Origin of the sequence: Mycobacterium triplex (genome assembly GCF_000689255.1) — a bacterium.
GTDB classification, from domain to species: Bacteria; Actinomycetota; Actinomycetes; order Mycobacteriales; family Mycobacteriaceae; genus Mycobacterium; species Mycobacterium triplex.
Genome location: NZ_HG964446.1, coordinates 982484 through 1097826, shown reverse-complemented (window position 1 = coordinate 1097826; position 115343 = coordinate 982484). Strand labels below are relative to the sequence as shown.

At 67.6% G+C, this 115343-nt stretch carries 106 protein-coding genes, 1 tRNA gene and 2 pseudogenes (1 of these 109 cut by a window edge); 42 read left to right on the top strand and 67 right to left on the bottom strand.

All coding sequences use genetic code 11. The features are described from left to right. On the top strand, window positions 1-197 hold the end of the coding sequence (locus tag BN973_RS05010; RefSeq protein ID WP_036472051.1) for an Rv0361 family membrane protein. Its footprint begins 625 nt before the window's first position; 197 of the gene's 822 nt are visible here — the last part of the coding sequence; its start codon lies off the left edge, out of view; it ends in the stop codon at window positions 195-197. 108 nt (window positions 198-305) lie between these two features. Here BN973_RS05010 and fbaA read toward each other — a convergent pair whose 3' ends face one another. Further along, window positions 306-1340 (bottom strand): class II fructose-bisphosphate aldolase, encoded by a 1035-nt coding sequence (gene fbaA / locus BN973_RS05005; RefSeq protein WP_036466360.1) that lies wholly within the window; start codon window positions 1338-1340, stop codon window positions 306-308. Window positions 1341-1462: 122 nt separating this feature from the next. Between fbaA and BN973_RS05000 the strand changes: the two genes are divergently transcribed. Then, window positions 1463-2080 (top strand): DedA family protein, encoded by a 618-nt coding sequence (locus BN973_RS05000; RefSeq protein WP_036472050.1) that lies wholly within the window; start codon window positions 1463-1465, stop codon window positions 2078-2080. On the opposite strand, the gene BN973_RS31980 is transcribed toward BN973_RS05000, so the two are convergent. From BN973_RS31980 to BN973_RS04950, 10 genes and pseudogenes are all read right to left on the bottom strand, one after another. Further along, complete coding sequence (locus tag BN973_RS31980; RefSeq protein ID WP_036466359.1) at window positions 2077-3441, bottom strand: 3-oxoacid CoA-transferase; 1365 nt, start codon at window positions 3439-3441, stop codon at window positions 2077-2079. The genes BN973_RS05000 and BN973_RS31980 overlap by 4 nt on opposite strands. 12 nt (window positions 3442-3453) lie before the next feature. Beyond that, window positions 3454-4575, bottom strand: a complete 1122-nt coding sequence (locus BN973_RS04990) for a glycoside hydrolase family 76 protein (RefSeq protein WP_036466357.1) — start codon at window positions 4573-4575, stop codon at window positions 3454-3456. A gap of 149 nt (window positions 4576-4724) precedes the next feature. Next, a complete protein-coding gene (locus tag BN973_RS04985; protein ID WP_036466356.1) occupies window positions 4725-5909 on the bottom strand; it encodes a vWA domain-containing protein in 1185 nt (394 codons plus the stop codon). Between the two features lie 7 nt (window positions 5910-5916). Beyond that, complete coding sequence (locus BN973_RS04980; RefSeq protein WP_036466354.1) at window positions 5917-6630, bottom strand: SRPBCC family protein; 714 nt, start codon at window positions 6628-6630, stop codon at window positions 5917-5919. A 13-nt stretch (window positions 6631-6643) separates the two neighbouring features. After that, window positions 6644-7522: an AAA family ATPase gene (locus BN973_RS04975; protein ID WP_036466353.1), complete on the bottom strand. Its 879-nt coding sequence runs from the start codon at window positions 7520-7522 to the stop codon at window positions 6644-6646. Window positions 7523-7698: 176 nt separating this feature from the next. After that, window positions 7699-8403 (bottom strand): annotated as a pseudogene (locus tag BN973_RS04970) (XdhC family protein); the annotation flags it as partial. Then, window positions 8400-10800: pseudogene (locus tag BN973_RS04965) on the bottom strand (aerobic carbon-monoxide dehydrogenase large subunit). The pseudogenes BN973_RS04965 and BN973_RS04970, both read right to left, overlap by 4 nt. Continuing rightward, window positions 10797-11276, bottom strand: a complete 480-nt coding sequence (locus BN973_RS04960) for a (2Fe-2S)-binding protein (RefSeq protein WP_036466350.1) — start codon at window positions 11274-11276, stop codon at window positions 10797-10799. The pseudogene BN973_RS04965 and the gene BN973_RS04960 overlap by 4 nt, the downstream one beginning before the upstream one ends. A gap of 2 nt (window positions 11277-11278) precedes the next feature. Continuing rightward, window positions 11279-12160 carry an FAD binding domain-containing protein gene (locus BN973_RS04955; protein WP_036466348.1) on the bottom strand — a complete coding sequence of 294 codons (882 nt, stop codon included), beginning with the start codon at window positions 12158-12160 and terminating at the stop codon, window positions 11279-11281. Window positions 12161-12226: 66 nt separating this feature from the next. Then, window positions 12227-13396: an XdhC family protein gene (locus BN973_RS04950; protein WP_084163302.1), complete on the bottom strand. Its 1170-nt coding sequence runs from the start codon at window positions 13394-13396 to the stop codon at window positions 12227-12229. A gap of 24 nt (window positions 13397-13420) precedes the next feature. Here BN973_RS04950 and BN973_RS04945 point away from each other — a divergent pair, with 24 nt between their 5' ends. After that, window positions 13421-14386: a LysR family transcriptional regulator gene (locus tag BN973_RS04945; RefSeq protein WP_036466344.1), complete on the top strand. Its 966-nt coding sequence runs from the start codon at window positions 13421-13423 to the stop codon at window positions 14384-14386. A 126-nt stretch (window positions 14387-14512) separates the two neighbouring features. On the opposite strand, the gene BN973_RS04940 is transcribed toward BN973_RS04945, so the two are convergent. Genes BN973_RS04940 through ttfA form a run of 4 tightly spaced genes read right to left on the bottom strand, consistent with a single transcriptional unit; the run spans window position 14513 to window position 17484 of the window. Further along, complete coding sequence (locus tag BN973_RS04940) at window positions 14513-15166, bottom strand: TrmH family RNA methyltransferase (RefSeq protein ID WP_036472049.1); 654 nt, start codon at window positions 15164-15166, stop codon at window positions 14513-14515. Then, window positions 15163-16071, bottom strand: coding sequence for a hypothetical protein (locus tag BN973_RS04935; RefSeq protein WP_036466342.1), 909 nt, complete (start codon window positions 16069-16071; stop codon window positions 15163-15165). The genes BN973_RS04940 and BN973_RS04935 overlap by 4 nt, the downstream gene beginning before the upstream one ends. Window positions 16072-16083: 12 nt before the next feature. After that, on the bottom strand, window positions 16084-16617 hold the full coding sequence (pyrE, locus tag BN973_RS04930) for an orotate phosphoribosyltransferase (protein WP_036466341.1): 534 nt from the start codon (window positions 16615-16617) through the stop codon (window positions 16084-16086). Window positions 16618-16635: 18 nt separating this feature from the next. Further along, on the bottom strand, window positions 16636-17484 hold the full coding sequence (gene ttfA / locus BN973_RS04925; RefSeq protein ID WP_036466339.1) for a trehalose monomycolate transport factor TtfA: 849 nt from the start codon (window positions 17482-17484) through the stop codon (window positions 16636-16638). 117 nt (window positions 17485-17601) lie between these two features. Between ttfA and BN973_RS04920 the strand changes: the two genes are divergently transcribed. Continuing rightward, window positions 17602-18042, top strand: coding sequence for a DsrE family protein (locus tag BN973_RS04920; RefSeq protein WP_036466337.1), 441 nt, complete (start codon window positions 17602-17604; stop codon window positions 18040-18042). A gap of 18 nt (window positions 18043-18060) precedes the next feature. Then, window positions 18061-18882, top strand: a complete 822-nt coding sequence (locus BN973_RS04915) for an enoyl-CoA hydratase/isomerase family protein (protein WP_036466335.1) — start codon at window positions 18061-18063, stop codon at window positions 18880-18882. Window positions 18883-18958: 76 nt separating this feature from the next. On the opposite strand, the gene clpB is transcribed toward BN973_RS04915, so the two are convergent. Further along, window positions 18959-21523 (bottom strand): ATP-dependent chaperone ClpB, encoded by a 2565-nt coding sequence (gene clpB, locus BN973_RS04910; RefSeq protein WP_036466333.1) that lies wholly within the window; start codon window positions 21521-21523, stop codon window positions 18959-18961. A 109-nt stretch (window positions 21524-21632) separates the two neighbouring features. On the opposite strand from clpB, the gene BN973_RS31585 reads away from it, so the two are divergent. From BN973_RS31585 to BN973_RS04895, 3 genes are read left to right on the top strand one after another with little or no spacing between them, the layout of a single operon-like run. Further along, the gene (locus tag BN973_RS31585; protein ID WP_232232022.1) at window positions 21633-22565 is read left to right on the top strand and encodes a DUF3060 domain-containing protein; all 933 of its coding nucleotides are present in this window, start codon (window positions 21633-21635) and stop codon (window positions 22563-22565) included. Window positions 22566-22595: 30 nt separating this feature from the next. Continuing rightward, a complete protein-coding gene (locus tag BN973_RS04900; protein ID WP_036466332.1) occupies window positions 22596-23768 on the top strand; it encodes an FAD-binding oxidoreductase in 1173 nt (390 codons plus the stop codon). A gap of 9 nt (window positions 23769-23777) precedes the next feature. Next, a complete protein-coding gene (locus tag BN973_RS04895; RefSeq protein ID WP_036466330.1) occupies window positions 23778-24668 on the top strand; it encodes an aldose 1-epimerase in 891 nt (296 codons plus the stop codon). On the opposite strand, the gene BN973_RS04890 is transcribed toward BN973_RS04895, so the two are convergent. Genes BN973_RS04890 through dnaK form a run of 4 tightly spaced genes read right to left on the bottom strand, consistent with a single transcriptional unit; the run spans window position 24665 to window position 28825 of the window. Then, entirely contained in the window at window positions 24665-25051 is a 387-nt protein-coding gene (locus tag BN973_RS04890) for a heat shock protein transcriptional repressor HspR (RefSeq protein WP_036466329.1), read from the bottom strand. The genes BN973_RS04895 and BN973_RS04890 overlap by 4 nt on opposite strands. Further along, the gene (gene dnaJ / locus BN973_RS04885) at window positions 25051-26229 is read right to left on the bottom strand and encodes a molecular chaperone DnaJ (protein WP_036466328.1); all 1179 of its coding nucleotides are present in this window, start codon (window positions 26227-26229) and stop codon (window positions 25051-25053) included. The genes BN973_RS04890 and dnaJ overlap by 1 nt, the downstream gene beginning before the upstream one ends. 53 nt (window positions 26230-26282) lie before the next feature. Beyond that, window positions 26283-26960 (bottom strand): nucleotide exchange factor GrpE, encoded by a 678-nt coding sequence (grpE, locus tag BN973_RS04880; RefSeq protein ID WP_036466327.1) that lies wholly within the window; start codon window positions 26958-26960, stop codon window positions 26283-26285. Then, window positions 26957-28825: a molecular chaperone DnaK gene (dnaK, locus tag BN973_RS04875; protein WP_036466326.1), complete on the bottom strand. Its 1869-nt coding sequence runs from the start codon at window positions 28823-28825 to the stop codon at window positions 26957-26959. Before dnaK ends, grpE begins: the two co-directional genes overlap by 4 nt. 422 nt (window positions 28826-29247) lie before the next feature. Between dnaK and BN973_RS04870 the strand changes: the two genes are divergently transcribed. Beyond that, window positions 29248-30417 carry a sulfotransferase family protein gene (locus BN973_RS04870; RefSeq protein WP_051641123.1) on the top strand — a complete coding sequence of 390 codons (1170 nt, stop codon included), beginning with the start codon at window positions 29248-29250 and terminating at the stop codon, window positions 30415-30417. A 1-nt stretch (window position 30418) separates the two neighbouring features. Here BN973_RS04870 and BN973_RS04865 read toward each other — a convergent pair whose 3' ends face one another. Next, a complete protein-coding gene (locus BN973_RS04865; RefSeq protein WP_036466324.1) occupies window positions 30419-31312 on the bottom strand; it encodes a LysR family transcriptional regulator in 894 nt (297 codons plus the stop codon). Window positions 31313-31453: 141 nt separating this feature from the next. On the opposite strand from BN973_RS04865, the gene BN973_RS04860 reads away from it, so the two are divergent. Both BN973_RS04860 and BN973_RS04855 read left to right on the top strand, forming a co-directional pair. Then, window positions 31454-32944, top strand: coding sequence for an aldehyde dehydrogenase family protein (locus BN973_RS04860; protein WP_036466322.1), 1491 nt, complete (start codon window positions 31454-31456; stop codon window positions 32942-32944). A 9-nt stretch (window positions 32945-32953) separates the two neighbouring features. Beyond that, on the top strand, window positions 32954-33904 hold the full coding sequence (locus BN973_RS04855) for an amidohydrolase family protein (RefSeq protein WP_036466321.1): 951 nt from the start codon (window positions 32954-32956) through the stop codon (window positions 33902-33904). 1 nt (window position 33905) lies between these two features. Here BN973_RS04855 and BN973_RS04850 read toward each other — a convergent pair whose 3' ends face one another. Then, window positions 33906-34448, bottom strand: coding sequence for a nucleotidyltransferase family protein (locus BN973_RS04850; protein WP_232232020.1), 543 nt, complete (start codon window positions 34446-34448; stop codon window positions 33906-33908). A gap of 196 nt (window positions 34449-34644) precedes the next feature. Here BN973_RS04850 and BN973_RS04845 point away from each other — a divergent pair, with 196 nt between their 5' ends. The 5 genes from BN973_RS04845 to BN973_RS04825 all read left to right on the top strand — a co-directional run bounded on the left by BN973_RS04845 (window position 34645) and on the right by BN973_RS04825 (window position 39389). Then, entirely contained in the window at window positions 34645-35205 is a 561-nt protein-coding gene (locus BN973_RS04845) for a hypothetical protein (protein ID WP_139830173.1), read from the top strand. Between the two features lie 121 nt (window positions 35206-35326). Further along, a complete protein-coding gene (locus BN973_RS04840; RefSeq protein ID WP_051641122.1) occupies window positions 35327-36532 on the top strand; it encodes a glycoside hydrolase family 76 protein in 1206 nt (401 codons plus the stop codon). A 52-nt stretch (window positions 36533-36584) separates the two neighbouring features. Then, a complete protein-coding gene (locus tag BN973_RS04835; RefSeq protein ID WP_036466316.1) occupies window positions 36585-37076 on the top strand; it encodes a hypothetical protein in 492 nt (163 codons plus the stop codon). Between the two features lie 97 nt (window positions 37077-37173). Next, window positions 37174-37674 carry a hypothetical protein gene (locus tag BN973_RS31580; RefSeq protein ID WP_036466314.1) on the top strand — a complete coding sequence of 167 codons (501 nt, stop codon included), beginning with the start codon at window positions 37174-37176 and terminating at the stop codon, window positions 37672-37674. 68 nt (window positions 37675-37742) lie between these two features. Beyond that, window positions 37743-39389 carry an Hsp70 family protein gene (locus BN973_RS04825; RefSeq protein WP_036466312.1) on the top strand — a complete coding sequence of 549 codons (1647 nt, stop codon included), beginning with the start codon at window positions 37743-37745 and terminating at the stop codon, window positions 39387-39389. On the opposite strand, the gene BN973_RS04820 is transcribed toward BN973_RS04825, so the two are convergent. The 4 genes from BN973_RS04820 to BN973_RS04805 all read right to left on the bottom strand — a co-directional run bounded on the left by BN973_RS04820 (window position 39383) and on the right by BN973_RS04805 (window position 46107). Continuing rightward, complete coding sequence (locus BN973_RS04820) at window positions 39383-40888, bottom strand: dynamin-like GTPase family protein (RefSeq protein ID WP_036466310.1); 1506 nt, start codon at window positions 40886-40888, stop codon at window positions 39383-39385. The genes BN973_RS04825 and BN973_RS04820 overlap by 7 nt on opposite strands. Further along, entirely contained in the window at window positions 40885-42726 is a 1842-nt protein-coding gene (locus tag BN973_RS04815) for a dynamin-like GTPase family protein (protein ID WP_036466308.1), read from the bottom strand. The genes BN973_RS04820 and BN973_RS04815 overlap by 4 nt, the downstream gene beginning before the upstream one ends. Before the next feature lie 92 nt (window positions 42727-42818). Then, the gene (locus BN973_RS32155) at window positions 42819-45341 is read right to left on the bottom strand and encodes an IniB N-terminal domain-containing protein (protein WP_198048894.1); all 2523 of its coding nucleotides are present in this window, start codon (window positions 45339-45341) and stop codon (window positions 42819-42821) included. Window positions 45342-45567: 226 nt separating this feature from the next. Continuing rightward, entirely contained in the window at window positions 45568-46107 is a 540-nt protein-coding gene (locus tag BN973_RS04805; protein ID WP_036466299.1) for an Rv0340 family IniB-related protein, read from the bottom strand. Window positions 46108-46381: 274 nt separating this feature from the next. On the opposite strand from BN973_RS04805, the gene iniR reads away from it, so the two are divergent. The 4 genes from iniR (at window position 46382) to BN973_RS04785 (ending at window position 54494) form a co-directional block, all read left to right on the top strand. Beyond that, entirely contained in the window at window positions 46382-48769 is a 2388-nt protein-coding gene (gene iniR, locus BN973_RS04800) for an isoniazid response ATPase/transcriptional regulator IniR (RefSeq protein ID WP_036466298.1), read from the top strand. A 136-nt stretch (window positions 48770-48905) separates the two neighbouring features. Next, a complete protein-coding gene (locus BN973_RS04795) occupies window positions 48906-51881 on the top strand; it encodes a (Fe-S)-binding protein (RefSeq protein WP_036466296.1) in 2976 nt (991 codons plus the stop codon). 30 nt (window positions 51882-51911) lie between these two features. Further along, window positions 51912-53201 carry a pyridoxal phosphate-dependent aminotransferase gene (locus BN973_RS04790; RefSeq protein ID WP_036466295.1) on the top strand — a complete coding sequence of 430 codons (1290 nt, stop codon included), beginning with the start codon at window positions 51912-51914 and terminating at the stop codon, window positions 53199-53201. Between the two features lie 21 nt (window positions 53202-53222). Then, a complete protein-coding gene (locus tag BN973_RS04785; RefSeq protein WP_036472045.1) occupies window positions 53223-54494 on the top strand; it encodes a YibE/F family protein in 1272 nt (423 codons plus the stop codon). On the opposite strand, the gene rfbA is transcribed toward BN973_RS04785, so the two are convergent. The 6 genes from rfbA to BN973_RS04755 all read right to left on the bottom strand — a co-directional run bounded on the left by rfbA (window position 54445) and on the right by BN973_RS04755 (window position 61070). Further along, the gene (rfbA, locus tag BN973_RS04780) at window positions 54445-55311 is read right to left on the bottom strand and encodes a glucose-1-phosphate thymidylyltransferase RfbA (RefSeq protein WP_036466293.1); all 867 of its coding nucleotides are present in this window, start codon (window positions 55309-55311) and stop codon (window positions 54445-54447) included. The genes BN973_RS04785 and rfbA overlap by 50 nt on opposite strands. Window positions 55312-55328: 17 nt before the next feature. Then, a complete protein-coding gene (locus BN973_RS04775) occupies window positions 55329-55679 on the bottom strand; it encodes a nuclear transport factor 2 family protein (protein ID WP_036466291.1) in 351 nt (116 codons plus the stop codon). Window positions 55680-55731: 52 nt separating this feature from the next. After that, entirely contained in the window at window positions 55732-56487 is a 756-nt protein-coding gene (locus tag BN973_RS04770) for a maleylpyruvate isomerase family mycothiol-dependent enzyme (protein WP_036466290.1), read from the bottom strand. A gap of 29 nt (window positions 56488-56516) precedes the next feature. Beyond that, window positions 56517-57842: a UDP-glucose dehydrogenase family protein gene (locus BN973_RS04765; RefSeq protein ID WP_036466289.1), complete on the bottom strand. Its 1326-nt coding sequence runs from the start codon at window positions 57840-57842 to the stop codon at window positions 56517-56519. Between the two features lie 89 nt (window positions 57843-57931). Then, on the bottom strand, window positions 57932-59425 hold the full coding sequence (locus tag BN973_RS04760; RefSeq protein ID WP_455429682.1) for a DUF7159 family protein: 1494 nt from the start codon (window positions 59423-59425) through the stop codon (window positions 57932-57934). A gap of 151 nt (window positions 59426-59576) precedes the next feature. Next, a complete protein-coding gene (locus BN973_RS04755) occupies window positions 59577-61070 on the bottom strand; it encodes a DUF7159 family protein (protein WP_036466288.1) in 1494 nt (497 codons plus the stop codon). A gap of 274 nt (window positions 61071-61344) precedes the next feature. On the opposite strand from BN973_RS04755, the gene BN973_RS32080 reads away from it, so the two are divergent. Beyond that, window positions 61345-61656, top strand: coding sequence for a hypothetical protein (locus BN973_RS32080; protein ID WP_198049003.1), 312 nt, complete (start codon window positions 61345-61347; stop codon window positions 61654-61656). Here BN973_RS32080 and BN973_RS32075 read toward each other — a convergent pair. From BN973_RS32075 to BN973_RS04740, 4 genes are all read right to left on the bottom strand, one after another. Beyond that, complete coding sequence (locus BN973_RS32075) at window positions 61653-61877, bottom strand: hypothetical protein (RefSeq protein WP_156959162.1); 225 nt, start codon at window positions 61875-61877, stop codon at window positions 61653-61655. The two genes, BN973_RS32080 and BN973_RS32075, sit on opposite strands and share 4 nt — an antisense overlap. Continuing rightward, window positions 61832-63403: a DUF7159 family protein gene (locus BN973_RS31975; protein WP_156959161.1), complete on the bottom strand. Its 1572-nt coding sequence runs from the start codon at window positions 63401-63403 to the stop codon at window positions 61832-61834. Before BN973_RS31975 ends, BN973_RS32075 begins: the two co-directional genes overlap by 46 nt. Before the next feature lie 154 nt (window positions 63404-63557). Beyond that, window positions 63558-64130, bottom strand: coding sequence for a dCTP deaminase (dcd, locus tag BN973_RS04745; RefSeq protein ID WP_036466286.1), 573 nt, complete (start codon window positions 64128-64130; stop codon window positions 63558-63560). Between the two features lie 32 nt (window positions 64131-64162). Then, window positions 64163-64810 carry a hypothetical protein gene (locus BN973_RS04740; protein WP_084163298.1) on the bottom strand — a complete coding sequence of 216 codons (648 nt, stop codon included), beginning with the start codon at window positions 64808-64810 and terminating at the stop codon, window positions 64163-64165. 137 nt (window positions 64811-64947) lie between these two features. Here BN973_RS04740 and BN973_RS04735 point away from each other — a divergent pair. Continuing rightward, window positions 64948-65021, top strand: a tRNA-Gly gene (locus BN973_RS04735). Window positions 65022-65041: 20 nt separating this feature from the next. Here BN973_RS04735 and BN973_RS04730 read toward each other — a convergent pair. After that, window positions 65042-65416 carry a hypothetical protein gene (locus BN973_RS04730; RefSeq protein ID WP_036466284.1) on the bottom strand — a complete coding sequence of 125 codons (375 nt, stop codon included), beginning with the start codon at window positions 65414-65416 and terminating at the stop codon, window positions 65042-65044. Between the two features lie 209 nt (window positions 65417-65625). Further along, on the bottom strand, window positions 65626-66411 hold the full coding sequence (locus tag BN973_RS04725; protein ID WP_036466283.1) for a Stf0 family sulfotransferase: 786 nt from the start codon (window positions 66409-66411) through the stop codon (window positions 65626-65628). Between the two features lie 193 nt (window positions 66412-66604). Between BN973_RS04725 and BN973_RS04720 the strand changes: the two genes are divergently transcribed. The 4 genes from BN973_RS04720 (at window position 66605) to BN973_RS04700 (ending at window position 71825) form a co-directional block, all read left to right on the top strand. Next, window positions 66605-67363 (top strand): class I SAM-dependent methyltransferase, encoded by a 759-nt coding sequence (locus tag BN973_RS04720; RefSeq protein ID WP_036466281.1) that lies wholly within the window; start codon window positions 66605-66607, stop codon window positions 67361-67363. A 215-nt stretch (window positions 67364-67578) separates the two neighbouring features. Further along, complete coding sequence (locus BN973_RS04715; RefSeq protein WP_198048893.1) at window positions 67579-69690, top strand: DUF7159 family protein; 2112 nt, start codon at window positions 67579-67581, stop codon at window positions 69688-69690. Between the two features lie 93 nt (window positions 69691-69783). Next, a complete protein-coding gene (locus BN973_RS04705; protein WP_036466279.1) occupies window positions 69784-70587 on the top strand; it encodes a mycofactocin-coupled SDR family oxidoreductase in 804 nt (267 codons plus the stop codon). Window positions 70588-70724: 137 nt separating this feature from the next. After that, window positions 70725-71825 carry a ferritin-like domain-containing protein gene (locus BN973_RS04700; RefSeq protein WP_036472040.1) on the top strand — a complete coding sequence of 367 codons (1101 nt, stop codon included), beginning with the start codon at window positions 70725-70727 and terminating at the stop codon, window positions 71823-71825. 188 nt (window positions 71826-72013) lie between these two features. On the opposite strand, the gene BN973_RS04695 is transcribed toward BN973_RS04700, so the two are convergent. Continuing rightward, entirely contained in the window at window positions 72014-72655 is a 642-nt protein-coding gene (locus tag BN973_RS04695) for a S1 family peptidase (protein ID WP_036472039.1), read from the bottom strand. 193 nt (window positions 72656-72848) lie between these two features. On the opposite strand from BN973_RS04695, the gene BN973_RS04690 reads away from it, so the two are divergent. Continuing rightward, on the top strand, window positions 72849-73703 hold the full coding sequence (locus tag BN973_RS04690) for a L,D-transpeptidase (RefSeq protein WP_036466278.1): 855 nt from the start codon (window positions 72849-72851) through the stop codon (window positions 73701-73703). Window positions 73704-73923: 220 nt separating this feature from the next. Here the strand turns inward: BN973_RS04690 and BN973_RS04685 are convergent, their stop codons facing one another. The 3 genes from BN973_RS04685 to BN973_RS04675 form a co-directional block, all read right to left on the bottom strand. Beyond that, a complete protein-coding gene (locus tag BN973_RS04685) occupies window positions 73924-74466 on the bottom strand; it encodes a hypothetical protein (protein WP_036466277.1) in 543 nt (180 codons plus the stop codon). A 193-nt stretch (window positions 74467-74659) separates the two neighbouring features. Further along, window positions 74660-75499 carry a carotenoid biosynthesis protein gene (locus BN973_RS04680; protein ID WP_084163297.1) on the bottom strand — a complete coding sequence of 280 codons (840 nt, stop codon included), beginning with the start codon at window positions 75497-75499 and terminating at the stop codon, window positions 74660-74662. A 48-nt stretch (window positions 75500-75547) separates the two neighbouring features. Beyond that, on the bottom strand, window positions 75548-77578 hold the full coding sequence (locus tag BN973_RS04675) for a cyclic nucleotide-binding domain-containing protein (protein WP_036466276.1): 2031 nt from the start codon (window positions 77576-77578) through the stop codon (window positions 75548-75550). A gap of 55 nt (window positions 77579-77633) precedes the next feature. Here BN973_RS04675 and BN973_RS04670 point away from each other — a divergent pair, with 55 nt between their 5' ends. Further along, entirely contained in the window at window positions 77634-78404 is a 771-nt protein-coding gene (locus tag BN973_RS04670) for an alpha/beta hydrolase family protein (RefSeq protein ID WP_036466275.1), read from the top strand. A 22-nt stretch (window positions 78405-78426) separates the two neighbouring features. Here BN973_RS04670 and BN973_RS04665 read toward each other — a convergent pair whose 3' ends face one another. Further along, window positions 78427-79953, bottom strand: coding sequence for a GMC family oxidoreductase (locus BN973_RS04665; protein ID WP_036466274.1), 1527 nt, complete (start codon window positions 79951-79953; stop codon window positions 78427-78429). 102 nt (window positions 79954-80055) lie between these two features. Between BN973_RS04665 and BN973_RS04660 the strand changes: the two genes are divergently transcribed. Further along, entirely contained in the window at window positions 80056-80781 is a 726-nt protein-coding gene (locus BN973_RS04660) for a TetR/AcrR family transcriptional regulator (protein ID WP_051641119.1), read from the top strand. Between the two features lies 1 nt (window position 80782). Here BN973_RS04660 and BN973_RS04655 read toward each other — a convergent pair whose 3' ends face one another. Then, on the bottom strand, window positions 80783-82273 hold the full coding sequence (locus BN973_RS04655) for a bifunctional phosphatase PAP2/diacylglycerol kinase family protein (RefSeq protein ID WP_036466273.1): 1491 nt from the start codon (window positions 82271-82273) through the stop codon (window positions 80783-80785). A gap of 42 nt (window positions 82274-82315) precedes the next feature. Between BN973_RS04655 and BN973_RS04650 the strand changes: the two genes are divergently transcribed. Next, window positions 82316-83104, top strand: a complete 789-nt coding sequence (locus BN973_RS04650; RefSeq protein ID WP_084163296.1) for a hypothetical protein — start codon at window positions 82316-82318, stop codon at window positions 83102-83104. A 1-nt stretch (window position 83105) separates the two neighbouring features. On the opposite strand, the gene BN973_RS04645 is transcribed toward BN973_RS04650, so the two are convergent. Beyond that, complete coding sequence (locus BN973_RS04645; protein ID WP_051641533.1) at window positions 83106-83798, bottom strand: GAP family protein; 693 nt, start codon at window positions 83796-83798, stop codon at window positions 83106-83108. Between the two features lie 119 nt (window positions 83799-83917). Between BN973_RS04645 and BN973_RS04640 the strand changes: the two genes are divergently transcribed. After that, a complete protein-coding gene (locus BN973_RS04640) occupies window positions 83918-85312 on the top strand; it encodes an amidohydrolase family protein (protein WP_036466269.1) in 1395 nt (464 codons plus the stop codon). A 12-nt stretch (window positions 85313-85324) separates the two neighbouring features. Here the strand turns inward: BN973_RS04640 and BN973_RS04635 are convergent, their stop codons facing one another. Beyond that, window positions 85325-85630, bottom strand: coding sequence for a hypothetical protein (locus BN973_RS04635; protein ID WP_036472035.1), 306 nt, complete (start codon window positions 85628-85630; stop codon window positions 85325-85327). A 120-nt stretch (window positions 85631-85750) separates the two neighbouring features. On the opposite strand from BN973_RS04635, the gene BN973_RS04630 reads away from it, so the two are divergent. Then, window positions 85751-85978 carry a hypothetical protein gene (locus BN973_RS04630; RefSeq protein ID WP_036466267.1) on the top strand — a complete coding sequence of 76 codons (228 nt, stop codon included), beginning with the start codon at window positions 85751-85753 and terminating at the stop codon, window positions 85976-85978. A gap of 48 nt (window positions 85979-86026) precedes the next feature. Continuing rightward, the gene (locus BN973_RS04625) at window positions 86027-87529 is read left to right on the top strand and encodes a glycosyltransferase family 39 protein (RefSeq protein ID WP_036466265.1); all 1503 of its coding nucleotides are present in this window, start codon (window positions 86027-86029) and stop codon (window positions 87527-87529) included. On the opposite strand, the gene BN973_RS04620 is transcribed toward BN973_RS04625, so the two are convergent. The 3 genes from BN973_RS04620 to BN973_RS04610 form a co-directional block, all read right to left on the bottom strand. Then, a complete protein-coding gene (locus BN973_RS04620; protein ID WP_036466263.1) occupies window positions 87530-88360 on the bottom strand; it encodes a glycoside hydrolase family 16 protein in 831 nt (276 codons plus the stop codon). A 122-nt stretch (window positions 88361-88482) separates the two neighbouring features. Next, on the bottom strand, window positions 88483-89301 hold the full coding sequence (locus tag BN973_RS04615; RefSeq protein ID WP_036466261.1) for a glycoside hydrolase family 16 protein: 819 nt from the start codon (window positions 89299-89301) through the stop codon (window positions 88483-88485). Window positions 89302-89317: 16 nt separating this feature from the next. After that, window positions 89318-89737, bottom strand: a complete 420-nt coding sequence (locus BN973_RS04610; RefSeq protein WP_036466259.1) for a MarR family winged helix-turn-helix transcriptional regulator — start codon at window positions 89735-89737, stop codon at window positions 89318-89320. A 117-nt stretch (window positions 89738-89854) separates the two neighbouring features. On the opposite strand from BN973_RS04610, the gene BN973_RS04605 reads away from it, so the two are divergent. Then, window positions 89855-90484: a hypothetical protein gene (locus BN973_RS04605; protein WP_036466256.1), complete on the top strand. Its 630-nt coding sequence runs from the start codon at window positions 89855-89857 to the stop codon at window positions 90482-90484. Window positions 90485-90737: 253 nt separating this feature from the next. Here BN973_RS04605 and BN973_RS04600 read toward each other — a convergent pair whose 3' ends face one another. Further along, window positions 90738-91754, bottom strand: coding sequence for an NADP-dependent oxidoreductase (locus tag BN973_RS04600; RefSeq protein ID WP_036472034.1), 1017 nt, complete (start codon window positions 91752-91754; stop codon window positions 90738-90740). Between the two features lie 47 nt (window positions 91755-91801). Between BN973_RS04600 and BN973_RS04595 the strand changes: the two genes are divergently transcribed. After that, entirely contained in the window at window positions 91802-92518 is a 717-nt protein-coding gene (locus BN973_RS04595; RefSeq protein WP_036466254.1) for a DUF3060 domain-containing protein, read from the top strand. Between the two features lie 4 nt (window positions 92519-92522). Here the strand turns inward: BN973_RS04595 and BN973_RS04590 are convergent, their stop codons facing one another. The 4 genes from BN973_RS04590 to BN973_RS04575 all read right to left on the bottom strand — a co-directional run bounded on the left by BN973_RS04590 (window position 92523) and on the right by BN973_RS04575 (window position 99568). Beyond that, window positions 92523-95699 (bottom strand): adenylate/guanylate cyclase domain-containing protein, encoded by a 3177-nt coding sequence (locus BN973_RS04590; RefSeq protein ID WP_198048892.1) that lies wholly within the window; start codon window positions 95697-95699, stop codon window positions 92523-92525. A 54-nt stretch (window positions 95700-95753) separates the two neighbouring features. Further along, complete coding sequence (locus BN973_RS04585; protein WP_036466252.1) at window positions 95754-96140, bottom strand: hypothetical protein; 387 nt, start codon at window positions 96138-96140, stop codon at window positions 95754-95756. 91 nt (window positions 96141-96231) lie between these two features. Continuing rightward, window positions 96232-98184, bottom strand: coding sequence for an Hsp70 family protein (locus BN973_RS04580; protein WP_036466249.1), 1953 nt, complete (start codon window positions 98182-98184; stop codon window positions 96232-96234). 154 nt (window positions 98185-98338) lie between these two features. Further along, window positions 98339-99568 carry a hypothetical protein gene (locus BN973_RS04575; RefSeq protein WP_036466248.1) on the bottom strand — a complete coding sequence of 410 codons (1230 nt, stop codon included), beginning with the start codon at window positions 99566-99568 and terminating at the stop codon, window positions 98339-98341. A 38-nt stretch (window positions 99569-99606) separates the two neighbouring features. Between BN973_RS04575 and BN973_RS04570 the strand changes: the two genes are divergently transcribed. Continuing rightward, window positions 99607-100227 carry a TetR/AcrR family transcriptional regulator gene (locus BN973_RS04570; protein ID WP_036466246.1) on the top strand — a complete coding sequence of 207 codons (621 nt, stop codon included), beginning with the start codon at window positions 99607-99609 and terminating at the stop codon, window positions 100225-100227. A 4-nt stretch (window positions 100228-100231) separates the two neighbouring features. Then, window positions 100232-100705, top strand: coding sequence for a nuclear transport factor 2 family protein (locus BN973_RS04565; RefSeq protein WP_198048891.1), 474 nt, complete (start codon window positions 100232-100234; stop codon window positions 100703-100705). Window positions 100706-100707: 2 nt separating this feature from the next. Here the strand turns inward: BN973_RS04565 and BN973_RS04560 are convergent, their stop codons facing one another. Further along, window positions 100708-101388 (bottom strand): L,D-transpeptidase family protein, encoded by a 681-nt coding sequence (locus tag BN973_RS04560; RefSeq protein WP_036466243.1) that lies wholly within the window; start codon window positions 101386-101388, stop codon window positions 100708-100710. A 74-nt stretch (window positions 101389-101462) separates the two neighbouring features. Continuing rightward, entirely contained in the window at window positions 101463-102110 is a 648-nt protein-coding gene (locus tag BN973_RS04555; protein ID WP_036466241.1) for a phosphatase PAP2 family protein, read from the bottom strand. A gap of 104 nt (window positions 102111-102214) precedes the next feature. Between BN973_RS04555 and BN973_RS04550 the strand changes: the two genes are divergently transcribed. Further along, window positions 102215-102697 (top strand): hypothetical protein, encoded by a 483-nt coding sequence (locus BN973_RS04550; protein ID WP_036466240.1) that lies wholly within the window; start codon window positions 102215-102217, stop codon window positions 102695-102697. A gap of 242 nt (window positions 102698-102939) precedes the next feature. Here BN973_RS04550 and BN973_RS04545 read toward each other — a convergent pair whose 3' ends face one another. Next, complete coding sequence (locus BN973_RS04545; protein WP_036466239.1) at window positions 102940-103173, bottom strand: hypothetical protein; 234 nt, start codon at window positions 103171-103173, stop codon at window positions 102940-102942. Window positions 103174-103281: 108 nt separating this feature from the next. Here BN973_RS04545 and BN973_RS04540 point away from each other — a divergent pair, with 108 nt between their 5' ends. Then, the gene (locus tag BN973_RS04540) at window positions 103282-103761 is read left to right on the top strand and encodes a winged helix-turn-helix transcriptional regulator (RefSeq protein ID WP_036466238.1); all 480 of its coding nucleotides are present in this window, start codon (window positions 103282-103284) and stop codon (window positions 103759-103761) included. A 10-nt stretch (window positions 103762-103771) separates the two neighbouring features. Here BN973_RS04540 and BN973_RS04535 read toward each other — a convergent pair whose 3' ends face one another. Beyond that, window positions 103772-104668: an alpha/beta fold hydrolase gene (locus tag BN973_RS04535; protein ID WP_036466236.1), complete on the bottom strand. Its 897-nt coding sequence runs from the start codon at window positions 104666-104668 to the stop codon at window positions 103772-103774. Window positions 104669-104849: 181 nt separating this feature from the next. Continuing rightward, window positions 104850-105134 carry a hypothetical protein gene (locus tag BN973_RS04530; RefSeq protein ID WP_036466235.1) on the bottom strand — a complete coding sequence of 95 codons (285 nt, stop codon included), beginning with the start codon at window positions 105132-105134 and terminating at the stop codon, window positions 104850-104852. 49 nt (window positions 105135-105183) lie between these two features. On the opposite strand from BN973_RS04530, the gene bluB reads away from it, so the two are divergent. Together bluB and BN973_RS04520 are read left to right on the top strand one after the other, a co-directional pair. Further along, entirely contained in the window at window positions 105184-105900 is a 717-nt protein-coding gene (gene bluB, locus BN973_RS04525) for a 5,6-dimethylbenzimidazole synthase (RefSeq protein ID WP_051641116.1), read from the top strand. A 183-nt stretch (window positions 105901-106083) separates the two neighbouring features. Next, window positions 106084-107445, top strand: a complete 1362-nt coding sequence (locus tag BN973_RS04520) for a sulfatase family protein (protein ID WP_036466232.1) — start codon at window positions 106084-106086, stop codon at window positions 107443-107445. A 2-nt stretch (window positions 107446-107447) separates the two neighbouring features. Here BN973_RS04520 and BN973_RS04515 read toward each other — a convergent pair whose 3' ends face one another. Continuing rightward, window positions 107448-108227: a trans-aconitate 2-methyltransferase gene (locus BN973_RS04515; protein WP_036466231.1), complete on the bottom strand. Its 780-nt coding sequence runs from the start codon at window positions 108225-108227 to the stop codon at window positions 107448-107450. Between the two features lie 134 nt (window positions 108228-108361). On the opposite strand from BN973_RS04515, the gene BN973_RS04510 reads away from it, so the two are divergent. After that, complete coding sequence (locus tag BN973_RS04510) at window positions 108362-109564, top strand: alpha/beta hydrolase family protein (protein ID WP_036472032.1); 1203 nt, start codon at window positions 108362-108364, stop codon at window positions 109562-109564. Here BN973_RS04510 and eccE read toward each other — a convergent pair. The 7 genes from eccE to BN973_RS04475 all read right to left on the bottom strand — a co-directional run. Further along, window positions 109551-110555, bottom strand: coding sequence for a type VII secretion protein EccE (eccE, locus tag BN973_RS04505; RefSeq protein WP_036466230.1), 1005 nt, complete (start codon window positions 110553-110555; stop codon window positions 109551-109553). The genes BN973_RS04510 and eccE overlap by 14 nt on opposite strands. Then, entirely contained in the window at window positions 110552-111964 is a 1413-nt protein-coding gene (gene mycP / locus BN973_RS04500; RefSeq protein WP_036466229.1) for a type VII secretion-associated serine protease mycosin, read from the bottom strand. The genes eccE and mycP overlap by 4 nt, the downstream gene beginning before the upstream one ends. Next, window positions 111961-113376: a type VII secretion integral membrane protein EccD gene (eccD, locus tag BN973_RS04495; RefSeq protein WP_139830058.1), complete on the bottom strand. Its 1416-nt coding sequence runs from the start codon at window positions 113374-113376 to the stop codon at window positions 111961-111963. Before eccD ends, mycP begins: the two co-directional genes overlap by 4 nt. Before the next feature lie 71 nt (window positions 113377-113447). Beyond that, window positions 113448-114332, bottom strand: a complete 885-nt coding sequence (locus BN973_RS04490) for an ESX secretion-associated protein EspG (RefSeq protein WP_036466227.1) — start codon at window positions 114330-114332, stop codon at window positions 113448-113450. Between the two features lie 10 nt (window positions 114333-114342). Continuing rightward, window positions 114343-114633 (bottom strand): WXG100 family type VII secretion target, encoded by a 291-nt coding sequence (locus BN973_RS04485; protein ID WP_025736523.1) that lies wholly within the window; start codon window positions 114631-114633, stop codon window positions 114343-114345. Window positions 114634-114665: 32 nt separating this feature from the next. Then, on the bottom strand, window positions 114666-114959 hold the full coding sequence (locus tag BN973_RS04480; RefSeq protein WP_025736522.1) for a WXG100 family type VII secretion target: 294 nt from the start codon (window positions 114957-114959) through the stop codon (window positions 114666-114668). Window positions 114960-115011: 52 nt separating this feature from the next. Beyond that, the coding region (locus BN973_RS04475; RefSeq protein ID WP_462138146.1) for a PPW family C-terminal domain-containing PPE protein at window positions 115012-115343 on the bottom strand (332 nt) is incomplete at its 5' end.

The window sequence follows — 115343 nt, the reverse complement described above, 5'->3', positions numbered from 1 at the left end:
AGACCTACCAACGGGTTTCGGCGGCCAAACAGTATCCGGTGATCGCCAGCATCGACCAGATCGTCGTCAACGGCCAACATGCCGAGGCCAACGTCACCACGTTCATGGCCTACGACCCGCAGGTCCGCTCGACACGCAGCCTCGACCTGCAGTACCGCGACGATCAGTGGAAGATCTGCCAATCCGCCAGCGGCTAGCTCGAGCCCGGCTTGGGCGCCTCATTGGGTGCCCAGCGCCCGGCCAGCCGGGCGTTCGTCGCCCAGTGCCCTTCCCGCCGGGCACTCGCGGCAAAACCGGCGGAGACGCTAGGCGCTGACGGACTTTCCGGCGCAGTGCAGGTCGTTGCAGGCCTCGATCACGCGCTCGGTCATCGACGCTTCGGCCTTCTTGAGGTAGCTGCGCGGGTCGTAGACCTTCTTGCTGCCCACCTCGCCGTCGACCTTGAGCACGCCGTCGTAGTTGGCGAACATGTGGCCGGCGATCGGGCGGGTGAACGCGTACTGGGTGTCGGTGTCGACGTTCATCTTCACCACGCCATAGCGCAGCGCCTCTTCGATCTCGGACTTCAGCGAGCCCGATCCGCCGTGGAAGACGAAGTCGAACGGCTTCGACCCGTCGGGCAGACCCAGCTTGGCCGACGCCACCTTCTGGCCCTGGTCCAAGATGTCGGGGCGCAGCTTGACGTTGCCGGGCTTGTAGACGCCGTGCACGTTGCCGAAGGTCGCGGCCAGCAGGTACTTGCCGTGCTCGCCGGTGCCCAGCGCCTCGACCGTCTTCTCGAAGTCCTCCGGGGTGGTGTACAGCTTGTCGTTGATCTCGTGGGCGACGCCGTCCTCCTCGCCGCCGACCACACCGATCTCGATCTCCAGGATGATCTTGGCGGCGGCCGACGCCTTGAGCAGCTCTTGGGCGATGACGAGGTTCTCGTCCATCGGCACGGCCGAGCCGTCCCACATGTGCGACTGGAATAGCGGGTCCTGGCCGGCCGCGACGCGCTTGGCCGAGATGTCCAGCAACGGGCGCACGTAGGTGTCCAGCTTGTCCTTGGGGCAGTGGTCGGTGTGCAGCGCGACGTTGATCGGGTATCTGGCCGCGATGTGGTGGGTGAACTCGGCCAGCGCGACCGCGCCGGTGACCATGTCCTTGACGCCGAGGCCGGAGGCGAACTCCGCACCGCCGGTGGAGAACTGGATGATGCCGTCGCTGCCGGCGTCGGCGAAGCCCTTGATGGCGGCGTTGACGGTCTCCGACGAGGTGCAGTTGATGGCCGGGAAGGCGTAGGCGTTCTCCTTGGCGCGTCCCAGCATCTCGGCGTAGACCTCGGGGGTGGCGATGGGCATTGAAGTTCCTCCTGAAGACTGAGTTGCCCCAGTATCGCAACCCGACGTTGGCGGCGGGCAGCCGCCTCGGGGCCGGTATGTTGAGGCACCATGAGCAACGCCGTGACGGCTGAGTGGGTTTGATGCCCGACATCATCGATCCGATGTTCTGGATCGGACCCCAGGGCCTGTTCGCCTCCGCGGTGTTGCCGACCATCCTGGTCATCGTCTTCGTCGAGACCGGACTGCTGTTTCCGCTGTTGCCCGGCGAGTCGCTGCTGTTCACCGGAGGTTTGCTGGCCGCGCACGGAACGCTGAACATCTGGGTGCTCGCGCCGGCCGTCGCGGTGGTCGCGGTGCTGGGCGACCAGACCGGCTATTTCATCGGCCGCCGGATCGGGCCGGCGCTGTTCAAGAAGGAAGATTCCCGGTTCTTCAAGCAGCATTACGTGACCGACTCGCACGCCTTCTTCGAGAAGTACGGACCCGCGGCCATCATCCTGGCCCGCTTCATGCCGTTCATCCGGACGTTCACGCCAGTCGTCGCCGGGGTGTCCTACATGCGCTATCCGGTGTATCTGGCGTTCGACATCGTTGGCGGGGTGTTGTGGGGCGGCGGCGTGACGGTGGCCGGCTACTTCCTGGGCAACGTGCCGTTCGTGCACCAAAACCTGGAAAAGATCATCCTGGTCATCCTGTTCGTCTCGCTGTTGCCGGCACTGATCGCGGCCACCCGGGGTTACCTGGCCCGACGGCGTTAAGCGCTGTCCAGCGGGGCCGCCACGACGAAATCGCAGCCGGTCTTGTCGCGAACCTCGGCGACCGTCACTCCGGGATGCAGTTCGGTGAGCGTGAGCCCGCGTTCCGGGTCGACGTCGAACACGCACAGGTCGGTGATGATCATGTCCACCACGCCTTTTCCGGTGAGCGGCAGCGTGCATTGCTTGAGAATCTTCGGGCTGCCGTCCTTGGCGGTGTGATCCATCACGACGATCACCCGCTTGACCCCCGACACCAGGTCCATCGCACCACCCGGGCCCTTGACCATCTTGCCCGGAACCATCCAGTTGGACAGATCACCGTTCTCGGCCACCTCCAGCCCGCCCAGGATGGCCAGGTCGACGTGCCCGCCGCGGATCATCGCGAACGAGTCGGCGCTGCTGAAGAAACTCGAGCCGCTGATCGTGGTGATGGTTTGCTTCCCGGCATTGATCAGGTCCGGATCCACCTGATCCTCGGGCGGATATGCCCCGATGCCGAGTAGGCCGTTCTCCGATTGCAACGTCACATTGATGTCGTCGGGGATGTAATTGGCCACCAGCGTCGGGATGCCGATGCCCAGGTTCACGTAGTAGCCGTCGCGCAGTTCTTTGGCCGCGCGCTTGGCCATGGTCTCGCGAATCGGGGTGTCGTTCTTGGTTACCGCGGCGCCTCTGGTGGTGCGGAATTCGATCCGCTTCTGGTAGCCGGGTCCCTCGATGATGCGATCGACGTAGATTCCCGGGGTGTGGATCTGGTCGGGATCCAGCTCGCCCACCTCGACGAGTTCCTCGACCTCGGCGACGGTCACCTTGCCGCAGGTGGCAATCATCGGGTTGAAGTTGCGCGCGGTCTTCCGGTATACGAGGTTGCCCGCCTTGTCACCCTTCCATGCCTTGACGATCGCGACGTCGGCGTGGATGCCTTCCTCCAGCACGTATTCGGTGCCGTCGAAGACCCGCATGTCCTTGCCTTCGGCGAGCTGAGTGCCGAACGCGGTGCGCGTGTAGAAGCCCGGAATCCCGGCGCCACCGGCGCGTAACTTCTCGGCCAGGGTGCCTTGCGGCGTGAGCACCAGATCCAGCTCACCGGCGAGCACCTGGCGCTCGAATTCCTTGTTCTCTCCGACGTAAGAGGCGATGACTTTCTTGACCTGCCGGCCCTTGAGCAACAAACCCATGCCGAAATCGTCGACGCCGGCGTTGTTTCCGACGATCGTGAGCTCCTTGACGCCGCTGTCCACCAGGGCCTGAATCAGATTCTCCGGAATGCCGCACAGGCCGAAACCGCCTGCGGCAATGGTGATTCCGTCCTTCAGCAGGTCTCGCAGCGCCGACTCGGCATCGGGGTGGACTTTGCTCACTGAGTGCTCCTTCTAATGCGACGATTCGGCCGTGACGTTACCTGCGGCCTCCATCAGCATCCACCCCGACAGCTGCACCGACAGGTCGCGCTCCGGAGTCTGCGACGCGTTCACCGCACCCTCGACGAATTGCGCCTGCGCGCCCTCCGTCGTCGGCAGTTCGGCGTCGCGGTCCCAGGACGCCCCGAACAGCGGCAGCCCGTCGACCGTTTGCCGGTAATCCCAGGCCGATTTCGCGCTCGACAGCACGATCGTGCGGGCGGTGTCCCGGGCCACCGCGTCGTCGGCGGAGTCACCCGGCAGCGTGGTGGCGACCAGCGCGAGATAGCGGGCGGTGATGCCGGCGAACAGTCCGCCGTCGCCGCCGCCGGAACCCTTCAGCACGCCCGAGGGCGCCATGTGCTCGTGGACGGCGGCGACCAGGCGGTGCACCCGCGCCGCGTGCCGGCCCCGGGCCTGTGCGCCGGTGCGGACCGCGAGCTCGGTCTCCAGCCCGAGCACCACACCCTGGCAGTAGGTGTACTGCGCGCGCACCAGCGAGCCGGCTTTGATGCCGTCGAACACCAGTTGGGTTTCCGGGTCGATCAGGGTCTGGTCGATCCAGTCGCCCATCTGGGCGGCGCGCTTGAGATGCTCCCCGTAGCGGGCCAGGAAAATTCCCGCCGGACCGTTGGCCGGGGCGTTGAAGAACTGGTCCTGCTTGCGCCACGGGATGCCGCCGCCGTCCTCGGGCACCCACGCCTTCATGAACTGGTCGGCGAGCTTCGGCAGCGCGCGCCCTCGCTCTACGCCGGCGATCCGGGCGGCACGTTCCAGCGCGATCGCCAGCCACGCCATGTCGTCGTAATAGCTGTTGGTCCAGCGAAAGTTGTTGCGCAGCCGGTGCGAGCGGACCTGCCGGTTGATCTCGGCGCGCCGGCGCGGCTGGGGGTCGCGCAGCTGCGCGTCGACCAGGCAATCCAGCAGATGCGCCTGCCACCAGTAGTGCCAGGTGCCGAACAGCCGGGCCCGCCGCGTCGCCGGCCAGGCCACCACTCCCAGCTGCGTTCCGGGCAATCCCCACAGCCGTTTCAGGTGGCGTTGCACAACAGCGGCTTCGGAGCTGGCAGCCCGGTTGGCCCATACCTGGTCCATACCTACCGATCCTGCCTCATGCGTGCGCCCGGGGTGGTGTTGAGCGTGCAGTCAGGGACTTCAGCGTGCACCCGCGGCGGCCCGGATCGGCGTGTCTTCTCCGTGGCCGCACACGCAACGCCGCGGCCGCACACGCAACGCCGTGGCTCTCAGCGGCACAACTCGAGCAGCAATTGGCGCAGCCCGGTCAGCGAGTGCGCCGGCAGAAACAGATCGCAGTAGGGCAGGGCCGCTGCCATCGAGCCGGCCAGCGGCTCGAATTCGCGGTGTGCCGCACGAGGATTGAGCCAGACCAGCAGCTCGGCGCGCCGGCGCAGCCTGGCCATCGCGTGTTCCAGCACGTCGGGGGGATCACTATCCCAGCCGTCGGAGGCGATGATCATCACGGCGCCGCGCAGCGCGTTGCCGTGCGGCGGGGCGAGCAGCGCCGCCACGCTGCGGCCGATGAACGTTCCGCCGTAGCGGTCGGTGACCTTGGCGTTGGCCCGCTGCAACGCCACCTCGGCCGATCGGTGCGACAGCACCGAGGTGAGCCTGGTCAGCGACGTCGAGAACGCGAACACCTCGGGCCGAGTTCCCGCCTGGCGCAACACCGCTCGCATCAAATGCAGATAGACCGCAGCGTAGGGCTGCATCGACCGGCTGACGTCGCAGAGCAGCACGACCCGCCGGGGCCGGCGGCGCGGCCGGGTCCGCTCCAGCACCATCGATTCCCAGCCGGTTGACCGCGAGGCGTTCATGGTGGCCCGCAGGTCGATCCGCTTTCCGGCCGGGCTGGGCTCGAATCGCAGGCTGCGCCGTCGCGGCCAGCGCGCGACCGTGGCTTCCAACCAAATACCAAGCAGGCGAAGGTCTTCGGGGTCGAAACGGTCGAACGGCTCGTCGGCCAGCGCCGCGATCCGGCTGGGCAGCACGTCGGGGAGCAGGATGCTCGCGCTTGCCGTGTCGGCACCGGTGGCGACGGACCGCGTCACCCAGGGCAGCTTTTCCGTCGACCCCGACCCGCCGCCACCCGGACGCACCATGCCCGCGGCCGGTGTTTTGGGCCCCGGCTGCGGCAGCGGTGAGTCGGGCGTTCCGTCGGGATCGGCCGTGCCGAACACCGCGGCGAAGACCTCGTCGAAGGCGCCCAGATCCTCCATCCGGTTGACCAGCGTCAGCCTGGCCGCCCAGTACAACGCGGATGTGTTGTCCGGGGCCAGTTTTCGCAGCGCCTGCACAAAACTCGCCGGACCGCTGGCGGATACCGACACCCCGACGCCGCGCAGGCGGGCGACCAGCGCTGTCGCGAGCGCCGCGCGATCGACGCCGCGCAACAACAGGGGGGTGTCCACCAGCCCGCTAACGCCGCCGCAGCAGCACCCAGATCAGCACCAGCGCGGCCAGCGCTGCCACCGCCGGGGCGGCGTACTTCTTGAGCTGGTCGCCACCGGCCAGCTGCAGCAGATCGATTGGCTCGGGCTCGGCGGCGGGAGGTTGGCGGGTTCCGGGGACCGGATTCGCCGGCCAGGCCGGGGTGGGCTCCTCGGCGGCCGCGTGCGAGTTGCCGGCCGCGGCGGCCGGGTTCGCCCCCTTCGGCGCGCCGGCCGGAGCCTCGGGCGCTCCGGTCTTCTCGGCGGCCAGCTTCGCTTCCAGCGATTCCACGAACTGGCCCAGCAGTTTCTCCGACACCTGCTGCAGCATGCCGCTGCCGAACTGGGCCAGCTTGCCGACGATCTTCAGGTCGGTGTCGACGGTCACGCTGGTGCGCTCCCCGTCGGCCTGCAGCTGCGCGGTGACGGTGGCGGCCGCGTTGCCGGTGCCGCGCGCTTCCTTACCCTTGCCGTCGATGACCGCGCGGTACTGCTCGCGATCCTGCTCAACGAAGCGCACCTTGCCGCTGAATTCGCTGGTCACCGGCCCCACCTTGACCTTGACCTTGCCGAGGTACTCCTCGCCCTCATGGCCGGTCAGCTGGGCGCCCGGCATCAGCGGGATCACCTGTTCCAGGTCGCACAGCACATCCCAGGCCCGGTCGATGGGCGCGCTGACGGTGAACTGGTTGGCGATCTTCATGCTGCGGGTCCTCTCAGGTGCGGCTGTACTCGGTGAAAGCGTCGCGAATCAACGTACGGTCGTCGGGCGTCTTGGCCAGTGCCCCCAGGCTCATCACGGCGGAATCGTCGACGAGGTTCGCGACGCCCAGCGACACCAGGGCGGCTACCCAGTCGATGGTCTCCGCCACCCCGGGCGGCTTGTCCAGGTCGAGATCGCGTGCACTGCCGACGAATTGGGTGGCCTGTTCGATCAGCGGAGCGGACGCGCCCGGCACGGTGCGCCGCACGATCGCGGCGGCCCGGGCCGGTTCGGGGTAGTCGATCCAGTGGTAGAGGCATCGCCGGCGTAGCGCGTCGTGCAGGTCGCGGCTGCGGTTGGAGGTGAGCACCGCGATCGGCGGCTGCTCGGCGACGAAGGTGCCGAGTTCGGGGACGGTGACCGCGGACTCGCCGAGAAACTCCAGCAGCAGGGCCTCGAATTCGTCGTCGGCCCGGTCGATTTCGTCGATCAACAGCACCGGGGGTGCCGGCCCGCGGTGTCGCACGCAGTGCAGGATCGGCCGGTCCACCAGATAGGTCTCGGTGTACAGATCGGCTTCCTCGATGCCGGTTCCACGCGCCTCGGCCAGCCGGATGGACAGCAGCTGGCGTTGGTAGTTCCAGTCGTACAGCGCCTCGTTCGCGGTCAGGCCCTCGTAGCATTGCAGCCGCACCATTGGGGTGTTCAGCACCGCCGCAAGGGTTTTCGCGGCCGTGGTCTTGCCGACTCCGGGTTCACCCTCGAGTAGCAGCGGCCTGCCGAGGGTGACGGCCAGATAGATCGCCGACGCCGTACCGGTGTCGAGCAGATAATCCCTCCCGTCGAACAGGCGCACCACGTCGTCGGGGCTGCTGAACACCGCCGGCGTCATGTGCCGGCTTTTTCGGCGGCGAATGCCGATCGGCATCCCGGGCAGCAGAACCAGTAGTCGGTGCCGGCCAGCTCCAAGTGTTCGGTGCCGGGCCCGATCGGCACGGTCATGCCGCACACCGGATCGACCGCCTGGTCCGGGACGCCGGTCGCCGGGACCCCCAGCCGGGTCAGGTTGCCGTCGCGCACGGCGGCGATCAGTTCGGCTGCGATCGACACCGCGATCTCCGCGGGAGTCTTGGCGCCGATCCGCAATCCGACCGGGGTGTGGATGCGGGACCGCTCGGCTTCGCAGAGTTCGAGGTCATTCAGGATCGACGCACCGCGGACCCTGCTGGCCACCAGGCCTATATAGCCGACGCCGTTATCCAGTGCGGTGCGGATGGTTTCGGCTTCCGGTCCGCCGTGGCTGGCGATCACCACCGCGGTGGTGTCGGACAGGTCAGCGGGGGCATCTCTGCGGGCGTCGTAGCCGAGCACCCGGCACACGTCGATCAGCGCGTCGGCGATCGGGGTGGCGCCGTAGATCCGGATCAGCGGGGCGGGCAGCTGCGGGGTCAGGAAGATCTCCAGCGACCCGCCGGACAGACACGGGTTGACCACGACGCAGGCGCCGGCGGCCTCGGGGAAATGCACATCGCCGTCGGGCAGCACGCGCAGCAGCACACTTTCACCGGCCTGCAGCACACCGAGCGCCGCCTTACGCACCGAGTTCTGCGCGCACTGCCCGCCGACGAACCCCTCAATCGTTCCGTCTGCCAACAGGATTGCTTCGTCACCGGGATACGCCGACGTGGGCGGCTGGGCGCGCACCACCGTGGCGTGCACAAACGGCGTCCGCGCCGCCAACAGTTGCTGAGCCCGCTCGGCGATCGTCGTCAAATTGGGGGCCTCGCTCTGCCCTGCATGGCCTCCCAGACCCGCGACGGTGTGAGCGGCATATCGGCGTGCCGAACCCCGAACGGCGCCAACGCATCCACCACCGCGTTGACCACCGCGGGCGGCGAGCCGACCGTCGCCGATTCGCCGATGCCCTTCGCGCCGATCGGGTGATGCGGCGACGGCGTCACGGTGTGCCCGGTCTCCAGATGCGGCACCTCGACCGCGGTCGGGATCAGGTAATCCATCAGCGACCCGCCCAGACAGTTGCCTTCCTCGTCGAAGGCGATCATCTCCATCAGGGCCATCCCGATGCCGTCGACGATGCCGCCGTGGACCTGGCCCTCGATGATCATCGGGTTGATCTGGGTACCGCAGTCGTCGACGGCGAGGAAGCGCCGCACCTTGACCACCGCGGTGCCCGGATCGATATCCACCACGCAGAAATACGCGCCGTAGGGGTAGGTCAGGTTCTCCGGGTTGTAGCAGATCTGGGCGTCCAGCCCACCCTCGATACCCTCCGGCAGATCACCGGCGCCGTGCGCACGCATCGCGATGTCGGCAATTGTGACCGCCGCGGACGGGTCGCCCTTGACGTGGAATTTGCCTTTCTCCCAATCCAAGTCCGCCACCGATACCTCGAGCATGCCCGCGGCGATGATCTTCGCCTTGTCCCGGACCTTGCGGGCCACCAGTGCCGCGGCCGCCCCGGACACCGGCGTGGACCGGCTGCCGTAGGTGCCCAGCCCGAACGGGGTCTGGTCGGTGTCGCCGTGCACCACGTCGATGTCGTCGGGCGGAATGCCCAGCTCCTCGGCGACGATCTGGGCGAACGTCGTCTCATGGCCCTGGCCCTGCGTCTGCACCGAAAGCCGCACCACCGCTTTGCCGGTGGGGTGCACCCGTAACTCGCAGCCGTCGGCCATGCCGAGGCCAAGGATGTCCATGTCCTTGCGCGGGCCGGCGCCGACGGCCTCGGTGAAGAACGACATGCCGATGCCCATCAGCTCGCCACGCTCGCGCCGCTCCCGCTGCTCGGCCCGCAGCGCGTCGTAGCCGATCATGTCCATGGCCTTGCGCATGGTGGTCTCGTAGTCGCCGGAGTCATACACCCAGCCCGTCTTACTGCGGTACGGGAACTGCTCGGGCCGCAACAGGTTTCGCAACCGCAGCTCGGCGGGGTCCATCTTCAGGTCGAACGCCAGGCAATCCACCAGCCGCTCAACGAAATACACCGCCTCGGTGATCCGGAACGAACACGCATACGCCACGCCGCCGGGCGCCTTGTTGGTGTATACCGCGGTCATGTGGCAGTAGGCGGCTTCGAGGTCGTAGCTCCCGGTGAACACCCCGAAAAAGCCGGCCGGATACTTCACCGGCGCCGCGGTGCCGTTGAAGGCGCCGTGGTCGGCCAGCACATTGCTACGAATGGCCAGAATCTTGCCGTCGCCCCGGGCCGCGATCTCGCCGACCATGATGTAGTCGCGGGCAAAGCCGGTGGACGTCAGGTTTCTCGCTGCGGTCCTCCATCCACTTCACCGGCTTGCCGAGCAGCAGCGAGCCGACGATCGCGCACACGTAGCCCGGATAGATCGGCACCTTGTTGCCGAATCCGCCGCCGATGTCGGGCGAGATCACCTGGATCTTGTGCTCGGGCAGACCGGCGACCAACGCGTACAGGGTGCGGTGGGCGTGCGGTGCCTGGCTGGTGGACCACAACGTCAACTTGCCGGTGACCGGGTCCAGATCTGCTACCGCACCGCAGGTTTCCATCGGCGCCGGGTGTACCCGGGGGTAGACGATCTCCTGCTTGACAACGACGTCGGCCTTGGCGAACACGGCCTCGGTGGCCGCCGCGTCGCCGGTCTCCCAGTCGAAGCAGTGGTTGTCGGTCTTACCGTCCAGGTCGGTCCGGATCACCGGGGCCGACGGATCCAGCGCCGTGCGCACATCGACGACCGGCTCCAGCGGGTCGTATTCGACGTCGATCAGCTCCAGCGCGTCGCGGGCCGAATACCGGTCCTCGGCAACGACGAACGCGACCTCCTGGCCCTGGAAGCGCACCTTGTCGGTGGCCAGCACGGCCTGCACGTCGTTGGACAGCGTCGGCATCCAGGCCAGCCCCTTCTCGGCCAGGTCGGCGCCGGTCACCACCGCCTTGACCTTCGGATGTGCTTGCGCGGCAGTCACATCGATGCCGACGATGGTGGCGTGCGCGTACGGCGAACGCAGGATCGCCAGGTGCAGCATGCCGGGCAGCGCGATGTCGTCCACGTAGCGACCCCGGCCGCGGATGAACCGCGGATCTTCCTTGCGCATCATCCGGCCGTAGCCGCACGGCTTTTGGTCGTTGTCGGCCAGGTCTTCCGGTGACGGCGGTCGGGACTCGATGGTGGTCATGAGCCGGCCTCCACGGGAGCCGCGTGCGAAGCGGCCCACTGAATGGACCGCACGATGGTGGTGTATCCGGTGCAGCGGCAGATCTGGCCGGAAATCGCTTCCCGGATGGTCTCTTCGTCGGGGTCGGGATCGCGGTCCAGCAGGGCGCGGGCGGTGATCATCATGCCCGGTGTGCAGAAGCCGCACTGCAGGCCGTGGCAGCGCATGAAGCCCTCCTGCACGGGGTCCAGCTGCCCATTGATGGCAAGGCCCTCGACGGTGCGCACACTGTGACCCGAGGCCATCACGGCGAGCATCGTGCACGATTTCACCGGCACGCCGTCGACGTCGACCACGCAGGTCCCGCAGTTGCTCGTGTCGCAGCCCCAATGAGTCCCGGTGAGCCGCAAGTGATCACGCAGGAAATGCACGAGCAGCATCCGGGGTTCGACGTCGGCGCTCACCTGTTCGCCGTTGACGGTCATATTCACCTGCATGGCTAGTTGCTCCCTTCTGCGCGCACCCGTTCGGCGGCGGTGCGCAAGGTGCGAGTGGTCAGCTCGGCGGCCAGATGCCGCTTGTACTCGGCGGTGCCGCGGACGTCGGTCACCGGGTCGCAGGCTTGCGCGGCCCGCTGCCCCGCGTCGGCGAAGACCTCGTCGGTCGCCGGCCGTCCGGCCAGCCCGGCCGCAACGTCGGCCAGCGCCGCGCGGTCGACATTGACGGCGGTCAGACCCAGGCGGGCTGCCGCGATGCCGGCACCGTCAAGGGTGAGCGCCGCACCGGCCGCCGCCACAGCCCAATCACCCACGCGGCGTTCGACTTTCGCGTAAGCACTGGATGAGTTGTGCCGCAGCGGGATTCGTACCTCGACGAGCATCTCGTTGAAGGCCAGCGCGGTTTCGTAGGGCCCGAGAATGAAGTCGTCTATCGGTATTTCCCGTTCGCCCGACGGCCCGCGGGCCAGGCATACCGCGCCCAGCGCCTCGCACACGGTCGACAGATCCTCGGCCGGATCGGCCTGGCACAGCGAACCCCCGAGGGTGCCGCGATTGCGGACCACGGGGTCGGCGATGACGCGTTCGGCATCGCGGAAAATCGGGCAGACGGCGGCCAGCGGGTCGGAGTCCAGCAGCTCGCGGTGGCGGGTCATGGCGCCGATGCGGACCAGGGTCGGGTCGGTGATCACGTACCCGAGTTCGAGCGCCAGGTCGTTGATGTCGACGAGGTATTCGGGGTTGGCGATGCGCAGCTTCATCATCGGCAGCAGGCTGTGTCCGCCGGCGACGACGCGCGCCCCGTCCCCCAACCGATCCAGTAATCCGATGGCGTGGTCGACACTGGTTGCGCGTTCGTATTCGAAGGGGCCGGGGACCTGCATGTGACGCACCTCACTTGGAAGGGGTATCCCAGTGTCGGCCGCTCTGACAGGGGCGTCAATAGCGAGTTAAGGGATCGTTGAAGTCGCCTCGAATTCGCCCGTGACCTGCTGCTCCGGCGCTTCGTGATGAATGCGGCCGACCAGTTGGGCCAGCGGCAGACCACCGCCACCCCACCGGCGGGCGATGATGTCGGCCGCGATGGAGACCGCGGTCTCCTCCGGTGTGCGGGCGCCCAGATCAAGGCCGATCGGGCTCGCGAGCCGGCTCAGCTCGGTGTCGGTCAGCCCGGCCGCCCGCAGCCGCCGCATCCGGTCGTCGTGCGTGCGCCGCGAGCCCATCGCCCCCACATAACCGACCCGCGGCAGGCGCAGCGCCACCTCCAGCACCGGGACGTCGAACTTGGGATCGTGGGTCAGCACGCAGATCACGGTGCTCTCGTCGACGGCGCCGGCCGCTGCCTGCGCGGCGAGATAGCGGTGCGGCCAGTCGACGACCACATGTTCGGCCGACGGGAAGCGGGCCCGCGTCGCGAACACCGAACGCGCGTCGCAGACCGTGACGCGGTACCCGAGGAAGACGCCCTGCTGCGCGAGGGCCGCGGCGAAGTCGATGGCGCCGAACACCAGCATCCGCGGCTGCGGGGCGTAGCTGGAAACGAACACCTCCATGCCGTCGCCGAGCCGCTGCCCGTCGGGCCCGTATTTGAGCACCTCGCTGCGGCCCACGGCGAGTAGCCCGCGGGCATCGTCGGCGACGGCGGCGTCGGCACGCGCCGAACCCAGTGACCCCGCCTGCGCGTCCCGGCCGACGATGAGCCGGCGGCCGATCCACTGCGGGTCGGGATGGGCGATGACGGTCGCGACCGCGACCGGACGTTGTGCGTCGACGTCCTCGGAGATCGCCGCTAGTTCGGGAAAAGTGGTCTGCGAGATCGCTTCGACGAAGATGTCGATTACGCCGCCGCATGTCAGACCGACCGCGAAGGCGTCGCCGTCGCTGACGCCGTAGCGTTCCAACCGCGGTGCTCCGGTCCGCGCCACCTCGGTGGCGGCTTGGTAGACAGCACCTTCCACGCAACCCCCCGACACCGATCCGCTCACCGAGCCGTCCGGCGCGACCACCATCGAGGCTCCGGGCAGCCGCGGCGCGGACCGGAAGGTGCGCACCACGGTTCCCAAACCGGCGGTGCCACCAGCGCGCCAAATCTCCATTAATTCGGCAAGCACGTCTCGCACGCTTCCCAAAGTAGGCTCATAACCATGACTCCGGCTCAACTTCGGGCCTATTCGGCGGTGGTTCGGTTGGGCTCGGTGCGAGCCGCCGCCGCGGAACTGGGCGTATCCGACGCCGGAATCTCGATGCACGTCGCGGCGCTGCGCAAGGAACTCGACGACCCGTTGTTCACCAGAACCGGTGCGGGGCTGGCGTTCACACCCGGCGGGCTGCGACTGGCCAGCCGTGCGGTCGAGATCCTGGGTCTGCAGCAGCAAACCGCGATCGAGGTCACCGAGGCGGCGCACGGACGCCGGCTGCTGCGGATCGCGGCGTCGACAGCGTTCGCCGAGCACGCCGCGCCCGGCCTGATCGAGTTGTTCTCGTCGCGGGCCGACGATCTGTCGGTGGAGTTGAGCGTGCACCCGACGAGCCGCTTCCGCGAGCTCATCGCCTCGCGCGCCGTCGACATCGCGATCGGCCCGGCCAGTGAAAGTACCTCGGCTTCCGACGAGTCAATCTTTGTGCGGCCCTTCCTGAAATACCAGATCATCACCGTCGTCGCACCGAAAAATACACTGGCCGCGGGCATTCCGGCGCCGGGGCTGTTGCGCCAGCAGCAGTGGATGCTCGGGCCGTCGGCGGGCAGTGTGGACGGCGAAATCGCAAACATGCTGCGCGGCTTGGCAATTCCGGAGTCGCAGCAGCGAATCTTCCAGAGCGATGCGGCCGCGCTCGAGGAGGTGCAGCGGGTGGGCGGTGTCGCGTTGACGATCGGTTTCGCGGTCGCCAAGGACCTCGCCGCGGGCCGGCTGGTGCATGTGAACGGGCCGGGCCTGGACCGGTCCGGCGAGTGGTGTGCGACGACGTTGGCGCCCGCCGCGCGCCAGCCCGCGGTGTCGGAGCTGGTTCGCTTCATCACCACACCGCGGTGTATCCAGGCGATGATCCGCGGATCCGGCGTCGGGGTGACGAGGTTTCGCCCGAAGGTTCACGTCACGCTCTGGAGCTAAGGCGGGCTCGAGTGTGCGATCAGGCCGCGTCGAACGTGCTCTCATGGCGGAAAAACGCCGCCGAAAATCCGCCACCAGAGCACGTTCGGCGAAGGGGCCACTCGGCGGCCGGCGGGCAGGCGGCGCCTACCAGGCGCGTGATAGATCGCCGTGCTGGCGGATCCAGGCATGCATCGCGATCCCGGCCGCGACACCGGCGTTGATGCTGCGGGTCGAGCCGAACTGAGCGATCGACACCGTGACCGCCGCACCCGTCCGGGTGTCGTCGGTGATGCCCGGCCCCTCTTGACCGAACACCAACAGACATTCGCGAGGCAGTACGACTTCCTCCAGCCGCGCCGCGCCCGGCACGTTGTCCACCGCGACCACACTCAATCCCGCGGCCGCCGCGAAACCCAGCAGCTCCGCCGTGCTGTCGTGATGGCACAGCCGTTGATAGCGGTCGGTCACCATGGCGCCACGGCGATTCCAGCGCCGCCGCCCGACGATGTGCACGGTGTCCACCGCGAAGGCGTTGGCGGTGCGCACCACCGATCCGATATTGGCGTCGTGGCCGAAGTTCTCGATCGCGATGTGCAGCGGATGCCGGCGCTGGTCGATGTCGGCGATGATCGCTTCCCGCGTCCAGTACCGGTAGGCGTCGACGACATTGCGGGTGTCCCCGTCGCGCAACAGAATTGGGTCGTACCGTGGGTCGTCGGGCAACGCACCTTCCCAGGGCCCGACACCGGCCGCCGGTGGTACTGCCCATTCGGTGGGCCCGGGCCCGGAGTCGCTCATCGCGGCGTCCACACACCCGCGTGGGTGCCGACGATCGCCACCGTCGCGTAGAGCAACGCCTGATTGATTTCGCCCTGGGTGCATAGCGAAGCCGAGACACGCACCGCGTCCAGCGAGGCGTCGGGCAGGATCAGCACCGACGATCCGTACGCCGCGCAGGCCGGGTTCAGGCCGCGACCGGGAACGGTCGGCGACGCGAGCAACATCATCGGGCCGCCGCGGTGGGCGGAGTCGTCGCGGTACCGGGCCGCGAGGGCGTCGGCCTCCAGCCCGAGCAGCATGTAGCCGGCGCCGGTGAAGGCCCCCGGATCACCGAGTTGCGCCTTCGTCACCGGCTTACCGTCCCCGCGCCAGGCCGACAGGCTGGTGGTCTTGACGACCAGGCCGGTGTCGTTGACGTTGGTCGGCAGCAGCCCCACCGGGAACGCCGCGGGATAGGCCGCGGAAGTACCGGCGATCCGGTCCCGCTCGGAGTAGGCGTACACGCCACGCACCTGGCTGCGGTCCTTCAGCGGGCCCAGGCACACCGCGCCGGTGAGCCGGTCCGGCGGCGCCGACAACGGCGTCCGGATATCGCGGACGGTGGCCATCGCGGTGTCACAACTGCCCAGGCCGGCGGACTCCATCGGGTGTGCGAGCGCGCCGTAGAGCCCGAAGCGGATGTCCTCGGGTTTGGCGTGCGGCGCCTTGGGATCCGTCGGTGCGGCCAAACTAGCCGAGACGTCGACCAACACGTAGTCGCCGTCCCAGCGCAGGTTCGACACCGACATATTCCAGCCGAGCAGCGCCAGCGATTCACCCAGCCAGGCGCCCTGGGCACCGTACGGCGCGACGGCGTGTTTGGAACTCGAGCAGCCCGTCAGGCAGACGGCCAAACAGACTGCTATCGCAAGGAACTGGCGCACAGCGGGAAAGCCCTAGCCCAGCCCCAGATCGGCCAGGCCCAGCACGCTGCGGTAGCGCAGCCCCTCGGCCTGGATGGCCTCCGCGGCGCCGGTGGCGCGGTCCACCACGGTGGCCACGCCGACGACTTCGGCTCCCGCGTCCTGGACGGCGTGCACCGCCGTCAGCGCCGAGCCACCGGTTGTGCTGGTGTCCTCGACCACCAGCACCCGCTGCCCCGACACCTCGGATCCCTCGATAAGACGTTGCAGGCCATGGGTTTTCGCGGACTTGCGCACCACAAAGGCATCGATTGGGCGTCCGGGCGCGTGCATGATGGCGGTCGCGACCGGATCGGCGCCCAGCGTCAGGCCCCCGACGACCGCGTAATCCCAGTCCGCGGTGAGTTCGCGCATCAACACGCCGATCAGGGCGGAGGCGCGGTGGTGCAGCGTGGCCCGGCGCAGGTCGACGTAGTAGTCGGCCTCCTGGCCCGACGACAGCGTGACCCGGCCGTGCACGACGGACAGTTGACGCACCAGCTCGGCCAGTTCGTCGCGGTCAGACATGTTGCAGCGCAATAGCTTTCAGCGCTGGAAATTGCTGGCCTGTTGGCCGTTGCGTCCTGTCGACGGCGGGGGGCGCCGGATGGCTTCGGTGCGGCCCTCGTCGCGGTGGGCCGATTCCGCGGCCCGGCGGCCGGCGTCACCCAGCAGCCCGGAGACGTCCTGGGCCGAGCGCCGGGGCGGCAACTCCGCCCGGCCGGCGGGGGCGAGCGGACGGCTCGGGGCCGCGCTGCGAAGTCCAGCCGGCTCGTTGCTGTCGGCAGGCACCGGCGGCAACACCCGCAACAGGTCGTTGAACTGGCGCACCGTGCGCAGGCCCTCGTCCCACTGGGCACGCGTGCTGGAGACCGGCATCGCGACCAGCGTCCAGTTCTGCTCGTTCCACATGATCTCGGCGCAGTCCGGCGCGGTGTGCGCGAAGGTGACCATGCGCCGGTCGCAGGCCCGACGGGCCGCGTCCAGGTTGGTCGAGTACACCATCCGCGGGCCGATCGCGCCCAGCAGCCAAATGTCGCTCTCACGCGGCTCTTTGAGCCCCTTGAGCCGCAGGTCGACCACGACGTTGGTGCCCACCTTGCGGTGCAGCGCGATCACGGTGGCGACTTCCTCGAGATCGAAGATGTACACCGCTTCGCCGCGGATCTGCCCCAGCACCACGTTGTGGGCGGGAACATCGCCCACCGTCGACATCACACCGCGCTTCCAGCGCTTGAGGATGTCGGTCGATTCGCGCTCGTAGTCGAATCCGTGCGAGCGGGCCCACGATTTACGCCGCCTACTGCGGCCGCGTCGACGATCGACGTCGACGTACAGCAACACCACCGCGCCGACGAAGCACAGCGCGGAGAGCGTGAACCATAGGGGGACCATCCTAAGTAGCGTATCTGCTCCCCCACCGGAACCGAGAATGCGACCTGGTCACAACCCAATTAAGGTTTCCCACGACACCGCATGTCCGATCGGTTTTCCGGCCGAAGGGAAGTAAGAATGTCAGGTCAAGACGATTCGCTGCACATCGACATCCCCGTCCAGCTCGACGAGGTGAACGTCGTGTTCAGCGTGGCATCGCTGTCGTTCGAGGGCGACATGCCGGCCGTGCTCTTCCACGCGGGGCTCGTCGTCGACGATGCCGCCGAATGGAACGTGGAACCGCACGTGATCATCGTGTTCCACACGAATGCGGGGCACGCCGCGCTCGACGATCGGACGTACAACGTCAACCGGCATATCGCGACCGGCAATCCCTACAAGCCGATCATCGTCGACCTCGTTCAGAGGGGGGCGCAGGTCGAGATTTGCGGTGCGACGGCCAAAGCCATGGGCTGGGGCAAAGCCGACCTGATCCCCGGAATCAAGATCAACCGAAATGCGATGGCGAGGCTGACGCAGCTGGTACAGCAGGGATACGTGAAGATTTCGGAGTCCTAAACCCGTAGGGTTCGGCCCATGGGCTACCAGGGCTACCAGCTGATTCGGGTCGCCGCCGCCGACGGCGTTTGCCGGGCGACGATCGACAATCCCCCGATCAACCTGTTCGACCTGCCGCTGGTGAACGAGTTCGACCGGCTGGCGGGTGAGGTCGCGGCCGACGACGAGGTGCGCGTGCTGGTCGTCGACTCGGCCGACCCGGAAATCTTCATTGCCCACGCCGACGTCGGGCTGATTGTGGACCTCCCGGCCTTGAAAACTGGAGAGGACGTGGCGCTGCACGACGAGCTGACGCCGTTTCACGCCATGACTGAGCGGATCCGCACCCTGCCGAAGGCCACGATCGCCGTGATCGAGGGCGTCTGCCGCGGCGGCGGCTGCGAGTTCGCGATGGCGTTCGACATGCGGTTTGCCGCGCTGGGCGTGACGGTCCTGGGCCATCCCGAGTTGGCGGTCGGGATCATCCCGGGTGGTGGCGGCACGCAGCGGCTGCCCCGGCTGATCGGCCGGGCGCGCGCCCTGGAAGTCATCCTCGGCTGCGGCGACATCGACGCCGCGACCGCCGAGGCCTGGGGCTATGTCAACCGGGCGCTGCCGCCCGACAAGCTGCGCCGGTTCGTCGACAAGCTCGCCGCACGCATCGCCTCGTCGCCCGCGATGACCGTCGCGAACGCCAAGCGCGCGGTCGACGCCGCGGCCGAACGGGACATCCCGACCGGGCTGCGCATCGAGGATCAGCTGTTCCGCGAAACCCTTGCCCAGCCGGCCGCCCGGCACCTGCTGCGGGCAGTGATCGACGCCGGCGCGCAGACCCGTGACTTCGAGCTGGGCGCGAGCTAGCCGCACGCCGAACGTGCTCCAGTGGCGAAAAAATCGCTCAATTCTCGCCACCAGAGCACGTTCGGCGCCGAGGGGATCAGCCCAGCACCAGCGAGTCGCCGTCCGCGCTGACGTTGACGGGCACCACGTCGCCGTCGTGCACGTCGCCGGCCAGCAGCATCTTGGCCAGCTGGTCACCGATGGCCTGCTGGACGAGCCTGCGCAACGGCCGGGCGCCGTACACGGGGTCGAAGCCGCGCTGCGCCAGCCACTTCTTGGCCGGCAACGACACCTCCAGCTGTAGCCGCCGCTGCGCCAGCCGCTTGCCCAGCTGGTCGAGCTGGATGTCGACGATCTGCACCAGCTCCTCGGGGTTGAGCCCGTCGAAGATCAGCACGTCGTCGAGCCGGTTGATGAATTCCGGCTTGAACGCCGAGCGCACCGCCGCCATCACCTGCTCCTCGCTGCCGCCCGAACCGAGGTTGGACGTCAGGATCAGGATCGTGTTGCGGAAGTCGACCGTGCGGCCCTGCCCGTCGGTCAGCCGGCCCTCGTCGAGCACCTGCAGCAGCACGTCGAACACGTCCGGGTGGGCCTTCTCGACCTCGTCGAACAGCACGACGGTGTAGGGCCGCCGGCGCACCGCCTCGGTCAGCTGACCGCCCTGGTCGTAGCCGATGTAGCCGGGGGGCGCGCCGACCAGGCGGGCCACCGAGTGCTTCTCGCCGTACTCGCTCATGTCGATGCGGACCATGGCCCGGTCGTCGTCGAACAGGAAGTCGGCCAGCGCCTTGGCCAGCTCGGTCTTACCGACACCGGTCGGCCCGAGAAACATGAACGAACCGGTTGGCCGGTTCGGGTCGGCGACCCCGGCGCGAGAACGCCGCACGGCGTCAGAAACCGCGGTCACGGCTTTCCGTTGTCCGACCACGCGCTTGCCCAGCTCGTCTTCCATCCGCAGCAGCTTGGCGGTCTCGCCTTCCAGCATTCGCCCGGCCGGGATGCCCGTCCACGCCGACACCACGTCGGCGATGTCGTCGGGTCCGACCTCCTCCTTGAGCATCACGTTCTCGCGGGCTGTGCCGCTGTCGGCGGCCAATGGCACTGCGGCGTCGAGCTTCTTCTCCACCTCGGGGATGCGCCCGTAACGCAGCTCGGCCGCCTTGGCCAGGTCGCCGTCGCGCTCGGCGCGCTCGGACTCCCCGCGCAGCACCTCAAGCTGTTCCTTGAGTTCGCGGACGACGTCGATGGCGTTCTTCTCGTTCTGCCAGCGCGTGGTCAGCTCGGCCAGCTTCTCCTTCTGGTCGGCCAGCTCGGCGCGCAGTTTCTCCAGCCGCTCCTTGGACGCCTCGTCTTCTTCCTTGGCCAACGCCATTTCCTCGATCTCGAGGCGACGCACCAGGCGCTCGACCTCGTCGATCTCGACGGGCCGGGAGTCGATCTCCATCTTCAACCGCGACGCGGCCTCGTCGACCAGGTCGATGGCCTTGTCCGGCAGGAAGCGGGCGGTGATGTAGCGGTCGCTCAAGGTGGCCGCGGCGACCAGTGCGGAGTCGGTGATGCGAACCCCGTGGTGCACCTCGTAGCGGTCCTTCAGTCCGCGCAGGATGCCGACGGTGTCTTCGACCGACGGCTCGCCGACCAGAACCTGCTGGAAGCGGCGCTCCAGCGCGGCGTCCTTCTCGATGTACTTGCGGTACTCGTCGAGCGTGGTGGCGCCGACGAGCCGCAGCTCGCCGCGGGCCAGCATCGGCTTGATCATGTTGCCGGCGTCCATCGCGCCCTCGCCGGTCGCGCCGGCGCCGACGATCGTGTGCAGCTCGTCGATGAAGGTGATGATCTGCCCCGCGGAGTTCTTGATGTCGTCGAGCACGGCCTTGAGCCGTTCCTCGAACTCGCCGCGGTACTTCGCGCCGGCCACCATCGAGCCGAGGTCCAGGCTGACGACGGTCTTGTCGCGCAGACTCTCCGGCACGTCGCCGGCCACGATGCGCTGGGCCAGGCCCTCGACGATCGCGGTCTTGCCGACGCCGGGCTCACCGATCAGCACCGGGTTGTTCTTGGTGCGACGGGACAGCACCTGCACGACGCGGCGAATCTCGTTGTCGCGCCCGATAACCGGGTCGAGCTTGCCCTCGCGGGCCCGCTCGGTCAGGTCGGTGGAGTACTTCTCCAGCGCCTGGTAGGTGGACTCGGGGTCGGGGCTGGTGACCCGGGCGCTGCCGCGGACCTTGACGAACGCCTCCCTTAAAGCTTGGGGTGACGCGCCATGCCCGGTGAGGAGTTTGGCGACGTCGGAGTCGCCGGTGGCCAGCCCGACCATCAGGTGTTCGGTGGAGACGTATTCGTCGTCCATCTCGGTGGCCAGCTGCTGGGCGGTGGTGATCGCCGCCAGCGATTCACGGGACAGCTGCGGCTGCGAACTCGAGCCGCTGGCCTGGGGTAGCCGCTCGAGCAGGCGCTCGGCTTCGGCGCGAATGGTCGCGGGCTCGACGCCGACAGCCTCCAACAGCGGCGCGGCGATCCCGTCGTTCTGCGTCAGCAGCGCCAACAGCAGATGAGCCGGCCTGATCTCAGGGTTGCCGGCAGCGCTGGCCGCCTGCAGGGCTGACGTCAGAGCCGCTTGCGTCTTGGTAGTCGGGTTAAAAGAGTCGTTAGCCAACCCAGACACCTCCGTTCGGGTATAGGGAAAATGCTTGTCGCGTTGTTCAACGTCGTCAAGGTTGAGTGTGTTCCGCTCAAGTTTAGATTTTCTGGAGGAATTTCGCTCGATGGACGACGACTCCGCCCTCGCGCCGCCGCCGCGCGGGATTCCGATCGGCTTCCGGCTGGCCGAGCTGCTGCCGTTCCGCTGGTGGTACGTGTGGACGCTGTTCTTGGTCGCGGTCGCACCGATCGTGCTGTGGATCCGCCTGCCCAGGGCCTTCGCCGCGGCGGCGGTGCTCACCCTGGCCGGGATCTATGCCGTGCACCTCTACGGCGCACGCGTGCGGATCGGGTTGCTCAAGCGGGGCCGGGTGGCGACCGTCACCGGAACTGAAAAGCTTTCGCGAGCACAGCATTTCAACACCCGCCTGCCGGTGGCGCACGGATGGACGGTCACCCGGGCGCGATGGAGCGGTCCGGACACCACGACCACGGTGTACTACACACTCGACGGTCACCGGGGCGACGTGCTGCTGCGCGGACGGGAATACGTCGACGGGGTGATCCTGGCCGACGAGCGCAATCCCGCGCGGGCCCGCTGCGTGACGGCTTTTGCGTATGACCTCGACCGCGACGAGACCGGCAACTGGGCCGGGACGCTGCGACCCCGGCTGTGGGCGCGGATGGCCTGCTGGTTCCTCATCGTGGTCGGCTGGCTGGTCGCGGCCGGTTTGGCGGCCACCGGGACCCGCACCGACCTCTCGGGCGACGGTCTGCCGACCGACGTTCCCGACTACGGCACCTTGCAGGTCAGCGGATCCGGGACGACGAAAACGATCCCCTGCAACGGCGGCTATCTGTCGGTGAGCGGCGTGAACAACACGATCACCGTCACCGGCCACTGCACCAGCGTCAGCGTCGCCGGCAAGGGCAACCGCGTCACGATCGACAGCACGGATGCGATCGGCACCGCGGGCTCAGGCAACGTGGTCACCTACCATTGGGGCTCGCCGAATGTGGCCAACACTGGCACCTCGAACACCGTTGGCCAGGGCTGACATGCCTCGGCGAGCTTAGAATCGGGCCCCGTGGGATTAGAGGACTCCGATGCGTTGCGGGTGCTGCGCGATGCGCTGGCCCCGGACGACTCGGGCGCCGGCGGCGAGCTCGTCCACCGCTTCTACACCCACTGGTTCGCGGTCGACGGCTCGGTGCGCGACCTGTTCCCACCCGAAATGGACGCGCAGCGAGCCGCTTTCGGTCACGCGCTGCACTGGGTTTACGGCGAGCTGGTGGAGCAGCGCGCCCGGGAGCCGGTGGCCTTTCTTGCCCAGCTCGGCCGGGATCACCGCAAATACGGTGTGCTGCCAACGCATTACGAGTCGCTGCGGCGGGCGCTGCGGACGACGCTGCGCGCCCACTTGGGCGATGCCTGGACGGATGCCGTCGACGCGGCCGCCAACCAGTCGCTGAACTTGATCACCGGGGTGATGAGCGGCGCCGCCGATGCCGAAGAGGGACCCGCCTGGTGGGACGGCACCGTCATCGAACATCAGCGGGTCTCCCGCGACCTCGCGGTCGTGCGGCTGCGCCTCGACCAGCCGATGCACTATCACCCCGGTCAGTACGTCGACGTCCACGTTCCGCAATGCCCGCGGCGCTGGCGGTTTCTCAGCCCCGCCATTCCCGCCGACCCCGCCGGCGGGATCGAGTTTCACGTCCGTCAGGTCCCCGGCGGCCTGGTCAGCACCGCGATCGTCAACGAAAGCCGACCGGGCGACCGGTGGCGGTTATCCAGTCCACACGGCGGCCTGCAGGTCGACCGCCACGGCGAAGACATCCTGATGGTGGCCGGCAGTACCGGATTGGCGCCGCTGCGCGCGCTGATCATGGACCTGTGCCGCTACGCGAAAAACCCGCGGGTGCATCTGTTCTTCGGCGCGCGCTACCGCTGCGAGCTCTACGACCTGCCGACGCTGTGGCAGATCTGTGCGCACAACCCCTGGCTGTCGGTCTCGCCGGTGTCGGAATACAACAGCGACCCGGTGTGGGCCGCGGACTACCCGGACGTCACGCCGCCGCGTGGACTGCATGTCCACCAGATCGGCCGGCTCCCCGAGGTGGTGACCAAGTACGGCGGTTGGGGCGACCGGCAGATCCTGATCTGCGGCGGTCCGGCGATGGTCCAAACGACCAAGGCCGCGCTGATCGCCAAAGGCGCCCCGGCGGAGCGTATTCAGCACGACCCGCTGAGCCGTTAGGCTGACCGCGTGCATCCCGTCACCCTGCGTGACCCCACGTCATCGTTGGCCGCACAGTTCGTGCCGGACGCGGGCATGATCGGCAGCTCGCTGACCGACTCCGGTGTGGAGTTGCTCGGTCAGCGGCGCGGCCTGGAGGCCTATATCCAAGCCGGCAAGACGATGGGCATCCCGATCCTGTATCCCTGGGCAAATCGGCTGGGCGGCAACACTTATGCGGCCGAGAACGTTACCGTCGAGCTAACGCCGGGCGAAAACGGGGTGCGCGCGGATCCCAACGGACTGCCGATTCACGGAACCCTGGCCGCCTATCCGGGCTGGCGGGTGGTGACCGGGTCGGCCAGCGAGCTGACCGCCGAGGTGGACTTCGGTGCGCAGGAGCGGCTGCTGGCCAGCTTCCCATATCCGCATCTGCTGACGGTGTCCGTGCGGCTGGCCGACCGGACACTGACGGTGCGCACCACCGTCACCGCGACCGGCGACACCGCGGTCCCGTTGTGCTTCGGCTTTCATCCGTATCTGCGGATCCCCGACGCGCCGCGCAGCGAGTGGGTCCTCGAGACTCCGCCGCTGCGGCATCTGAGTCTCGACGAACGTGGTCTGCCCACCGGCGAGTCTTCGCAGCAGCCGGCCAAGAAAGAACTGTTGGGCGACAACACTTTTGACGATGCCTACGACCAGGTGGCCGACGGCGCGGTGTTCGCGGTGTCCGGCGGTGGACGCCGCCTGGAAGTCCGCTTCGAGCAGGGGTATTCGGCGACCCAGATCTTCGCGCCGCCCGGCGAGGACGTGGTGTGCTTCGAGCCGATGACCGCGCCGACCGACGCGCTCAGCCGCGGCGGCTACCGGACCGCGCGTCCCGGCGAACCGGCGGTCGCGGTGTTCTCCATCCGCGCCTAGCGGCCCTTACGCGGCTGCCACACCACCAGCGCCGTGCTCTTGGGTACCACCGCGACGTCGCGGCGCTGGTTGGTGCGCAACACCGCTATCTCATCGGCCATTTCCTTCAACCTCGACTGCAGCGCCTCGACCTGATTCGTCAGCTCGATGATGCGCTTGATGCCGGCCAGGTTGACGCCCTCGTCCTGCGACAGCCGCTGCACCTCGCGCAGCAGATCCACGTCGTGCTGCGAATAACGCCGCCCGCCACCGGAAGTGCGGCTCGGCGTCACCAGCCCGAGGCGATCGTAGGTACGCAAGGTCTGCGCATGCATACCGGCCAGCTCGGCCGCCACCGAGATCAAAAACGTCCGGGCGTCTTCTCGCTTGGAGTTTTTCGCCATCAGCGGTTACCTGCCCATCCGGCCCGCGGGTTGAAGCCACTGGACCGCTCGGCTTCGGCATAGGCCTCCAGCGCCTCCTGCGCCGCGCCTTCCAGGTTCGGCGGCACAGCGACTTTCACGGTCACCAGCAGGTCACCGTTGCCGCCAGTGCGCTTGGGCACCCCGCGTCCGCGTACCCGCAGGATGCGCCCGTCGGCGGTGCCCTTGGGCACCCGCACGCCAACCTTGCCGTCCAGCGTCGGCACCGAAAGCGTTGAACCCAACGCTAATTCGCTGAAGCTGACCGGTACCGTCACGGTGAGGTCGTCTCCGTCGCGGCTGAAGACCTTGTCCGGACGCACATGCACCGTCACGTACAAGTCACCCGACGGCGCCCCGCGCAACCCGGCTTCGCCCTGCCCGGGCAGCCGGATCCGTTGTCCGTCTTCGACGCCGGGCGGGATCCGCACGTTGATGGTGCGGGTACGGGTGGTGACGCCGGTGCCTTTGCACTCGTCACAGGGGTGCTCGATGATCGAGCCGCTGCCCCGGCAGTCGGTGCACGGTTCGGAAAAACCGAACGCGCCCTGGTTGCTGCTGACCACGCCGGCGCCGTTACAGGTGGGGCACACCTTCGGGCTGGTGCCCGGACGCGCCCCGCTGCCATGGCAATTGGTGCAGGGCGCCGGGCTGGTCAGCCGCAGCGGCATCGCCACACCCTTGGCGGCCTCGACGAAATCCAGCTCGGTCTCGGTCTCCAGATCGTTGCCGCGCCGGGGCCGGCTGGGACGGGCGCTCGCGCCGCGTCCGAACAGGCCGCCGAAGAGGTCGCCGATGTTGGTGCCGCCGCTGCGGCCCGCGGCGTCGAACAAATCGTTGAGGTTGAACTCGGCCCCGTCGCCGCCCACATTGAAGCCACCGAAGCCGCCGGTGTCGAACCGTCGACCGCCGAGCCCACCGCCGGCGAAGAGCCGTCGGGTCTCGTCGTATTCCTTGCGCTTGGCCGCATCCGAGAGCACGTTGTGTGCTTCCGACACCGCTTTGAACCGTTCACCGGCGGCGGGGTTGTCGGGATTGGCATCCGGATGCAAGTCACGCGCCAGCTTGCGGTAGGCGCGCTTTATCTCTTCGGGGCTGGCGTCGGAGGAGACGCCAAGCTCCTTGTAGAAGTCCTTTTCGACCCATTCACGCTGGGCCATGTCGCGTCACCTCCTCTCACCTTTCGCTGTTTCTGTTGTGCTGATTCTGTGCCTTATTCACCAGCGGCGTCGGCATTTTCGTCGGTGTCGCCCGCAGCGGTGTCCGCGCTCGGCGCGGCGTCGGCCTCGTCGCCGTCGCCCGCGACCGTGTCGACGACGCCGACCAGGGCGTGACGCAAAACGTTCTCGCCCAGTTTGTAGCCCTCGCGCATGACCGTGCCGATCACCGGTTTGGATCCCTCGCCGCCATCGCCTTCATGCTGGACGGCTTCGTGCAGCGCCGGGTCGAAATCTTCGCCCTCGGCACCGAACGCCACCAGACCGAGTCCGGTCAGCGCGCTGTCCAGCTTGTCGGCGACCGACTTCAACGGGCCCGACTCCAGGTCACCGTGCTTGCGCGCGCGGTCGAGATCGTCGAGCACGCCCAGCAATTGGCTGACGACGGTGGCCTTGGCCCGATCCGCCGCGGCCTGTTGGTCGCGCAGCGCACGCTTGCGGTAGTTCGCGAAGTCGGCCTGCACGCGCTGCAGATCGGCGGTCAGCTCGGCAACCTTGCCGGCACCTTCGTCCGTCGCGGATTCCGCCGGGGCGGTCCCGCCCGGCGCCCCCTCTGCCGGGGGCCCGGGTGGGATGTTCCGTACTTCTCCGGTCTCGGGATCAATCCGCCGCTTGTCGGTGACAGTTACCTGTTCCTGAGGATTGCCATCCCGTTGTTGATTTCCTTGAGTCACTTGGACTCCCGGTCGTCGTCGACCACCTCCGCGTCCACGACATCATCAGCGGAGCCGGATGTGCCGCCGGACTCGGCGCCGCCCGGCTGGCCGCCGGCGGCCTGAGTGGCTTCGTAGATCGCCTGACCCAGCGCCTGCGACTCCTGGCCCAGCTTCTCCATCGCCGTCTTGATCGCGGAGATGTCGGTGCCGCCCAGCGCGGACTTGGCCTCGGCGATCGCGCCGTCGACCTTGGACAGCGTCTCCTCGGGGACCTTCGAGCCGCCCTCGGACGCTGCGCCCCGTTGTTCGGCGACGAACTTCTCCGTCTGGTAGACCAGCGACTCGGCCTGGTTACGGACGTCGGCCTCTTCGCGACGCTTGCGGTCCTCCTCGGCGTGCGCCTCGGCGTCCTTGATCATCCGGTCGATCTCCTCCTTGGACAGGCCGGAGCCCTCCTGGATCTTGATCGTGTTCTCCTTGCCGGTGCCCTTGTCCTTGGCCGTGACGTGCACGATGCCGTTGGCGTCGATGTCGAAGGTGACCTCGATCTGCGGGACGCCGCGCGGGGCCGGCGGGATACCGGTCAGCTCGAAGGAGCCGAGCAGCTTGTTGTGCGAAGCGATTTCGCGCTCACCCTGGAAGACCTGAATCTGCACCGACGGCTGGTTGTCGTCGGCCGTGGTGAAGGTCTCCGACCGCTTGGTCGGGATGGTGGTGTTGCGCTCGATCAGCTTGGTCATCACGCCACCCTTGGTTTCGATACCCAGGCTCAGCGGCGTGACATCAAGCAGCAGAACGTCTTTCACCTCACCCTTGAGGACACCGGCCTGCAGCGCGGCACCGACCGCCACGACCTCGTCGGGGTTGACGCCCTTGTTGGGCTCCTTGCCGCCGGTGAGTTCCTTGACCAAATCGGTCACCGCGGGCATGCGGGTGGACCCACCCACCAGCACCACGTGGTCGATCTCGGACACCGAGATGCCGGCGTCCTTGATCACCGACTGGAACGGCTGCCGCGTGCGGTCGAGCAGATCCTGGGTGATGCGCTGGAATTCGGCGCGGGTCAGCTGCTCGTCGAGGAACAACGGGTTCTTGTCCGCGTCGACGGTGATGTAAGGCAGGTTGATCGACGTACTCTGCGAACTCGAGAGCTCGATCTTGGCCTTCTCGGCGGCCTCACGCAGCCGCTGCATCGCCATCTTGTCCTTGGTCAGGTCAATCCCGCTGGTGCCCTTGAACTTGTCGACGAGCCACTCGACGACCCGGTCATCCCAGTCGTCCCCACCCAGGTGGTTGTCGCCACTGGTGGCACGAACCTCGACCACGCCCTCGCCGATCTCGAGCAGCGAGACGTCGAAGGTACCGCCACCGAGGTCGAAGACCAGGATGGTCTGTTCCTTCTCACCCTTGTCCAGGCCGTAGGCCAGTGCCGCGGCGGTCGGCTCGTTGACGATGCGCAGCACGTTGAGGCCGGCGATCTGGCCGGCTTCCTTGGTCGCCTGACGCTGGGCGTCGTTGAAGTAGGCGGGCACCGTGACGACGGCGTCGGTGACGTCCTCGCCCAGGTAGGCCTCGGCGTCGCGCTTCAGCTTCATCAGCACGCGGGCGCTGATCTCCTGCGCGGTGTATTTCTTGTCGTCGATCTCGATGGACCAGTCGGTGCCCATGTGCCGCTTGACCGAACGGATGGTGCGGTCGACGTTGGTGACCGCCTGGTTCTTGGCGGGCTGGCCGACGAGCACCTCACCGTTGCGCGCGAAGGCGACGATGGACGGGGTGGTGCGTGAGCCCTCGGAGTTGGCGACGACGACCGGGTCGCCACCTTCCAGGACTGCGACGACGGAGTTGGTGGTCCCGAGGTCGATACCGACCGCACGAGCCATAGTGATTCCTCCTGATTGTGTAGAGCTTCTTTGGTGCCACTATGCTGAGTGAACCCCGCTCAAGCCTGCCTTCGAGGGCGTCGGCCTGTCAACCCAGTATTGAGTCTGGGTCACTCAACTTAACGATCATGCTAACGATTGGTGTCGGGAGCTTGTTCCCGGGGGCCTTACGATTTTTCTGGCGAACCCGATCAGCCCGTTTACCAGCCAGGACAGCGCCGAATCCGAATTCGCCGTGACTCGGAAATGACGTTCTCGTTAATTAGGCATGCGTAGGACAACTAACAAGTACTGTCCCCACTGCCTAGTACAGCTGTGCCAGTTCCTCAGCAAGTCCCGCCACGAGAAGGACGACGCGTCATGACCGCTTCCCGAGTCGGCGTTGCGCATCGCGCAACCCTGCAGTGTTGGTCCCACCTGCGATGAACGCCAGCCGCACGACATCGCGATTTGCGTGGTGGCACGAGTGGTCGGCGCCCCTTTGGGTCGGTTGTGATTTCGCCGCCTGGGCACGACTGCTTGTCCGTAACCGTTTCGACGTGCACTGGAGCCGGTGGCACGTCGTGGTCTTCTGCACGGTTCCCACGATCATCAATTCCTGCCTGGCGATGTGCCAGAAGATTGTGTTCGGCCGACGCGTGGCCAACACGGCGATCGCCGATCCGCCAATCTTCATCGTCGGCCACTGGCGTACCGGCACGACGTTGCTGCACGAACTGTTGGCCCTCGACGAGCGCCACACCGCTCCCACGACTTACGAATGCATCCAGGCGCATCATTTCCTGCTCACCAGGCGGATTGCGCCGTATCTGGGATTTCTGATGTCGAAGCATCGAGCCATGGACAACATGGAATTGAGCGTGCGCCACCCGCAGGAAGACGAGTTCGCGCTGTCCATGCTCGGCCAGCAGTCGCTCTACCTGACCATGGCATTCCCGAACCGCCCCATCAACGGGCAGCGGTATCTGGACTTGGAACAGCTGACACCCCGCGAACTGGCAGCCTGGAAACGAACCCTGTATCGGTTCGTTCAGCAGGTGTACTTCCTCCGCCGCAAGACGGTGGTGCTGAAGAGTCCCACGCATAGTTTCCGAATCAAGGTGCTGTCGGAACTCTTCCCCCAGGCGAAATTCATCCACATCGTCCGGGATCCCTACGTCGTTTATCCGTCGACGGTTCACCTTTTCAAGACATTCTCCCGCGTCCATGGCCTGCAACGGCCGACCTACGAGGGTTTGAGCGAAGACGTGCTGTCCACCTACCTCGACCTGTATCGGAAGTTAGAGGAGGGGCGCGAATTCGTCGACCCCGCAAGGTTTTACGAATTGCGCTATGAGGAGCTGATCAGCGAGCCCGAGGCGCAATTGCGCAAGTTGTACGAGCACCTGGACCTGGGCGATTTCGAGGAGTACCTGCCACGGCTGCAGCAATACCTTGCCGACAAAGCGGACTACCGAACCAACACCTATGAAGTGACGGACGAACAGCGCGCGATCGTCGCGGAGCGATGGGCCGAGGTGATCGAACGCTACGGCTACGGCTCCGCCGCTGAGACGACGGGCGCGCGCGAGCAGACGGCCATCGCCAGCTAGCTCAGCGGGCCGCGACCTCCTCGATCAACGCGAGTACCGCGCGGGTGGCCGCGCTGTTCGACCGGGCCGCCGACGTGGTGACGAACAGCCGCCATTCGAGGTCGTAGTCGCTGACGCGCAGCGTGGCCAAACCGAAGTCGTCGATCTCGTCGAGAATGGTCCAGCTGAGGAAGCCGATCCCCAGGCCGTTTCGGATGTAGGTCGCGGCCGTGCCCAGGTCGGCGACCTCCACCGCGACGGTCCGTTCCACGCCGGCGGCGGTGAATGCATTGTCGATCACGGTTCTGGTGCCATATCCCGGTGGGCTGTCGACGAACGACATTCCTTCCAGCTCCGCCAGCGGCACCGAATCCCGTTGCGCCAGTGGATGATCGGCGGGTACGACCAGCAGCAGCGGAACGGCGGCAACCAGACGGGCATTCAGGTCGGCCGGCGGCGGCCCGGTGAATACGAGAAAGGCAACGTCGAGATCGCCGTCACGAAGCTGGCGGGCCAGGCCGGCCGATCCGGCGCTGGCGGCGCGCAAGTGCACGGTCACTCCGGGATGCCGGGTGTGCAGTTCGGCCAGCACCGCGGGCATGTCGATCACACTGATCGACGTCAGGATCCCGACCGTGACGGTGCCGCGGATGGAGCCGCGGGTGGCGTTGACGGCGTCTTTGGCGGCGCGCGCGGCATCCAGGGTTTCGCGGGCGCGAGGTCGCAGCTCCTCTCCCGCCGGCGTCAGCTCGACGCCCGCCGAGCCCCGCACGAATAGCTCCGCGCCGAGTTCTCGTTCCAGCGCCTTGATCGTCGCCGACACGCCCGATTGGACGACGTGCAACTTTTTCGCGGCCTCGGTGAAGCTCCGGTTGTCCGCGACGGCGAGGAAGTACTCGAGGTGGCGCAGCTCCATGCAGCCATTATCACCGCCCGTGCTGAAAGCCATCAGAACATGTCGTTGGCCCTGATGCCGCGGGTGATCGTAGCGTCGTCCTGGTCGAGCGTGCTGACCGCCCGTCGACCACCCCCACCCCCAACCTTGCTGGACGTGCCAATGACTCTGCAAGCTCCCGCCCTGACCAGGACCAGAACACGCTGGTCGTCTCCCTCTACCGACGACCAGTTCGTCGTCGAGAACCCCGCGACGGGCCGAACCGTCACGGTGGTGCAGGGCGCAGGGCCCAACGAGGTAGACCAGGCGGTGCGCAAGGCGCACGCCGCCCACCTGCGCTGGAAGCAGCGGCCTGCCCGCGAGCGTGGCACCTACCTGCGCGAGATCGCCGCGGTCATCCGCGCACACGCCGACGAACTCGCGATGCTCGAGTCACGCGAGATGGGCAAGCCGATCGTCCAGGCGCGCCAGTTCGACCTCGAAGCGGCGATCTCCATCTTTGAGTTCTTCAGCAGCATCGTGGAGAACCTGCCGAACAAGGCGCGCGACCACGACACCGTCCTGGACGTCACCACGCTGGAACCGTACGGCGTGATCGCGGCCATCGTGCCGTTCAACTGGCCGCCCATCCACACCGCCGGAAAGATCGCGCCGGCACTCGCCGTCGGTAACGCCGTGGTGCTGAAGCCACCGGAGCAGACGCCGTCGGTGGTGCTGCGCATGGTCGAGCTGATCCAGTCCGTGCTGCCGGACCGCGTGGTGCACGCCGTACCCGGCAAGGGCGAGGTGGGTGCCGCACTGGCCGGACACCGCTTGGTCGGCAAGGTGTCGTTCACCGGGTCGCCGCGGACGGGCTCGGCGGTGATGCGCAACGCCGCCTGCAACCTCACCCCGACGCTGATGGAGCTGGGCGGGAAGAACCCGTTGATCGTCTTCGACGATGCCAACATGCACGAGGCGCTGATGGCGGCCATCGACGGCGGCTTCTTCAACCAGGGCGAAGCGTGCACCGCGTCGTCGCGAATCCTGGTGCAGGACAAGATCTATGACGAGTTCGCCGCGAAGCTGTGCAAGGCGGTGACCCGGCTGCGGGTGGGCGACGGGGCCGACCCCATGACCGACGTCGGGCCGTTGGTCACCCGCGCGCAGCAGAAGCAGGTGCTGGACTACCTCAAGCTCGGTGTGGCCGAGGGCGCGCGCATTGCCGCTCAGGCGCCGCTGCCCGAGGATCCTCGGCTGGCGGACGGCTTCTACGTATCGCCGACCGTGCTGACCGACGTGACGCCGCGCATGCGGGTCGCCCGCGAGGAGATCTTCGGTCCGGTGGTCACGCTGATCCCGTTCACCGAAGAGGGTGAGGCGGTGCGGATCGCCAACAGCACTCCGTTCGGACTGGTTGCGGCGGTGTTCACCCAGGACGGCGATCGTGCGCTGCGGGTGAGCCGGCAGATCCGGGCCGGCGCCGTGTTCGTCAACAACTACGTGCGGATCGCGATCGGCACCGGGTTCGGCGGAGTCGGCCACAGCGGCTTCGGGCGCGAGCACGCCGAGGAAACGCTGGCCGAATACGGCTACACCAAGACCATCCGTTGGGCCGCCAAGCGCGACGCGCTGCCCTACTGGACCGCCGCCAACCGCGTGCTGGAGACCTGAGGACCGCCGGTGCGGACCATCGCACTCGAAGAGCATTACGCCACAGCGGGATTCCTGCGCGGACCGGGCAGCTGGCTGGCGTCGCGCGCGGGCGTGATCGACGCCATCGCCGATCTCGGCGACGGCCGCATCGCGGCCATGGACGAGGCGGGAATCGATCTGGCGGTGCTGTCGCTGGCCGCCCCCGGTGTCGAACAGCTGGACGGCCCGAAAGCCGCCCAGCTGGCTCGCGAATGCAACGACGAACTCGCCGCGGCGGTCGCTCGGTACCCCGAGCGACTGGCGGGCTTCGCGAGCGTGCCGATCGGCGCGCCCGACGCGGCGGCCGACGAGCTGGAGCGGGCGATGCGCGAGCTCGGCTTCCGGGGCGCGGTGATCAACGGGCACAGCCAAGGCCGCTACCTGGACGATCCGTTCTTCGAGCCGGTTCTCGACCGCGCGGCGGCGTTGAACGCTCCGATCTACCTGCATCCGACGATCCCGCCGGCGGCGGTCATCGAGTCCTGTTACGCGGGGTTCTCCCCCGAGGTCACGTTCGCGTTCGCGACGGTGGGGTGGGGCTGGCACATCAACACCGCCACCCATGTGCTGCGCCTGATCCTCGGTGGCGTGTTCGACCGCTACCCGGACTTGCAGATCATCATCGGGCACATGGGCGAGGCGACGTCGTTCATGCTGCCGCGCTTCGACGCCACGCTGAAGCCGGAACTGACCGGCCTCGACCACGCCATCAGCACCTACCTGCGGCGCAACGTGCACTACACATTCGCCAACTTCAACGACGAAGCCACCTACGCCAACCTGGTCGCCCACGTCGGCATTGAGCGAGTGGCGTTTTCGGCCGACTACCCGTTCGGGTCGATGAAGACCGCCCGCGCCTTCCTGGACGCTCTCCCCCTGACCGACGACGAGCGGGCGCGCATCAGCCACCTCAACGCGGAAGAGCTGCTGGGTCTGTGAGTTAACCGGGCTCGTCGACGTCCTGACCGTCGGCCAGGTCGCTGCAGTCGACCATCTCGACGTCGTGCCTGCCGCGCAAATACGCGCCGGCGCCCTGGTCGCCCGATATCCGGGTCAGCACATCGGGCCAGTGCCGGCGCGCGATGACCACCGGATGCCCGGGCCGGTCGCCGAAATACGCGCGCGCGAGCCCACTTTCGGTCACCCGGCCGAGCACCCGCGCCACGACGTCGGGGCCCACGTCGGGAGTGTCGATCACATGCAGCACGGCGTAGTCCGCGCCGATGCGGTCGGCCGCGGCCAGACCCGCGCGCACCGACGCGCTGAGTCCCTGGTGCCAGTGCGGCGCGGTGATCGCTGTGACGCCGGGCGGGGCGGCGACCTCGGCGGTGCCCAGGACCAGGACGACGTCGCCGCATCCGCCGTCGCGCAGCGCGCCGACCGCAATGTCCAGCCAGCCCTCGACCAAGACTTTCGGCTTGCCGTAGCGGCGACCGGCGCCGGCGGCCAACAAGACTCCGACGTGCTGTGGCGGTAACCGCACTCCCCCATCATGCATTCACATGCTGGCTAAGCAACAGACTCATCGTCCGTGCCATCCGGCGATAACACTTTGCTATCAGCGGCATTTCAAAACCGCGTCGCCCGGGCATCTTGTGCCGCGCCGTGCGTAATCTACGTCTGACATCTCCGAGTTTCGGGAGCGACGCGTGCGGTTTTCGCAGAATGCCCGGCGAGGCATGGCGGGTGGTTCGCTGGTGCTCGCGGCCCTGCTGGCTGGTCCCATGCTGATTTCGGGCTGTAGCTCGGTCATCGACGGCAAGCCGGTCGCGGCGCCGGGCACCGGGCCCACCGAGCCGAACTTTCCCACGCCGAGGCCAAGCATCACGGCGGCGCCGCCGTCGGGCCCCATCGGGGTGCCGCCGACTACACCGGCGAATCCGACCGCGCCGGCCGGCGCCATTCCGCTGCCGCCCGACGAGAACGGCTACGTGTTCATCGAGACCAAGTCCGGCATCACGCGCTGCCAGATCAACAAGGACAGCGTCGGATGCGAGGCACCGTTCACCGACTCCCCCATGCAGGACGGTGAGCATGCCAACGGCGTCCACATCACCTCTGCCGGCTCCGTGCAGTGGATCCTGGGCAACCTGGGTGCCATCCCCGCCGTCACGATCGACTACAAGATCTACGACGCGCAGGGCTGGACGATCGACGCCTCCGAGGCCGGCACCCGGTTCACCAACGGCCACACCGGGCACGGCATGTTCGTCAGCGTCGAGAAGGTCTCCACGTTCTAGTCGTCTGAGTCGTTCGAGGACTCGAGGCCTGATTCTTCGGGATTTCGTCGATGCCGGAATAACATTTAGCTGCCCGGTTTCCGGCCGGCGATCGTTGTTCAGCAAAGAGGAGCTCGAGCGGATGGATCGCCCGAACAAGGGGATCAGCCGGCGCGGTTTGCTGTTCGCGGTCGCGGGCGCCGTCGCACTCACGGCGGTGAACCAGCCGACGCACGCGGCGGCGATTGCGGCGAAGCCGTCTCCGGGCCCGGTGGGCCTCGAGCAGCGGGCGGACCTGGCGGAGCGGGCGGTCATGGAGCGGCACGTGCACACGCTCTGGTGGTCGGGCACCCAACTGGGCACGCTGCACTGGCCGTCGTCCCTGTTCGACCAATTGTTGTTGGCCCGCTGGTGTTACTGGTGGCAGGCCCACCTGCTGGACTGCGTGGTGGATGCGGCGTACCGCGCACGCACCCCCGAACGCATCGACCGGATCGGCGCCATCGCGCGCGGCATTCACACCCGCAATCTGACCGGCTGGACCAACGGGTACTGCGACGACATGTCGTGGCTGGTGCTCGCACTCGAACGCGCTGACCGGCTGCTCGGCGTCCGGTTCGGCGATGCCGTTCCGAAGCTGCGCACCGCCCTGCTCGACGGCTGGAACCCGGCCGTCGGCGCGGTGCCCTGGAAGATCGGCCACGATTACTACAGCACCTCCGGGATCGGTCCGACCGGCATCGCGATGGCGCGGCTGGGCAAGCTGTCGCGCGCCGAACAACTCGCCGATTTCCTGCACAACCGGCTGCGCGACACCGAAAGCGGCCTCATCTTCGACGGCGTGCACGAACCCAGCGGGCGGGTGGACCGCTCGCTGCTGACCTACTGTCAGGGCGTGGCCATCGGGCTGGAGACCGAATTGGCCTTGCGCACAAACGATTCCAGCCACCGTGAGCGCGCGGCGGCACTCGTCGCCGCTACCGCCGACAGGCTCGCCGACGGGGGTGTGATCGTCGGGTGCGCCGGGAACGACTCCGGGCTGTTCATGGGCATCCTCGCCAGGTATCTCGCCCAGACCGCGCTGGCCCTGGGGGACACCACCGCCGCGCGACTCGTGCACGCCTCGGCGCGGGCGGCCTGGGACAACCGCGCCGAGGTGGACGGACTGCCGCTGTTCGGTGCGCATTGGAACCGTCCGGTCACCCCGCCGCCGGGTCTGGAAACCTTTACCCAGCTCGCGGACTCGTCGCACGCGTCGGCGCCGAACCAGAGCCGCGATCTCTCGATACAGCTGAGCGCGTGGATGCTACTCGAGGCGGATCACCAGCTCACCTCCGCCGGGCTCTGATCTCGCCGACGACGGTCAACGCATCGTCAGGCCGGTCAGTACGATCGGTGCCGTGGCAGGCCCACCGGACGACTTCAACAATGAGCCGACGCGATACAGAGACGTCGGGAGGGGCGATGGCCCGCCGCGCCCGCCCGCCGATGAGCCGCCGCGGCCCGCTCCCGGCCTACCGCAGCCGGATCCGTTCGACGAAGAGACCGAGCCCACCCCGTGGTACCGCAAACCGGTGGGGCTGATCCTCTGGGGCCTGTCGGTTCTGATCCTGATCGTCCTGATCGTCTACGGCATCGTCGAGCTGATCGAAGACCAGGGCACCAGCGGCAACCCGAAAACCACCACGACGACGCCGCACACCACCACGACCACGACCACGACCACGACCACGACCACGACCACGACGAGTGCGCCGTCGACCACCACGACGACGACGGCGCCTCCCACCAGCAGCGCCGTCGAGTCGCCGCAACCGCAGCCGACGCACCAGCCCACCCGTAGGCATCACTGGCCGTCGTGGCTACCTACGACCATCCCGCAACTGCCCTAACGAGTTGATTGCGATTGGGTCAACGTTTGACGGCCGATCGGAAGCCGCCCGTGTGGGACCAGCCCCGGCCCGACCCGCCCGGCTAGTCTCGGCGACCATGGGAAGGCACGCGCCGGCAGACCACTTCGTCGACGACGACCCCACCGTCTTCATCCACTACGGAGACGACGAGCACGGCAGCGCGCCGCCCGACCCCGACGACCCGATTCCGGGTTGGCGCAAACCAATTGCGTTGGTTGGGTGGGGCAGCCTGATCGCGGTGCTGATCGCGCTGATCGTCTGGGGCATCATCCAGCTCGCGCACGGCGCCCCGCCGCAGCAACCGGTGACCAGCACCACTCCCGTGACCGCCACCACGACGGCGCCCCGACCGTCGACGACCTCGAGCGTGGCCCCTGCGGCGCCGAGCGCGCAGACAACCACCCCGACCACCGACGCCCCGACGGCGTCCGCCGAAGACGCGCTGCCGTCGACCGGCACGACCACACCGACCACGCCGTCGGGCGAGGCGTACCCGTTGCCGCAACTGCCCTCGGTGATCACCCTGCCCCCGCTGCCCGGGCTACCGACCGAGATCACGCTGCCGCCCGGCCTCTGAAAAGGGCTCCCACCTAGACTCGCGGGAACCCACAGCCACATTTACGACAAACCACAGGGGTATGCCAGATGTCCGAGTCGCTCGGGTTGTCCATCGGGATGGCCAACCTCGTCGCGGCCCGCGCGGGTGGCGACGCGGTGACTCGCAAGTCCGTGCTCACCCTCTTCGACCAGCGGGCGTCCGAAGTCGGCCTACCGGAGGAAAGTCCCGACCCGGCCGCAGCCGGCCTGGTGATGCGGGGGTTCGTCGAACGGGTCGGGGACCGCACTCCGCTGGTGGCCGCCGACGGGACGAAGTACCTCGGTGACGCGCTGACGGTCGAAGCGCTCGAGGCGATGGCCCGCACCGTCGACTACGGAACGCCGGTCACGATCGCCGTCCCCGCCTATTGGTCGCCGGAGCAGTCCGCGGCGCTGCGTGAGGAATTCTTCGCCCAGCCCGGTCTGGCGCCGGACGGCGTGCCTCCGGCGTTGATCTCCGATGCCACGGCCGCGCTGACCGCGCTGCGGGCCGAACCAGACTTCCCAACGCACGGCATCGTCGCGTTGTGCGATTTCGGCGCCAGTGGCACCACCGTGACACTGAGCGACGCCGGTTCGGATTTCGCGCAGATCGGCCCCTCGGTGCGCTACCGCGACTTCTCCGGCGACGCGATCGACCAGCTGATCCTGGACCACATGCGCGACGGCGCTCCGAGCGACAGCTCCGGCGGCCTGGCCAGCACGACGCGAATGGGGTCGCTGACCCGCCTGCTCGACCAATACCGAACCGCCAAGGAAACCCTGTCGACGGCCACGGTCACCACGCTGCCGGCGGTCACCGGCGAAGATGTTGAGCTGTCCCGCAACGAATTCGAGGAGCTGATCTCCGGACCGCTGGACGAATTCGTCACCGACGTCGAAAACAGCTTGCAGCGCAACAAGATTGCGGTGACAGACCTGTCCGCCGTGGCCACCGTCGGCGGCGGTGCCGCCATCCCGCTGCTCGCCACCCGCCTCTCCGAACGCCTTGGGGTGCCGGTCCACACCACACCGCAGCCGGCGTTCACCGCGGCCCTGGGCGCGGCCAAATTCGGTCAACAGCACCCTTCGACGCGCGCGATTCCGAGCCCCGTCGTCGAGACCCCGACGCAACTGGCCGCCGCCGCGCCGCCCGACATGACCCAAGTCATGCCGGGCGCCCGGATCGAAGAAGAGCGGCCGCTGGCCTGGTCCGAGGACGACGACGAAGAGGACCCCGTCCCTTACACCGGCCCCGAACACAGCGGCCAATATGTCCGGGACGCAATGGATTTCGGGGAAGCAGACGACGACCCTTACGCCGGGGCACCGCCGCCGTGGTACCGGCGCACCGCCATCGTCTTGAGCCTGGCCGCCGCGGGCGTAGCCATACTGGTGGCCACCATCCTGGCGTTGACCCTCGGCGAGGAGAGCCCAAGGCCGGTGCAGACCCCGCCGAGTCAACCGACCGCCCCGCCCCCCGAGCAGACCGTGACCATCACGGAATCCCCCAGCCCCACCCCGACGACGACCCAGGCGCCGACGACCACCACTACCGAGGCACCGGTGACGACGACCACGACCGAGGCGCCGCCGCCCACCACGACCTATCAGCCGCCGCCCACCACGACGGTCCCGCCACCGCCCACCACCACCTTTACGCCGCCGCTGCCGACCGAACGGGAGCGACCGCACTGGCCGTGGCGGCGCTACTGAGCCCGGATGTTGGCGCCGTGCGCGGCGAAATCGGCCACCATCGCCTCGGCACTGCGCACCGCGGCACGACACGCCCTGGTGGTGAACGGATCGTTGAGCGGATGCTCGGCCCGGCGGCGCCAGCGTTGCGCCGCGGCGAATGCGGCCCGCGGCCCCTCGTTGGGGTCGGTGTTCTCAGGATTCAGACCCAGCCTACTGGCCGGGCGGGTGCCCGATCCGCCGATCACCCGACGTAGCGATGCGAGCTCTTCGGCATTCAAAGAGGTTGGTCGAGAAGATAATTGGCTGAGCAACCGCAGCTCTTCGAAGGCGTGGGTGTCGGCCAGCAGCGGGTCGATGTCGGCGATGACGTAGGGCGTCGCCACGATCGGGAACGCCTCCACGAACCGGCGCAGTGACACCAGCGCGGTGTGCGCCTTGAGCATGTCGGACCGCTGCGCGAATTGCTGATCGATCACCTCGCGCAGCGCCACCAGACCGCTGCGCTCCAGCAGTTCGTCGGCCAGGCCCGCCGCGTCGGCGACACCGGCGGCCAGCACGGCGAGCGAAATCCTCAGGCCGAACATGCCGAACCGGTCCAGCAGCTGGGCGCGCGTCGCCGCATCGACGGGCAGCGAGCTCTCCACGCGCACAAAGCGATCCACGCTTAGCATGGCCTTGCCGAGCTCGGTCTTGTCGGCGGCGGCGAGCTTCTGCAGCGCGATGAACTCGCTTTGCCGCAGCGTGCGGGCGGTCAGCGCCAGCAGCCCCGACACCGGGACCACCGCTTGGCAGATGCCCGTGTCATTCATCTCCGTGGTGAAGCGCTGCGCCACGTCGGCCGCCGACAGCATCGCGTCGATCCGGCCCGCACCGATTTCGTCGGCCCGGGATGCGACGCCGATGATGCCAAGCGCGCCCGCGGCCCCGCCGACGAGTTGCCCAATCTGCTTGAGCAGAGCGATATCCGCGGCGTTGAGGGTGCGCAGCAAGAACACCACCGCGTCCACCCGCGGCACCCCGTCGGGTGGCACCAGCAGCCGCAGCGTGCGCTCGGAGGCCGCACGCGTCAGCGACGACGTGCCCGGGGTGTCGATGATGGTCATATCGACCAGCTCCTCGGCGGGCCACTCCACATCCAGGTCGGCCACGTCGGCGGCGTCGAGCGTCCGGAAGTCGAACGTCAGCCCCGAGCTGTGGTTGATCGGCACATTGGAATGCCTTCCACCCCAATGGTTTGCGGTGACCTTTGGGGTGGGCCCGTGCCGGAACCAGGTCACGATGCGGGTGGCCTCGGTGGCGTCGGTCGGGGCGATGTCTTGACCGACCAAAGCGTTGAGCAGCGTGGACTTTCCGGCCTTGAGCGTGCCGGCCAGGGCGAGGCGGATGGGCTCGTTCAGCCGCGCGCCGATGCGGTCCAGTTCGTAGAAGACCTCGGGTCGGTTCCGGAACGCCGGCTCACCACGGTAGGCCTGGATGGTCCCGCCCAAAATCGCACGGACTCGATCGCTAGTGCTCACACCCGTCCTACGGTCACCGGTGGCGTCAGTTTGCCCACATTGTCGGTGACCTGGTTGAGGATATTCAACTGCCGCTCGAGTTCACGGACCTTGGTTTCGCGTTCGGCTTCTTCTACGTGCGCCGCGGCGATGGTCGACTGCAGCGACTCGTTGAGCGACCGGGAGATCTCGTTGGCGATGTCGCGGTAGTGGTCGCGCAGCGTGCGGTGGATGACCTTGAGCCGGTCGCGAGATTCCTTGCCCACCACGAACGAGACGTCGTCGACGAAGCGCCGCACATTCGTCTTGGCCTCCGCGCGCGCCCGCAGCAGCCGGTTCTCCTTGTCCTCCTTGTAGGCCATGCGGCCCAGGATCAGCCCGGCGCCCACCGACAACGGGTTGAACAGGCCCAGCCCCGCCACCGAGGACAACATGCCGATCATCACCACGCCGCCGTAGGAACCACGCAGTCCGCTGACCATCTTCTGCCCCTTGCCGGCCGGCTTGGACTCCAGATCGGACACCGATTTGAGCTGGCCGAAGTCTTCACCCATCGCGCGCTGGCTCAGCTCGGGAGTCAGCACCGAATCCAGCCCCGCCGCGGCGAACGAATTCGCCACGTCGTCGGCCAGTTCCTCGGCGCGTTGATAGGCCCACACGAAGTTGTCCCCGACGGCGGTGGCGACGGCTTCCTCGACGTCGCTGCCGATTTCGGCCCAATGCCGGGTCGGGTCGCACGAATCGATCTGGCGCTCGATGTCCTCGGTGAGCCCACGGAACCGGGCTCGCATGTCGTGGTCGACGTCGGTGCTCAGGTCGGTGAATCCGTCGTTGAGCACCTGCTGCCACAGCGCGGTCTGCTCCAGTGCGTCCAGCGCGTCGCGCTTGCGCCGCTCCAGGTCTTCGGCGAGCCGGTCGCGAAGCCCCGGATCGTTGAAGACCGCGAGTTCTGAACCCGCAGCCATCGCCAATTGTTCTGCAGCAGAACGGATATCACGAAGGACCTCGTCGCGTACCCGGTCGGTCTCGCGGGTGAGCACCCGTTCGCTGAGGAACTTGACGATGGCCGGGAAGTTGGACTCCTCGTTGAGTTCGGTGTCGTTCGCCGTGACGGCGTGGCTGCGCAGCAGCGACGACACGGGCAGGATCGGTGTCGGCACGCCGGCGCGCTGTAGGTGCGCGGTGTTGGCGTCGACGATCTCGCGCCAGTGCGGGTAGAGGTCGGTCTTGGTGGCCGCCAACACCGCGACCGGGCAGATCCGGTGCGCCTGCCGGATGAACCACATCTCCGGTTCGGTCAGCTCTTGGCTGGTGTCGCTGACCATGATCAGCGCGTCCGCGTTGGGCAGCAGTCCGAGCGTCGCCGACAGATGCGGCTGCCCGTGACCGCCCACGCCCGGGGTGTCGATGAACGTCAACCCACCTTGCAGCAGCGGGCTGGGCGCTCCGATCTCGACACGCAGCACTTCGCGGTTGGCGGCTTGCGGCGCTCGGCGCAGGTCGGTGTTGATGTCGTCGATCGGGATGTCGATGGGCATGGATTCGCCGTTGGGTCCGGCGGCCACGATCAACCGGGCCGACGGTGGGTCGCCGTGGCTGACGACGGTGATGACCACGGTGGCCTCGTCGTCGCCCACCCGCGCGACCGGCAGGTTGAGCAACGAGTTGAGTAGTTGACTCTTGCCCTGTTTGAGCTGGCCGGCGATTACCACCCGGATCTGCGGATCGGTGATGCGCTCGCGGGCCCGCGCCAGTCGCTCCACGAGGTCATTGCGGTCGTTGAGTTCGGCGATGGCGAGGGTGTGGTCGATCAGCTCGACGATCACGCTGACGCGCCTCGGATCACTGGCCTGAGTCACCGCGGTTCCCCACTTTCTCGCATCTGTGATTACGGTATGCGCGCGAATCGGCGGGGATCACAAGATCCCCGCCGTTCCGCTATGTTCGCGCGCTACCCGTGCGGGCCCCCGACGTGAGAGGGCGACGGGTGCGGTGCCGGAGCCGGTGCGTGCACCGGGGCCGGAGCGTGCGGAGTGCCTTCGAACACCGACGGGCTGTGCGGTGCCGGAGCATGCTCGACTGGAGCCGGTGAATGCTGAACCGGCGCAGGCGAATGCTGAACCGGTGCCGGCGAGTGTTGAACCGGTGCGGGCGAGTGCTCAATCGGCGAATGTTGAACCGGCGCAGGGGAATGCTGAACCGGAGCCTGCTGCGCCGGCTCGTGGATCACCGGTCCGCCCGCGCTGCCGTGGCCGCCGGCACCGCCGGAGCCACCGCCCTGGAAGACGGGGCCGGGGTTCGACGGCGGGGTGGCGTGACCACCGACGCCGCCTCCGGCACCGCCGCCGCCGTGAATCACCGGGCCTTGTCCAGCGGGCCCGGCCGGGCCGTGAGCGCCGCCGCCGCCGCTGCCGGCGACACTGCCGCCGCCGCCGAGCGCCGCACCCTCCTGGCCGAGGATCCCTCCGTGAGCGCCGCCGCCGGCGCCCGCGTTGAGGCCGCCACCGATTCCACCGTTGAGGCCGCCGCCGGCCGCACCGCCCGGGAAGCCTCCGCCGACGCCCGCCCCCGCGGTCACGTCGGCTCCGGCGTGACCGCCGATACCCGCGCCGCCGGCTCCGACTTCGGCGTGGCTGCCCAGGCCCGCGCCGCCGGCAACGGCGGCGGATTGCGGCGTCGCGTGGCCTCCCAGCCCGCTCTCACCGCTCAACATGGCGCTGCCGCGTGCCCCGCCGATACCAAGTCCAGCGCCGCCGGCCGCGGCGGTACCACCCTGTCCACCGACGCCGACGCCCCCGAGCGGGCCGGCCACGTGAGGAGTGGCGGCGCCGTTCAGTGCCGCGCCCTCGCTAGCGATCAACCCCGCCTGACCGCTGGCGCCCAGCGCTGCATTACCGCCCCCGCCGGCGAGCACACCGGCATTGCCGGCACCCGCCAGCTGGCTGCCGGCCCCGAAACTTGTCTGGCTCGCCAGTGCGGCCTGGCCGCCGAGACCCGCCTGACCACCAGCACCGAATCCCGCCTGGCTCGCCAGAGCCGCTTGACCGCCCAGACCCGCCTGACCACCAGCACCGGCACCGATGCCACCGCCCAGCTGGCTACCTCCGCCAACTGCGCCGCCGAAGCCGCCACCGGCCTGGCCAGCAGCGCCGAGACCACCACCGGCGATAGCGCCGACGCCAAGCTGGCTGCCAGCGCCAACGCCGAGCTGGCCCCCAAAGCCCCCGCCGGCTTCGCCCCTCAGGCCAACACCTGCGTGGCTACCGTGACCGGCACCTCCGCCAAAGCCGGCGTCGCCGTTGGATCCAGCACCGACTGCGGCGCGACCGCCCAGACCAGCCTCGCCACCAAGACCCGCACGGGCACCGAACCCAGCGCCGCCCTCAAGCCCGCCGCCGGCCCGCAGCCCAACACCTTCGCCGAACCCGGCCCGACCACCAAGACCAGCCTCACCACCGAGTCCGAGACCGGCGCGGCCGCCCAGGGCGACCTCACTGGCCAACCCGAAACCGGTGTGTCCACCCAGGCCCAGGCCGGTGTCGCCGCCGAAGCCAAGACCGGCGCGGCCACCGAACCCGGTCTGGGCACCCAAACCGATGCCCGTCAGGCCGCCACCGCCAAGACCAAAGCCGGTGTGTCCGCCGAGACCACCACCAAGGCCCAGACCGGCGTTGAATCCGACGCCCAGTCCAAACTCGCCGCCGAAGCCGCCACCGAAGCCGGTGCCGTGGCCGAATTCACCCAAGCCGGGCCGGAACCCGCCCCAACCGTGCCCCCAGCCAGGCCCGTCGCCCCAACCATGTCCCCAGCCAGGCCGCTCACCCCAACCATGTCCCCAGCCAGGCCGCTCACCCCAACCATGTCCCCAGCCAGGCCGCTCACCCCAACCATGTCCCCAGCCCGGTTGGAAACCGCCCCAACCAGATCCGAAACCGGGACCAAATCCGCCCCAGCCGCCCGTCTGAAATCCGAGCCCGCCGTACGCGGCTCCGTACAGTCCGGCGTCGACAGCACCGAGCAGACCGCCACCCACGTCGGCAACGATCGCGCTGCCCAGACCCAGCACAGCGCCAGCGCCGTCGACAACCGGGGCAACCCCGTCACCCACCAGGACGCCCGCGTCCTGGGCAACCGCGCCGACAAGGCCGGGGCCGTACCCGTAGCCCGGGTCGTATCCCCCATAGCCCGGGTCATAGCCGCCGTAGCCTGGGTCGTAGCCATAGCCCTGGTCGTATCCGCCATATCCCGGGGCAAAGCCGTACTGGTCGGTGAGCACCTGCTGCAATCCGCCGATCGGGTCGCCCACGCCAAGGGGCAGACCCGGCAAGGCGCTGGCCACCGCGGAGGAGAACTCCTCCGGAGCCACGTTGATCAGGCCCGCATCGGTCATGGCCTGCCCGGGGCCCGCTACGAAAGCGCGGGCCGCGTCCGGGTTGCCAAACAAATCCAGGATGTATTGGATCAGCCGGTCCATGATGATTCCCCTTCAATCCCCTGCGCCGGATCGACCGGCGTCCTGCCATACACGCTATGGATTCCGCCACTGCTCGGAATCGGGGACGGATCCCCCGGCTGATCGGGACCCCATCGGGATCCGTAACGAAACCCCGTTAGGGGATTAGGGGCTTTACCGGGGGATCTGACACATCACCAAAAATGCCCCTATCGGAGGGTATTGGCGCAGTTCAGGGCCGTAAACGTCAGCCGTGCAGGCCGAAGTCGTGGTGCTCCGGCTCACCGGGGTGCGGGTGGATGACCTGGTGGTCCCACACATCCGGGTCGTGCACGGGAGGAGCACCGTGATCGGCCGGGCTATCCGGCGTTTCAGCCCCAGTGAGCTGCACCGGTGCGCCGGGACCGTCCAGGCCCAATGGTCGCACCTCCGCCGGCGGTTGGTCGGGTGCCGGGGTGGGCGGCTGATGGATCACGCCGGCCGCCGGACCGTGCGAATCGACCGCCCCAGCGGGGATGTGCGGGGTGAATGCGTCGAGAGCCGCCGCGGCCGCACCGCTTGCCCAGACGTTTCCGTGATCGGGAACCGACGCGCCCGAGGCGGGACTGGCCGGAGTGCCCATCGACAGCGAATCCGTCACCACAGGAATCAGATTGTTCACATCGGCACTGGTCACATCGGTAAGGTGGGCGTCTGCGATGGACTGCGTGGGGTTGGCCGCGTAGCGCGCCGCGGCGTCGGGGTCACGCACAAGCGAGATCACGAAGTCGAGCAATGAGTTTGCCATCGGGGGCACCTCCTTGCCGCTCTCTACCCTTGGCGTCGGCGTGCGCAGGGACCGCCCAGCCAATTGCCACGATGCTATCGGCTCACGCGAGCGGTGTGATCGGTGCACAGCCCACCAGCCGCCCGGCTGTATTAGGGGGTGCTGCTTTAGGGGAATGGAGGCGCTACGGGGATGGCTACCCGGGTGCGGGGGTTGCTGCAGCTATGGTGAGAAAACCGCTCCTGACCACGAGCGCAGCACCGCTTAGGGGGTACGTCACTTGAGCGACTCCCCGATGGCCGAGCACGTCGTCCGGGCCCTGGCCGACGCGCCGGCAGTGCCGGTGAAGCTCGTGATCAGCGGCGGCATCGGAACCGGCAAGACCACCGCTATCACCGCCGCCCGCGACGCGCTGCGGGGTGCCGGAATGTCCGTGCTCGCACGCGCACCCCGGGCCGACGACCCACCCGACGCCGCCGTGGTGATCGACGACGCCCACCTGCTGAGCGAACCCGAACTGCTCCGGCTCATCGAGTGGGTCGACGACCCGCGCACCACGGTGGTGGTGGCCACCGAGCCGCAGGAGCGCCTGCGGGAACTGACCGTGGCGATGGAACGGGATCGACCGCGCATATCGTTGGGTCCCCTGCCCGTCGCGGAGGCCCTTCTGCCGTGCACCGCGGGAATCCCGTTTCTGGTGCGCGCAACATCCGAGGGCACCCATTCACCGGCCCAGACGGCCACCTTCGCGCTGGTGGCACGGTTGCGCCGACTCGACGAACCCGACCTGGACACGCTTCTCATCACGTCGCTGAGCCAGGAACTGGGAGCTGCCGATGTGGCTGCAGCACTGGGCATTTCAGGCACAGACGCACGTCGGCTGGTTGACCGGGCGCACGCCAGCGGGCTGATCGAGCCGTCACACAGCCCCGAGTTCCTACAGCTGGTGCACGGCGCAATTGCCCAGGTCGTCGGCAATGCGCATCATCGCGATATCGAAACCGCGCTGCTGCGTTCACAACTCGACATGTCGACGGTTTCTCCGGACTTCGCGTTGCGGCTCGCCGAGCACGGGCTCAAAGACGACCGGCTGGCGGCCATCCTTGCCAGGCAAGCCGCGACAGTGCGTAGCGAAACCACCAGGGCAGCAAGGCTTTACCGGGCAGCGGTCGATGCCGGCGCCGAGGGCCTGACATCTCGGGTCGCCGACGCGCTGGCCCTCAGCGGAGACTGCGCCGCCGCGGCGGCATTGGCCGACACGCTACTCAACTCACCCGATTCCACCGAACGCGCTGCAGCGGTTCGGATTTCGGCCAGCGTCGCGACCCACGAGGGCAACGCGAATCAGGCTGCGGAATTGTTCAGCTGGCTGGGACCGCACCCGGACGCGGCGGTCGGAGCGGCCGCCGCGATCGCGCTCGTCGCGACCGGCGATCTGCCGACGGCGCGGGCAGCGCTGCGCCTCAAGGATTCCGGTCCGCCGACGATCGCGGCGCGTACCGCGCGCAGTCTGGCCGAAGGGCTGCTGCTGACGATAGACCAGCCGTATCCGGTCGCGATGACGAAACTCGGCCAGGCCATCACGGCCGAACAGACGGTGCGCGAAGTCGTTCCGGACAGCCCGGCCGCATTGGTGACCTTGGCGGCGATGCACGGCGGCGATCCGGTCCGCGCCCGCAGCGTGATCGGTCGCGCCGTACGCCCCGACGCTGACGCGCTGTTTACGCCTCGACACACCTTGCTGTCCGGCTGGATCAAGATGCAGGACGGGCAGCTGCCATCGGCGAGCGCGGACGTCGCGGCGGTCGGCCCTGCCGGGTTGCACCGGCGCGACGCGTTGTGGGCGGCGGCGCTGCGGACGGCGATCGCGCGTCGCAGCGGTGACAGCGGCGCGCTGCAAAAGCATTGGTACGCAGGCATGGAGGTGCTCGCCGAGTACTCCATCGACCTGTTCGCGCTGCTGCCGCTGGGCGAATTGTGGGTGGGCGCCGCCCGGATACGCCAGGTCGAACAGCTGCGTCATGTCCTTGATCAGGCGTTCACCGTGCTGGAGTCGCTCGGCAACCCGGTGTTGTGGTCGATCCCGCTGCATTGGGCCGGCGTGCACGCGGGAATCCTCGCCAACGTCCCGGATCTGGTTGCCCCGCATGCGCAGGCCCTCGGTGCGGCGGCCGCAACCAGCACCCTCGCGCGGGCCCTCTCGGGCGCCGGGCGCACCTGGCTGCGGGTGCTGGCCAACCAGGTCGACGCCGACGAGGTGACCGCGGCGGCCCGGGCGCTGTCGCATGTCGGGCTGACCTCGGACGCGACCCGGCTGGCCGGCCAGGCCGCGCTGCAAGCAGCCGACGGCAGGGTGTCCGGAGCGATGCTGCAGCTGGCCCGGGATCTCAAACTGGGCGCGACCCCGGGCGACATTCCCATCGGTGTGACCGGCGACGAACCCGACGGTGCGACCCCGTCGCCCACGCATCAGCCGCCGTCGGGATCGCCGCTGTCGCATCGCGAACGCGAAGTGGCCGAACTGTTGTTGCTTGGCTTGCCGTACCGCGACATCGGCGCACAGCTGTTTATTTCGGCGAAGACGGTTGAGCATCACGTCGCGCGTATTCGCCGCCGACTCGGCGCCGGCTCACGCTCGGAGATGTTGTCTATGTTACGTGCCATGCTGGCCCCCGGGGGCTAAGCCGCAGGTCAAAGGCTTTCGCGAATCTCGGTTAGGGCAACCTTTCTCGCGTCGACGGCGGCCCGGATGTCAGTATGAGCTAGCAAAGATCGAACGAATTTTCGTTGAGTGACGATGCATTGGGGAGAGACCTGCTGTGACCACGCAGACGCTCATCAGGTTGGTGCTGGGGCTCGGCCTTACCGCGATTGTGGCCTTGTTCGCGCTGAAGCGCGTCTGGTGGCTGTACCGCCTGGTCATGTCCGGCCAGCCGGTGAGTGGCCGGACCGACCACGTCGGCACTCGGATCTGGACTCAAATCGCCGAGGTGTTCGGTCAGCGCAAGCTGCTGAAGTGGTCCATTCCCGGCCTCGCCCACTTCTTCACCATGTGGGGATTCTTCATCCTCATCACGGTGTACATCGAGGCCTACGGCACCCTGTTCCAACCCAACTTCCACATCCCGATCGTCGGCCGCTGGGATGTGCTGGGCTTCCTGCAGGACTTCATTGCACTCGCCGTGCTGGCCGGCATCATCACCTTCTCGATCATCCGATTGCGCAGCGAGCCAAAGGAATACGGCCGTCAGTCGCGGTTCTACGGTTCGCACACCGGTGGCGCGTGGCTGATTCTGTTCATGATCTCGCTGGTCATCATCAGCTTCGCGATCTTCCGCGGCGCCTCCGTCGTCACCGGCAACTTCCCCTACGGCCAGGGCGCGTTCTTCTCGCACGCCATGGGCAGGCTCATGCAGCCGCTGGGTGTGACCGCTAACGAATGGATCGAGACGTTCGCGCTGCTGGCTCACATCGCCGTGGCGTTGTTCTTCCTGATCATCGTGCTGCACTCCAAGCACCTGCACATCTTCCTGGCGCCCATCAACGTCACCTTCAAGCGCCTGCCCGACGGCCTGGGCCCGCTGCTGCCGATGGAGTCCGGCGGCAAGCCGATCAACTTCGAAGATCCCGGCGAGGACGACGTTTTCGGTCGCGGCAAGATCGAGGACTTCACCTGGAAGGCGAACCTCGACTTCGCCACCTGTACCGAGTGCGGGCGCTGCCAGTCGCAGTGTCCGGCCTGGAACACCGGAAAACCGTTGTCGCCCAAGCTCGTGATCATGGACCTGCGCGACCACTGGATGGCCAAGGCGCCTTACATCCTCGGTGAAAAGACCGCCGAGCCGCTTGAGGGTCTGGATCTCGAGACGGTCAAAGAAGAAGGCCACCATGTCCCGGAGTCCGGCTTCGGCCGCATACCCGGCCATGGACCCGAGCAGGCGGCCCGGCCGCTGGTCGGCACCGCCGAGCAGGGCGGCGTGATCGATCCCGACGTGCTGTGGTCGTGCGTGTCCTGCGGCGCCTGCGTCGAGCAGTGCCCGGTGGACATCGAGCACGTCGACCACATCATCGACATGCGCCGCTACCAGGTGATGATGGAGTCGGAGTTCCCGTCCGAGCTGTCGGTGCTGTTCAAGAACTTGGAGACCAAGGGCAACCCGTGGGGTCAGAACGCCGGGGACCGGACCAACTGGATCGACGAGGTCGACTTCGACGTCCCGGTCTACGGTCAGGACGTCGAGAGCTTCGACGGGTATGAGTACCTGTTCTGGGTGGGCTGCGCCGGCGCCTATGACGACAAGGCCAAGAAGACCACCAAGGCCGTCGCCGAGTTGCTGGCCATTGCCGGGGTGAAGTTCATGGTGCTGGGCACCGGGGAGACCTGCAACGGCGACTCCGCACGGCGGTCCGGCAACGAGTTCCTGTTCCAGCAGCTGGCCGCCCAAGCCGTCGAGACTCTGGACGGGGTGTTCGAGGGTGTGGAGACCGTCGACCGCAAGATCGTCGTCACCTGCCCGCACTGCTTCAACACAATCGGTAGGGAATACCGTCAGCTGGGCGCCAACTACAGCGTGCTGCACCACACCCAGCTGCTCAACCGGCTGGTGCGCGACAAGAAGCTGGTTCCGGTAACGCCTGTCTCGCAAGACATTACGTACCACGACCCCTGCTACCTGGGCCGCCACAACAAGGTGTACGAGGCACCGCGCGAGCTGATCGGCTTCGCCGGCGCCAACCTTACCGAGATGCCGCGCAACTCCGACCGCAGCTTCTGCTGCGGCGCCGGCGGTGCGCGCATGTGGATGGAAGAGCACATCGGCAAGCGCATCAACCACGAGCGCGTCGACGAGGCGCTGGCCACCAACGCCGCGACGATCGCGACCGGCTGCCCGTTCTGCCGTGTGATGGTGACCGACGGTGTCAACGACCGGCAGGAAGAGGCCGGCCGCAGCGGGGTCGAGGTGCTCGACGTCGCCCAGATCCTGCTCGGCTCGCTCGAGTACGACAAGGCGACGCTGCCGCAGAAGGGCACGGCCGCAAAGGAAGCAGAGGAGCGGGCCGCGAAAGCCGAGCCCAAGGCCGCTGCTGCCACCGCGACGGCACCGGCGGAGGAAGCGCCCGCGAAGGCCGAGGAACCCGCGGCCGCCGAGCCCGAGCAGCCCGCCAAGGCCGCAGCGCCGGCGAAGGGGTTGGGTATCGCCGGCGGCGCCAAACGGCCGGGCGCCAAGAAAGCCCCGGCAGCGCAAGCACCGGCGGCCGAGGCAGCGGAGGCCAAGACCGACGCCGCGCCCGCCAAGGGTCTGGGCCTGGCCGCCGGCGCCCGAAAGCCCGGCGCCAAGAAAGCCGCCCCGGCGGCAGAAGCGCCCGCAGCCGAGGAAAAGGCCGAGGCTCCGGCTGCACCGGTCAAGGGCCTGGGCCTGGCCGCCGGCGCCCGGAAACCCGGCGCCAAGAAGACCGCCGCCGCGCCGGCCGCCAAGCCGGAGACCGAAGCCAAGCCGCAGCCCGAGGCCAAAGCCGAGGCAGCAGAGCCCACCGCCGAGGCCGCCGAACCCAAGGCACCGGCCGCGCCTGTCAAAGGCCTGGGCATCGCCGCAGGGGCCAAGCGTCCCGGTGCCAAGAAAGCGGCCGCCGCGGCCCCGGCAGCCGAGACGGCGCCCGCCGAGCAAAAGGCCGAGGCCCAACCGGAGCCGACGCCGCAGCCCGCCGAGGAAACCAACGGCGACGCGGCACCCCCCGCAGCCCCTGTTAAGGGACTCGGCCTGGCACGCGGCGCCCGTCCACCGGGGAAGCGCTGATCACAGATTGGCCTCTATCAGCAAAAATCGGTGGACGACGATGGCACCATTGGTGACGTGACCACTCACCAGGTGCCCGTGCACAGCCCCGGCCACCACCGGCAGCGGACTTTCGCGCAGTCGTCCAAGCTTCAGGACGTTCTGTACGAAATCCGCGGCCCGGTGCACCAGCATGCTGCGCGGCTGGAGGCCGAGGGCCACCGCATTCTCAAGCTCAACATCGGCAACCCGGCGCCGTTCGGCTTCGATGCGCCCGACGTGATCATGCGCGACATGATCCAGGCGCTGCCTTATGCGCAGGGCTACTCGGACTCGCAGGGCATCCTGCCGGCCCGGCGCGCGGTGGTCACCCGTTACGAACTGGTCGACGGCTTCCCGCGGTTCGACGTCGACGACGTCTTTCTCGGCAACGGGGTATCCGAGCTGATCACGATGACACTGCAGGCCCTGCTCGACAACGGCGATCAGGTGCTGATTCCCTCCCCCGACTACCCGTTGTGGACGGCGTCGACGTCCTTGGCCGGCGGCACGCCGGTCCACTACCTGTGCGACGAGACGCAGGCATGGCAGCCCGACATCGCCGACATGGAGTCCAAGATCACCGAGCGCACCAAGGCGCTGGTCGTGATCAACCCGAACAACCCCACCGGCGCCGTCTACAGCCGCGAAATACTCAGCCAGATGGTCGAGCTGGCGCGCAAGCACCAGCTGATGCTGCTCGCCGATGAGATCTACGACAAGATCCTCTACGGCGACGCCAAGCACATCAGCCTGGCCACCCTCGCGCCGGACGTGCTGTGCCTGACCTTCAACGGACTGTCCAAGGCCTACCGGGTGGCCGGGTACCGGGCCGGCTGGCTCGCGATCACCGGGCCCAAGGACCACGCCGGCAGCTTCATCGAGGGCATCAGCCTGCTGGCCAACATGCGGCTGTGCCCGAATGTCCCGGCCCAGCACGCAATCCAGGTCGCCCTCGGCGGCTACCAGAGCATCGACGACCTGGTGCTGCCCGGCGGCCGGCTACTCGAGCAGCGCGACGTCGCGTGGACCAAGCTCAACCAGATACCCGGGGTGTCCTGCGTCAAGCCGGACGGCGCGCTGTACGCGTTCCCGCGGCTGGATCCCGAGGTCTACGACATCGAAGACGACGAGCAGCTGGTCCTCGACCTGCTGCTGCAGGAGAAGATCCTGGTGGGCCAGGGCACCGGCTTCAACTGGCCGGCCCCGGATCACCTGCGCATCGTGACCCTGCCGTGGGCGCGTGATCTGTCCGCCGCGATCGAACGGCTGGGCAACTTCCTGACCGCCTATCGGCAGTAAGCCGCCTCTACGGTGGAGCGGGTGACCCACTCGCACTCGCACACCCTGTCGTCAGGACCGTCCCCGCTGGGGCCGCTGCCCGCCAAGATCGTGGTGGGGCTGCTGGTTGCGATCGGGATCGCCGCGATCGCCGGTGCGGCGATGCTGTGGCCGAGCCGCCAGCACGTCGACATCCCGATGCCGTATCAGAGCGCGACCGGCGGGGCGGTGAGCACCGAGCGCGCGCACGTGCTGTCCAGCGGGTTGGGCGACTGCGGCAGCCCGTCGGCCAGTCAGGTGCTCACCACGACTCCGCAGCCGGGAACGCCGGGCGCCGGGCGATGCGTCCAGACAGTGGTCGCGATCGATTCGGGTCCGAACGCCGGCGCCAAAACACTGTTGGAGTTCTCCCCGGGCCCCGGCCAGCCGCAGTTCAACCCCGATGACCGCATCCGGGTCGTGCGGCAGGTCGACGCCCAAGGAGCCACCACGTACGCGTTCTACGACTTCGAGCGCGGCTGGGCGCTGGTCGGGCTGGCGTTGGCGTTCGCGGTGGTGATTGTCGCGGTAGCCCGCTGGCGTGGGTTGCTGGCGCTGGTCGGCATCGTGGTCGCGTTCGCCGTACTGGTGGTCTTCTTGTTGCCGGCGCTGCGAGACGGCGCACCCGCGGTTCCGGTGGCTCTGGTGGCTTCGGCTGCGATCCTCTACGTCGTCATCTACCTTGCGCACGGAGTCAACTTGCGCACCAGCGCCGCCCTGCTGGGCACCCTGTCGGCGTTGCTGCTGGCCGCCGGATTATCTTGGGGCGCAATCGAACTGGCACATCTGACCGGGCTGTCGGATGAACAGAACTCTGCGGTCAGCGCGTATCTGGGCAGCGTGTCGATCAGCGGCCTGCTGCTGGCCGGGTTCATCATCGGATCGCTGGGTGTCCTCAACGACGTGACGGTGACCCAAGCCTCGACCGTCTTCGAGCTCGCTCACGTCGGCGGCGACACGTCCCGGCGGGCGATCTTCCTGAGCGCGATTCGGGTGGGGCGCGATCACATTGCCAGCACCGTCTACACGCTGGTGCTGGCCTACGCCGGCAGCTCGCTGCCGCTGCTGCTGCTCTTCAGCGTCGCCAACCGATCGCTGAGCGACGTGCTGATCAGCGAGAGCGTGGCGATCGAACTCGTGCGCTCCGCGGTCGGCGGCATAGCGCTGGCGCTGTCGGTGCCGTTGACCACGGCGATCGCCGCGGTGCTGGCCAAACCGACCGAGCTCAGCCCCGTTCCATCAGCTCCAGCAGGTAGCCGCCATACCCGGACTTGATCATCGTGCGGGCGCGGGTCGCCATCTCCTCGTCGGTGATCCAGCCCTGCCGCCAAGCGATTTCCTCGGGCACGCCGACCTTGAGACCTTGCCGGCGCTCCAGGGTGCGGACGTAGTCGCTGGCGTCCAGCAGTGAGTCGAAGGTGCCGGTGTCCAGCCACGCGGTGCCGCGGGCCAGTACCTCGACGGACAGCCGGCCGCGGTTGAGGTAGATCTGGTTGACCTCGGTGATCTCGTACTCGCCGCGATCGGATTTCTTTAAGCCCTTGGCGATTTCGATCACGTCGTTGTCGTAGAAGTACAGGCCCGGCACCGCGTACTTGGACTTCGGCGTTTCGGGTTTCTCCTGCAACGACAGCGCCATCCCGTCCTCGCCGAACTCGACGACACCGTAGGCCGACGGGTTCGCCACCCAATACGCGAAAATGGCTCCGCCGCTGACGGATTGGAAGCGGCTCAGGTTAGTACCCAATCCAGGGCCGTAGAAGATGTTGTCCCCCAACACCAAAGCGGCGGAGTCGTTACCGATGTGCTTGGCGCCCAGCACGAATGCTTGTGCCAGACCATCGGGTCTCTCCTGCTTGACATAGCTGAGGTTGATACCGAATTGGGAGCCGTCGCCGAGCAGTCGCTGAAAGCCGGCAGCGTCGTGCGGGGTGGTGATCACCAAAATGTCGCGGATTCCGGCCATCATCAACGTGGACAACGGGTAGTAGATCATCGGCTTGTCGTATACGGGCAGCAACTGCTTGCTGATGCCCATCGTGATCGGGTGCAGGCGCGTGCCCGATCCGCCGGCCAAGATGATTCCGCGCATGTATGGGCTCCTATGCCTTAAGTAACGAGGTCGGCCTGAGTGAGCTCGGTCGAGGCCAGCGCCGACGCCAAGTCCTGGTGACGGAACACCGAAGTGACGTGGTCGTGGACGACGCGGAACGCCAAGGCGCCGGGAGCGCCGCCCGTTTGTTCGGCGACAACGACGCCGTCGTGCACGTACATCTCACCAAGTTCGGTGGTCGCCCGGTTGGAGGAGGCCCACCTGCGCAACGCCTCATGGCCCTGCGCTGCTCCGTGCGAGTCACCCAATTCGATGTCGTCGCTGGACAAGGCCGCCAAGGTCTCGATGTCCGCGCTGGCGAGAGCGTCGTACCACGCGAGCACGGTGGCAATCTCCGATGTGGTCATGGACTAAAAATTACCGTGTACCACTTCCCGGCATGTCGTTTCCCCGACGTTGCTAGAGAGGCGTGCGCTCGAGCCAGTTTTGCCAGACGGTGTCGTCGCCGAACATCTCGATACCGGTGTCGGCGAGCCGAGTTCGGCGCGCCATCGCCAGCAACAACTCGCAGGCACCGCCGCGTAACGCCGCACTGCCCTTGCCGTGCTCGTGCGACCAGGCGACACCCGCGTCCGAGACGCTGATCGTCCATTCACCGGCTTCGCCGAGCCCGGGGTCGGTCGCGTGCAGGTGCAGGGTCTGGCCTTCCTCGAGCGGCAGCGGGGCGCCGTTGCCGCCGGCCTGAATCGCGATCCGCTCGAGGAACTCGGTGATCCCGTCCGCGGCGACGGCGGGCTCGAGGGTGAATTCGCGCCCGAGCGCGAGGGCCGCGTCGGCGCGATGCACCGCCGTTTCGTGCAGCCGGCGCCGGATCCACCAGTTCGCCGGGCGCTCACCCAGAAAGGTCCACACCGGCGTCTGGACACCCGACAGCTCAACGGCGTCGAGCAGGCGTTGTGCTCCGCCGTGCAGCCAGGAGATCGCGCCGGCCGGATCTGGGGGCGGCTTGCCGCCTTCGACGCTGCGGACGTCGAGCGGCCCGTCGAGTCGGTCCCGCACGATTTGCGCCGCCCAGCGATCACCGCGGCCGACATGGCGGAACAGCTGCTTGAGGCGCCAGTCCGGGCAGGTCGGCACCGGGAGCGATTCGTCGACATCGCGGAAAAGCTCCGAAAATGCGCGGTTTTCGTCGAGAAAGGCTGCCGCGTAATCCACGCAATCAGGCTACTCGCCAGGGGTGCGTGCTAGGGACGTCGCGCTCCGAGCCGGAACACCCGCCAGCCCGCCTGTGACCAGCGCTCGACGTCCAGGCAGTTGCGGCCGTCAACGACGACGCGGGCCCGCACCCGGTCGGCGAGATCGGCCGGGTCGAGGTTGGTGAACTCCTGCCACTCGGTCAGCACCAAGACTGCGTCCGCGCCCGCACATGCCTCGGTCACCGAAACCGCGTAGTTCAGTGTCGGGAACAGGCGGCGGGCGTTCTCCAGGGCTTTGGGGTCGTAGACGTTGACCGCGGCGCCGTTGAGCTGCAGTTGGCCGGCGACGTTGAGCGCCGGCGAATCCCGGACATCGTCGGACTCGGGCTTGAACGCCGCTCCGAGCACGGCGATATTGGCGCCCAGCAGCGAACCGCCGCACGCAGTGGTGGCCAGCTCGACCATCTTGGTGCGCCGGCGCATGTTGATGCTGTCCACCTCGCGCAAAAACGTCAGCGCCTGATTGGCGCCCAGCTCGCCGGCGCGGGCCATGAAAGCCCGAATGTCCTTGGGCAGACAACCACCGCCAAAACCCAAGCCCGCGTTGAGGAATTTGCGCCCGATGCGGGAGTCGTAACCGAGCGCATCGGCAAGCAGCGTGACGTCGGCACCCGCCGCCTCGCACACCTCGGAGACGGCATTGATGAACGAAATCTTGGTCGCGAGAAAGGCATTGGCCGATACCTTCACCAATTCCGCTGTCTGCAAATCGGTTACGAGGAACGGCACACCGGCTTCGAGGATTGGCGCGTACAGCTCGCGGATGACTATCTCTGAGCGCACCGAATCCTGCTGAATACCAAGCACAATGCGGTCCGGTTCCAAGGTGTCATGCACCGCGTGTCCCTCACGCAGGAATTCCGGGTTCCAGGCGATCTCGACGTCGACTCCTGCCGGTGCCAGCGCGGCGGCGCGTTCGCTGAGCTCGGCCGCAGTGCCAACTGGCACAGTCGATTTGCCGACCAGCACGGCCGGCCTGGTCAGCCGGGGTACGAGATTGTCGATGACGGCGTTGACGTGGCTCAGATCGGCGCCGTATTCGCCCTTCTTTTGCGGCGTGCCGACGCCCAGGAAGTGCACGTCGGCGAAGTCGGCCGCCATGTCGTAATCGGTGGTGAACCGCAATCTGCCGGCAGCCAGGTTGTCGGTCAACAACTCTGGCAGGCCCGGCTCGTAGAAGGGGATGTCACCGGCGGCCAGCTTGGCGATTTTGCCTGGGTCGATATCGACCCCGACGACCTCGTGTCCCAGGACGGCCATCCCGACTGCGTGCGTGGCACCCAGGTATCCGGTGCCAAAGACGGTGCATCGCATACAACCGTGTGTAGGTGGCCGCGATGAGCTAACTGCATCGCTCCGTTAAGCGGGAGGCAAACGGGAGGTGACAGCTGGCTCCCGAAGACCTAATGGCGTCCAAACCCGCCGTGGCCGCCGCCGAAACCACCGTGGCCGCCGCCGAAACCACCGTGACCGCCACCACCACCGGGGAACCCGGGGAGGCCGCCCCCACCGCCGTGGCCGCCACCGGGGAATCCGCCGCCGTGGCCCGGGTTGTTGGGGAATCCACCGCCGTGGCCGGGGTTGTTCGGGAATCCACCGCCGCCGGGACCTATCGGCCCGCCCGGCACGCCGATGACCGGAGGGATCGGTAGCGGGATCGGAATGGGAATCGGCGCCACGGGCGCGGGCGCGTCGGGTATTGGCGCGGGTGCATCCGGCACTTGGACCGGGACCGGCGCGGGAGCCTCGGGAATCGGGGCCGGAGCGGGTGCCTGAGGAACCGGCGCCGGAGCGGGAATCGGGGCGGCCTCAGGCGCCGGAGCCGGTGCGGGAGCTGCGGGTGCCGGAGCCGGAGCCGCCGGCGCCGGTGTGGCTGGGGCGACGATGTTGTGACTCGGAACGGGCTTCACAGCGGCCGTGGGCCGGATAGCGACGGCCAGCGAAACGACCAGCGCCGCCACGCCGACGATGAAGATCGCCGCCACCGCACTGCCTACCAGCCCAAAGGACCTGCGCTCCGGATAGTCGGTGAGCGCGGTGGCGGCGGTGTGCTCGCCGGTGTAGGCGTCGGCATAGTCCTCGGGAACGGCGCTGTAGGCGAGCGCACCGTCGCCGGAATCCGGGTTGTCGAGATATCCGGGGGCAACCGCGAATGGGTCGATGGCACCGGTGCCGGGGTCCTGCGCGTAGGCCTGCGCGGCGGTAGAAGAGGCGAACAACGGCGCGTGCGCCGACGCCAGGGCGGCACCGCGAGCCAGCGCGGTGTCGGGCTCCTCGGGCATGGCCAACGGCAGCGTCGTCGCGGCCTCCAAGGCCGGCTTGATCAGCGGAACATCGACGCCGGAGCCCACGACGAACACGGCACCCGGGCGGGTATCCAGCGACTCGGCCTCGGAGACCATCGTGGCCAGCTGTGCCACGGCGGCGTCGTCGTCCTCCGGCAGCGGCTGGCGGTGCACATCGGCGATCGACCCGTCGGCGGTGTCGACGAGCGCCAGGGTCGCGGTGTCGGGTTCGATGAACAGCAGCGCCGTCTGCGCGTAGTTGGTTTCGTTGCCGACCGCTTGCGCCAGCGCTGCCGCGGCCAGGAACGCCGAGACCAACATCACATTCTCGACCTTGTGCGCGGCCAGCGCATCGCGCAGCGCGGCTGCCTCGACGGGATCGGTCCAGGTGACCCCCGTCGACGTCAGCTGGTAGCCGCCCTGCGCGGCACCCTCCTGGGTTCCCAGGATTGCCGAGACCACCTGATCCGCAGCGCTAGTCGTTGCTGCATCGTCGTCGCACTCGACGTCGAAATTGTCTTCGTCGACGGTGGCGCCATCGCCATTTTCGCCCTCGACAAGAACCATCCGGACTGCCGTCGGCGCCATCGACACACCAAGTACGGTGTCCAATGCCCCTCCATTGTCATTTGCTAGACAGTGCCGTGGAGGACGTCGTCATCGCAGGCTCCGGCTACCTCGAGACGGCGTGAGTCCCCACCCTGTATTCCCCTAGCGACCCGACTTTACGCGCGTTCGGCTGCAGTCGCGTGGGGCGAGGCGGCTAGTGATGACCGAATCCGCCGAATCCGTGGCCGCCGAATCCATGGCCGCCGCCGAACGGGCCGTGACCACCGCCGAAGGGACCGTGGCCACCGAACGGACCGTGCCCACCGAACGGACCGTGCCCGCCGAACGGACCGTGCCCACCGAACGGACCGTGGCCACCGAAGGGACCGTGCCCGCCGAACGGACCGTGCCCGCCGAACGGGCCACGGGGACCGGGCCCTCCGCCGAAGGGTCCGCGCGGCACCGGAGGCCGCAGAATCGGCACCCGCGGAACGATCGGAGGAATGATGACCGGAACCGGCGGCGCGACGACGGGCACCCGCGGAGCCGCCGGGACCGGGGCCGGCACGTTCATCGGATGGGGCACCGCGACGGGCGCCGGCGCCGCGACCCTCGGCTTCGGAGCCGGAGCCCGTGGCGGGGCGGGCGCGGAATGCGTTGGGACGACGATGTTTTCGTTGGGATCAGGCCTCAAGGCGACCGTCGGGCGGATGCTGATTGCCAGCGCAATCTCAAGTGCCACCACCGCGGTGATGAAGATGACCGCCAGAGTGCTGCCCACCAACAGAATCGATTTGCGACGTTGCGCCGCCTCGTCGAGACCGGTGCCGGTCTGGTCGTCGTCGTCATCGGGCACGGCGCTGTAGGCGACATTGGCCCGACCTTCCCCGACGACGGCGGCGGGTGCGGGAGTGGCCCGATAGTCCGGCAGATAGCCGGGCAGCAGTCCCGGCGACTGTCCGGCGAGCGCCAACGGGTCGACCTCGCCGGTGCCGGGGTCGAGCGCATAGGCCAACGCCGCGGTAGACGAGGCGAACAATGGCGCATTCGCTGACGCCAGCGCCGCACCCCGGGCCAGCGCCGGCTCGTCAGGTACCGACAGATTGAGCGAAGTCGCGGCTTCCAGAACGGGTTTGATCAGAGGGATGTCGACGCCCGAACCGACGACGACCACACCCTGCGGCTGGGTTTGCAGCGTTTCAGCACCGGAGACCATCTCGACGAGTTCGTTCACCGCCTGGTCTTCGTCGTCGGCAAGAACTCGGCGGTGGACGTCGGTGATCGACCCGTCGGCGGTGTTGACCACGGCCAACGTGGCGGTATACGGCTCGACGAACAGCAGCGCGGTACGCGCGTAGTTAGTGGCGTCGCCGACCGCCTGGGTTAGGGCGGCCGCGGCCATGAAGGCCGAGACGAGCATGACGTTCTCGATCTTGTGGGCGATCAGCGCATCGCGCAGCAGGGCAGCCTCGATGTGATCGGTCCACGTCACTCCGCTCGAGAGAAGCTGGAAGCCGCCTTCGATGGCGCCTTCGCGAGTGCCCAAGATCGCCGAGATCACCTGAGCAGGCGCGCTGGAAGGCGCCGCATCACCGGCGACGTCGAAGTCGTCCTGGTCGACGGTGACGCCGTCGGCGCTTTCCCCTTCGACGAGCACCATGCGGACCTTCGTTGGCGCCATCGAGACGCCCAACACGATGCCCACCATCGCGTTTAACTCCCCCGAGTCAGTTCGCTCCCTTGCGGCCAAATCGCGTGTGCAGCACACTTTTTGGCCGCCCATCCGGGTCTTTTATCGCCGCAGCAGCGCGAATTCAAAGATCCGGGATTAGCTGGGCGTTACGAGTTCTGGTTGAAACGAGCGTGGCCAGCTCTTGACTCGCCCAGACGCTTCGACACTACTGCACTTTCGTTAGGAGCGGTAACGACCTGCCGACGGGCCGCGCACCCGGCTAATGGTGGGACCCACCACCGCCGCTACTGTGACCGCCGCCACTGCTGTGGCCGCCACCGCCACCGCCACCGAGACCGCCGCTGCTGTGGCCGCCGCCACCGAGGTTGCCGCCGCCACCCAAGCCGCCGCCGCTGTGTCCCCCACCAATCGGACCGCCGCCACCACCCAGGCCGCCGCCGATGGGACCGCCGCCGATCGGACCACCTCCGCTGTGGCCGCCACCACCGACCGGACCACCACCGATCGGGCCACCTCCGCTGTGGCCGCCACCACCGACCGGACCACCACCAATGGGACCACCACCATGACCGCCACCACCGACAGGACCGCCGCCACCTAAGCCGCCGCCGATAGGACCGCCACCGATCGGACCGCCACCGTGACCAGACCCACCACTGATGGGTCCACCGCCCGGAGTGCCGCCGTTAGCGCCACCGGAGCCAGAGCCAGGCGACGGAACATGCCCACCACCAGCACCACCCGAACCCGAACCAGGAACACCGCCATGGCCACCATTAACGCCACCCGAACCCGAACCAGGCGACGGAACATGCCCACCACCAGCACCACCTTGGACCCGAGCCAGGAAGACCGCCCGGACCGCCGCCGTTAGCGCCACCCGAACCAGAACCAGGCGACGGAACATGGCCGCCAGCAGGACCACCCGGACCATTCGGCTTGGTCGGGCCGGTCTCCGGAGGGGTTTGGTGCGGCGGTGACTGCGGCACCGAGTCCGGCGGCTCGGGGATATGCACGGGCGGCGGTTGCTGTACCACCACCGGCGGTGGCAACGGCCGCGGTGGCGCCTGGATCACCGGCGGACTCATCAGCCAATCCGGAGCAGGCACGCGGATCTGAGGCACCGCAACCGGAACCGGAACCACGACCGGAACCGGCACCGCCGGGGCAACAGGTGGAGGGGCCGCGGGCGGTGGTGGCGGAGCCGCGGGGATCGCGGCCGCCGGCGGCGGTGCCGCCAAGGCCGGATGCAACGGCTGGGGCGCCGCCGCGGGCGCGGGCAGGACGATCTTCGGCTTCGCGACGGACGCCTCAACCGGCGGCGGCGCGGGAGCCGGCTGGGTTGGCACGATGAGGTTTTGGTTCGGGCTGGGCTGCACGGCCACGTTGGTGGTGCGGATGCCGATCGCCAGCGCGATCTCGAGTGCGACCACGGCGCTGATGGCGATCACCGCCATCCCGCTGCCGACGAGAAGCACCGGCCTGCGGCGAGGTTGGTCTTCCTCCGAATCGAGGAGATCGGATCGATTGATGACGACCGTCGGGGCATCGGCGTCGTCGTCCGGCACCAGGCTGTAGGCAAGCTCGTCGCGGCCCAGCGTCGCATCTGAAACGTAGGACACGCCAAGGTATTCGGGTCCGGCATTCGGATGGACGGCACCGGTACCCGGGTCTTGCGCGTACGCCAGCGCCGCGGTCGACGACGCGAACAGCGGTGCGTTGGCCGATGCCAGCGCCGCGCCGCGGGCCAGCGCGGTCTCGGGCTCTTCGGGCGCGCTCACGGTAAGTGAGGTCGCGGAATCCAGTGCCGGTTTGATCGGTCCGATGTCGACGCCCGAGCCGACAACGAACACGCCGCCGGGAGGCAGGTCCAGCTCGTCGAGCCAGGACATCATCCCGGCCAGTTGAGCGGTGGCCTCGTCGTAGGTATCGGCGACGATTTGCTCTTTGTAGACATCGGTGATGGAGCCGTCGGAAGTCTCGACGACGGCCAGCGTCGCGGTGGCGGGCTCGACGAACAGTACTGCTGTGGTGTCGTAACCCATTGCGCCGCCGACGGATTGGCCCAATGCGGCGGCAGCCAGGAATGACGAGACCAGCATCACGTTCTCGAGCTTGTACGCGGTCAGCGCGTCGCGGAGCACGGCCGCGTGCAGCTGGTCGGTCCACGTCACGCCGATCGAGGACAGCTCCATCCCGGCATCGGTCGCGCCTTCACGGGTGCCCAGGATGGCGGAGATCACTCGGTCGGGAACGGCGGTGGGTTGCGTGTCATCGGCCGCGGCGAGGGGGAACTGATCCTCTTCGACCAAGGCGCCGTCGGCGTTCTCGCCTTCAACCAGAACCATCTGGACCGAAGTGGGTGCGATCGAAACACCGAGCACAATATCCAAAACCAACCCCTCCAAAGCTGGTGCCAGCCGGGCCGTGCCCGGGCGGAGGAGAAATCACATTGACTATCTAATAATCCCGCAGAAAACCCGTGCGGTCACGCTCTCGAAGCTATGTAGACCTTATGAAGTTCTCGTAGGACCGTGAGGGCGTCGGCCCACGCTGGCCTTGATACTTCGAGCCGACTTGTGAACTGCCATAAGGGTGTTCGGCCGGGCTGGTCAAACGAAGAATGCACAGCTGCCCGATCTTCATGCCGGGCCACAAGGTGATCGGCAGGTTCGCGACATTGGACAGCTCGAGAGTGATGTGACCGTTGAAGCCGGGATCGATGAAGCCCGCGGTCGAGTGCGTCAGCAGGCCCAGCCGGCCCAGCGATGACTTCCCTTCCAGACGCCCGGCAAGGTCGTCGGCCAACGCGACCTGCTCCAGGGTCGAGCCGAGCACGAACTCGCCCGGGTGCAGCACGAACGGCTCCCCTGCTGCGGGCTCCACCAGGCTCGTCAGTTCGTCCTGCTGCTTGGCCGGGTCGATGTGGGTGTAGCGGGTGTTGTTGAACACCCGGAACATGCTGTCGAGGCGAACGTCGACGCTGGACGGCTGCACCAAGCTGTCGTCGAACGGGTCGATGCCCAACCGGCCGGAGGTGATTTCAGCCCTGAGGTCGCGATCGGAGAGCAGCACGCGACGAGCCTATCTGTTGCCCAGTCCGGCGTTCAGTCGGCGAGATACATTTCGCCGCCCTTGGGGTAGCCGCCTCCGGTCGTCGTGACGTGAACGTGGTCGTAGTGGCCGAGCCTGCTCGTTTGTGCTCCGTTGGGCGTGTAGTAGACGCCACGCCAGATCGCGTCCTGGATGCCGAATCGATGCGCATTCTTCAGCACGTACGCGACGATCTCGTTGCCCAACGCGATCCCCTGCGCGCTCTGAGGATTCGGGATCATCACATCCAACGCCAGGCCCAGCGGATGCCAGGGCAGCGAATCCGGCCGGACACCGCCGATTTCGTGAATCTCGGGGAACGTCGCAGTGATCGCGCGAGAAGCCAGGATGGTGCGCACCTGCAGGCCCTGCTCCGGCGCGAGCCCGGCGGGAAGGAAGCGGGATCGGACGTGATACCTCGATGCGACCGGCTGGCGCTCGGGGGCACCCAGGAGGGCCGCGCTGTGCGGCAAATTCGCTTCCGCCGCGACGATTTCCATACGGCTCGGCGCGACATCACCAATAACGGACTTGGCAGCTGCCGGGGCGACAAATGGGCCGACGTCTCCGCCCACCGCGAAGAACACCGCAGCCGGGGCCAGCAGCGCTGCCAGGACTACCGGCGACTTCCGGCGCTTCTTGGCTAATCTGTGCCGACCCACGCAGGGCACATTACGGCATGATAACGAAAGAATAAATGTGAGCATTTTAAATTTGACGGGATAACCGCACTGCCGCGTCGGCATTCGACTGTCGCGGCTGGTCTGGCCCCTAGGTGCTAGCCTTCTTGGGCAACCGCGCCGATGTAGTTCAATGGCAGAACATCAGCTTCCCAAGCTGAATACGCGGGTTCGATTCCCGTCATCGGCTCCACGTTTACCGGCGACGTCGCTCTATCGCATCCGCCGGAGAAGATCGGTCAGCTGAAACATCGCCGACAACAGCATGCCCTCGACCTGCAGCTGCTGACCCGGCGGCAGATTGCGCGTCTCGGCCTCGATCAGCGGGGCCTCCTGTTGCAGGACCTTCAGCCGCCGATTCCGCTCGTCCGGGCTGAGGGCGTCCCAATTGTCGTGCAGATCGGCGATGTGGGCCTGAAAGTTCTGCACCGCCACCACCGGGTCGGGGTCGACAACGGGACCCGACGGCGGCTGCAGCGGATAGAAATGGGCCTGCACCGGCCCGGCCGTCATGTCCGCGTGGGCGGTGCTCGCGGTCAGCGATGCGCCGGCCACCAGACCGGCCAGTGCCGCGGCGACAATCTTCATGGGAACTCCATCGGGTGGTCCGAACTACCTCGTCGCGGTAAGTCGACCCCCAGCGTGTTGCTACCGATCCCAACATCGACGTCGCTCGAATACGCGCGGCTCAACGAAAGGCCAGCTAGATCCGACAGGAACTCCGCGGGACCGGCGTTGGCGTCCCCACGGTGTTTCTCAGCCCGACCCGGACGCGGGCTGATACGCACGGGACCGGATCATTTCGGCGTCGACTTGCGGCGGTGCTGACGATCAACTAGTCGCCGCCAGCTTTGGTTGATGTGGTCGGACTGGCGCTCAAGCGGAGGCTTGGGCAAGCCGGCGGCGTGGGCGGGATCAGCGCCAAGGAACTGCAAGACTCGCGCAATCTCGCCGGAATAGTTCGCGTCGAGCTCTTCATACCTGACCGCCATAAACTCAAGAGCCCGAGTGGTGAAGTAATTGGTCCACGCTGCCTGTTCGGCGTCGAGGCTCCTCTCGATCTCGACTATCTGCTCGTATGTCGGTGCCACGCCGGTGAGATCGGCCGAGACCTCGCCGGGTGTGGCTCGGGCCAGGTAGAGCCCCCACCGGTTCGCGCTCCTCGACGGGCGGTGAGAACGAAACCACTCACCGGTCGTTTCGGCACGAAACAGCGATATGGCCTGCGCGCGCCGATCAGCACGAACGATATTGACGAAAACTGTTGCCGGAAAAAGCATGTCGAGAACGAGCCCAGGATCGCCCTGCAAACCCATCGCGTGCGCGAGCGCGACGACATGCCGCCAATGAATTTTGACGCCCCGGACACCGTTCTCCGTCGCCGCGAATGTCATAACCTTCGCCAGATATTCGTCCCATGAGCAATCCACCGGCAGGTTCAAATCTTCTTTGTACGACCCGATGTAGTCCGGCGTGAAGTACTCCTCGGGCCGCCCGGCCACCCCAGTCGCGGCGAGGCCGGCCGCCAGAAGCGAGCTACCTGACCGAGGAGTGGAGGCGATGACATAGCTTGCATGCCTCATTGCTTTCGACCCTCCGGGATTGCTCCTACGCTCGCACACCGCTACCCAAGAGTTTCAGGGTCTCGTTGCCACCATGTCGAGCAGTTCGGACATGCCACTCGACGGAATCTGAGGTCGCGCCAAAGGATCGTCACAGGTATGCCTACCATCGGTTCCAGGACGTTCGATCGACACTTTGACGAAAAGGCAATGTATGTCTCGAACCTTCGAAGATCTGGTGGCCGAAGCCAATTCTGTATCCGTTGACGGCTGGGACTTCTCCTGGCTCGACGGCCGCGCGACCGAGGAAAGACCGTCCTGGGGCTACCAGCGGTTGCTGAGCAGTCGCTTGGCGACGGTGTCGGCAGCGCTGGACATTCACACCGGAGGCGGGGAGGTGCTAGCCGGCGCGGGACCATTTCCACCCACCATGGCGGCCCTCGAGACCTGGCCCCCGAACGCGGCCCTGGCAACCAAACGCTTACATCCGCTCGGCGTGGTGCTCGTGGCGACCCGGGATGAGCCGCCGTTGCCGTTCGCTGATGAAGCGTTCGACCTCGTGACCACTCGTCATCCCATCTCCGTGTGGTGGACCGAGATACGTCGGGTGCTTCGGCCGGGCGGTACCTACTTCGCGCAGCACATCGGACCCGCCACGATGCGCGAGCTGGTCGAATACTTCATCGGGCCGCAGCCGGAGAAATGGGCCGAGCTTCACCCGGACACCGTGGGGGCGCAGGCACAGGCTGCAGGCCTGCAGATCGTGGATCTGCGCATGGAGCGGCAACGGGCTGAATTCTTCGACATCGGCGCTGTTATCTACTTCCTGCGCAAGGTGGTTTGGACGGTGCCGGACTTCACCGTGGAGCGCTATCGGGACCGGCTGCGTGAACTTCACGAACGGATCGAGGCCGAGGGGTCGTTCGTCGCGCATCCCACGCGGCTGCTCGTCGAGGTCCGTAAGCCCTACTGATCAGCCCTCGTCGCGCGACACGTCCAGGGTCGTTGCTGATTCCGTACATTCCTGTGTGGCGAGCAAACAACGGTCCACCCAAACCAGCCGAAAACGCACAGCGCGCACCTAGCGTCCGTAGGACCCGGACACAGCTTCCCCAGCGACGATCGAGTCCGCGCGGCTCTTGCCGTCCAACCCATGGCCGGCTGCCGCGATGTCGGGAGGCGTGGGCAATGGACATCGTGCTCGGAGTTTCGATGGCGCCGACCTCGGTTCAAATGGTGATGTTGCAGGGCGAAAACGCCGACGGCCTAACGATCGACGAGAACGAGTTTCCGATCACCGCTGCCGACGACTCGCCCACCGTCAGCGCCTCCGACCGGGTGATCGCCGCGATCATGGGCAGCCGCGAAGATGCGGCCGGCGCCGGACTCGAACTGGACTCCATCGGGGTGGCGTGCACCGACCAGCTCGAAGCCGCGGTTCTCCGCGACGCGTTGGCCGCTCACAAGATCGAGAACGTCTTGCTCGTCTCGGCATTCGTCGCCGCGGCCGCGTTGACCCAATCTGTCGGCGGGGCAATGGGTTACGAGCGCACCGCAGTGTTGTTCGTCGAACCCGACACCGCGACGCTGGCCGTTGTCGAGACCTCGGACGGTTCGGTCGACGACGTCCACAACGAGCAGTTGGACATCGGGTCCGGGGTCACCGCGGAGCTGGTGGAGTTGGTCGCCGGTCTTGACGAGCTGCCGACACCGCCGGGCGGCCTGTTTGTGGTCGGGTCCGGTGTCGACATCGCACCGATCAGGCAGCGTTTAGCCGAGGCGACGTCGCTCATCGTCAACGTGCCGGAAGAACCAGAGACGGCGCTGGCCCGAGGCGCGGCCCTGGCGTCCGCGAATGCGCTCGCGTCGCCGACCGCCGCGTTTGCCTACGCACAAGACCCCGGCACCGGCGCGGTCGACATATCCGCCCTTCCCGAGTATTTGAGCGTCACCTACGCCGAGCTCGGCGAGGACGACCTTGCCTACAGCGCCGTGGACGACGATGAGGCCAGTGCCCCAACGGTCGCCATCGACGCTCCGGACGACAGCGAGCCCCGCTCTCGGCCCGGCCTGCTGGTCGGAAGCGCCGTGGCAGCAGCCGGCTTCAGCGCGGCGTTGGCCCTAGAGATCGCCCTGTCGCTGGGCATCCAAACGGCGGCCGGTTCGTTACCCGCCCCGATCCAGGGCATCATCGCGCCCGTGCAGCAGGCGCTGTTGCCTGCACCCGGAGCGGTTGCGATGAAAATGGTGGCGCCGACGCCGTTGGGCCCACCCCGAGTCCCGTCGCCGCCGGCGGCTCCTGCCCCCGCGCCCCCGCCGGTTGTGGCTCCCGTGGCCCCGCCCGTTGCGGTCCCCGCGGCTCCGCCCGTTGTGGCTCCAGCGGCCCCGGCGCCGGCCGCGCCGGACATCCCCGTTCCGGTGTTCCTCCCTCCGATCGCACCGGTTCCCCGACCGCCGATTCAGCTGCCCAACCCTCCGGCGAGTCCGCCCGTGGTCGAGGCCCCGCCGCCCATCTATGTCCCGCCGAAGTCGCCACCACCGCACCGACTTCCGCCGGGGCAAAGCCCTCCGCCTAACTCGGGCGGTGGCGGGCCGTCGGGCGGCCCGGGCCCTGTCCGCGGCAACCCCGGCGGCGGACCGACCAGTGGCGGCACACCAGCCAGCGGCCAAACCCCCAGCAGCGGCGGGCCGACCAGTGGCGGTACGCCAGCCGCCGGCCAAACCCCCAGCGCGGGCGGACCGACCAGTGGCGGCACACCAGCCAGCGGAGGCACGCCAGCCGGCGCGGGTGGACCAACCAGCGGTGGCACGCCAGCCAGCGGTCAAACCCCGACCGGCAACGGACCAACCAGCGGTGGTACACCAGCCGGCGGTGGGCCCACAAGCGGCGGCGACAACCCGGGCGGTACGCCGCCCGCCGCCGGCGGGCCACCCGCGGCTGGTGTGCCTTCGGGCGGCGGGACTACCAGCGGCGGGGAGGGCCCGAGCGCCGGCCCGACAACCGGTGGCGGTCAAACCCCGAGCGCGGGCGGGCCAACCGGAGGTGAAACCCCCAGTGGCGGCAGCCCTGCCGGCAGCAGCGGCGGCAGCGAGAGCGGTGGAAGCAGCCTCAGCAGCGGCGGGAGCTCTGGCAGCAGCAGCGAGAGCAGCGGCGGCAGCTCGACCAGCGGCAGCAGCTCCAGCGGCAGCGAAAGCAGCAGCGGCAGCAGCTCCAGCAGCGGCAGTAGCTCGAGTAGCAGCGAAAGCAGCGGCGGCAGCTCGAGCAGTTCGAGCAGTGGCGGCAGCACCAGCAGCCGGTAGCCAGGCCGAAAGATAGCCCACAGCAACCGATTTCATGACACACCGCAGACCTGCAAGCGTCTCCCCTGACGTCTGCCGGTAGCTTCTACCGCTATGGGTGCTTTGGATGGACGCGTAGCCTTGATCACCGGCGGGGCTCGAGGACAGGGACGCGCACACGCACTGGCGTTGGCGGCCGAGGGAGCCGACATCGTTCTCGCCGACGCCCCCGATGCGATGGCAGAACTGACCTACCCGTTGGGCACCGAGGACGACCTACAGGAGACGGCCAAGCTCGTGACAGAGCTGGGCCGACGTTGCCTACCGCTCACCGTGGACGTGCGCGATTCGGCCGCGGTCGGCGCCGCGATCACGCAAACGGTCACCGACATGGGCAGCCTCGACATCGTCGTCGCCAACGCCGGCATCGTCAGCACCGGGCTCTTGGAAGACGTCAGCGACGTGGTCTGGCAACAGCTGATCGACACCAACCTGACCGGCGCATTTCACACCCTGCGGGCCGCGATACCGGTGATGCGCCGCCAGCGATTCGGCAGGATCGTCGTGACCTCCTCGATGGGCGGTCGCATGGGCATCCCCGAGTTGGCCGCATACAACGCCACCAAGTGGGGTGTCATCGGCCTGGCGAAGTCCGCCGCGTTAGAGGTCGCCAAGGAGGGCATCACGATCAACGTCGTCTGCCCGACCACGACGCAGACACCGATGGTGCAGCCAGCCGGCGGCGACGACATCCCCGACGATCTGGTGCGCCGGATGATGAAAGCCAACCCCATCCCCCAGCCCTGGCTGCAGCCCGAGGACGTCAGTCGCGGAGTGCTGTATCTGGTCACCGACCCCGGCGTCATCACCGGAAGCGTCCTCGAGATCGGCCTCGGCGGCAGCGCCCGCATCCACTGACATTTGAGGTAGCCGACTACGCGTGTGCCGCGTGTCGACCGCTGACACTGTCGGCAGGGTTGACGGCGTCGCCCATTGCAGCGCACTGTGATAGCCATCACATGACCACTGGTCGCACCGGCGAGAGGCGGCAGCTCATGACCACGAGAGACAAATACACCGAGGTACCCACGCCGTATTCGTGGGACGTCCCCAGCGGCGGCGACGCCCGCTTCACGTGGGAGTACGACGAGGGCCGCGCTCGGCTCCTTTCCCTCTACCAAAAGGGCAAGGACAAGCAGTGGGATGCCCAATTGCGCATCGACTGGGACCAAGACGTCGACCCGATGAACCCGGTCGGGCTGCCCGACGAGTTCCATCCGCTGTTCAACAGCCCGATGTGGAACGACGCCGACGAATCGCGTCGCGCCGAGATGCGCCAGCACGCCCAGGCCTGGAATTTCTCGCAGTTCCTGCACGGCGAACAGGGCGCGATGGTGTGCGCGGCGAAGATCGTCGAGGTCGTCCCGGACCTGGACGCGAAGTTCTACGCGGCGACCCAGACCATGGACGAGGCCCGGCACGTCGAGACGTTCTCGCGGTTCCTGCAGGAGAAGGTCGGCCTGGTCTACCCGATCAACAAGCACCTGACCGCCCTACTGGACGACACCCTGCGCGACTCGCGCTGGGACATGCCCTACCTCGGCATGCAGGTCCTGATCGAGGGGCTGGCGCTCGCGGCCTTCGGGGTGCAGCGTGACTTGGCGGCGCCGGGCTCGCTGGCCAAGCAAGTGCTCGCCTACGTCATGCAGGACGAGGCCCGGCACGTCGCCTTCGGCCGGATCTCGCTGAAGGACTTCTACGCCGGTCTGACCGAAGCCGAGCGAGACGAGCGGGAAGAGTTCGTCGTGGACGCCTGCTACCTGATGCGCGACCGGTTCCGCGGTGAGGAAGTTTTCGAAACCCTCGGCCTCCCCGTCCAGGAGTGCGCGGAATGGGTCGACAACTCGCCGATCATGATCCAGTTCCGCTCGCACCTGTTCAGCCGCATCGTGCCGATCGTCAAGGACATCGGATTGTGGGGCAACAAGATTCAGAAGGCCTTCTCGGACATGGGTGTCCTCGACATGGGCGGCTTCGACATCGAGGCGCTGATGAAGGCCGATGAGGATCAGGCCGAGGCGCTGGACAAGGCCCACGCCGAGATGGCCGCCCGGGCCCTCGAAGTGGACGAGGTGATCGCGGCAGGCGCAAGCTAACCGGCTTGGCATCGGGTCACGTCAGTGAACTGAAACATCGCCGACAAGACCATGCCCCCCCCGGGTGCTCTGAATTACGTCGTCGCGGTGAGTCCACACCCCACGTGTTGCCACCGCATAGCCGGAGTTGTTGAGCACTAACACAATTGGGCGCGGCTGCGTTGCCCGAGGTCGTAGGAATCGCACACTCAGCCGACGAGGTGCACACCCCACCTGCCGAGCAGGGGCTGCACCAGTACGAAGTAAGTCGTGTTGGGATCACCCGCCAGCGAGGTGGACATCACCAGGCCGACCGCCGTCACGGTGCCGTCGCCGTTCTTCACATAGCCCGGACCGCCGCTGTCGCCGGGCTGGGCGAACACGTGCGCCTCGATGACCTCTCCGTCGAGGCTCTTGACGGAGCCACACGTCTCACCGGTCATCGCGCCGAACTTGCAGAACGGCATGCCCGCCTTGATCTGGGACGCGCTCAACACGCCCCGAACGCGCTGGCCGCCGACGTCACCCGGTGGCGTACCGATGTCGGGATCAAGACGGATGATCGCGGCGTCTTTGAGATCGCCCAACACCTCGCTGGCGGTGATGTGTCCGAGCGGGACGTTCTCGTCATACGTGAACGGCGCCCCATGGTCGCAATGCCCGCTGGTGAACAGGTAGTAGCCACCGTCGTTGCCCTGCGCCGCGAAACCCGTTGAGCACTTGGTGATTCCATCGCTGACCAAGATCCCCGGGGCGGGCGGCGGCGCGGCCTGCGCCGTGCCCCCCGACAGCACCCCGACCATTGCCACGGCACCGGCCAGACCGACCCCACGAACCCAACGTGCCGACACACCGGCCTCCTCCGTTGACAACACTGGTGCTCAGACATTCGCCCTGCGTATGACCCACGTTGACAGATCGGCGCGCTGAGGCCAAATCGTGACCGACACTTGATCAATTGCTAACGCGCCCTTACGCTTCCGCAGCTCAGCGCCGCTCTACCATTCCTATTGCAACGCTGTCAGTTAAAAGGGAATTGGGGTCATGCGCGCGGGTATTCGGTGTGCCATCGCTGTCATCGGTATCGGCGCGAGCGTGGTCGCGGGATCGGCCGTCGTCAGCCTGCCGGTGCCGGCCGACGTCAACCTGAAGGCCGCCACCCAGTCCTACCCCTTCCCGATCGCCTCGGTGCTGCCCAGAAGCGACCGGGCCGTCGGAGTGGCGCACCCCGTGATAGTGACATTCCGGGCGCCCGTGACCGACCGGCACGCCGCCGAGCAGGCGCTGAAGATCACGTCATCCCCGGCGATGACGGGCAAGTACGAATGGCTGGACAACAAAGTGGTGCAGTGGATTCCCGACCAATACTGGCCGGCGCACAGCACGATAGCGCTGACCGTGGAAGGCCAGCCCACCGAGATCAAGACGGGCCCCCGGATCATCGGCATTGCCAGCATCTCCGAGCACACTTTCACCGTGAGCATCGACGGAGTCGAGGCGGGACCCCCGTCGTCACTACCGTCGCCGCACCACCGCCCGCACTTCGGCCAAGAGGGCGTGCTGCCCGCCTCGTTGGGCAGACCCGAGTACCCGACCCCGATCGGCTCCTACACGGTTCTGTCCAAAGAACGCTCGGTTCAGATGGATTCGAGCAGCGTCGGCATTCCCGTCAGCGATCCCGATGGTTATCTCGTCGACGTCGACTACGCCGTACGCATCACCAACCATGGGCTTTTCGTGCACTCGGCTCCTTGGGCCGTCGATTCGCTGGGGCTCGAGAACGTGAGCCACGGCTGCATCAGCCTGAGCCCCGAGGACGCCGAGTGGTACTACAACACCGTCAACGTCGGCGACCCGGTAGTCGTGCGCGAGGCCACAAACGAGCTGCCCTCGTCGTGATACGGCCTGCTTCTCGCGCACGGTCTCGCGACACTTAAACGTCGGCGACGACACGCCGTAGAACGTCGCCGACGGTTTAAGTCTCGCGCCCACGGCCCCCACCTCGCGCCGACCTCGCGCCCACGGCGCGCCCACCTCGCGCCCATGGCGCGTCGAAAACGGGCCCCCGCAATGGAAATGGCCCGCCGGGCAATCCCAGCGGGCCATCCAATCGGAAGGATCAGCCTCCGTGCACCGGCGAGGGACCGGGCGAAACCGGCTGACCGGGCACCGGCCCACCGGTTGGCGCCGGACCGGTCGGCGCGTCCTTCACCCCGGACATGTCGATCAGTGGTGCAACCGGAATGCCATCCGCGATCCCGCCCAGCGCGACGAGCGGAGCCCCCAGCGGAAGCGGCGCAGCGATCGGAACCGGAGGAGCGCCCAGCGGCACGGGGGGGACCACCGGCACCGGCGGGATCGGCGGCCCGAGCGCAATCAGCGGGGCGCCGGCCGGAACCGGAACAATTCCCGGACCAGGCACCACCATTGGGACCCCCGCCATATCGGTCAGTGGAGCAGCGCACGGTGCTGCCGCGGCTCCGGCACCCCCGGCGACCGGTCCCGCTGCCGGCGCGCCGGCCTCGCCGGCCTGCCCGTACATGCAGGCACCGCCCCCCGTCATGTGTGGGACGGCTGCCGCGTCCGGGCTCAACGCTATAGCGGCACTGCACAATCCAGCGCTAGCAACAATACCGATGTTGAATCGATCGAAGATCGTCATCAACGTCCAACTCCTTCATTCGCGCAGCAGAACCACACAGCCGTAGCCAAGTCGCCCCTCGACGACCGTCCTCATTGTTGGTGGGCAACACTCGTCACGACGCGCGCCGCACCGCGCCGTTTCCAAATGGTGACGTCACGACGCCGTCACAAGTCGGTAGCGCGAATACGGCGCCGCGCCAACATAAAAGGACTCAGCGAGCCGATGGCCGGCTGTAGAGCCGGACCAGCGCCATGATTCCGGTGAGCACGATGGTGAACACCGCTGCTGACGCGCAGGATTCGTAGACGTCGGCGATCTGAATGGTTTTGCCGCCGCGTACTACGGAGCCGTCGGTCGGATGGATCAGACTGGTGAATACCTGCGTGGTGGTAAAAAGCCAGAACAAGCATGGCAACAGCCAGTAGCCGCGGCTCCGGGTGACGGCGCGCGCGGGAAATCTCGTTTCGACGAGTGCCGCAAGTTGGAAGATCAACCAGCCAGTGAGAAGCCAGCCGAGGAAATTGGTCAGCGGGACACCTAGCGCCCCGGTCGGGTGGTCATAGGAGTACCAGTCGTGCGCCGTCGCCCCGATGGGGTCGTACACCAGGTCATAGCCCCCAAGAATGAACGTCGCCACGATGGGTGTCGTAAAGCGTTCGGCGCCACCGACAACCACCGAGGCGAAGGGGCGCAAGATCACCCGCGCCAGCGCCCAGGCCAGCCACCCGAACATGATCCAGCCGGCGATGGCCACCGGGGGGACGCCCAGGGGTTTCGGACCGGGCAGGTGATGGGTGTAGGAGCCGAAAGGGAAGCCGGTCGCGACACCGATCGCTTCCAATGCGAAAGCGACAACGCCGGCGATGACGACGAATGCGGCCATCCCGCGGGCGGAGTAGCCCAGCCACGCGTGGACGATGACGAACAAAACGAGAAATGCCATTTGGGCCGCCCCGGCTTGAGCAGCCAGCGACGGACGCACCGCCATGACCACCGCGGCGACCACCGTGAGTGCGAGTAGGACCCAACACATTGCGTTGAGAAGCTTCATGTGTGCCGCAACCTCCGTTGGTCAGGACGCTGGTCAGCATATCGGCGGCTAACCGGCTCCTCGGGCGCGGTGGAAGGCCTCGCGGTCCACGGCCAGCAACGTGGTATCGCCCAGCGCCCGCACGGTGGCCGTGCGGGGGACGTCGCGCAAGATCGCCAGCTCTCCGAATCCGTCACCGGGCCGCAGTTCGCGGATCTCGGTGTCGCCCTCGAAAACCGTTGCGCCGCCGTCGACGATCACGTAGTACGTATCGCCGTAGTCGCCCTCGCGGGTGATCAGTGCACCGTCGCCGGCCGCGAGCACCCGCGCCGTATCGGCAAGTTCACCCAGCGCTGTCGCCTCGATCGTGGCCATCGGCGGCTGCAGGGCCAGCAGCTCGCGGGTGACACCGCTGCTGACCGCGGTGTCGCGGCTCAACTCGACGAGACGCTCGGCGACCGGCGGGGTCGTCATGCGGGTACAGGCGATCTGGCCGAGGCGACCGACCGCCGCGCTATCGGTGGACAACGCGGCGAGGAACTCCGCGCGCTCGACGGCGACCAGATCGAGTTCCTCGCGCGCCGTCACGGTGGAGGAGCGCGGCACGTCGTGCAGCAGGGCGATTTCCCCGAACGACCCGCCGGGACCCAGCGTCGCCACCCGGCGACCGTCGACGGCGACCTCGGCCAGGCCGGCAGCGATCATGTAGAAGCGGTCACCGCGGTCGCCCTGCCGGAAGACCTCACAGCCCGCGGGCAACGTCAGGCGCGTCGCGGCCCGAGCGAGCTGTTCGAGTGCCAGCGACGGCAACGGCTCAAGCATCGGGATGGTGCGAATCACGGCCAGCTTGGCCGCGTCCTCGTCGCTGAGCTTGTCGGCGCCGCGCAGTTGAGGCCACGCCACCAACGAAATCAACCCGGCCAACCCGCCCACGAGGCCCAAGGTGGCGGGAAGGCCCAGCGGATCGATGAGAAATGGCGCGACCAAGGCGCCGGAAGCCATGCCGAGCGAATACAGGCTCTGCAAGGTGGCCACCGCCGGCACCATCGACTCGCGGTCGACGCCGCGCTGCACAAGCGTGGGTGCGATCGCGTAGGTGACAGCACCGGCGACACCGAGGCCGGCGGCCAGGGCCAGACCGACGGTCGGCGAACTGATCGTTCCCAGCGAGGCGATGACGGCGGCCAAGCCCAGCAGCGACCCGGCCAGCACGGAGGCCAGGCCGCGACGCGCGGCGAACACCAGCATGGCCAGGGCTCCGAGCAGTCCACCGGCGCCGTAAAGCGTCATGATCGTCGTGACGCCGTCCTTGCCCAGATGCAACCGCTCCTTGGCCACCGACGCGCTGCCGGCATACCAAACGCCCAGGACGGTGACGTTGACGGCGAACAACACGGTGGCCGCGGCAGCCGGACGACTTGCGAGGATTCCGCGAAACCCGGCTCCCAGCACGGTAACTAGCGACCGCGCCCGCCCCTTGGACGGCCCGGAGACAGGAGTCGGGGAATCGCCGGCACTCGGCACCCGGATCAGCAGTGCCGCAGCCGCGCCGACAACGAACAGGATCGCCGGGAGAGCGAAGGCCCATGCGGAGCCCCAGACACCCAACGCCACTCCTGCCAGCGCCGGTCCGGCCAGCGCGCTGGCGCTGACGAGCGAGCTGGTCATGGCATTTCCCGCGGCCGCCTCGGCGGCGGTATCGGAAAGTCGGACCACCAGCGCGCCATGCAGCGGCCGCACGCCTGCCGACAAAACGGAGTCCATGCCCACCAGCACCAACACGACACCGATAGACGCTCCGCTGAGGATCGCGAGGATGGTCGCGACCATCATCAGGCAACGAATCCCGATCCCGATCGCCAGATGAAGCTGCGGACGCGCACTCGCCGCCAGCGGTGTGGTCAGCGGCCCGAACAGCCCGGCCGGCAGCGTCACCAGCACGGTCGCCGCACCCACGGCGGCGGCGCCCCCCACCGAGAAGGTGTAGGCGATGATCAGGACCATATGGGCGAACGCCCCGATATAGAAGGCCGCCCACGCCGCCATGAGCATGCGCAATTGCGGGTTGCGTGACAGCATGCGGCTCGCAGCAAAGGCCACGCAGACACCTTATGCGGCCGCGACGCTCGCCGCGCCCCGTAGTTAGATCTGCCCTATGGGCGAACGCGTCACGTTCCACAGCTCCACCGGCGCGAACCTGGCCGGGGTCATCGAGATCCCGGAAACTCCCGCGCGTGGTTGGGGGGTATTCGCGCACGGCTTCACGCTCGGCAAGGATTGCCCGGCGGCGGCCCGGATCTGCAAGCAGCTGGCGTCCGACGGCATCGGCATGCTGCGCTTCGACGCGCTGGGTCTGGGTGGGTCGGACGGGAACTGGGGCGACGGATCGTTCACCGTCAAGGTCGACGACGTCGTCCAGGCATGCGAATTCATGGTCAACCGCGGGACGCCGCCCGACCTGCTGGTCGGGCACTCCTGGGGTGGCGCCGCGGTGATCGCCGCGGCGATGCGGGCGCCGGGTGTGCGATCGGTCGTCACGGTCGCGGCACCGTTCGATCCCAGCCACGTCGAAAAGCATTACGACGCAGTGGTCGACCGCTGCTTGGCCGAAGGCAGCGTCGAGTGGCTGGTCGGCGGGCGCAAGCTGACCCTCAAGCGCGCATTCGTCGAGGACGTCCGTGCCGCGCAGCTATACGACAAGATCAAAGCCCTGCGGCTGCCGCTGCTGATCCTGCACTCGCCGACCGACAACACCGTCGGCATCGACAACGCGAGCGAGATCTTCCGCCTGGCCCGCCACCCGCGCAGCTTCGTCTCGCTCGAGGGCTCCGATCACCTGCTCACCGCCCGCGGTCAAGCGCATCGGGCCGGCCGGATCATCGGCGCGTGGGCCGACGCCTACCTGGGCGCGGACGCGGAAAGCTAACGGGGACAACACCGTAACCGACTCAGCCGCCGATCATCTCGGCGGCCCGCTCGGCGATCGCATAAACCGTCGCGGCGGTGTTGGCCGACGGGATCGACGGCATCACGGATCCGTCGGCGACCCGCAGGCCGCTGATGCCGTGCACCCGCAATTCGCTGTCGACGACCGACATGTCGGTGTCGCCCATCGCGCAGCTCCCCACGGGGTGGAAGTAGGACATGTATGCGGCCTTGGCGAAAGCAGCGAGGGCAGCATCGCCCTCGACGGCCGGACCGGGCGCGGCTTCTTCGGCACGCCACGGCTCGTAGGCACTGGCGGCACCGAGCCGGCGGGCCAACCGCAGGGCGGTGATCATGGTGCGCACGTCGCGCTCGTCGCCGAAATAGTTCGGGTCGAGCACCGGCGCGTGGTCGGCGGTCGGTCCGGACAGCCGGACGCTGCCGCGGCTGTAGGGCGTCATCAGCGACGCGCCGATCACGTAGCCGACCACGCTGCCGTCATCCCCGGGCAGGCCGATACCGGTGGAATCGATCAGTAGGAGTTGGACGTCGGGTCCGTGCTCGGCGTATTCGGTCTGAATCAATCCGAGTGCCTCGCTGTGACTGCTGCGGCTGGGCGGCATCGGCCGGGTGGAGCGGTACACCACCGGCGACATCACGTGGTCGTGGAAGTTGGAACCCACGCCCGGCAGGTCGAGGCTGACCTCGACGCCGACGTCCCGAAGGTGTTGCGCTGGGCCAACTCCGGACAGCATCAGCAGCTGCGCCGAGCCGATGGTACCGGCGGTGAGCACGACCTCGCCGGAGCGCACCAGCGAAGTCCCGTCGGCCGTGGTGTACTCCACGCCGGTGCAGCGGCCATTCTCGATCGCAAGCCGGTGCACGGTGGCTTCGGCGACGAAGTCGAGATTGGGTCGGTTGAGGGCGGGGAGTAGATAGGCGTCGGCGGCGCTGAGCCGTTTCCCGTCGACGATGTTCAGAAAGGTCGGGCCGAATCCGACTTCGGATCCCGCGCTGATGTCGGTCGCCCGGCGGTATCCGCACTCGAGCGCGGCCTCGAGCCCGGCCGCGATGATCGGATGTACCGGATCCAGTGTGCCGATCCGCATCGGGCCGCTGTCGCCGCGCAGCGCCGGGTCGCCGCCGACCGCGGTCTCGCTGCGTTTGAAGTACGGCAGCAGGTCGTCGTATCCCCAACTCTTCGCGCCGACGTTCTCCCACGGCGCGTAGCTGTCTCGGTGTCCGCGAACGAACATCATGCCGTTGGTGGCCGACGATCCGCCCACACCTCGGCCCCGGGACAACGGCACCGACGATCCGGTCGCCGCCTGCACAGTGGTCGACTCGCCCCAGTCGGCCTCGCCGCCGATCAGGGTGGGCCACAACTGGGGGTTGGCGCTGGCCGCCGGCGGTGTTGCGCTACCCGCCTCGAGGAGCAAAACGCGGGTGTCGGGCTGCTCCGAGAGTCGGCTGGCGAGCACACAGCCGCCGACCCCGGCGCCGACGACAACGAAGTCGTAGCTGGTCGATGGGTTCGATGCTGAAGACATTGGGGGTTCCTTTACGCGGTCCTGTTGTTAACAGCGATATTGCAGCAAACGATATCACCGATTCGTATCACTGCAATCGGTAAATTTGTTATCGTTGAAAACATGAATGCCCAGAAGCCGAGGACTCCCGGCCCCGAGGCGGCGGAGAAAGTGCTGGAAGCCGCGGCCGGACTGCTCGCCTCCGGCGGCGTCGACGCGGTCTCGACCAGGGCCGTCGCGGCGGCGGCGGGTGTGCAGCCACCGGTGATCTATCGGCAGTTCGGCGACAAGCAGGGCCTGCTGGATGCGGTGACCGGGTACGTGCTGCAGAGCTACCTACAGGACAAGCGGGGCGCCGCCCTCACCGACGACCCCGTGCAGGACTTCCGCGACTCGTGGGACTTGCACGTAGGCTTCGGCCTCACCCACCCCGATTGCTACATCCTGGCCTACGTCCAGGACCGTCCCGGCAAGATGCCGGTGCTCGCCCGCGAATCGCTGGAGATCCTGCACCGACTGGTCTCGCGCATCGGGGACCGCGGCCTGCTCAAGATGAGCGTCAAGCGCGCTGTCCAGGTCACGCATGCCGCCGGACTGGGCTACGTGCTGGCCCAGATTCGCGTGCCACCCGAGGACCGCGACCCGGAGTTGTCTTTCATCACGCGGGAGAACACCATCGCCGCGATCGTGACCGACCGCCCGCGGCAGGCGCCCCCGTCCGATCTGCCCGGGCGTGCCGTCGCCCTGCGAGAAGCATTGCGCGCCAACAGCAATGGCACGCTGACCGCGGGTGAGAAGGCGATGATGGCCGAATGGCTCGATCGCCTGGCCGACCGGCCGGCCGGGTAGCTCAGCGAATCGGCCGGAACACCGGCAGAATCCGGTACTTCGCGGTGAAGCTGGCCTCGCGGTACTCGTCGCCGACCTCGCCGTCATGCGCGACGACCGTCGGTGCGTCGACAGCGGAGAAGCTGAATTCGGGCACCTGTAGCTCGTGGTACAGCGGGCTGCGCTGCAGCCGTCCCAACGCCAGCGCCGTCAGGATCCTGGTGGTGGCGAACCGGCCGCCGGTTTCGAGGATGCGCACGTCGATCAGGCCGTCGTCCATGCGAGTCCGACGCGACGGTGCGAATCCCGTTGGCAGATAAAGCGAGTTACCCAGAAAGAACAGCGATGTCAGCAGGGTCGTGTTGTCGTAGCGGATTCGGACGGGCTGATCGTTGCGCAGCGTGTGCAGCATCGCGTAGAAGCCGGCCAGCTGCTTGCCGATTCGTTTCTCCAGCTTTTCGCGCTGCTGCACGAACGTCGGATACGCACCGATGCTGGCGGTGTTGATCACCATCCGACTTTCGTTGAGGCACACCAGATCAACGCAGGCCACACTGCCGCGACGGATCGACTCCACGGTCTTGCCGACGGTGTCGCAGCCGATGTCCTTCGCGAAGTGGTTGAACGTTCCGGCGGGAAAGACCGCCAGCGGAAGCCCGGCGTCGACTGCCACCGCCGCAGCGGTGGCCACCGTGCCGTCACCGCCCCCCACGGCTAGCACCTCGGCCCGCGCGGCGGCACTGCGCAGCGACCGCTCGGGGTCATCGTCGGGACCGAGTTCCACGATCTCGGCGCGCGGCAACTCGGCGCGGACCTCGTCGACGACGCGAGCCCCGGTGCCGCTGCCCGACGCCGGGTTGACCACCAACACCACGCCGGCGCCTTCGGGGCGTTCCGGCGTCTCGATGCGCAGCGGTTCCGATTGCGGCAGAGCGGTTTCGACGACGGGCGGAACCAGCCGGCCGCCCAACACAGCGATCCCGGCGCCGATGCCCAGCCCCGCAATCACATCGCCGGGATAGTGCGCCCCGGTGGCCACTCGCGACAATCCGACCAGCCCGGCCAGCAGCGCCAGCCCGAAGCCCACCGGCGGACTCTCCAGCCCCACGCCGACGGCGAACGCGGCCGCGCTGGCCGAGTGTCCCGACGGGAACGAGTTGGACGTCGGGCGGCGGCGGGATCTTCTGACCACCGGCACCGAGTCGTAGAGCGGTCGCGCGCGCCGGCGGATTCGCTTGGCGAACTGGTTGGTGAACAAGCTCGTGACACCGAGCGTCACGAGCCCCCGGGTGGCACCGCGCTGTGCGGACGCCTTCCTCGACGCGAGCAGCCCCGCGGCGATGACGAACCACAGTTTGGAATGGTCGGCGGCCCGGGTCAGCGGCGGCATGACCGTGTCGAGCAGCGGGGTCGGAGTTTCGGCCACGGCGACGAACAACTCGCGATCCAGCGTGCCCAAACCACGGGCGATCTGCTTGATTCCGCGCGCGCGTTGCCAGGGCCCCCTGCTCATTCGCTACACCCTAGCGCTGCGACCGATAACAATTGACGGACTATGACCAGGCGGACGGCGGCGGACTTGCACCGTAAGTGGCTGGCCAACGCCGAACGTCGGGGCGTGCCGACGGCGGCCACCAGCGCGATCGCCGAGCGGCACGCCGTGACGCGCGAGAGCTTTCGGGTGCTGGAAGACATGGCGGAGATCAGCGACCCGGACGGCAAGTCGTTCTTCCTCATTCCGCCGGGCAGCACCGGCGATCAGACCCGCGCCGCGACGCTGATGACCTACATCCTCAACGCGGGCACCGGCTACGGCGGCCCGGGCAACCCGCCCGCCGACTTCCCCGAGACCCCGTACACCGCTGACGAGGTGCAGCGGATCATCGACCGTCAGGCGGCGAACAACTGGAGTTACGACGCAGACGTCGGATTCGTCGACCGCAACGGCGGGCGCCTCGTCACAACCCCGAACGGCATGCTGATGGGCCTGGGCGGCAACTGGATCCAGCGGCTGTTCAGCCAGCAGGGCGGCACCGCGTGGGGCGACATCTTCATGGTCAACGTCTCGATTGACGACGACCCGGCCGGCGCCGCCCGACGGCTGCGCCAAATCGTCGAATCCGGCCACGCGTGGTACACCGACCGCAAGGGCCGGCCGCTGGAGAGCACGCTGGCGCTGGACCGGGTGCTGCATCACGAGGAGTTGCATTCCCAGCAGTGGGCCGCCAAGGGCCACTCCCGCATGATCACGGCCTACGTCTGGGAAGTGATCCGCGACAGGGTCTTTGGCAAGACAAACCGGCTCGAAGCCCAAGCCGGTCTGGCCGACGGCGGCTACCAGTAGCCTACAGTGCACGAATTCCGTTGTGCAGCACCATCAAACCGATCAGGACCAGGATGGCCGCCATCAGCGCGGCGTTGTTCTTTTCCATCCAGTCTCTGACGCGTTCCAGGAAATCGTCGAGGCGATGCCCCGCGGCCACGTAGGCGAGGATGGGGATCGCAACCGTCGACGCGGACACGGCGACGAAGACGATGCCGGCCGACAGTTTGTCGACGTCGTCCAAGTGGCTGGTACCGATGGCCACCCCGCCCGCCAAGTTCATCAGCAGCACCTCGACGCGGATCACCGTCAGCACCAGTCCGGTGACGGCCGCGCGCCGGGGGCGCATCGTGGAGAAGTGCCGCATCCAGGCCGGGGACTCGGTGTGCCGATGCCGGGTCACCCAGCGGTAGATGCCGAACAGGATCAGCGCGGACCCGAGGACCACCCGCAGCCACGACGCCCACGTCGGTGGCGACGACTTGTGCATGTCGCCGAGCCCCCCGGAGCCCGCGACGAACAACACCGTCTGCGCCACCAGCCCGAACACCCAGCCGCCCAGGAAGGCCAGCCCGGCGGGCCGCGGCTGCGGTGCGTGCAGCACCAGGACAGCCGGGATGATCGACAGCGGCGAGACGGCGGTGACGAGCGCCAGCGGAATGAGCGTGGGTAACAGCGAACTCCAGCTTCCTGCCACGGGCAGCAATCCTCTCATCGACATCGTCACCGTGCTACCGAACGAGCCGCGCGCGCTGTCCGGGCCGTCGCCCGAGCACCCCCGGGTGGTTGTATGTGATTTGCGGCGCGACGGGGAAAACACTAGGGGACGATCACGTGGCTCGGATTCACCTTGGGCACATTTTTCACCTTGCCGGCTCTCCGCTGCTGTCCGAAGCCGCCGATGCACTGGTGTCCATCCCGGAAGGCGCATTGGTGGTCGAGGACGACGGCAAGATCGCGTACTGCGGTGACCGCGCCGGCGTCCCGCTCAAGTACCGGTCCACACCCGTGACGGATCATCGGCCCGGGTTTCTGCTGCCGGGCTTCGTGGATACCCACGCGCACTTCCCGCAGACCTTCGCCGCCGACTCGTACCACGGCGGGCAACTGCTGGAGTGGTTGAACCACTGCATCTATCCCGCGGAAGCCCGCTTCGCCGACCGGACCTTCGCGCGGCGGGCGGCCGTCGAGTTCTGCGATCGGCGCATCGCGAGCGGAACCACGGCCGCCATGGTGTTCGGGTCGCCGTTTCCCGACGCCCAGGATGCGTTGTTCACCGAAACGGCGCGCCGCGGGCTGCGCATCGTCAGCGGCCGCGGCATCCAGACCGTCGGACCGCAGGCCGCCAAGCCGCTGATGACGTCGGAAGACGACGCGATCCGGCTGGCCCGCGAAGAGATCAACAAGTGGCACGCGGCCGACACCGGCAACGTGAAGACCGCTCGGCTGCAGGTGGCGCTGGTCCCCCGATTCGCGATCGCGGTGACCGCCGAGACCCTGAAAAGACTTGGCGAACTGTACGATTCGGTGCGAGATCGGGGCGTGTACTTTCACACGCACCTCAACGAGGACAACCGCCCGGACACCGGCGACGTCGACCAGACCAAGCAGATCTATCAGGTCGACGCGTATCTGGACACCTATGACGGCAGGTTTCTGCCCGGCTCGAAAGTCGGCGGCCCGAGCCTGCTTGGGCGGCGCAGCGTGATGGCGCACGCGGTGCACTGCCAGGACACCGAGCTGCAGCGGATGTCGGAGACGGGCACCTCGATCGCGCACTGCCCGGTGTCCCAACAGTTCCTCGGGTCCGGCACCATGCCGTGGGTCCGCACGGTCGCATCTGGCGTAAACATCGCCGCCGGAACGGATTTCGGCGGCGGGGACGAGTGGCCGATTCCACAGGTGCTGGCGACGGCCTTCAAGGCGCACGTCTGTGAACCGGGCGACGCCGGTGTGTCGATGCATCCGGCCGAGATGCTGTTCATCGGGACGCTCGGCGGTGCCCGCGCGCTCGACATGGAGGACCGGTTCGGCAATTTCGACGTCGGCAAGGAGGCCGACTTCGTCGTCGTCGACCCGAACCGCACGCCGGCGCTGAAGGCCGTGATCACCGAGGGCGTGCGATCCCAGGACCCGGCGACGGCCCGGGACCAGACACTGTTCGGCTTGCTGATGCGAACCCGGGAAACGTCCATCGCCGGCACCTACGTGCAGGGGCGGCGGCTGTAACACCCACCGGCCCTAGCTCTTTCGGCGCAACGTCCAGGCCGGTATCCAGTGCGTCACGGTTTTTTGCTTGGACCCGTACGCAATTGGATAGGTCACCAGTCCCCACCAGTCGCCTTGCTCGCACAGACCCCAGCAGCTCAGCCGCCCCTCAACGACCTTGTGCAGCTGCAGCCCGTTGGGCTGATACCGGCCCGAGCGGTGTGGCTCGCGCGGGAAAAGCACCGTCAAGTCGATCAGCACCGCGATCGGCGGACGTACCACCCGGAACGGATCGCGGACCGGCTGGCCGTTATATCCGATCGATGCGAGCGGCCTCATTGTTCGATCATACGTTCGAAAAATGAAGGTCTGGTCGAGTCCGGTCAATTGCCCCTCGGGTGCTGCGGCAAGTCGATATAGTTCGCCTGGCAACCGGCCGATGGAACTGGGGAGATCCGCATGATCAGGGTTATCGCTACGGGCTTACTGGCCTTGGGTGGGCTGCTGACCACTGCGGTGGGCGTGGCCAATGCTGACGAGATTCAGGTCGACGGCGTCTACTCGACCCTGGGTGCGTGCGAAGCCGACGGCCCCCACGTCGAGCTGGCGCACAACGACCAGTTGTGGACGCACTGGGACTGCCGCCAACACGCCGACGGCCTGTACTACCTGTACCTGACCAACTAGCGGCTCCGCCCGGGGAGAGCCCGGGTTTGCTTCTGGCACCATAACGGTGTGTCAGGGCGTCGCGTGCTGGAGCCGCTGATCGTCGGCGTACTGGCCACCGCGGTAAGTCTTGTCGGCGCCGGCCGTCCCTCGTTCTGGTACGACGAGGCCGCGACCATTTCGGCCGCCTACAGTCGTTCCCTCGGTCAGCTGTGGCAGATGCTGGGCAACGTCGACGCCGTCCACGGCCTGTACTACCTGCTCATGCACGGATGGTTCCAGATCTTCGCACCCACCGAGTTCTGGTCTCGCGCGCCCAGCGGTCTGGCCGTCGGGGGTGCCGCCGCCGGAGTCGTGGTGCTGGGCAACCAATTTTCCTCTCGCACCGTGGCGCTGGCCGCCGGCGTCATCTGCGCGGTCCTGCCGCGCTCGACCTGGGCAGGCATCGAAGCTCGCCCGTACGCCCTGTCGATGATGGCCGCGGTGTGGCTGACCATATTGTTCGTCTGCGCGACGCGTCGTCACAGCGCGTGGATCTGGCTGGCTTACGGTGTCGCCCAAGTGGTTTCGGTGATTCTCGATGTGTACCTGGTGCTGCTGTTGCTGGTGCACTTCGCGTTCGTCTGCGCTTTCGTGCGCCGGCGCACGGTGCTGACCGCCTTCGTCGTCACCTCGGTTGTGGCCAGCTGCGCCGTGGCGCCGTTTCTGTTCGTGGCCGCGGGGCAAGTGCATCAGATCAGTTGGGTCGCGCCGATCGGGCATCGAACGATCGAAGATGTGACGGTTCAGCAGTACTTCGAGCGGAGCCCACCGTTCGCTGTGTTGTCGGCGCTGGTGATCGTCGCGGCGATGGCGGTGTGGCGCTGGACATCGGTGAAACTCGTTGCGGCAGATCGGCAATTACTGACGCTGGCGATCGCCTGGCTGGTGATACCGACCGCGCTGATCGTGGCGTGGTCGGCGATGGTGCACCCGATCTACACGCCGCGCTACCTGTGCTTCACCGCTCCGGCGATCGCGCTGGCCCTGGGCGTCTGTGTGGGCGCGCTCGCGGCCAAGCCATGGGTGGCAGCCGTGATCGTTGCCCTGTTCGCGGTCGCCGCGGCACCGAATTACTTACGGGTGCAACATAACCCGTATGCCAAGTACGGCATGGACTACAGCCAGGTCGCCGACCTGATCACCGCGCAGGCGGCGCCGGGTGATTGTCTGCTGGTCAACGACACGGTGACGTTCATGCCCGCACCGATGCGGCCCCTGATGGCGGCACGCCCGGACGCCTACCGAAAGCTGATCGACCTGACCCTGTGGCAGCGCGCCACCGATCGCCGAAATGTGTTCGACACCAACCTGATCCCGGAGGTCGTCGCCAAACCGCTCGGCCAGTGCCGCGTGGTGTGGATCATCACCCAGGCCGACGAGTCGATGCCCGCCCACGAGCAGGGTTCGGCGCTGCCGCCCGGCCCGCGCTACGGCGCCACACCGGCCTTCGCGGTCCCGCACGACTTGGGCTTCCGGCTGGTCGAGCGCTGGCAGTTCAACCTGGTTCAGGTGTTCAAAGCGACGCGCTAGCTACCAGATGCGGATGTAGTCGACGAGCATGGACGCCGGGAAGACACCCGCGGCGGGGTCCCCGGCGCCGACACCACCGACGGCAAGCGTGAACATCGGCGTCATCCAGTAGCCGGGGTTGTTGAACGGCCACCGCATGTCTTCCGGCGGGTTGCCGGCGACGTGAATAGGTTTGTTGGGGACCTTGAAGTACTCGGAGCCATCGCGCGAGAACTCGAATCCCTTTTCGCCCCAATACATCCGCCAAGTGTGCCAGTCACCGTCGACCAGACCCGGGATGGACTTGCCTTCCCAGGTCTTCCCGTTGGACGCCGCGTGGACGGTGGTGCCGGGGGCCCATTGGCCGTTGCCGTACCACTCGAAGATGTCGACCTCGCCGTCGGGCAGCGGGTCTTCGTTGACTCCCCAGAACGACGGCCACAGGCCGGGGGTCAGGCAGTCGAGTTTGATCTTCGCTTCCCAGGTCTGGTTGATCATGCTGCGGAAGTTCCCGCGCAGCTTGCCGCTGTAGTAGGTGTTGGCCAGGAAATCGTGGGTGGCGCGCAGGACGAGGTTGGAGTGGCCGTCCTGGAACACGTTTTGCGGGTCGGCGCGGTAAATCCCCTCGACCGGCGGGTAGACGTCGTCCTGCCAGGTCTGGATCGTCCATTTGCCCGGGTCGGGAAGCGAACCGGCCGGACCGTCGAACTCGTCGGCAAAGATGTACGGCCCGCCCGGCCCGGCAGCCGGTGCGGCCGGCGCCGACGGGGACGCCAGCGCTTCCGGGAGGGGCAGCGTTGCCGCCGCTGCCAACATGCCGAGCCCTGTCGTCAACAACCGGCGACGATCCATACGCACTACCACCCATCGCTTCATGCCCGAGCTCCGACTCGGCGCGGTTCCCCCCCGGCCAACTCCCGCAAACGGTGTTATACAACCATGCGGCGCGTTGGCATGCATCCCGCACCCGTGGCTTAGAAGACGCGCACCCAATCGACCAGCATCTCCGCCGGGTAGGCGCCCGACGCGGGGTCGCCGCCGCCCGAACCACCCACCGCCAGGTTGAGCATCGGAAACATCGTGTAGCCGACATCGTTGAACGGCCACATCCGGATCGGGTCGTGCAGATCCTCGATGCCGGTGGCCGGAACGCTGAAGTACGGTGGCGCGCCCTCGGCATAGTCTTCCCAGAAGTACATGCCGCTCGGATTCCATGTCACGCGCCAGGTGTGCCATGCGCCGTCGACGGCGATCCGGTGGGTCTCGAATGCGGTGCCGTCCGGATTCGCGTGCACGGTGGTGCCCGCGGGCCACTGCCCGTTGCCGTACCACTCCATCAGGTCGACTTCCCCGCTGCGACCGGGATCGTCATTGGACAGCCACCAGGCGGGCCAGCAGCCGCCGGTGAGGCAGTTGAGTTTGATGCGCGCTTCCCAGGTGGTTCCGATGCCGCCCCGCCAGGTACCGCTCACCAAGCCGCCGAAGTAGTTGCCGCCATCGCGGGTGGCGCGCAGCACCAGGTTGGACTTGCCGTCGACGAACACGTTTTGCCGACTGTCGCGGTACTGCCCGAAAAACTCGGGACGGTCGAACCCGGTCGGGTTCTTGATCGGCGTACGTTGGCTCGCCACAACCCATTTCGACGGATCCGGCGCCGAGCCGGCCGGCCCGTCGAATTCGTCGTGAAACAGGTAGCTGCCCGCCCGCGCCGGTGCGGCGCCGGCACGCGCGGTGGGAATTGCCGCGGCCAGCGCACCGAATCCGGCCAGCATCATCATCCGGCGACGATCCATACCTGACACCTTCGGTTCAAGGGGTGCCCGCAGCATAGAGCAGTTCTTTGAGCTGACTTTGCTGCTCTGCGGCGAGCCGGATCAGAATTCGCCGTTCGGCCACCGCCACCGCGGCGTCCGCGCGCTTCAGCAGGGCTTTGCCACTCCGGGTCAGTTGGGCCGGCATCGCGCGCCCGGCCGGTGCCGAGGCCGCGCGGCTGAGCACACCGCGGTCCTCCAGGGCACGCAGCACCTGGTTGGCCGCCTGCGCGGAGACGTTGGTGCCGCGAGCCAACTCCGCACTGGTGAGCCCGGGATGCTTGGCCAGGATCCGCATGCACACGAATTCGGGCAGGCCGACTCCCAGCGGCTTGAGCTCCGCGGCGACCTGGGGTCGCAACGAGGCCATCACCCGATACAACAGGAAGCCCAACGGCTCGTCATGGGAAGCGCTCATGTCCACATGCTGACATGTGCCGCATCGTTGCCGCACCGAACCATCAACTTTGTTGACATTGCCGGAGTCGGTGGTATCAAGGAGCTTGATGGTCCGATATGGAAAGGAATGACAAGGATGTCTGGTGACGGATTGTTCGGCGGCCCCGGCGCTTTCGGGGGCGGTTTCGGTGGTCCCGGCTTCGGGGGCTTCGGTTTCGGGGGCGGTCCCGGCGGTTTCGGGGGCGGCTGGGGCAAGCACGGCGGTTGGGGTCATGGCGGCCCCGGCGGCCCAGGTTTCGGTCCCGGTGGTCGTCCGCCGCTCAAGCGCGCGGCATTTGTGACCGCGGCGCTGTTGCTCGACGGGCCGGCGGACGCCGCGCAGGTCGTGCAGCGGGTGTCCGACGCGACCGACGGCGCGCTCACCCCTCCGCAGGAAATCGCGGAGCTGGCCATCGGCCTGCTCGACGGTCGCGGCGTGGTGACCGTCGACAACGGTGTGGCGACGTTGACCGAGTTCGGCCAGAACCTGCTGAAGTGGCGCGGCGTCAGCAGTCAGACGGCGCACGCTTTCCTCAAGCGCGCGGGTCAGTTCGGCGACGTCTTCAAGATTCGCCGGGAGATGTTCGAGATCGCCGGCCTGGCGCGCACGATCACCTGGACGGGCACCGACGAGCAGAAGCAACAGCTCGCCGAGGCGCGAACCAAGGTTCTCGAGGCACTGCGCGAGGCCAAGAAGACGCTGCACCGCGTCCTCGGCGAGGACTGACGCGGGGCGAGTGTGCGCCGACGGCGTTGCGTGTGCGTCTGTGGCCGCGACACGCCGGGCGAGGCCGCCGTCGGCGCACACTCAAAGCCCTGGATGCACAGCCGGCCGGGCGAGGCCGAGTGCCGGGCACAGCCGGCCGGGCGAGGCCGAGTGCCGGGCACAGCCGGCCGGGCGAGGCCGAGTGCCCGGCGAGGCCGAGTGCCCGGCTGGTAGGGCGCTGAGACGCGGGTGCCCGGGCAGCCGGGCGTTCGCTTCAGGCCGAAGGCTCGCTGATCTTGACCAACGTCTTGCCGATGTTGGCCCCGGTGAACAACCCGTTGAGGGCGTCGACGCACGACTCGATGCCCTCAAAGATGGTCTGGCGGTGCTTGAGCCGGCCTTCGGCTTCCCATTGACGCAGGGAGGCAAAGGCTTCGTCGAAGCGGCCCCATTGGTCGAGTGCGTTGAATCCCTGCATCAGCGCCGTCTTCGACAGCAGGTTCACGTAGTTGGCCGGTCCCGGGTGCTCGCCGGTCAGATAGCTGGAGATGACGCCGCAGAGCACGACGCGGGCGTTGTTGGCGAGCCGGCCGAGCACCGCATCGAGGATCGGCCCGCCGACGTTGTCGAAGTAGACGTTGACGCGTTTCGGGCAATGCTGCTTGAGCGCGGCGGACACGTCCTCGTTCTTGTAGTCGATGCACGCGTCGAAACCGAAGTCCTCGACCACCGCCCGGCATTTCTCCGGCCCGCCCGCGATGCCCACCACCCGGGCGCCGGCGATCTTGGCGATCTGCCCGGCAACCGATCCGGTGGCACCCGCCGCCGCCGAGACCACCACCGTCTCACCGGCCTTGGGCCTACCGATGTCGGTCATGCCGAAGTAGGCGGTGGCACCGGTCGGGCCGTACACCGACATGATCGCCAGCTGGTCGTCCTCGCCGGGGATGGGCGTGCTGAACACGTCGTCGCGGATGATCACGTATTCCTGGAAACCGGTGAGCGTGGTGATCACGTCGCCGACGGCGTAGGCGTCGCACCGCGACGCGACGACCTCGCCGATGCCGGCCGCCCGGATCACCTCGCCGAGCTGCACCGGCGGAAGGTAACTCGGCTGGTCGTTCAGCCAGGTCCGGACGGCCGCGTCGAGGCCGACGTAGGTGGTTCGGACCAGCGCTTCTCCGTCGCCGGGCTCGGGTGCCGCCCGGGTGATCAGCTCGGTGTCGTCGGGTGCAACCAGCCCGGTCGGGCGACGACGAAGCAGGATCTGGCGATTGGGCATGTCGGGCACGCTGCTGAAACTACCCATTTGACGCCGTCTGGTGGGAGCATCTGTCCATGGAATCGCAGGATGACCCGGAAAAAAGAATTCGGGACCTGGAGCGGCCGCTGGCGGAGACCGCGCGCGCTTCCGAATTGGGAGACAGCCCCGGTTACCCGCCACCGCCCCCGGGTCCGGTGCCGCCGCCGTCCTACGGCTCGGCGCCACCGCCACCCCCGATGTACGGCTACGGCAGCCCCTACGGCGGGCCTTCGCCGAAACCGTCTGGCAACCGCACCTGGTGGATCGTGGGCACGATCATCGTCATCGCCGTGCTGGTGCTCGCGGGTGTCATCGCAGCCTTTGCCGCACACCAGCTTTCCTCGGTCCGGTCGATTATCTCCTCAGAGGTGACGACCACAACGGTGACGAAGCCACCGCGCGCCACTACGCGCAGTCCGCGGCCGTCGACCAGCGCGACGAGCCCGACCCTCAGTTCGGCTCCCTCGACGTCGGCGATGCCGCCACAGGGCGCGCCGCTCGATATCTCCGGCATCGACGAGAACAAATCGATCACGTGCAACGACAACGAGGTCACGGTCAGCGGGATCAACAACACGATCGTGATCACCGGCCACTGCGCGAGCCTGACGGTGTCCGGCATGAAGAACTCGGTCACCGTCGATGCTGCCGACTCCATCGAAGCGTCGGGGATGAGCAACCGGGTGACGTTTCACTCGGGCGCGCCGAAGATCTCCAACTCCGGCGTCGACAACGTGGTCGCGCAGGGCTGACGCGTCAGTCGGCGTCCATCGCGTCGGCAAGCGCCACATAGCCCTCGAATTCGACGTCTTGCGCCCTGGCCCGAAAGCGTTGCAGGAACTGCCGATAGCCGGACTCGTCGCCATGGACTCGGGCCAGGAGCGCCCGCAGCCGCAGCACCGGGATTTCGTGCAGCACGAACCCCGGCTCGGTCGGGACGTCCGCCAGCCTGTCGATCGCACGCTCGGCGGCCTCGACATCGCCGGGGCCGCCGCGGGCCAGCAGTGTCTCGACCAGCACGGTGGTGGCGGGCGCCCGGAACATCATCGTCCCGGCGTCGAACTGCGCGTTGAGAATCCGGGAAACCAGGTCGATGGCGCCGTCGAGATCGCCGGATCTGGCACGCCCGCGGGCGATTTCGGCGTCGGTCATGCGGCGGATCGCGACGATCAGCTTCTCGTCGACGAGCATCTCCCTGTGTGCCTTGGCCAGGTATTCGAAGCCCTCCTCCGCTCCTTCGTCGTTGCAGTGGATGAGCGCGTTGGCCCGATTGACCAGTGCGTACGCCAATGCGGCGTTGTCGCCGGAGCGCCGGGCGATTTCCAGCGACTCGGCCGTCTGCGCCACGTCTTCGGCAGTCGGCAGCACCCCGCCGTTCTGCACCGCGGCCGCATACTTGTAGAGCTGCGCGAACGGGAGAGTGGTCGGGTCGAACGAGCGGGCCATCGCGATGCCCTCCTCGAGGTCCTGTCGCCAGCCCGGCCGGCCCAAAAACATTCCGGCCGCGCCCTTTAACGTGATCGCCCAGGCCAGCGGGGAGCCGATCACGAAGTTCCCCATGGTCGGATCGCCGCGTGCGACGTCGATGATCCGTTGGGCCAACTGCAGGCATTCGGTCGCCTCGCCGACCTCCCACTTGGCCTGCGCGGCGGCATAGAACAGCCCGGCGGTCATCGCCGGGTCGCCGATCGACTCCACGAGTGTGGCGAACTCCATCGCCATCGCGGCCGCTTCTCGATGCTTGGAGTTGAACGTCAGGGTGGTGAGGTGGCCCGCCATGCCGACCGCCAACGACCGCTTGTCGCCTGCCTGCGTCGTGAGCGCGCGCAATTCGTCGAATCCGGTCTCCTCGGGCGTACCACCCACCTGAAACACGCTGCCGCACAAAAGGGCTCGCGGCGCGATGCGCATGGCCAGCCGGTCGGGGTGATCTTCGGGGAGCCGGTCGGCGAACCGCTGCGCCTGTTGCCAACTTGCCCGGGCGGCGCGGATATCCCGTCCGCCGTACCAAGTCCCGGCCTGCATGTACCACTCGTAGGCCTCACGCAAATCCCCGGCCGCCGCGTACTGCGTGGCGACGATCGAGGCCTCCTGACCGGTGAACTCGCCGTAGGTACGCTGCAGCACCGCCGCCACCCGTCGATGCAATTCGGCTCTGCCGGCCTTCAACTGGGATTCATAGGCCACCGCCTGGATCAGCGGATGGCAGAAGGCGTACGTCTCGTGCGGTGTGAAGCCGACCTGTTCGACCAGCGCCGCCTCGACCAGTGGGGCCACGTCGACCGCGCCCAACAGGCATTTCAGCAACTCGGTGTCGAACTGCGCGCCGATCACGGCCGCGGCGTTCAGGGTGCGCTTCGCGGTGGCGTTGAGCCGATCGATACGCGCCCCGATAATGCCCTGAAGGGTTGCCGGAACTTGGATTTCGCGCACTTCGCGTACGCACACGTAGGCGCCCGGCGCACCCTCGAGCTCGCCCCGCTCGGCGAGATCACGCACGATCTCCTCGGCGGCGAACGGCAGGCCGGCCGCCCGGTCGGCGATCACCGTCGGCAATCCGGCCACCGACGGGTCGGCCCCCAGCAGCTCGTTGATCAATTCGGTGATATGCGAATCACACAGGGGCTCAAGGGTGAACGCATGAGCGCCCGGGATATGCGCCAACGGCCCCGAGTATTCGGGTCGATAGACGACGAGCAGCGTCGCGCGCATTCCCGGTATCGCCGCGGCGAATTCGGTGAGCAGCGATTCGCTGACGCTGTCGATCCACTGGGCATCGTCGATGACGTAGACCGCGGAGTCGGGCCGCGCCAGCGAAATCGTGTTGATCAGGTCGACCAGCCGGCGACGCCGGGCGTCCGGGGTGATGTCCGGGCAGGGCATGTCGGGGTCGCGGATGCCGAGCAGGTCGTCGAGCAGCACCAGATCCTCGTTGCTCGCCGCCGGGATTTCGGCGCGCACCCGTGCCCGCGCCACCTCGAGGGTGAGCCCGCCCAGGCCGAAGACCCTGCGCAGCAGCCGGGAGATCACCTGGAACGGAATCTCGCGGGTATGGGATTCGCAGTAGGTGACGGACACCTCGAACCCGGCACCGCGGGCCATCGCCAACGACTCACGGACCAGCCGGGTCTTGCCCACCCCCGGCCGGCCGGTCACCGTGATCACGACTCCCGAACCGCGGCTGGCCTGCTCCATCAATTGCGCGACGGCGTCCTTCTCCCGCTGGCGCCCCACCAGGCGGGACTGGTGGCGCGCCTTGCGGCGCTCACCGTCGGCGGCCAGCAGCCGCCGGGCCGGCACGGTGGTGGCGAAACCCTTGATGTGCACGGTCTCGGGCTCGCCCAGCACGGCGCGGTCCTCGACGAGCCGTGCGGTGGACTCGCTGAGCATGATGCCGCCCGGCGGCGCCACCGTTTCCATCCGCTGGGCCATGCCGACCTGTTCGCCCACCGCGGTGTAGCCCAGATGAGTCGCGCCGACCTCGCCGGTGATCACCTGGCCGGAATTCAGCCCGACCCGCAACCGCAGGTCGATCCCGTCCCGGCGGCCCACCTCGACCGCCAGCTGGCGGACCACCTCCTGGATTTCCAGCGCCGCAAGGCATGCGCGAAAAGCATGGTCTTCCAACGTGATTGGTGCCCCGAATAGCGCCATGATGCCGTCGCCGGTGAACTTGTCGACGGTGCCGCCGTATCGTTGGACCACGGTTGCCGACTGATCGACGAGTTCGGTCATCACCTCCCGCAGCCGCTCGGGGCCCAACGACGCGGCGATGTCCATCGACCGCACCACATCGGCGAACAGGACGGTCACCTGCTTGTATTCGGCGGGCTCGGCGGCCGGCGCCAGTGGACTGCCGCAGGCATCGCAGAAACGCGCACCCTGGCGCGGCTCGGAGCCGCACACCTGGCACACCGACGACGCTGGCGTCACGTCTGAAACCCTAAGCGGAATCCCTGCTAGTGGGAACGCCCGGAAATCGGCAACTTACGTTTGCTCTTCCGCATCGTCGTCGAGGACGCTGACCGCAATGCCGTACGGCAGGAAACGCACCTTGCGCTTCGGGTCGACGTTGTTCTTGTTCGCCCTCAGCGCGTCGAGCTCGCTGGCATACACCTGTTCGACATGAGCGCCGCCCGCGGCGTCCACGGTGTAGATCGCCCAAACGCCGTCACCGGCCTCACCCGCGGTTTCCGGGCCGGAGCGGGACCGCCGGGACAGGTCGTCGAAGAATGCCGAAAAGCCCGTCCGGGTGCCCGGAGCGGCGGCAAACCTGCCGATCCGCTCGAACACCTCACGCAGTCCCTCGCTGCCTTCCCTGATCACCCGATCGAACTCCTCGGGATCAAACCCGAATGCACCGTGCTCGCCCACGTGGCCTCCTAGCAGCTCGTAGCGTTAATGCCCAGTGTGCGCCCGCGCGCGGGGATCCGCCACGGAGTTTGCTCCCAGCCGAATGCCACCGCTAATAGCCGGGGCCCAGGAACGGGTTCTGCGAGTACCCGCCGCCGCTGGGGGGATAGCCGCCCCCGTAGCCGCCGCCCGGATACTCCCCGGGATATTGCTGGGCCGGGTATTGCGGGGCCGGGTTCGCCGGTGCCTGACTGGCCGGCACCTGGATCGGGATCGGGACCGGCAGCAGCGGAACATGGATCCACTGCGTGGTCATGGGCACCGTCGTCGAGGTGGTCGGCGGCGTCGTCGACGGCGGCGGCGGCTCGGTAGTCGGGGTCGTCATCGCCGTCGTCGGCGGCGGTGCGGGCTGGGAGGTCTGGGTCGTCGGCGGCGGCGGCGGCGGCCGGTGCGTGGTGTGCACCGGCGGAGGCTGCGTGGTCACCACAACTGGGGGCGGCGCGGGAGACGGCGACGGCTCCGGCGCGGGCGGCGGGGGCGGCACCGTGCTGGGCACCGGCGCGGCAGGGGGCGGCGGCGACACCGCCGTGGGCGGGACCGGACTGGGCACCAGCGTGCTGACCGGTGGCAACGGCACGGGTGCGACCGACGGCAGCGGCGGAGCCTGGCGGTTCTCGATGCCCGTCAGCGTGTACGCCACGCCGCCGATAGCGGTCATGGCCACCAGCGCGAACATCCCGACGACCAACTGCGACAGCCGTACCCGGCGCCACGCGCGTTCCCGGGGTGGCTCGATGACGTTCAACCGCATCGACCAGCCACCGGGGTTGCTGTCCTCGTCAAAGGCCTCGGGTGTGTATGGCACCCGGATGTCGCCGGGGTATTCGGTTTGCGACCAGGCCAATTCGCGATCGGTGAGCGCTTCCTCGTCGATCACCAACAGGTCGCCGGCGGGCAGTTCGATGATGTCGGCGCCCGACGATGCGGCGAGCAAGCCGATGGACGTGCGGGTGCGCAGGTCGAGTTCTTCCCCGCGCGCGGCCAGCAACAGCGCGCCCGATGCGGACGCGAATGCGGGTTTCGCCGGCGACATGACCGGTCGGCGGCTGTGCACCGAAAGACGTTCGTTGACAAGAGGAATACCGGCAACACCGCCGACGGTGATCACCGCGGAAAGGTCACTCCAGCTCTTGCGGTGCCGGCACAGCATGTCGTCGAACGCGTAGATGAACCCGGTCAGCCGGTCCTGGATCAGGTCGCCCAGCTCGTCACGGGTGAACTTCATGGTGGCCCGGCGTCCACCGAGCTCGGCCACGAATTCCGTTGTGCCTTCGGTGGATAACCGCTCTTTGGCGGTGCGGCACTGCTCGCGCAGCCGGGCGAGTTGTCCGACCGCGGCGGTGCTGGCCGGGTCGATGCCACTGCCATGTCCCAGCTCCTCGAACACGCACAGCAACAATGCCGCGTCGATCTCGTCGCCGGAGAAGTCCGTGTAACGCATTGTGGCGCTGAGCGGTTTGAAATCGCCCGCCAGGTCCACCAGGGTGGCCGAGGTTCCCGAGCCGCCGAAATCGAGCAACCCGACGACTCCGGTCGCGGCAAGACACAGCTCGGCGTTCGCCGCGGTCAGCGACGCGATCGCATCCGACACCAGCCGCGGCGCCATGCCGCTTCGTACGAAGCCCAGATGGGTGCGCAGTCCGTTGCGTAATGCCTGGGCGGTAGCGGGTTTCCAGTACGAGGGAACGGCGATCGAGATCTCCGAGGACCCCGCGTCCGCACCGGCCGCCAACACCATCGCGTCCAACGCCTCGACCATCAAGAGGTCGGGGTCGTGAGCCGAACCATCACCGGACACCAACGCCACCGAGTCGCCGACGCGGTCGACGAACCCGCTCATCAACATGCCGGGCTCGGTGAGCTTCGGGTCCTCTTCGGGTAGACCAACTTTCGGCGCGCAGTGCGGGTACAGCGTTAGTACCGCCCGACGTGAAACCGGAGGGCTTCCGTCACGCGCTGCGACCAGGTTAGTGGTTCCGATCGACAACCCAAGTGGGTCGTACATAGAGCGAATACTTTCGTCTATAGGGGTCGGTGGCCAGCGTTAACGATAGCCGCGGACACGCGCAAAGCCGATGCTTCGCAACGTCATTGGTATCCGCTCGATGCGGTTGTGTCACCGAAGTGGTACCGCAAACCCCTTGACAAAAGGCCGCGCGTCAGACCACCGTCAACGGCAGCGAACGCCTCGGCTCGAACTGGAAGGTCGCTCCGCCACTGACTCGGACCACCGAAACCTCAGGCAGTTCCTCGGCGTCAGTGTCGGTTTCGATTAGCTCGGCAGTCCAGTCGTCGGCAGTTCCGCTAACTCGGACTTCCAGACGCGGATCGATCGCCGTGGCGATCGCCTGCAGCGGCTGCACGGATTTAGGTGAGCACAACGAGATCCAGGACCCGTCGTCGTGCGCCGGCGACGGGTAGACGTGCAGCCGGTTCGACTCCAGCTCCGCGGCAACATAACCCGCCGGGTTCAGCAGTGGGTGCAACTGAAGGACCTTCAGCACGCCTTCGATTCCGCCGGGGAGTTTCAGCGCGCGGTGAATGCGTTCGGCGGCCAGGCCCGCGATACCGATCAGGCCTTTGGTGCACACCGAGATGGCCTCGGCCTCGTCGGCGGCGCGGGCGGCCACCGCGATCGCGAAGGACAGATACAGCAGATGCATCTGCAGGCAGACCTCGTCGGCCATCCGGACCAATGCCGAATGGGAGAAGGCGGCAAAGTCGAAATCGGAAAGCAGCGGACCCGAGTAGTCCGCCTGGCCCTCGTCGGAGGGATCGATGGGATCGAGTTTCCAAGTCGCGGCCCGGGTTTGGCGGACGATGTCCAACGCGGGAATGCCCTGCACCTCCGGGTAGGACTCGTCGATCTTCACGGTCCACGCGCAGTGCGGATGCCGGTCGGCCGGCGTCCGCGGCGGGCGGTGGATCGGGCGCACCTGAGCCTTGGCGTTGGTCGCCACCGCGGTCGCATCGAACGTCGGATCCTCGATGGTGTGGCACATCCCGAACACGTACTGCTCACCCATCGGCTCCACGTCGAGCAGCGCGCCGCAGTGGTCGAGATGGAATTCCCCGTGCCACCGGTCGTGCACGGTGTAGCGGAAATCCATGAATTGCGGTGGGGCGCCGATGTCGAGCTGCAGGCCCTTGAAAATGGTGGGCACGTCGGTGCCCACGTAGTTCAGCGCCTCCTGCATGCGCCGGGTATAGATCGGGCTGGCGCCCGCCCACTCCTCGATCGCGATCTGCACCATCTCCTCGCGGCCGAACGAGGAAATGCACCAGGCCATTCCGGATCGGTCGATCAGCTGCCCGATCAGCAGCAGTTCGGGAACCAGCACGGCCAGCTCGGCACGGGACAGTTGCGCGTATCGCGAGGGGCTGCTCACGCTACAAAAATAGACTCGACTATGTTATAAAGTCAACAATGTCCATTGCCGCAGGCCAGACACCAGCGCGCTCGGTCGGCCCGACCCGGCGCACCAGTGCGCCGCGCAAACGTGGCGACGACACCCGGGCCAAGATCATCGACGAGACGGTGCGCTGCATCCAGGAGGAAGGCTTCGCTGCCGCGACCGCCAAGCATGTGGCCGAACGCGCCGGCGTCACGTGGGGCGTCATCCAATACCACTTCGGCGATCGCAACGGCCTGCTGATGGCGGTCGTCGACGACGGGGTGGACCGGCTGATCGCGAGCTTGTCGTCGGCCGACGTCAGCGAGCTACCGCCGCACCAGCGCATCGAAGTCGTCGTCGACACCGCGTGGAGTTGCTACAGCAGCCCGACGTCGATGGCCGCGTTCGAGATCCTGCGGGCAACCCGTGGCAGCCTCGGCGATTCCTCGCGACGACACCTGCTCGAAATGAACTCCGCGATCGCCCAGCTCGGCCGGCTGATCACCACTGATCCCGCGAAAGCGGGTGTGGCCGAGGTGATTTGGGCCACGCTACGCGGTGTGGTGCTGGCCCAGATGGTCACCGGGACGACCATCGATTGGAGTCTGGAGCGACGGGCCCTGATCGACATGGTCACCCGTGTGCTGCAATGACGGGATGACCCTCGACGATCTGGCCGACATCGAAGCCATCAAGCAAGTCAAATACCGATACCTGCGCGCGCTGGACACCAAGCATTGGGACGACTTCACCGAGACCCTGGCCGAGGACATCAAGGCGGACTACGGGCCCTCGATCGGCAACGAGTTGCACTTCACCAACCGCGCCGACTTGGTCGAGTACATGCGGACGTCGCTGCCGGCGAACGTGATCACCGAACACCGGGTGACGCATCCGGACATCGTCGTCGACGGCGACACCGCAACGGGCAGTTGGTATCTGCAGGACCGCGTGATCGTCGCCGACCTCAATTTCATGCTGATCGGCGCGGCCTTCTACCGCGACACCTACCGGCGCACCGACGGCGGCTGGAAGATCTGCGGCACCGGCTACGACCGAACCTACGACGCCACAATGTCGTTGGAGGGCATGAGCTTCACGCTCAAACCCGGTCGTGCGATCGCGGACTAGCTCTACTTGGTGATCGCGATGACCGCGCCGGGGCGCAGCCATTTCATGATCGACACCAGCTGAGCATCGTCGACAGCGACGCAACCCTCGGTGGGTTGGCCGTCGGTGGTGTGGAAGAAGAACGCGGCGCCACCGCCGGGGGTCTTGTTCTTGTTGACGCCCATCACCACCGCGTGCTTGTACTGCGGGATTTGCAGGTTCTCGCTCTCGGCGGTGTTGAACGGGCACTGCGCCTTCTGGCACACCTGCATGGAGTTGAACGTGGGGCTGTGGTCGTCGCCGCTCCACCAGTAGTTGGGTCCGGTGACCTGGGTGTAGGGCAGCCCGGTACCGGGATTCGGCGCGGTGCCGAACGCGGCGTCGAGGCTGTACACGCCGGTCGGGGTGGCCGGCACGCCGCTGCGGGCCTGCGGCGCCATCCCCGCCGACCCGACGTGCGTCGGTACGCCGGTCCGCAGCGCCTGCCAGCCGGCAGTGGTGCGTTGGTAGATGTCGATCGTCGCGTTGGAGCCGCCAGTGCTGACGACCGAAACCACTTGTGTGGCATTGCCAACCTGGTTCGCGAACCACGGCGTGCCGGCCAATGGGTTGCCCGTCGGCGCGGCACTTCCCGTCGGCGCGAGCACAAGCGATACCCACGCGCAGCACGCCACAGCACACAGCGAAGCTAGCAATCGGCGCATGCAATCCATCGTCAGGCGACGCCGACCTCAGGGTCAAGTCAAGCTTTAGCCCCGGTTGGGTCACGGCGCCGTGATCAACGAAAAGCCCACCGCGGCAGCGGTTTAGGACGAAACACCGCCAGGCACAGCAACACGTAGAGGTATCCCAGCGCCCAGCCGGCGACCACGTCCGACGGGTAATGCACGTTCAAGGCGACGCGTGAAAACCCCACCAGCACAAGAATCACCGCGCTCACCGCGACCGCGGCGCGACCCATCATTGCGCTCATCATCGGAACCACGAAGGCCAACAGGGCGAGCAGCGAGGCCGTCGTCTCCAGCGCGTGCCCCGACGGAAACGACGTCTGGGCAATCGGCACCAGCATGGTCGACGGTCGCGGCCGATCCGCCAACGCCTTGGCCGCCTGCGTCACCAATCCGTTGAACAGCCCGCAGGCCGACAGCAGCAGCGCCGCGCGCACGTTGCGCCACACCAGCGCGGCCACCGCCGCCACCGTGTCCAGCAGCCGCAGCGGGACCGGCCCCAACACATTGGTCAGCAGTTCCCAGCAGCGCAGCCACGCCGGATGCTTGAGCGCGGTGTCGCGCGAGGCGTTCAGCATCGACCAGTCGATCCGATGCAGCCAGCCCCAGTCCTGCCGGTACCCCACCCACATCAGCGCGTAGACCGCCACGGCCAGGAGCGCGGCATAAACGGCCATCGACCGCCGTGGGCGAATCACCCCTAAGCGATACCAGGGCGCCCACCGCGGCGAGCGTGGGGGTTATGGACGTCCACACGTCTCCGCAGGGCGGCTAGGGGGCGCGTCCGCGTCATACTGGCGTCATGGCGGTCTTTGTCCGCAGATTGCTCGGCATCGGCAAGCTCCCCGACGATCTGCACGCTCGGGTCGAGGCGGAAGGCCTGCTCTACCTCGCCGACTACGTCCCGGTGACCAGGCGGTTCAGCGGCGCCATCCCCGGAGTGCGGCTGCCGCACAGCGTCGCCTACTACACCGGCTCACTGGTGCTCACCCGCCATCGCGTACTCGCGACGCTGTCGATGCTGCCGAAGCTGGCCGGCGTCACCGTCGACGTGCCCTGGGATGCCCCGCAGGCCGGCGCGGCGAGGGCCGAGATCTCGTCGGCGGGGTTGGAGGTCAACGTCGACGTCGCACAGGTCGACGAGAAGTTCACCGGGGAACTGACGCTGCTCTACAAGGCCGCCATTCCGGCCGATGTGCTCAGCGGGCTACCACGGCGGTCGTTGACGTTCGACATGGCGCCGGACTGCATCGTCCGCGCGGTCGGCGTGACCTACTCTCCGTGACCGGGCCGGCTCACAGTCTGAACATCTCGCGGGACATCGCCGCGTCCTCCACGAAGCTTTCGCGCCGGCGGTAGTGCGGTTGAGCGGGCCGGGGGCTTCGTCGCGGTGTAATGACCAGGGCGCGAACAGCAATGGCGCTATCGGTGAGCCAGCGTGCGAGCTGTCGACCAAGGGGCGATCCGCCGCGCGGCCTTGCCACGGGCCATTCGTTGGCCGCGGGCCGTCTGGCCCCGACCGCGAGGTCAGCCACCGGTCGATCCCGCCAAGGTGGCCTGCCGCGCGGACAGGCGTTGCTGGGCATACTCGCGCCCCTTGTCGGGGTCGCGCAGCACCGCGCCCGCGATGTCGGCAAGACGGACTACGCGTCCGCCGGCGCCCTCGTGTTCGATCAGGATCTCGGCGAGCTGACGCAGCAAGCCTTTTTCGGCTTCCGCGGATAGGGCCTGGTCGGGGATGTAGACGTCGAGCATGGGCATAGCCTTCTGCCTTCCGATTGCGGTGGCGGGCCACCACCCTGAGTTGCTTTATACAACGCAGACTAGAGGAGGCTGGGTTGCAATGTCAAACTCTGATACCCTGGCAGGATGTCCGACCTGCGCGACCGCTATGTCGCCGACAATTGCTCGATCAAGCGGGCACTCGACGTCGTCGGCGAAAAGTGGACCCTGCTGGTGATGCGCGAGGCGTTCTACGGTGCGCGCCGATTCGATCAGTTCCACGCTCGTATCGGCTGCGCACGCAACGTCCTTAGCGAACGTCTGGTGACACTGACCGAGGCCGGGATACTCGGGCGGGTTCCCTACCGCGAGCCTGGACAACGCGAACGGCACGAATACCGGCTCACCGACAAGGGATTGGACCTCATCACCGCCGTCATCGCCCTGATGCAATGGGGTGACCGCTGGCAGGCCGATGCGGACGGACCTCCGGTCAGGATCTTGCACGAGGACTGCGGCCATCCTGTCGAGGCCATCTTGCGCTGCCCCCACGACGGCACTGTGCTGACCGCTCGAGACCTGCACCCGGTACCCGGACCCGGCGCCCGCCCGGCACCCGGCGCGTAGCGGCGAACGCCTAGGTGATCGACCAGAATTCGAGCAGGGTGCGCAACGTCGCGACCAGCGGGAGTGGTTGATCGAGCATGGGATGATGGCCCGCTTCGGCCAGCTCTACGAATGGCCCCCTCAGCTGGAAGATGGAGCGCAGCCGCTCGCCCATGGCAGCGGATGCCAATCCGGCCTCACAGCTCAGATACCCAATGCGGCAATGCATTCGGGCGATCATGGTCTCTAACGACTCTTCGTCGGCGGGTTCTGGCTCGAGAAAATCACCGTCGAAAATCGTCGGGTCGAATTTCCAGACCCACTTCTTGCCGGCCTTGCGTATCGACTCGGCGGCGATGTGCTTGGCGATGTAGGGCAGCACCAATTCCTGCGGGGGCACCGGCGCGAATCGCGACAGGATTTCCTCGCGCGATCCGTATTCTTTGCGTTTGCGGTTGCGCAGCCGCGCCGCCTCGGGTGCGCGGTCGCGCAGCGGGGAGTCGATCACCACGACGCTGTTGATCTCGTCGCCATTACGCATCGCCGCGGTCGAGGCCACCCAACCGCCCATGCTGTGGCCGACGATGGTGGGCCGGCCCGAGACCCCGGCGGCCGGCAAGATCTCCATCAGTTCGGTTGCCCAGGTTTCCAGGTCGTAGCCGGCGCGGGTGCCGCTGTCACCGTGTCCGGACAGATCCGGCGCGATCACCCGATGGGTACGCGAAAAGAACGGCGCGATGTGGTCCCACCAACCGGAGTGCGCGGCGCCACCGTGGACGAACACCACCGGCGGTTGTTCGGGATCGCCCCAGGTGCGCAGGTGGATACGGCAGCCGTCGACGTCGACATCACGATGATCCGGCTTTTGACCGAGCGCGTGGCTGAACCAAGACGGCTCAGCCGGCGCCAGGTGAGAGCGGGAAAACAAGTTCGTGCCCTTCGGTGTTCACGAGGAAAGTCAGCCCAGTCGACGTCTCACATTAGCGGCGAGGAATCGAATGGCACCGTGGCAACCACTACTACACGATGTAGTACTTGGGTTATTGCGCGCAATCGCCGCAGCACTGACGCCGAAATTTGTTGGCGGAAAATAACTCCGCGGGCCGACGTTACCGTTCTTCGGTAATCGTCATCAGCGGCCACGGCGGCTGCCGCAGCACCGCCAGACTGCCGATGACCGCCGCGAGCAGGCCGGTGATCACGCCGATCAGCGCGACCCGGTTGGCGTCGACGGCAGGCACCCACGCCGCCTTGCCCTCGCGGATAACGAAGACGCCCACGGGTTTATCGACCAGGATCACGGTGGCACCGTCGCCGGTCTCGAACGGCCGGCCGCAGACACGCCGGCCGTCACTGTCGGTGGGCAGCTGGTCGAGCACGTCGGAATATTTCACTGCACGCTCCCTTGGTCGTGTTGTGGGACTGCGCGATAGATTGACGCTAATGCCATTGTCCCCTGGCGAGCACTCCGACAGCGCTGTGAGCGAACACGCGTTCAGCTCACAGGATCGTCGCGTCGTGTACCGGGTGATCGCCGAACGGCGAGACATGCGCCGGTTCGTGCCCGGCAGCGTGGTGCCCGAGGAAGTGTTGGCCCGCTTGTTGCAGGCCGCGCACGCCGCACCGAGCGTCGGGCTGATGCAGCCGTGGCGCTTCATCCGGATCACCGACGACGCGCTGCGCCGCGGTATCCACGCGCTCGTCGACGAGGAACGCCCGCGCACCGCCGAGGCGCTGGGACCACGCGGCGCGGAGTTTCTGCGGCTCAAGGTCGAGGGCATTCTCGAGTGCGCCGAGCTGCTGGTGGTGGCACTGGCCGACAAGCGCGACGTGCACGTCTTCGGCCGGCGCACGCTGCCGCAGATGGATCTCGCGTCGGTGTCCTGCGCGATCCAGAACCTGTGGCTGGCCGCCCGGGCCGAAGGTCTCGGGGTCGGCTGGGTCTCGCTGTTCGATCCTCAACCCCTGGCCGAGCTGCTGGGAATGCCCGCTGATGCCGAGCCGGTGGCCATCCTGTGCGTCGGCCCGGTGCCCGAGTTTCCGGATCGGCCGGCACTGGAGCTCGACGGCTGGACCCACGCCCGACCGCTGTCGGAGTTCGTCTCCGAGAACCAGTGGGGTAAGCCGCCCGGCCAGCCGGTGCCGGCCGAGTCGGTGTGACGCACGCGCCGGCGGTCGGCCACGTCGGCGTGCCAGGCGCCGAACGTGCTCTGATGGCGAAAAAATCGCCGAAACCCCACCGTCAGAGCACGTTCGGCGAAGGGGACTGGGTGGTACACCCAGATTCATCGCACGCCGCTGCGGGTATCGTCGCCGGTCGCAAGGCAAGGTGAGAGGACGCAGATGACCCGCGACAACGTACTGATCGTGCACTGGCACGACCTCGGGCGCTATCTCGGTGTTTACGGTCACTCGGATGTCAGTAGCCCGCGGTTGGACCGGCTCGCCGGCGAGAGCATCCTGTTCACCCGGGCGCACGCCACCGCGCCGCTGTGCACACCGTCGCGGGGGTCGTTGTTCACCGGTCGCTATCCACAAAGCCACGGGCTCGTCGGCTTGGCCCACCACGGCTGGGAATACCGCGCCGGAGTCCAGACCTTGCCTCAGATTCTCTCCGAATCGGGCTGGTATTCGGCGCTTTTCGGTATGCAGCACGAGACGTCGTACCCGAAACGGCTGGGGTTCGACGAGTTCGACGTGTCGAACTCCTACTGCGACTACGTGGTGGAGAAGGTCCAGGATTGGCTGCGCAACGACGTCACGGCGCGGGGTGGACGACCGTTCCTGCTGACGGCGGGATTCTTCGAAACCCACCGGCCCTACCCGCGGGACCGCTACGAGCCGGCCGACAGCGCCGCCGTCGATCCGCCCGACTATTTGCCGGACGTCCCGGAAGTGCGCGGCGATCTCGCCGACTTCTACGGTGCGATCGCCACCGCCGACGCCGCGGTGGGGCGGATGCTGGACACGCTGGCCGAGACGGGTCTGGATGCCAGCACGTGGGTGGTGTTCTTCACCGATCACGGCCCGGCCTTTCCGCGCGCGAAATCCACCCTGTACGACGCCGGAACCGGCATCGCCCTGCTCATCCGCCCGCCCACCGGGCGGGCCGCAGTGCCTCAGGTGTACGAGGAGCTGTTCAGCGGTGTCGACCTGGTCCCGACGTTGCTGGAACTGCTGGGCGTCGAGGTGCCCGGCGAGGTCGAAGGCGTCTCGCACGCGCATGCCCTGCTCGCGCCCGAGACCCCGGCCGATCCGGTGCGTGAGCAGGTGTACACGATGAAGACCTACCACGACTCGTTCGATCCGATTCGGGCAATCCGCACAAAGGAATACAGCTACATCGAGAACTACGTGCCGCGCCCGCTACTGGACCTGCCGTGGGATATCGAAGAGAGTCCGTCGGGCGTGGCGGTGGCGCCGTTCGTCAAATCTCCGCGTCCGGACCGCGAACTCTACGATCTGCGAACCGATCCCACCGAGACCACGAATCTGCTGGCCGACGGCGATCCGGGAATGGACGCGATCGCCGCCGATTTAGCTGTGCGCCTTAGTGATTGGCGTCAACGCACCGGCGACGTCATCCCGTCGGACTTCGCCGGCACCCGCATCGCGATGCGCTACACCGAAACGTATCTGCAGATCCACCACACCACCCCGACGAGCCGCTCGGCGATCGCCGCCGACCGCGGCGTCGAACAATAGCCTTAACCGCGGGCGGCGCCGCCGACCTCGGCGACGATGAACACCCGCCGGAAGGGGAAGATCGTCGTGCCGTCGGCCCGGGGCGGGTAGGCGTCGTCCAGCAGCGGGATGAGCTCCTCGCGGAACTGCTCCCAGCCGGCGTCGTCCAGACGCTCGCGCACCGGGACCAGCGCCGTGCCGGTAATCCATTCCAGCACCGGGTGTTCCCCGGTCAGCTGGTGCAGGTATGTCGTCTCCCAGGCATCGACCCGGCAGCCGGCATCCATCAGTAAATTGGCGTAGTGGGCCGGCGGCTGCACCACCGCCCCGACTCGGAAAGGTATGTCTTTCAATGTCTTTGCGTAATGTTCGCGGCGCGCGACGGCCCGCACCGCCGCATGCGACGGGGTTTCGAAGTTACCCGGAATCTGGACCGCGATCCACGATCGGTCCGGCAGTTGGCCGGCCCACCGGACCAGCAGGTCCGCGTGGTCGGGAACCCAATGCAGGGCGGCGTTGCTGACCACCACATCGGTGTCGGGTTTCGGCTTCCAGTCCCGCAGGTCGCTGACCGAGGCGTCGATACCGCGTTCCCGGGCGGCGGCCACCATCTCCGGCGAGGTGTCCATCGCCTCGATGGCCGCGCCGGGCCAGCGCTTCTCGAGGTGCTTCGTCAGGTTGCCGGGCCCGCAGCCCAGGTCGACCACCCGGCGCGCCCGCTCGGCCCCCACTCTCGAGAGCAAGTCGTAGAACGGGCGACTGCGATGGTCCGCAAATGCCAGGTAGACGTCTGGATCCCACATGTCGGTCCTCCCGATCGATGCCGCGGCTGGTCGGCGATATAGACAAAACCGTATTACCGCATGGCAACCCCGCGCCGCCCTACTGGCCCGCCAATCCGCACCGAACCCGCCCGAGCGGGATAGCATCGGCATTCGTGGGGCTCGACACCGATCCGATCGATCCGCCCATTCCGGTTCCGGACGTTCCCGGTGCCGACGTGCCACGCGGCGCGGACGGATTGCCCCCGCTCTCGGCGTTGTCGCCGCACGAACGCAGGGTGGTCGCGGCCTCGGCGGCCGGTGATATCGCACTGCGCACCTGGGTGTCGTCGCTGCTGGCCGCGACGTCGGCGCCGGTCGTGGTGGCCACCGCGTTGCGCCACACCGAATCCGGCAGCGAACGCGCCAACCTGAAGTTCTACGCCGAGTTGGGCGCCGAGCATGATCCGGCGAAGTCGTTTCCGGCACCCACCGAACTGCCGCGGGTCTCGTCTCGGCCCGCAGGCCGGATCGCGAGGTGGATCGCCCGCGGCACCGTCGAGAACATCTCGTTTCCCAGCAGCTTCACGGCGATCAACCCCGCGATGCGCGACCGGTGGAATGCCTGGCGGTCCAACAACATCGCGCGGGCCCAGCATTGGCGCCACGACGACGGCCCGCGTCCCACGCTGTGCGTGATCCACGGCTTCATGGGATCGTCATATCTGGCGAACGGACGCTTCTTCTCGATGCCGTGGTATTACCGGTCCGGCTACGACGTGCTGCTGTACACCTTGCCGTTCCACGGTCAACGTGCCGAAAAGTGCTCGCCGTTCAGTGGTTTCGGCTTTTTCGCCGGCGGGCTCAGCGGGTTCGCCGAATCGATGGCCCAGGCCGTGCACGACTTTCGGTCTATCGTGGACTATTTGCGTCACACCGGCGTCGACCGCATCGCGCTGACCGGCCTTTCGCTCGGCGGCTATACCTCCGCGCTGGTGGCCTCCGTCGACGACCGGTTGGACGCCGTCATTCCCAACTGTCCGGTCGTCACGCCGGCGACGATGTTCGACCAGTGGTTCCCGGCCAACAAACTGGTCGGACTGGGGCTCGCGATGTCCGGCATAAACCGCGACGAACTAGACGCCGGACTGGCCTACCACTGCCCACTGAACTACCGGCCGCAGCTTCCCAAAGACCGGCGGATGATCATCACCGGCCTCGCCGACCGAATGGCCCCGCCAGGGCAAGCGGTCATGCTCTGGGAGCACTGGGATCGCTGTGCGCTGCACTGGTTTCCGGGCAGTCACGTGCTGCACACGAGCCAGCTGGACTACCTGCGCCGGATGACCGGCTTCCTGAACGGTTTTATGCTGGATTAGCCGCCTCGGTCCGCGCCGCGCGGTGCGCACCGGTGACCGGCGTCGGCCAGTCGAGACTCGCCAACAGGTCGGCGGGCGGGTCGGTGTGGCCGTCAAGTCGTTGCGTGGACAGCAGATCCAGCGCCGCCAGCGCCGGCGCCTGGTTGCCGCGCTGCGGGATGAGTCCGGCCACCGGCGGGGCGCCTTCCGGCAGCGCGTCGGTGAGGAAGGCACACGCGGCCGCGACCGTGTGCTGGTCACCCGAGCACGCGATCTCGAGCGCGGTGCACGTCTCGCGGGCCGGATGCGACCGGATGGCCTCCAGCGTCGCGGGCAGGCCCGCATCGACGACGATCTGGTATGCGGCGACGAAATCCGAGTTGCCCCGTTGCACCGCACGCCAGCTCTCGCGGGCATTGGCCGTCAGCCAGCGCGGCACGTCGTCGGTCGCGACAGTGTTTGCCTCCCAACCGATCTCGCGAAGGTGGTCGGCGAGCCGGCGCGCGGCGACCTGCGCGGTCTCGTACAGCGGGATGCGCGGGGACCGCGCCTGCAGTGCCGGCAGGTTGTCGGTGGCCGACACCGTGATACCGATCCACGTCTCGCGCCGCGAGGCATCGGATGCGTTGTCGCGGCTGGTGATACGGACCTTGTCGGCGCGGATGCCGTATCGGTCCAGGTACCGGGCGATCAGCTCCAGCGGCAGCACCGCGCCGTCTTCGCTGGACGGGCCGAGCCGCACCAACGCGGTCGTCTTCGCGGCGGCGACGGATTGCGTGTCGGCCTCGTCGGTCTGATTGGAACGGCGGCTCATGATGGCCAGCCGCCGCCGCAGGATCGTGGTGAAATGCAGTCCACGCCACCAGCCGAACAACACGATCACCGCCACGACGGCGATGCCGAGCAACCAGTAGTCGCGAGTCGAGTGCCAAGGGTAGGCCAGCGCCGCGGGCACTATTGCCATCGCCGCCAAGGTGATTCGGGCGCTCCCCGGAATCGGGATCGAGCTCACGAGGTGGTCTCCTTCCGTCGACGCGCGGCGGTGATCGCGGCCGCGGCGGCAACCGCCGCGACAATCAACGCCAGCACGGCAGTCCCGGCGAACGCGACGGTCCGGCCGGTGTTGTCTTTCGGCGCCGGTGCCGGGGGCACGGCGACCGGCTTCGCCGGCGTTGCGGCCGGCCCGGTGCTCGCGGGCAGTTCCCAGGTCAGGGCCGCCAGCGGGTCCACACTCCCGGTGCCGACGACGTTGGACGGCGCCCGGGCGCCGTTGTGCGCGGTCGCGGTGATCCGGCGCACCACCTCCGTGGCGGACAGGGTGGGGTACTTGCTGCGGACCAGTGCCGCGACGCCCGCCACGTATCCGGCGGCGTAGCCGGTGCCGCTCAGCGCGCTCAGTTGCTGATGCTCGTCGGGCAGGCCGTTGGCGAGACCGCCGCCGTCGCGATTGCTCACCGACACGATCTTTTCGCCCGGAGCCGCGACACCCACCCACGGACCGGACATGGTGAATTTCGACGGCTGCCCGTCGGCTGCCAGGGAAGCCGCCGACAGCACGTACGGCTGCCAGTACGACGGGATGGATACCGACGTGACACCGGCCCAGTTCCGCGCATCCTCGGGGCGGCTGAGATCGGTGAGCGGGTTTGACTCGCAGGACATTCCGCCGCCGGTGGATCCGGTAGACCCGGTGTTGCCGGCGGCCGCCACGATCACCGCGTCCTTGTCCACCGCTGCGAAGCGGATCGCCGCACCGAGCGCGGCCTGGTCGACGGGCCGGTCGGCGGCCATGCAGGTGACCTCGGAGATGTCGATCACCCGGGCGCCGAGGTCGGCCGCGTGCACGATCGCCCGCGCCAGCGTCGCGACTGCGAGGGACACCCGCGCGACCATCGGATCGCCGCCCGGTGCGCGCGGCGAAAACTTGCCCGACGCCGTCCGGATCGCCAGCACCCGCGCCGCGGGTGCCACACCCGAGAAGCCGTCCTCGGGGGACGGCTGGCCGGCGACGATGCCGGCGACCAGCGTGCCGTGGCCGTCGCAGTCGGTCAGGCCGTCGGTCGTCTCCACGAAATCCCCGCCGGGATCGACATTCGGCAGCCGCGGCCCCGGCCGCACACCGGTGTCGAGCACCGCCACCAGCTGGCCCTCGCCGCGGGAAAACTGCCATGCCGCAGGAAGATTCAGCATCGCCTGACTGGGCGTCACGGCGGCGGGATCGCTACCGCCGATGACATCGGAGATCGCGCACGGCCCGCGCTGCTCCATCGGCTGCACCGGCCCCGCGGCCCCGCTGGGCGGCGCCACGCCGGGGTCGACCACCGGCTGGCTGATCGCCGAAGCCTGCGGACAGCCCCACGGCACAATGGCCTGCGAGAAGACCAACGCCGCGGTGAGGCAGGCGAATCCGGCACGAATCATCGATTGAGCACCCAGGCGAACAGGCCGACCAGGTAGGCGATGACGGGAATCAGCGAAGCGTCCAGACCGGTCGCAACGAAGCCCAGCAGACGGCGCAGCGGCAACGAATACGTTTCCGGCGAGGCGATAGCCGGATTCAACGCCGCCACTGCCCAGGCCAGCACCAGCACGACCAGCACCGCCGCCGCGATCAGTGCGGCAAGGAAACGTCCGGTCGAGGCATAGAACACCAGCAGGACGCCGGCCACCAGGAAGGGCTGAGCCAGCAGCCATGCCTTGCACGCGGCCGAATCCCATACGCGCGCCCGCAGCACGGAGGTCGCCGCGGTGGCGGCCAGCACGTACCAGCCCCACCCGCTCAGCGACTCGGGCCGCAGCGCGATGGCCACCGATCCCAGGACGCTGAGCAGCACCGCGCCGGCGATGAAGCCGCTCTGGTGGGCATCACCGATGCGCACCCGGCGCGGCAGGTCCTCGAGCACCCGGAGTGCGGGCGCCGACGGAGTCGGGTCACCCGGCGCCGGAATGACCGGCAACGGGAAGCGCGCCCACAGTGCGGAAAGCTGCGCCGCCTCGATGGTCACCAGCAGCGCCGCCACGATCAGTCCGGCACCGATGGTCAGTATCGGTAACTGCCAAAGCAATTCGGCACCCGCGGCCAACAACACCCCGGCCCCAAGCACCGCGGTGGCGGTGAAGAAACCGACGATGCGCTCCCGCTCGGTGGTCGGGACCATCAGGACGATCAGCGACCACGCGGTCACACCGGCGGCAGCCAACACCAACTGTGCCGCCCCGAACTTTCCGGGCACCGCCAACGCGAGGGCGGCGGCGATCGGCACCAGCGCCGACATCGACAGCGCCATGCCGGTGCGTTCCGACCGCAGCGTGACGAACAAGCCCGCGATTGCCGTCACCGCGGCGATCACGCTGACCGCTACCAGCCCGCCCAGCGCGCCGGTGGCCACGCGATAGGTCACTCCCAGGCCCGTCGCCAGGAAAGCCACCGCGATCGCCGCGAGCAGCGCCCCGCGCTGGATCTGCGCGATGCCCCAGGGCTTGAGCCGGGATGTCGAGAAGATCATCGCGGCGTCGGCGATGTCCTCGACGATGCCGGGCGCGGCCGGGCCGGACGGAACCGGCTGCAGCGCAAGCAGATCCCCATCGACGACGCCGACGGTGTCCAGGCTGGCGTCCAGACTGAACGGCGCACCCCCGATCGGTGCCAGGCTCAGTTGGGAGACCGCGCCGGTGCGCGGTGCACCGTCGGGGTCACCGCCGTCGCCGTTCTGGGCCGTCGGGACCACCAATCGCTGCACCGCGGGCAGGACTTCGCGCAGCGGCAGCTCGGCGGGCAGGGCAACTTCCGTCAGCCTGCTGTGCGCGAGGATGGCCACGCGAACGATGGGCATGACGGCGCCGGACGTCACCGGACCCTCAAATCAGCCTGGTACATCGTGTTCTCTCTCTATCTCGTTGTGACTTACGCGTATTGGGTGGACAGGTCTCGGGACAGCCGCTGATTGGGGAACCAGTGGCCATCGGGCAGGCAGGCGGTCAAGTGCTCGATCGCGACGGCGATCGCGAACGGGGTTCCCGGACCGAACGTCGAGACCCATTCGCCGTCGAACGCGCGGGACGGACTGACCAGGATCCGGCCCGCGGTGGTGTCGACGATGCTCATTCCGACTTCGGTGGTTGCATGCTGCCCGTCGCGACGGCAGCCGGCGACGATCTCGACGTACGCACGCGGACCGGTGAAAACGGATTCCACCACCGGGCGTGCCGATTGCGGAATACCCAGGTAGTCAAGGACTTCGGTCAGCGGCGCACCGGCGCGCAGCCGCTCGTCGGCCCGGGCTCCGACGCGCGCCGGCATGCTGAATTCCGCGAACTGCGCCGGCGGGCGTTGGCCCAAGCCCGCACCGAGGACGGGAACCAGTGCCCGGGCATCGTCGATGTTCATGGCGGTGAACGTGACCAGCTGCGCGCTGCGTAACGCGACGACGGTCATCGAAGATTTGCCGGTGGTGCCGGCGCGCCGCGCGACCACACCCCGCAGCAATTCGCCGGCACCGCTGGCGGAGCCCACGTAGCGCAAATCCAGCCATTGGTCGGGAAAACACACCAACTTGATCCAGTCGGCGACCGCCGGATTCACTCGTCCCGTTTCGGACCCGTCGGGCTCGATCAGACCCATCCGGGTCAACTCGTCCTTCTGCTCTTGGAAGAACGCGTCGCGTTGCGCGGCGTCGCGATAGGGCGTCGTGATCGCCAAAACCCACGGGAAGCTGCCTGCTCCAATGGTTTCGGCGATGAACCACGCGTTTTCGACCGTCAGCTCGACGGCGTTGGGCTCCACACTCATCGAGGAAGGACTAGCCGCCCCACTTGGCGGCTTCGGCCGTGTCGCGGGCAAACATGGCCAGGGTGTTGTTTTCGTGCGTGCTCGCCATCGCCTGGTAAGAGCGCACCAACGCCTCCATGGCCTGGTTCCACTGGGCCTGCCAGACCTGATAGGTCATCCCGGTGTCACCCTGCCAGGCGTTCTGCAGTGCCGCCTGCTCGGTGGCGATGTCGGCGCCGAGACCCTGCATGGTGCCGGCGTAGCCCGACATGTCGGCGGCGTGGCTCAGCATCGCCGGGTAGTTGTACATAATCTGCGACATCTCAAGTCCTTTCGCGGTTGGTGGTGGTCAGCTCAGAACGAGGTGTAGCCCGACGCGGCCGCGGCATCGGCGGCTACATAGGTGCCCGCGGCGTCGCCGAGGTTGGCCTGGGCGATGTCCAGCAGGGTGTTGATCCGCGCGGCCATCTCCACGAACCGGGCGTGCGCGGCCTGGAATGCCGCCGAGGACTCGCCCTGGTGGAACGCCTGGGCGGCCATCGCTTCCTGCTCGGCACCCTGGATGGTGCTGCGCATCAGGGCCGCCTTGGCGCTGAACGCCGATTGCGAGGCCACCAACTGCGGAATGTGCGCATCCAGAAGACTCATAACGTTTCCTTTCTCTTCTGTCCCTTACGATTTCGATGCTTGGCTGACATATCTAGTTGTCTTTGCCCCCTCCCCCCGCTTCATCGGGTTCGCGCGGGCCCGCGCCGTTGCGGTCCCAGGTTCCCGGCACCATCGGCATCCGCGGGCCGCCGCCGTACTCGTCGCCGGCCAGCTCGGTCAATCCCGACGCTTGCAGATCCGAGTCTTTGCGCGCGGTTCCGGCAAACCCCAACCGCCCGGCTCCACTTCCCGAAGCCATCGCGGCTGCCACCAGCTCCTCTTCATCGGCACCCCAGTCGGGGTCGACATCGACATTCATGTCGATGAATTCGTCGCCGTGATCCCGCATCGCGGCCCGTCGGCGCCGCCGCGCGGCGGCGGCCC

Coding starts and splice junctions, on each gene's coding strand:
- fbaA (WP_036466360.1), bottom strand. CDS start 1,340: ATGCCCATCGCCACCCCCGAGGTCTACGCCGAGATGCTGGGACGCGCC.
- BN973_RS05000 (WP_036472050.1), top strand. CDS start 1,463: ATGCCCGACATCATCGATCCGATGTTCTGGATCGGACCCCAGGGCCTG.
- BN973_RS04990 (WP_036466357.1), bottom strand. CDS start 4,575: ATGGACCAGGTATGGGCCAACCGGGCTGCCAGCTCCGAAGCCGCTGTT.
- BN973_RS04980 (WP_036466354.1), bottom strand. CDS start 6,630: ATGAAGATCGCCAACCAGTTCACCGTCAGCGCGCCCATCGACCGGGCC.
- BN973_RS04975 (WP_036466353.1), bottom strand. CDS start 7,522: ATGACGCCGGCGGTGTTCAGCAGCCCCGACGACGTGGTGCGCCTGTTC.
- BN973_RS04960 (WP_036466350.1), bottom strand. CDS start 11,276: ATGCAGGTGAATATGACCGTCAACGGCGAACAGGTGAGCGCCGACGTC.
- BN973_RS04955 (WP_036466348.1), bottom strand. CDS start 12,160: ATGCAGGTCCCCGGCCCCTTCGAATACGAACGCGCAACCAGTGTCGAC.
- BN973_RS04945 (WP_036466344.1), top strand. CDS start 13,421: ATGACTCCGGCTCAACTTCGGGCCTATTCGGCGGTGGTTCGGTTGGGC.
- BN973_RS04940 (WP_036472049.1), bottom strand. CDS start 15,166: ATGAGCGACTCCGGGCCCGGGCCCACCGAATGGGCAGTACCACCGGCG.
- pyrE (WP_036466341.1), bottom strand. CDS start 16,617: ATGTCTGACCGCGACGAACTGGCCGAGCTGGTGCGTCAACTGTCCGTC.
- ttfA (WP_036466339.1), bottom strand. CDS start 17,484: ATGGTCCCCCTATGGTTCACGCTCTCCGCGCTGTGCTTCGTCGGCGCG.
- BN973_RS04920 (WP_036466337.1), top strand. CDS start 17,602: ATGTCAGGTCAAGACGATTCGCTGCACATCGACATCCCCGTCCAGCTC.
- BN973_RS04915 (WP_036466335.1), top strand. CDS start 18,061: ATGGGCTACCAGGGCTACCAGCTGATTCGGGTCGCCGCCGCCGACGGC.
- BN973_RS31585 (WP_232232022.1), top strand. CDS start 21,633: ATGGACGACGACTCCGCCCTCGCGCCGCCGCCGCGCGGGATTCCGATC.
- BN973_RS04890 (WP_036466329.1), bottom strand. CDS start 25,051: ATGGCGAAAAACTCCAAGCGAGAAGACGCCCGGACGTTTTTGATCTCG.
- dnaJ (WP_036466328.1), bottom strand. CDS start 26,229: ATGGCCCAGCGTGAATGGGTCGAAAAGGACTTCTACAAGGAGCTTGGC.
- dnaK (WP_036466326.1), bottom strand. CDS start 28,825: ATGGCTCGTGCGGTCGGTATCGACCTCGGGACCACCAACTCCGTCGTC.
- BN973_RS04870 (WP_051641123.1), top strand. CDS start 29,248: ATGAACGCCAGCCGCACGACATCGCGATTTGCGTGGTGGCACGAGTGG.
- BN973_RS04865 (WP_036466324.1), bottom strand. CDS start 31,312: ATGGAGCTGCGCCACCTCGAGTACTTCCTCGCCGTCGCGGACAACCGG.
- BN973_RS04860 (WP_036466322.1), top strand. CDS start 31,454: ATGACTCTGCAAGCTCCCGCCCTGACCAGGACCAGAACACGCTGGTCG.
- BN973_RS04845 (WP_139830173.1), top strand. CDS start 34,645: ATGGCGGGTGGTTCGCTGGTGCTCGCGGCCCTGCTGGCTGGTCCCATG.
- BN973_RS04840 (WP_051641122.1), top strand. CDS start 35,327: ATGGATCGCCCGAACAAGGGGATCAGCCGGCGCGGTTTGCTGTTCGCG.
- BN973_RS31580 (WP_036466314.1), top strand. CDS start 37,174: ATGGGAAGGCACGCGCCGGCAGACCACTTCGTCGACGACGACCCCACC.
- BN973_RS04825 (WP_036466312.1), top strand. CDS start 37,743: ATGTCCGAGTCGCTCGGGTTGTCCATCGGGATGGCCAACCTCGTCGCG.
- BN973_RS32155 (WP_198048894.1), bottom strand. CDS start 45,341: ATGGACCGGCTGATCCAATACATCCTGGATTTGTTTGGCAACCCGGAC.
- BN973_RS04805 (WP_036466299.1), bottom strand. CDS start 46,107: ATGGCAAACTCATTGCTCGACTTCGTGATCTCGCTTGTGCGTGACCCC.
- iniR (WP_036466298.1), top strand. CDS start 46,382: ATGGCCGAGCACGTCGTCCGGGCCCTGGCCGACGCGCCGGCAGTGCCG.
- rfbA (WP_036466293.1), bottom strand. CDS start 55,311: ATGCGCGGAATCATCTTGGCCGGCGGATCGGGCACGCGCCTGCACCCG.
- BN973_RS04775 (WP_036466291.1), bottom strand. CDS start 55,679: ATGACCACATCGGAGATTGCCACCGTGCTCGCGTGGTACGACGCTCTC.
- BN973_RS04765 (WP_036466289.1), bottom strand. CDS start 57,842: ATGCGATGCACCGTCTTTGGCACCGGATACCTGGGTGCCACGCACGCA.
- BN973_RS04755 (WP_036466288.1), bottom strand. CDS start 61,070: ATGGTGGGCATCGTGTTGGGCGTCTCGATGGCGCCAACGAAGGTCCGC.
- BN973_RS31975 (WP_156959161.1), bottom strand. CDS start 63,403: ATGGTTCTGGTTGAAGGCGAGAACGCCGACGGCGCCTTGGTCGAAGAG.
- BN973_RS04730 (WP_036466284.1), bottom strand. CDS start 65,416: ATGAAGATTGTCGCCGCGGCACTGGCCGGTCTGGTGGCCGGCGCATCG.
- BN973_RS04725 (WP_036466283.1), bottom strand. CDS start 66,411: ATGAGGCATGCAAGCTATGTCATCGCCTCCACTCCTCGGTCAGGTAGC.
- BN973_RS04720 (WP_036466281.1), top strand. CDS start 66,605: ATGTCTCGAACCTTCGAAGATCTGGTGGCCGAAGCCAATTCTGTATCC.
- BN973_RS04715 (WP_198048893.1), top strand. CDS start 67,579: ATGGACATCGTGCTCGGAGTTTCGATGGCGCCGACCTCGGTTCAAATG.
- BN973_RS04705 (WP_036466279.1), top strand. CDS start 69,784: ATGGGTGCTTTGGATGGACGCGTAGCCTTGATCACCGGCGGGGCTCGA.
- BN973_RS04700 (WP_036472040.1), top strand. CDS start 70,725: ATGACCACGAGAGACAAATACACCGAGGTACCCACGCCGTATTCGTGG.
- BN973_RS04690 (WP_036466278.1), top strand. CDS start 72,849: ATGCGCGCGGGTATTCGGTGTGCCATCGCTGTCATCGGTATCGGCGCG.
- BN973_RS04685 (WP_036466277.1), bottom strand. CDS start 74,466: ATGACGATCTTCGATCGATTCAACATCGGTATTGTTGCTAGCGCTGGA.
- BN973_RS04680 (WP_084163297.1), bottom strand. CDS start 75,499: ATGAAGCTTCTCAACGCAATGTGTTGGGTCCTACTCGCACTCACGGTG.
- BN973_RS04670 (WP_036466275.1), top strand. CDS start 77,634: ATGGGCGAACGCGTCACGTTCCACAGCTCCACCGGCGCGAACCTGGCC.
- BN973_RS04665 (WP_036466274.1), bottom strand. CDS start 79,953: ATGTCTTCAGCATCGAACCCATCGACCAGCTACGACTTCGTTGTCGTC.
- BN973_RS04660 (WP_051641119.1), top strand. CDS start 80,056: ATGAATGCCCAGAAGCCGAGGACTCCCGGCCCCGAGGCGGCGGAGAAA.
- BN973_RS04655 (WP_036466273.1), bottom strand. CDS start 82,273: ATGAGCAGGGGGCCCTGGCAACGCGCGCGCGGAATCAAGCAGATCGCC.
- BN973_RS04650 (WP_084163296.1), top strand. CDS start 82,316: ATGACCAGGCGGACGGCGGCGGACTTGCACCGTAAGTGGCTGGCCAAC.
- BN973_RS04645 (WP_051641533.1), bottom strand. CDS start 83,798: ATGAGAGGATTGCTGCCCGTGGCAGGAAGCTGGAGTTCGCTGTTACCC.
- BN973_RS04635 (WP_036472035.1), bottom strand. CDS start 85,630: ATGAGGCCGCTCGCATCGATCGGATATAACGGCCAGCCGGTCCGCGAT.
- BN973_RS04630 (WP_036466267.1), top strand. CDS start 85,751: ATGATCAGGGTTATCGCTACGGGCTTACTGGCCTTGGGTGGGCTGCTG.
- BN973_RS04620 (WP_036466263.1), bottom strand. CDS start 88,360: ATGGATCGTCGCCGGTTGTTGACGACAGGGCTCGGCATGTTGGCAGCG.
- BN973_RS04615 (WP_036466261.1), bottom strand. CDS start 89,301: ATGGATCGTCGCCGGATGATGATGCTGGCCGGATTCGGTGCGCTGGCC.
- BN973_RS04610 (WP_036466259.1), bottom strand. CDS start 89,737: ATGAGCGCTTCCCATGACGAGCCGTTGGGCTTCCTGTTGTATCGGGTG.
- BN973_RS04605 (WP_036466256.1), top strand. CDS start 89,855: ATGTCTGGTGACGGATTGTTCGGCGGCCCCGGCGCTTTCGGGGGCGGT.
- BN973_RS04595 (WP_036466254.1), top strand. CDS start 91,802: ATGGAATCGCAGGATGACCCGGAAAAAAGAATTCGGGACCTGGAGCGG.
- BN973_RS04580 (WP_036466249.1), bottom strand. CDS start 98,184: ATGTACGACCCACTTGGGTTGTCGATCGGAACCACTAACCTGGTCGCA.
- BN973_RS04570 (WP_036466246.1), top strand. CDS start 99,607: ATGTCCATTGCCGCAGGCCAGACACCAGCGCGCTCGGTCGGCCCGACC.
- BN973_RS04565 (WP_198048891.1), top strand. CDS start 100,232: ATGACCCTCGACGATCTGGCCGACATCGAAGCCATCAAGCAAGTCAAA.
- BN973_RS04560 (WP_036466243.1), bottom strand. CDS start 101,388: ATGCGCCGATTGCTAGCTTCGCTGTGTGCTGTGGCGTGCTGCGCGTGG.
- BN973_RS04550 (WP_036466240.1), top strand. CDS start 102,215: ATGGCGGTCTTTGTCCGCAGATTGCTCGGCATCGGCAAGCTCCCCGAC.
- BN973_RS04545 (WP_036466239.1), bottom strand. CDS start 103,173: ATGCCCATGCTCGACGTCTACATCCCCGACCAGGCCCTATCCGCGGAA.
- BN973_RS04540 (WP_036466238.1), top strand. CDS start 103,282: ATGTCCGACCTGCGCGACCGCTATGTCGCCGACAATTGCTCGATCAAG.
- bluB (WP_051641116.1), top strand. CDS start 105,184: ATGCCATTGTCCCCTGGCGAGCACTCCGACAGCGCTGTGAGCGAACAC.
- BN973_RS04520 (WP_036466232.1), top strand. CDS start 106,084: ATGACCCGCGACAACGTACTGATCGTGCACTGGCACGACCTCGGGCGC.
- BN973_RS04515 (WP_036466231.1), bottom strand. CDS start 108,227: ATGTGGGATCCAGACGTCTACCTGGCATTTGCGGACCATCGCAGTCGC.
- mycP (WP_036466229.1), bottom strand. CDS start 111,964: ATGATTCGTGCCGGATTCGCCTGCCTCACCGCGGCGTTGGTCTTCTCG.
- eccD (WP_139830058.1), bottom strand. CDS start 113,376: ATGCCCATCGTTCGCGTGGCCATCCTCGCGCACAGCAGGCTGACGGAA.
- BN973_RS04490 (WP_036466227.1), bottom strand. CDS start 114,332: ATGAGTGTGGAGCCCAACGCCGTCGAGCTGACGGTCGAAAACGCGTGG.
- BN973_RS04485 (WP_025736523.1), bottom strand. CDS start 114,633: ATGTCGCAGATTATGTACAACTACCCGGCGATGCTGAGCCACGCCGCC.
- BN973_RS04480 (WP_025736522.1), bottom strand. CDS start 114,959: ATGAGTCTTCTGGATGCGCACATTCCGCAGTTGGTGGCCTCGCAATCG.